Raw genomic sequence first — 115,343 nt, forward strand, 5'->3', positions numbered from 1 at the left:
CCTTTTATACCATAATTGAAAGATGGCAATTTACCATCTTTCTTTTTTTATTTACTAGATAACTTTATAATTATTATCTTTTTTAATTTCATTTACTTTCCTATAAGCTTGTCTATATTACAAATATGATGAGTAAGCCAATTAATTAAAAATTCTAATATTTGTCTTATATATTCATTTTGCTCTTCATCTATTTTAGTAAAATCAATGCTTTCTATTTTTTTAATAAACTCATTATGCTCAATCTTCTGTGAAAATAAACGTTTATATTTAATACTCTCCATATATCCTTCTTCTTCTGTAAAATGAAAAACTGTATAATCTCTCAATTCATTTATTAATTCAACTATCTTATCATATTTATCTACAATTAAATCATTTACTAGTAGATTATATGTTCTATCAGCTATATCAAATAAAACTTTATGCTGATCATCCAATTTTTTTATTCCTGTTTTATATTCATCTTTAAACTCATACATAATTAAACACTCCTTTTTTTATAATTATATCATAATTATAAAATTTGGAATTCGAAATTAATTCTAAAAATAATAATTATTATCTTACATACAGACAGCTATATGTATATCCATATAATCAATTCCATCTTTTTTATACTCTTTTTCATAACATTCAATAATATTTTTTATTGATTTCTCCTTTATATTATTAACTTTCATATATGACATAAGTGTCTTATATGCATTTTCAATCAGATCAAACGGTGAACTAAATGGATCTTTAATTGTGATAATTGCATATTTTTGAGTCTTCTGTGTTTCTATATCTATATTATTTTCTTTATGTGCAAAATCTGATGGAAGTATACATGCGGCAGAGTAGCCATGCATATGATAGACATTTTTTTGCTGCTGTGAAACAAGTGGAAAATCCCATCCAATAATTTCAGCATTATCTATGCCATTATAGCATGACCATTTTTTCATATGATTTATTGCATCTTCTTCAGGACTACTACTTATTACTGTATATTTTATATAATTGAATTCTTTAACCTCTTCTATTCTTATATCAGAATATGATTCATTTATTAAATTCATATTTTCACGTACAAGCTGATCCATTGAACATGAAAAATACTTGCAAAGCTCAACTATCTTATCTACCTCAGGATATGCAAAATTAAGTTCCCATTTTGAAACTGTCTGTCTAGATACTTTTATTTTTTCTGCCAATTCCTCTTGTGTCATCTTGTTATGCATTTTTCTTAAAAACTGTAAATTCTCTCCAAAACTCATAATGTTATCTCCCCTTTCTTCAATAACATTATTATATAGAGAATAATGTGCGATTTCTACCAACCACAATTTTCCTTTTTTCATAATTCAGCACTTAATAGTTGCATAAAAAAAGTTTTACACTTTTTTTATGTGTAAAACTTTTTTAATACTTATATTTCAATTTGTTCTAAATCATCTGGCACATATAAATTTCCAAAGTAAAATTTCTTTCCTTCAGCAATATATAATTCTTTTCTTTTTAATATATTTTTATCTTCAGTATGATAAAGTACTAAATTTTTAACGTTTAATCTTTGAGCCATTTCGCATGCATCCTTAACTGTACTATGATGTTTTTCATACGGATTAAATTTATCTTTCTCTGAAAAAAGACAAAAAGCCTCATGCATAAGCCATTTACTGCAAGATACATAATATTTTTCTGCATCATTATAAGGTTCATCTCCGCAGCATGTAAATTTTTCACCATTTTCAATATCCATAGTAAAACCATACTGCTTTGCTTTTGTTGAATGAATATCAAAGAAAGTTATTTTATGACCTATTATATTATAGTCGCTTCCATCATGCACAGGAATAAGACGAAGTCTTTTTCCAATAAAATCTGTCTGTTTTTTCTGAAGAAGTGTTTCTGATATATCTTTTATTATATTAATAAGTTCTTCGTGTGCATAAATTCTAGCTTCGCCTTCATAATCACCCTTAGCCATATGCTGACAGATTAGACGCACCATCCATATTATTCCCATGACGTGATCTATATGTTTATGTGTAACAAATATATCCCTTATATCTTTCCAGTTTATATTAACTTTTTTAAGTTGGTTTAAAAGAGTATTTCCACCTCCACCATCAACTAAAAAGTATTTATTATTTTCTGATAAAACAAAACATGTATTATAGCATTCAGTAGCTAGTGCATATCCAGTTCCAAGCATCGTAAGTTTCATAAAATTGCCTCCATTTTAAATTTTTCATAAGTTTTACTGAGCTTATTATATCATATAAAATAAAGCACTAAGAAATCCTCTATAAATTACAATCTATATTCTTTTCTAATAATTTAAAACATAAAAAGGTGTCATACTTTTTTTGTATGACACCTTTAAAATAATTTCTATTTGCTTGTGCTGTTAGATCCATTGCCTCCAAGACCCTTATTTAAACCATATCTAGGGCGATCCTCTTTACTTTTTCCGCTTCCTGTACAATCTGCTGATCTTTCTGTAATTTCAGCCTTTATTTCATCTGCTCTTTCCTGTGTAATAACTCCTCTTTCTACAGCAGCATCTATTCTCTCAAATTTTGAATCAAGCATTGTTTGTTTTGCTTCTTCAAGTGATGCTCCGCCATCCATAAGAGACTGAACTCCAGTAGTATTATTATTCCTATACCCTGTATTATTTCCAAATTCAGCTGCAGATACAACTTTTGCTCCTCCAAGTAATAAAGCTCCTGTTAACATTAATCCAAATAATTTCTTTTTCATAATTGTAACCTCCTAAAATTTAATCTTTAATTAACTCTACATCTAGATTCTAATTTATAAATGTCACAAGCATGTCACAGGAATTTAATACTTTTTTAAATTCTTCTAAGTTTAATAAAAAACTCTACACCATCTGAAATATTTTTAACTCCACACTCACCATTATGAAGTTTAATTATCTGCGAAACTATAGCAAGACCAAGTCCAACTCTTTTTTCTTTATAATTTCTGACTTTATCTGAGCGTACAAATCCAATCCATATTTTATCCATATCTTTTTCATCTATATTTTTTCCGCTATTAAATACAGAAACTATAACATATTCTGATTGATTATTTATTTTTATAGAAATTTTTTTATTTTCATCAACATGACTTACCGCATTATTTATATAATTCTGAATAACCTGTTCTATTCTTATTACATCACAAAAAACATCAGCTTTTTGCAAATCAATCGAAACTTCTATTTTTTTTTCGTTAAAAATAAGATAATTTTTTCTAACTATTTTATCAATCAAATTATCTATAGATACTTTTTCAAATTTTAATTTAAATGTTTTTGACTGAAGCTTATATAAATCTAAAAGATCACTTACTATAACCTGCATTCTTTCTGACTCTTCTTTAATTATGTCAAGATAATAATCATTCTCTTTTTCATCTTTTATAAGATGCTTACAAAGCATCTGTGCATAACCCCAAATAACTGAAATAGGACTTTTTAATTCATGAGAAACAGATGATACAAATTCTCTCTTCAATTCATCATTCTTTTTTTCTTTATCTATATATTCAATAAGACTTTTATTTTTTTTATTAAGTTCATCTAGCGAACTACTTATTTTTTCAGATAAATTATTTACACTTTGAGCTAAAATTTCAAGTTCATCACCTGATTTTATTAAAATAGGATCTGAAAAATCAAGCTCAGTTATTTTCTGAGTTTTTTTTGTAATTTCAATTATAGGTTTTGTAAATCTATCTGCAAATATAATTGCGATAACCATTAAAATTATTGTTATCGGTAAAAAAATTAAAGAAATAAGCTTTACTGATTTTTTTACGCTCTCATCAATAGAATTAATAGAAACTTGTATAACTATTTGATAATTTTCTTTTTTCATATCATAAAATACAGCTAGAAATTTAACTCCTGTAGATTTATCATTTATTTCTTTTTCAGAAATATTATCTCCAATATCCTTTGTTTCAATGACTTCAAATCTGTTAAGAGAACTCATAATATTAGAATTTCTATTATTTTTTCCGCCTTTATAAGTTGCAAATATAGTTTTTTGAACAGATAAATCTTCAACTGCTATTTCAGCATTATATTTATTTGCAACTGAATATATAAGATTTGAATAATCATCTTCTATATTATTAGAAATAATATTATTAACCTCTTTTGCCGCATGTTTCATTTCATTAAGTCTTTGACTTTTAAAATAATATTTAAAAGTAAGTGAATAAATCAAAATTCCAGATAAAAATACTGCAAGTATCATAAAAATACCTAAGATCAATTTTTTTCTAATCGAATTCATTCTTATTCTCCCAACTTATATCCATATCCTCGTATGGTTTTTAAATATTTAGAATATTCCCCAAGTTTATTTCTAAGTCTATTTATATGAGTATCTACAGTTCTAGTATCTCCAAAATATTCATTTCCCCAAACCCTTAATAGCAGTGTATCTCTTGATATTGCAATATTTATATTTTTTAAAAAATATAAAAGCATAGAATATTCTTTAGGATTAAGTTCCACAGTATTTTCATCTATTTTAACTACATGTTTAAGAGAATCCACTTTAATTCCTTTATAAATTAGAAGATCATTTTTATTATTTTGTTTTATAAGACGTTTAATACGAGCAAGTACAAGCTCAATATTAAATGGTTTTGAAATATAATCATCAACACCTATCTCAAATCCAAAAAGTTCATCCAAATCGCTATCTTTAGCTGTAAGCATAATTATAGGTACTTGAGATGTTTTTCTAATTTCTTTACATACAATCCATCCATCATAAATAGGCATCATTACATCTAGAATAATAAGATCAATTTTATTTAGTTCAAATTTATCTATTGCTTCTTCTCCATCTTTTGCAGTTATAACTTCATAACCATTAAATTTCAAATAATCAGATAATAATTTTACTATTCTTTCATCATCATCAGCTATTAAAATTTTCACTATCATTCCCCCTAAGATTTATTCTTTTACCTTTTTGCATTCAATTTACTATTAGTTTAACATTTATTTTCTAATATAACCTTATATATAATTATGTTTTGTAACTTAATCACAATAAAAAAGCAGATATAAAATTTCTAATTTTATATCTGCTTTACAATATAATAACTTATTAAATAAATATGGTGCACCCAGTGAGATTCGAACTCACCTCTTAGGATTCGAAGTCCTGCATTCTATCCAAATAGACTATAGGTGCTTAAAAAATATATTAAAAAAGCAACTTAATCCTAAGCTGCTTAAAAATGGAGCGGGTGATGAGAATCGAACTCACGTGACTAGCTTGGAAGGCTAGGGCTCTACCATTGAGCTACACCCGCATATTATATTTGGAGCGGAAAACGGGATTCGAACCCGCGACATCCACCTTGGCAAGGTGGCACTCTACCGCTGAGCCATTTCCGCTTATTTTTGGTGCAGATGAAGGGAGTCGAACCCTTACACCGTAAGGCGCTAGATCCTAAGTCTAGTGCGTCTGCCAATTCCGCCACACCTGCATTTGGAATTTGGTGGCTTACCCGGGAATCGAACCCGGGACACCATGATTAAAAGTCATGTGCTCTACCGACTGAGCTAGTAAACCATAATTGTTTTTTAGTTTTCATTAAAATGGTGCGTTATCGGGGATTCGAACCCCGGACACCCTGATTAAGAGTCAGGTGCTCTACCAACTGAGCTAATAGCGCATATAAATGGAGCGGGTGATGAGAATCGAACTCACGTAACTAGCTTGGAAGGCTAGGGCTCTACCATTGAGCTACACCCGCAATGTATTTGGAGCGGAAAACGGGATTCGAACCCGCGACGTCCACCTTGGCAAGGTGGCACTCTACCGCTGAGCCATTTCCGCTTATTTTGGTGCAGATGAAGGGAGTCGAACCCTTACACCGTAAGGCGCTAGATCCTAAGTCTAGTGCGTCTGCCAATTCCGCCACATCTGCATTTAAAATTTGGTGGCTTACCCGGGAATCGAACCCGGGACACCATGATTAAAAGTCATGTGCTCTACCGACTGAGCTAGTAAACCAAAATTGGCTGGGATGGCAGGATTCGAACCTACGCATAATAGAGTCAAAGTCTATTGCCTTACCGCTTGGCGACATCCCAAATTAAATATGGGGTGGACGATGGGACTCGAACCCACGACAACCAGTGCCACAAACTGGCGCTCTACCAACTGAACTACGTCCACCACATGGTGCGTTTTAAGGGATTCGAACCCCCGGCCCACGCCTTAGAAGGGCGTTGCTCTATCCAGCTGAGCTAAAAACGCATATTGTATAAACTAATTAAAGTTTAAATGGAGCGGGTGATGAGAATCGAACTCACGTGACTAGCTTGGAAGGCTAGGGCTCTACCATTGAGCTACACCCGCATATTAAATTTTTAAGTGGTCGGGGTGACAGGGCTTGAACCTGCGACCTCATGGTCCCAAACCACGCGCGCTCCCATCTGCGCCACACCCCGATACTGGTGCGTTTTAAGGGATTCGAACCCCCGGCCCACGCCTTAGAAGGGCGTTGCTCTATCCAGCTGAGCTAAAAACGCATATTTAAAAGTGCTTAACATCTAAACATCTTCTGCAAATGAATTGCTATGATTCTTCACAGAACGATTATTATTGTAACTTATCACTAAGCTTTTGTCAAGACTTTTTTTGGAGCGGGTGATGAGAATCGAACTCACGTGACTAGCTTGGAAGGCTAGGGCTCTACCATTGAGCTACACCCGCATAACAAATTTTTTAAGTGGTCGGGGTGACAGGGCTTGAACCTGCGACCTCATGGTCCCAAACCACGCGCGCTCCCATCTGCGCCACACCCCGATATCTTAAAACATCTCTTAGCGACAATGACTATTCTACAATATCATTTGCATTTCGTCAATACTTTTTTTCAATATATCGTTAAAATATGAAAAAAAGTTGCTTTTTTGCCGCCATTATTTCTTTAAAATTCCATTTATTATATTTTTTATGTTATGTAATGCATTAAATCTATGGCTTACTGTATTCTTTTTTTCTTCTGAAACTTCTCCAAAAGTTTTTTCAAATGGTTTATAGAAAAATATAGGATCGTATCCAAATCCTCCTTGGAACATAATTTTATCTGTTATGTATCCTCTTACACTTCCAGAAGCTGTATAATATTCTCCTTTATCGGTATATAAAGCTATATTACATATAAACTGTGCTCCTCTTTTTTTAAGTGGCACTCCTTCAAGATTATTTAAAAGTTTTATATTATTTTTTAAATCATTTCCATGTTCTCCTGCATATCTTGCTGAAAATATTCCTGGCTCACCTTTTAAATAATCCACTGAGAGACCAGAATCATCAGATAAAACTAAAAATTCTTTGTCTCCCCTTTCTATTAAATATTTATATATTTCATATGCTTTCTTTTTAGCATTTTCTTCAAATGTTTTTCCATCTTCTAAAACATCTATCTTGATATTTTCTTCTTTTAATGATCTTATATTTAAATCGAAATCTTTAAGCATATCCTTTATTTCTTTTATTTTATTTTGATTATTACTCGCAACAATTAGTTTTTTCATTTTTTCTCCTTATTAGTTGTTCACTTTTCAATATTTATTTCATACTTATATATATGAGAAATTTTATAGAGGTGTAATACATTGAAATATATTGGTCCTTTTTTCAGAATGAATAATCTTTCACAAAATGAAATAAAAAGCCAGCTATTTCATTTATCAAAAGAAACAGTAAAATCAATAGTATTAAATTCAAAATGTGGCCTTCTTGCATCTTTTAAGAATTCAAAAAATTCTTCTATAGATGATATTAGCATATTAAACAATTTTTCTCCACTTTTATGTATGTACAAAAAGGCCTCTCCATTATTTATTCATAGTAAAACAAGTCATGGACTAGATGAATCTTCATTCAAAAAAGACATTACTCCATTTTCAAATGCACTTATGACTTTAAGTTTATTAGAACTTAGTGAATACTATTCGCATTATGACAGTAGAAATATTCCTTCATTCAGTAAATCATATTCGTATCTTGCAAAAAAGCAGCTTGATTTTTACTCTGAAAATTTAAGGAATCCAGAAGGTCTTTTTGTTACTAAAAAGAATGTATCAGATGCTAATATGAAAGGTTTTGTTCTTGTTGATAAAAATAATGATTTTAAATTTTCTGATCAAGCTTTGATGATGGATGCTTATTATCTTTATTATTATTATAATAATAATGACAAAAATGCTGATGAGTATAAAGATTTTTCACTAGAAATTCTTTCAATGTTTAAAGAATATAACTATGCTTTATACGATCTTTCTTTTTCAGAAAACTTAATTAACTTCATGGCTTTTAATATTTTTTATGAATATTCATTAAATGAAGACTGCAGAGAACTTATTTTAGATATAGGTGATTTTCTTATGTCAAAATTTTATGAAAAAGATTATTATATGAGTTCAATAACTGATTGCTCTCTCTTTGCAGTAGCATTAATGAAAGCTTATCAGCATACAAAAATAAATACATTTAAGGATATGAGCTATGATATTGAAGATAAGCTTATATCACTTTATAATAGTGACAAAAATATTTATCTTAAACTTTCAGATAAAAAAGATTTTAAATTTTCATGCAATGAAATTAATAGTTACTTACTATCTCTTATAATTTATTCTGATAAATCACAAAGAGAAATTGAATTAAAGCCTGTAATATCAGGTATTTATAGAAAATTTTATGTTGATTCAAGTCTTTTAAATAGCTGGCCTGCTGCACCTACAATAGATGAAGCTGAGAGATATAAAAATTTAAGTTTAAGTTCTAATGATATGCTAGATGAAACTTTCTTTAGAATGCCTAATATGCAGACTCCTGAAAGTAGTGGACTTGCTTCAGTATTTATAAAAAATATAAGCTATTCAAGAAAAAAAGAGAATTTTTCTGTCTCCAAAAATACATTTGACAGCGAAAAAAATATGCTTAATTTCTTTTTGAATATACATTTTTATAAACCTTCAATAAAGAAAATCATGGGATTTAATGATAATGAAATTGAATTTAAAAAGTATATATCAACTAATCAGTCAAAAAAAGATGAAATTTTATCTGATATTAAACCTGAAAGTAAAATTATTAGCCCCAGACCTTCTGAATCTTTGCAAATTAAAAATAATCATACAAAATCAAAAGTAAAAATGCATAAAGCAAAACATCCAGCTGCTCTAAAAAAGAGAGCTAAAAAAAATAAGTAGTTTCTATATCCTGATATAGATTTTTTCTATATCAGGATATTATTTTGGAAATTTAACATTATTATTTCCATCAATAGTTAGCTTAAAATCTTCATAAGAACATACTATATTGTCATTAAAAAATACAACTGGAAAGATTTTAAAGTTTAAGAATAAATTTTCCTCAAGTTCAGCGTATCTTTTATCTTCTATCATATTATTTTCATCCACAGTAAGATATTTAGAATACGATAAATAAAAATCATCTTTCTTCTCTTCCGATATATCAGAATTACATAGTATTATATCATAATGCGATTTTAATTCATCATCATTAAATTCCATATCATCTGCCTCTGTATAATTTACTTTTATATCTGTATTAGTTTCAAACCATTCCTTTATAGCTTCAAGTATTATACGATTTCTTAAATTATCCTCTCCAATTATAGTTATTAACTCAGGTTCTTCATATTCTTTTTCTTTTGATGAATACACCTTTCTTTGCTGAATCTTGTAAATGTCATCTTTTTCTTTTCTAAAATAACATCCTTCTGAAAGATCAAATTCTTTAGTGTTATCTTTTAAATAAGAAGACATTGCAGAATTTATATAATTATAAATTTTTTTTCTTCCTTCTAACGGAAGTTCATCTTTATTAAATACAATAAATGCTCCCTCATCTCTTTTAATAGTTGTTAAATTATCATCTTTTGATAGCTTTGAAAGCTCTACTGACGGAGGATTTATAAGACACTGTATATTTTTCATTTCATAAGATGCCATAGCCTCTTCTGAGCTATCCTCTTTAATAAACATTATATTTGATATTTTAGAATCTTCATTTGTATTTTTTAAAATAATACTTTTTTCATCAGCACCTATTATTTTATAGTTTCCACTATAGAGTATTTTTGAAAAATTATCATCAATATTACTCCAGTCTTTTAAATTCTTCCTTATCCTATATTGAGGCTTTGATATATCTTCTAAAAAGTTATCATCTTTTTCATTAAGTCGTATAGTAAGTTCATCTTCATCTACCATTATTGCAACATTCTTATCAAAATTAGATTTATTCTCTCTATATGAAACTACTCCATATATATTAAGCAGTGCTTTTATATCAGAACCATTTTCTGATGAATCTATAAGCTCTTTAAAATACTCTTTTATATCTAATGGTGTAATTGCACTTCCATCACTAAAAAATGCGTCTTTTCTTATTTTAAATCTATATTCAATACCATCTGAGTATGACTCTACACTTTCTGCAATATCAGGCATTACTTTTCCATCAGATTCTTTTGAAACAAGACCTCTTGAAACTGCACATAAAATATCCTGACTTCGTTTATCAAAATCAGATATATTCATAAAGTCATCAGGAATAGTATCTACTGCAAATTTAACTATGCTTTTATCATTATCTGAAACTTGTTCTTTATATTTTACGTTAAATAGTGTAAAACTTAATATTACAATGACAGATAAAAATACTAATAAACTTATCAATTTCTTCAATATTATTCCTCCTAACGTATATATAATTATGCTCAATTCTATCATTTTTAAACATAGTATTTTAATTTTTAGAAAGATTTGATATAATTTATATTAAAAAAGTAGGTGTTAATTAGAATGGATTTACTAATTTCTATATTTTTAATAGTATCAATCGTCTTTATGTTTATATTTACATTTCTTGGAATATGGATATTTATTATAGGAATAAAAGCATATAAGCAGACACGTTATAGGAACTATATACTTGAGAAAATAGATAAGAGGCTTTCTGTAGTTTCAGATCATTTTAATCAAGGAAATAATGATTATTCATATCTTACAGGAGAAACACCATTTGAATTTGAAGATGATGATAATACAAAACTTGACAATATTAAAAATTTTTCAAAAAAATAAAAAAGAGTTTTATGAAAGCATTTAAACACTTTCATAAAACTCTTTTTTTAAATAAATTAAATTCTCTTCTTAACTTCTTCTGCAACTAATTTATTTGCTATTCTTGGATTTGCCTGACCTTTAGTCTTTTGCATTACTTTTCCTACTGCAAATCCTAATATATTTTGTTTTCCAGATCTATACTGCTCTACAACTTGTGGATTTTCATCTAAAACTTCAGCTACAACTTTTAGAAGTGCTCCTTCATCGTTGTTAACTTTAAGTCCCTTTTCATCTATTATAGTCTTTGGAGATGAACCTGTATTAAACATCTCTTCTACTACCTTTTTACCAATAGCATTAGTTATTGTCTTATTTTTAATAACTTCTATAAGTTCTGCAACATCAGAAGGTTTAAATTTAAGTTCCTCAATCCATGTTCCCTTTTCATTCATGAGTCTTGAAATATCTCCCATGATCCAGTTTGATGATGCTTTAGGATCTTTTGATATCTTTGCAGTTTCATCAAAGAAATCTGCCATACTATCAGTTAATGTTAAAACATGTGCATCATATTTAGGAAGTTTATAGTCTTCTATAAATCTCTTTTCCTTTTCATATGGAAGTTCAGGAATTGATTTTTTAACTTTATCAATCCAATTATCAGAAATATTTATAGTAACTAAATCTCCTTCTGGGAAATATCTGTAATCATTAGCCTCTTCTTTGCTTCTCATTACAGTAGTTTTTGCTTCATTTTCATCCCATCTTCTTGTCTGAACTTTAAGTTCTTCACCTTTTTCTATCGCTTCAACCTGTCTATCATGTTCATATCTTAAAGCTTTTTCAAGAGCTTTAAATGAGTTCATGTTCTTAATTTCTGTTCTTATACCAAATTTTTCAGTTCCCTTTTTTCTTACTGAAATATTTACATCACATCTTAAAGAACCCTCTTCCATCTTACAGTCAGATGCACCTATAGAATTCAATATGCTTTTAAGCTTTGTAAGATATGCTGTTGCTTCTTCAGGTGTTCTCATATCTGGTCTTGATACTATTTCTATAAGAGCCACTCCAGCTCTATTATAGTCGACTAATGTTCCTCTTTTTGTATGTAGAAGCTTACCTGCATCTTCTTCTATATGAATTCTTTCAATCCCTATTCTCTTTATGTTCTCATCTGCGTCCTCTATATCTATATATCCATCTCTACAAAGTGGAAGCTCATCCTGAGTTATCTGATAATTCTTAGGACAGTCAGGGTAGAAGTAATTCTTTCTATCCATTCTTGAAAGTTTTGTAATGCTACAGTTTAAAGCAAGACCTGCTTTCATTCCTAGCTCAACTACTCTTTTGTTAAGCTTAGGAAGTGAACCTGGAAGTCCTAAACATACAGGGCAAACATGTGTGTTAGGCATACCGCCAAATTCAGTTGTACATCCACAGTAAATTTTAGTTTTTGTTAAAAGTTCGCAGTGAACTTCAAGTCCTATTACTGATTCAAATTCCATCTCCTACGTAATCCTCCTTTTATAAATTAGGCTTTTTTTCATGCCATGTAGTTGATTTTTCATAGCTATACGCTAAATTGAATAAATTATCTTCTCTAAAATAGTTACCCATAATCTGTAATCCTACTGGAAGTCCGTTTGCTTCACCACAAGGAAGTGATATAGCTGGAATACCGGCTATATTTACAGGTACTGTATAAATATCTCCTAAATACATCTCAAGTGCATTGTTTGTCTTTTCACCTATCTTGTATGCAGGTGTTGGTGCTGTTGGTGAAATTATAGCATCATACGATTTAAATATTCTTTCAAAATCACCTTTAATAAGATTTCTTACCTTTAATGCTTTTTTGTAATATGCATCATAATATCCTGATGATAATGCATATGTTCCAAGCATTATTCTCTTCTTAACTTCTTTTCCAAATCCTTCACTTCTTGATTTAAAATAAACATCAATGGCATCTTCAGGATTTTCTGTTCTATGACCATATCTTATTCCATCAAATCTTGCAAGATTTGATGATGCTTCTGCACATGCTATTATGTAATATGCTGAAATAGCATAATCTGCAAGTGGAAGTGATACTTCACTTACTTCAGCTCCATTTTTCTTAAATACATCAAGCGCATTATATATCGCAGATTTAACATTTTCATCTAGGCCTTCTTTAAAGAATTCCTTAGGAACTGCTATCTTCTTTCCTCTTACATCTTCATTTAAGAAATTTTTATATAAAGGAACATTTTTATCTACAGTTGTAAAATCTTTTGAATCAATTCCTGCTATAGCCTGAAGTGATAAAGCACAATCCTCTACATCTCTTCCTAATGTTCCTACCTGATCAAGTGTAGAACCATATGCTACAACTCCGCTTCTTGATACTCTTCCATATGTAGGCTTAAGTCCTACAATTCCACAAAAAGATGCTGGCTGTCTTACAGAACCACCTGTATCTGTTCCTAGTGCTATTGGTGTTTCTTCTGCTGCAACTGCTGCTGCAGATCCACCTGATGATCCTCCTGGAACTCTATTTAAATCCCATGGATTTTTAGTTATTTTATATGCAGAATTTTCTGTAGATGAACCCATTGCAAATTCATCCATATTTGTTTTTCCAATTATTACAGCATCTTCATTTAATGCTTTTTCTGTAACTGTTGCATCGTATGGAGAAACATACGATTTAAGTATTTTTGATGCACATGTATTCTGCATTCCTCTTACACTTATATTATCCTTTAAAGCTAGAGGAACTCCTCCTAAAACTCCTAAATCCTCTCCTTTTTTTATTTTTTCATCAAGAGCTTCTGCTCTTTTTAGAGCCTCATCTTCTGCAACATATAAGAAAGCGTTGACTTTAGATTCTGTACTCTTTATTTTTTCTATATGAGATTTTGTAATCTCCTGCACAGATGCTTCTTTTTTTGAAATTATGTCTTTAAGCTCATGTGCTTTATATTTTGTAAAATCCATTATGTTACCTCCTGATTTTTTCTATTCTCGTATAATTGTAGGAACTAAAACATACTCTTCTAAATTATCTGGAGCATTATTAATTACATCATCAAGTTGAAGTGAAGGTTCAACTTCATCTTCTCTAAATTTATTTTCAATATAATAAGGATTTACTATTATATCTTCTTTTTCAGTATCTAGTTCATTTAATTTTTCAAAATATCCTAAAATCTGATTAAGACCTTCCTGAAGTTCTTCTTTTTCTTTATCATTAAATTCTAATCTTGCAAGTTCTGCAACATATTCAACGTCTTTTTTACTTACAGACATTATTTAAATCCTCCTTTAATATTAATCTATTACTATATTTTAACTTATATCAAAATGTAAAATCAAGTTATTATTTACTTTGCATTAATTTAACAATCATCTTATATAATTTACTATAAAAAAAACAAGACTTGCACTTATAAGAAGGCTTACTGCAGAATAAATAATTCTTTTTTTTCCAGTCTCATTAACAATGAAATTTACTGAAACAATAGCCATTGTTACACATATTCCAATCTGCATAGGAAGATATGAACTAAATAGCTGACTAACGTAATAAAAATTATATGTAGTCGTAAATGTGAATATTGTTATAATACTTGTTATGAATGAAGTAACAAATATTAAATAACTTATTAACCTTTTCAAATCAAGTCCCCTCCTTTTTTATATAAATTACTATTATTTTAACATATTTAAAAACTCTTCTTCTGAAATCACTTTGACATTAAGACTTTGTGCTTTATCAAGCTTTGATCCTGCATTTTCACCAGCTAAAACATAATCTGTTTTCTTACTTACACTCCCAGAAACTTTAGCTCCAAGGCTTACAAGTTTTTCTTTTATTCCAATTCTCGAAAAATTTTCAAGAGTTCCTGTAGGTACTACTGTCTTTCCTTCAAAAGGATTTTCTTTAACTTCATTTTTAATAAATACGGGATTAACATTACATTCAAATATCTTTTCTATTGTATTTATTACATTCTCTTCTTTAAAGAAAGCTGCAATATCTCTAGCTACAACATCTCCTATATCTGGTATCTCTACAAGATCATCAAAAGATGCATTTCTTAATTTTTCAAATGATTCAAATTTATTAGCAAGATCCCTTGCTGTCTTTACTCCTACATTTGGAATTCCAAGAGCATATATAAATGCATCAAGACTGCAATTTTTACTCTTTTCTATAGCATTAAGAAGATTATCAGCTTTTTTATCTCCAAATTTTGGCATCTTTAAAAGATCTTCTTTTTTAAGATTATAAAGATCTGATATAGATTTTATATTAAGTTTTTCAAATAGAACTTCTGCTGTTTTCTCTGAAAATCCAGCTATATCCATCGCTTCTCTTGAAGCATAGTGTACTATACTTTTTACAAGCTGAGGTTTACATGAAAGTGTATTCTCACAGAAATAATGTGCCCCATCTAAGAATACATGGCTGCCACATGCAGGACATACAGTTGGAGGCATTATCTCAGATGTTCCATCAAGAGAATCTTTAACTACTCCTGTAATTTCAGGAATTACATCATTACTTCGTCTTACTACAACATTAGCACCTATTCTTATTCCTTTTCTTCTTATATCGTCCATATTATTTAAAGTTGCTCTTTGAACAGTTGCACCTGCAAGCTCAACCGGCTGAAGTATCGCTGTAGGAGCTATTCTTCCGCTTCTTCCAACGCTCCATGAAACATCCTTTATCTTTGTTGTGGCTTCTTGAGCTTCAAACTTATATGCGACTGCCCATTTAGGAAATTTTATAGTATATCCTAGAAGTTCTCTTGTTTTTATATCATCAATTACAATAACAATTCCATCAATATCATAATTTAGATCAAACCTTATGTTTTTTATATACTCAATCTCTTTTTCTATTTCATCCATAGTTATGCATGTTTTCATATAATCATCAACAGGAAGACCTTTTTCTTTTATAAAAGCCATCATCTCTTTATAAGTTTTAAAAGGTGTCCCTTCATTATATCCTACGTCATAAAAAAATGCAGATAAGTTTCTCCTTGCAGTCTCTTTTACATTTAAATTTCTAAGTGCTCCAGCCGCTCCATTTCTAAGATTTTTAAGAGGAACTTTAGCTGATTCATTGTACTTTTCAAAAGCCTCTTCAGTCATAACTGCTTCACCATGAATTTCAACTACATTATGATTATCTATTTTTAAAGGTACTCTCTTTATTGTTTTAATCTGAGGAGTAACATCTTCTCCTGTAATTCCAGTTCCTCTTGTTGCACCAATTTGTAATATTCCATTTTCATCATAAGTAAGATTTATTGTAAGCCCATCAAATTTTTTAGTTAAAATATATTTTAAAGGTGGTAAGTCTTCTCCGATCTCACGCATATGCTTTACAAATTTGACGTTTCTATTATGCCACTCTCTTATCTCTTCAAGGCTCTGAGCTTTTCCAAGACTCCATAAAGGTGCTTTATGAGTATACTTTGTAAATCCTTCAAGAACTGTATCTCCTACTCTTTGAGTTGGCGAATATGGAAGAATATAATTTGTTTCCTCTTCAAGTTTTGAGAGTTTATCATATTCCTTATCGTACTCTTTATCAGTTACAGATGGATCATCAAGTGTATAATACTCATAAGCATATCTATTAAGTTTTTCAACAAGCATTTCAATTTCTTTCTTTTTATCCACTTCAAATCACCTTATCCTTATTTTATAAGTTAATTATATGCTTTTAATTTTGCAAAGGAAAGAAGAAGTATTTTTACTCCTTGTCTATCAAATGCAACTGTTACTTTTTTATCTTTAGAATCTTTCTGAATGCTTACAATAGTTCCGACTCCAAATTTCTGATGAACCACCTTCATTCCAAGAGATATCTCTGATTCAGTAAGATAATCATTGTCTATATTTTCTTGTGAATTCTCAGAATTTAAAGAAGAACTTCTAGATAAATTAAGTCCACTTCCTGAAACTTTTCTATCAGTTGTTCCTCCGCTAAAAAAGTTTCTATCTGATAACTTTTTAACACCTGAAGCTGAAACATACTCTTTTAAATTTGGTTCTATTTCACTTAAAAAATCAGATTGTGAATATGAAACAGTTCTTCCAAATACCCTTCTTTGATCAGCAGAAGTCATAAAAAGCTCTTCTTTTGCTCTTGTTATTCCAACATAGCATAATCTTCTTGCTTCTTCCATTTCCGATTCTTTATTAAACGCTGCATTACTTGGGAAAAGTCCATTTTCCATTCCCACCATAAATACAACTGGAAATTCAAGACCTTTTGCACTATGAACAGTCATAAGTAAAACCGCATCATCTTCGTCTTCAAGCTTATCTGTATCTTGAACTAAAGATACTTGCTCTAAATATGCAGAAAGTGATTTATCATCACTACTCTTTTCAAATTCAACAGCATCTGAAACAAGTTCTTTTAAGTTCTCAATCCTGCTCTTATCTTCAATCTGCTTTGAAGTTTCAAGTTCTTTTAAATAACCTGTTTCTTTTAAGATTGTTTCTATAAGAAGAGATACAGGCATTGTTTCTGCTTCATCCATAAATAAATTTATAAGTGATGCAAAACCACTTATACATGATATATTTCTCTTTGAAAGTGAAGAAACTGTATCACATCTATCTAATACATCGCACAAATTAAGCTCATATTCTCTAGCAAACTCTTGAAGTTTATTTACTGTAGTATCTCCTATACTTCTCTTTGGCACATTTATAATTCTCTTTAAACTTACATCATCTTGTGGATTTATTATAACTTTAAGATAACATAAAATATCTTTAATTTCTTTTCTATCATAGAATCTTGTACCGCCTATAATTCTATATGGAATAGCTTTTCTCCTTAAACTATCTTCAAAAATTCTAGACTGTGCATTTGTTCTATATAATATTGCAAAATCTTTATAATTTTTGTTTTTCTTTATCTGACTAATCTGATTTCCTACAAAATTAGCTTCATCAAGATCAGAATACGCTCTATATATCTTAACTTTCTTTCCATCTTCTTTATCTGTTCTTAAAACTTTTGATTTTCTATTTAAATTATGTTTTATAACTTCATTTGCAGCATTTAATATATTACCTTTTGATCTATAATTTTGTTCAAGTTTTATAACTTTAGCACCTGGATAGTCTTTTTCAAAATCTAATATATTTTTTATATCAGCGCCTCTCCACTGATAAATACACTGATCATCATCACCTACAACACATATATTCTTATATTTCTTAGCAAGAAGTCTTATAAATTCATACTGAACTCTATTTGTATCTTGATATTCATCTACCATTATGTATTTAAATTTATTCTGATAAAATGAGAGGACTTCTTCATCCTTATTAAAGAGTTCAACAGTCTTAAATATAAGATCATCAAAGTCAAGAGCATTGTTTTCATTTAGTCTTTTCTGATACATTTCATATACTGAGGCTATCTTCTTTTCTCTAAAATTAGCTTCATTTTCAATCATATAGCTTTTATAAGTCTGCATTCTATCTTTTGCTCTGCTTATTTTTGAAGTTATCTCCTGCTGTGATATATCTTTATCATCTATATTTAAAATTTTCATGCAGTCTTTTATAAGAACTTTTTGATCTGATGTATCATATATTGTAAAATTCTTTTTATATCCTATTTTATCTATTTCACGTCTCAAAATTCTAACACATGTAGAGTGGAATGTTGAAATCCACATACTATCTGCTTTATCTGAGATAATATTTCTAACTCTGTCTTTCATTTCTTTTGCCGCTTTATTAGTAAATGTAATCGCAAGTATATTATATGAAGGAATATTAAGATCCTCAACCATATGTGCGATTCTATGTGTTAAAACTCTTGTTTTACCAGAACCTGCACCTGCTAATATAAGAACCTGACCATCAACTGTTATAGCTCCTTCATACTGTTCTTTATTAAGTAATGACTTTAAATCCATCATTTTTTCCTCCCTAATACCTTTTCTGATAAATTATATTATACCATAATGTATAATCTATTATTTTAATAAGTTTTATAATTAAATGACGTAAAAAATTCATATATAAAGTATTATGATTTTTTTGTGTCATATTGTATTCAAGTTTTGCAACATCCGCTCTAAATCTGTCTTTTCTTGGTAAACGTTTGTATTAGAGCACAAAAAAAGTGCAACCTTTGGGGCGAGGTTGCACTTCAGCAATAAGCAATAAGCAATAAATAAAAAGGGGGCTATATATTCTTTTTATTTATCCTTGCAACTGATATTATAGGATATTGAACATAAAAATGCAAGTAATATCGTTAATATTATTTCAGTTTTTTAATTTTTATGAATGATTTTAATTCATTTTTCAAAATCATTCGTTACTTAACGTTTAATATACTTAATTCTTCTTCTGATAATTCTCTATATTCACCTTCATCTAAATTTGGATCAAGATGAATGCTTCCAAATTCTTTTCTCTTAAGATAAATTACTTTTTTATCGACTGCTTCGAACATTCTTTTTACTTGATGAAATTTTCCCTCTTGAATTGTAACTAAAACTTCTGAACCATTCTCTGATGCTTTTATTATTTTTAAATCTGCACTCATACACTTATATCCATCATCTAATGTGATACCTTTTTTAAACATAGCAATATCTTTTTCTGTTACTTCTTTGTTAATCTTTGCATAATAAACCTTATCAATATGATTTTTAGGTGATATAAGCCTATGATTAAGTTCTCCATCGTTAGTTAATAAAAGAAGTCCAACTGTATCCTTATCAAGTCTTCCAACTGGAAATGGTTCAAATACTTGATGCTGTGCTTCTAATAAATCTACAACTGTTTCTTCATTATTATCAAATGTAGCAGATATTACACCTGCTGGCTTATTTAACATAAGATATATATACTTTTTATATATAACTCTCTCACCATTTATTTCTATTGATGATTTTAATGGATCAATGCTCATTTTATTATTAGTTGCAACCTCACCATCAACATATACTATTCCCTTTTTTATAAAATTCTTAACATCTTTTCTGCTTCCATATCCTAGATTTGAAATTATTTTATCTAATCGTTCCATAAATATTCCTTTCTTCATCATAAATTAGTAAATTTTCAACTTTAATCATTGCCTCTTTATATTAAATCATAAATTCACAATTAAGTTAATAATAAAAAAGGCCCGCATATTTAAATGCGACAGCCTAATTATTATATATCATATTCAATTTTTTATCCATTTTTCCTATTATTATAGTCTGTAAGAACTGCTGGTACATAATTTCTAGTTTCAAGAGGCATTTTATAAAGATCTGCAGAACTTGTAACTCCTCTACTTTTCATTGTTCCTGCACCTGCGCTATACGCCATAAGACCAAGACTAAGATTTCCTCCGAACTGATCTATACAGTTTTTTAAAAGATGTGTTCCACCATCAACATTCTGATTTATATCATAACCATTTGTTACTCCATATGCGCTAAAATTTGCAGGCATAAGCTGCATAAGTCCCTGTGCTCCTGCTGATGATGTAACATTTGGCTTAAAATTTGATTCATGATTAATTATTGATAAAATCAAGTTTTCATCAATTCCATATTTTTTAGATGCACTTTTTACAGCATTCATTATCTTTGACATATCAGCAGTATTTGATTGACTATATGATTGTCCATAATACGCCGGCACCATTCCATTTACGATAAGGGGAAGATTCTCAAGGTTTATTCCCTCAGCACATTGTTGTTTTGCTCCGCTATGAACAAGTGGACTTCCTTCTTCTACTGCAGCTGATGAATTTGAATCACTTCCATTTTTTGAATCATTTAAAAGATTCTGCATTAAATATGCAAATGCTATATCTTGCACACCACTTGTATCACTATCCGATGATGTATCCGAGCTTGATGTAAGTTGTCTATTTCCCATCATTGATAATGCAAGTAGCTGCTCCTGAGACATGCCATTTAACTGAGTAATATCCATTTTATCCTCCATAATATTTCAATACTTTTCTTATGTTTATTATAATATTTTTATCTATTTTTTGCAAAACTATACAAATTAATATACAGTAAATGATTCTTCTGCATAATCGTCATAATTTTTTGTGCTATAGAAATTTTTTGCAAGAACAAGAACTTTAAATTTACCTTTATCAAAAGGTATAAAAGTGTAATACTGCTTTTTACTATATGGCTGAACCTTTGTCCACTCATTTTTTTTCATTATATAAAATTCATATAATATATCGCATCCTCCACAACTTTGTGCTTTTATTTCAATTTCATCATTAGATAAAAGTTTTTCATTATTTCCTCTTATATCTATTTTTGTATTTACAATAGGAAGACTTTCTTCAACATTTATAACAACTGTCTTTTTAGAATCAAATTCATTTCTACATTTAATATTTTTTGCATATATATCAAAAACATATTTTCCTGCTACTTTAGGAATAAATCTAAATTTTTTTGACATTTGATATTCTATCTCTTCTATTTTATTCTGATTAAAAGTTGTTTCATATCTAACTAAAGCTTCATTTGTATTTTCTATTATACATTCAATTTCAATTTCATCGCCTACAATAAAAGACTGTCTGCATGGAAGAATTATATAATCTATTTTTGCAGGAAGATACTTTAAAACATTTATTTTTGCAACTGATTCACAATCATACTCTTTTTCACTATACTTATCTTTTGTCCTAATAACAACTTCATAATGTCCGCTTTCTTTTGGCGTAAATGTTATCCAATTTTTTTTACTATATCTATAAAATTTTATCTTTTTATCATCTTGTTTTACTGAAAATTCATACTGAAGATGTGTTCCTCCTTCAGCCTTTACCATAATATTTATTCTGTCACCTAAAACAGCTTGACTTCCTTTATCAACAAGTATCTCTTTTATTTTAGGAGATTTTATTCCCCTTTTTTCAATAAAAAATTCTTTGCTAAGTAAGGTTTCGCATTCCCCTTTATAATTTTCATTTTTAGCATATACTGTGATTTTATATTCACCTGCTTCTTTAGGCTGCCATAAAAAAACATTACTTTGTGAATATCCAGAATCTTCTTTTATAATTCCATCAACATCAAATTTATATACTACTCTTCCTCCACCTTCTGAATAAACTTTAAACTTTATATCCATTCCAGTTGCCTGTGGAGATTCCTTGTCAGATTCAAGAGCTCTTATTTTTATATCTTCATATGGCTTTATCTCATAAAAAGCAATAGCTCTATCATCATATTCCTTTTCAGATAGTAATTCTTTTGCTAAACAAAGCATTCTGTATTTACCAGGTTCATGCTCAACATACTTTACTGTATCTAATGTTGAATAATCTTGAATGCATGTTTTTTTCCCATCAAGAGTGATCTTGTAAAATTTATATAATACATCACTTTCACTCTTTTTTTCTATACCAACTTTAAATTCGACCTCATTTCCAGCAATAAGTTTTTTAGATAAAGACTTAAATTCTACGATTTGAATCTTCTGTTTTTCCTTTACATTAATCTTTATAATTTTATCCTCTTCAAAATTTTCTCCTGAAGACGACTTCTTACACTGTACAAGTATCTCATTTATTCCACAATTAGAAGGAACATATGATAAAATATTCGATGCATCATAATCTTTTAAAAGTTTCCATTCATCATTTTTCTTTATATAAAATCTATATAACATATTTTTTATATTATTACATCGTACAGTAATTACACATTTTTCCCCTTCATATGGTTCTTTATTATTAATATCAATCTTTTCAATACATACTTTTTCCTGAGTATCATTTTTATATGAACTAAGACTTTCTGCTTCTTTTTCAGTAATTTTAAATTTTTCTCTCCCAAGATACTCAATTGACGCATTCTCATCTTTTTGTTTCCCTTGTACCATTATCATATATTCCCCTTTCTCTTTAGGTATCCAAATACAGCTATCCTTTTCTGAAAAGTCCTGTATAGTGCTCCAAACACCATTAAGCCCGCAAATAAATTTATACTCTAGCTGAATTTTATTTTCACTCTCATAGATAGCAGAAATTTTTATGCAGCTACCCTCTTTTTGGGGTATTTCTTTATCAAATAGTACATTCATTTCTTTTAATTCAAGTAAATCCATGAGCTACCCTCCTAAAACCAATATTAACATAATAATATCATTTCTGTATATTATTGTAAATTAATATTTTTCCTTTTACTTTCATTATACCATTTTTATCCAAATAATAAATTATAAATTGTAAAAGTAAATATAGAAGCGCTATTTATAAAATCGAAATCTTTTAACTTTTCTTTAGCCTTCTTTAATACAAACTCAAGTTTAGATATTTTCTAAATATAATCTTCTCTTTAAAACGTTTACATATATTTATAAAAATTTTTTTTATTTTGAAATTATTAATTTTTCAAGAACAGAATATAGTTTTTCATCATCTTCTTTAGTTCTCTTTTTAATTTTAGAACATTTTTTTCCTGCTTTTCTTCTTTTTAAAGATATATGTCTACTATATAACTTATCATCTATATTATCATCAGTATACATTTCACCTTTTGAATTAATCACTTTTGCATATTTTAAAAGGCACATAGCAGCAACTCCATAATCATCAGTTACTACAATATCATCTTTTAAAGTATTATTTACAACATACATATCAACACTTTGGAAACCATTATCAACCATTTTTATATCTATATAGCTGCTACTATATAAATGAGAATAATCACAATAAAGTAAAGCGTATATAGAATATTTTTCTACTAATAATTCAATAATGGAGATGCCAGGACAGGCATCTCCGTCAATTATTATCTTCAATTATTTTAATCTAGCTTCAAGAGCTTCTTTCATATCTTCGTATCCTGGTTTTCCAAGTAATCCGAACATATTCTTCTTATAAGCTTCAACTCCTGGTTGATTGAATGGATTTACTCCTAAAAGATATCCACTAATTCCACATGCTTTTTCGAAGAAATAAACCATATATCCAAAGTAATATGGTGTAAGTTCTGGAACATTTAATACGATATTAGGAACTCCTCCATCGTTATGAGCTAATAATGTACCTTCAAATGCTTTCTTATTAACAAAATCCATAGTCTTTCCAGCTAAGAAGTTTAATCCATCTAAATTGTCTTTATCTTCTCCAATTTCTATTTCATACTTAGCCTTCTCAACATTGATTACTGTTTCGAACATTATTCTTCTTCCCTGTTGTATATACTGTCCCATTGAATGAAGATCAGTTGTGAAATCAACACCTGCTGGGAATAATCCCTTATTATCTTTTCCTTCTGATTCTCCATAAAGTTGTTTCCACCATTCATTGAAATAATGAAGTGCTGGTTCATAATCAACTAAAATTTCAATTTCTTTTCCTTTATTGTAAAGGCAGTTTCTTACTGCTGCATATTTATAAGCATCATTTTCTTCAACTGATGGAGTATCATATGCTTTTCTTGAATCCTGAGCACCTTTCATCATTTCATCGATATCAATACCAGCTGCTGCTATAGGTAATAAACCAACTGCAGTTAAAACTGAATATCTTCCTCCAACATCATCAGGTACTACAAAAGTTTCATATCCTTCAGCATCAGCTAAAGTCTTTAAAGCTCCCTTTTTCTTATCAGTTGTAGCATAGATTCTCTTTCTTGCTTCATCTAAACCATATTTTTTCTCAACATATGCTCTTAAAATTCTAAATGCTACTGCAGGTTCTGTAGTAGTTCCTGATTTAGAAATTACATTTAAGCTTACGTCTTTTCCATCTATTGCTTTTATAAGTTCTGTCATATATGTAGAACTTATGTTATTTCCTACATAAAAAATCTTTGGTGCTGTTCTTTTATCATCATCTAAAGAATTGTGAAAATTGCTTGTAAGCATTTCTATTGCTGCTCTTGCTCCAAGATATGAACCACCAATTCCGATTACTATTAAAACATCAGAATCCTTTTTAATCTTTTCTCCTGCTTTTTTAATTCTTGCAAATTCTTCCTTATCATAATTAACAGGTAAGTCAATCCATCCTAAGAAATCGCTTCCTGCTCCAGTTGCGTTATGTAATTTTTCATGAGCTGACTTAACCATGTCATTCATGTTCTTGATTTCTTCTTCATTTAAAAATGACATAGCCTTTGATAAATCTAGTGATAATCCTTTACTCATCTAATACTACCTCCATAAAAATTTTTCTTTTTATATTATAGCATATTATTTCATATAATATTAACTATGCTATTACTTTTTTTCTTTATTATACTTATCAATTATAATTTTTGCTGTTTCAATATCTATTTTAGAATCAACAGCAAGACCTTTTATAAATTTTAAAAATGGCTCTTCTTTTTTATTCTCATTAAGTTCAATCTTAGATATAAGCTTATCAAGTCTAAGTCTTACAGTAGGATATGAAACATTATAAAATAGTGCAATCTCTTTTAGAGAACCTGATTTTAAGATAAAATTTTTTAAAAAATTTATATCTTCATCGCTAAGCGCTAGTAACCACTTAGGTATTTTATCTATTTCCATTTTACTTTCCCTCTCAATTCACAATAATAAATAAATTATAAATCTTTTGCTTTCATTTTTTCCAATTCTTTTTTCTTATTTCTTTTTACTTTTTCTCTTCCTTCAGTCCATATTGAAATAAGTACCAAAAATCCAATTACAGATTGATATGTCATTTTTCCTATAAAATCATTATCTATAATCTGCATTGTAATGAGAAATATACCAAATAATACTGGTAATATTGCTCCAAAAAGTACACTTTTTCTTGTACTTAAAAAATACTGTCCACCACATACAAATAAAGTTATTAAAATTGTTATAATAATTCTCATTTTTTATTACTCCTTAAGCATTTACTTTAACAATATTTATTATATGCTTAATATTATTAAATTCAATATTTATATATATTAAATTAATCTTAATTATATTAAATGTAAAAAAAATAATCATGGAAAAATACATTCTCCATGATTATAAAAATTCATTTTTTAATAAACTATCTTATATCCTGCACTCTCTATAACTTTAATGAATTCTTCTTTTTTTATATCTCTATCTGATTCAACAAAAGCTTTATTTTTATCTAATTCTACATTTACGCTTTTTACTCCGTTTATACCATTTAGAGCATCCTCTACATGTTTTTTACAATGCTCACACATCATTCCTTCAATATTTAATTCATACTTCATATTATTTTTCTCCTCTTTCCTATTTTCAAAATGTTCAAATTTTAAATTTCTAAGACGCAGTGCATTTAATACAACACATACACTGCTCATACTCATAGCTGCAGCTCCTATCATAGGGCTTAGTTTTATTTGAAATAACGGATATAAAACTCCTGCTGCAAGTGGAATAGAAATTACATTATAAAATAATGCCCAAAATAAATTTTCTTTTATATTTTTAATAACAGAACTGCTAAGTTTTATACATGATACTGCATCTAAAAGATCATTTCTTATAAGAACAGCATCAGCGCTTTCTATAGCTATATCTGTTCCACTTCCAATCGCTATTCCTACATCTGCTCTTGCAAGTGCAGGTGCATCATTAATTCCATCACCTATCATTGCAACTTTATGACCTTTTTTCTGTATTTCTGATACATGTTTTTCTTTATCTTCAGGCAGAACCTCTGCTATTACGTTATCTACATCTATTCTTTTTTTAACTGCCTCTGCAGTTTTTTTATTATCTCCTGTAAGCATTACTACATTCATTTTCATTTTCTTTAAAAGTTTTATTGCTTTTCTGCTTGACTCTTTTTCAACATCAGCAATCGCAATAATTCCTAATACTTCTTTTTCATCAGCTAATATTATCGGAGTTTTTCCCTGATTCGCAAATTTATTTACAAAAAATATAACATTTTCTTTATATATATTCTTTTCTTCAATAAGTGCGGTATTTCCCAGGTAATAACTCTTTCCATAAATAGCTGCTTCTATTCCTTTACCAGGAATATTATTAAATGAATCGATTTTATATTTTTCTATTTTTTTCTCTTTAGCATACTTAATTACTGCTTTTGCTAAAGGATGTTCACTTCCATTTTCAATTCCTGCACAAATTTTAAGTATACTTTCTTCATCAAGTTTTAATGAAATAATATCAGTTACCTCTGGTTTTCCTTCAGTTATAGTTCCAGTCTTATCAAGAACTACAGTATCAACTTCATGTGCTTTTTGAAGTATTTCACCTGATTTTATAAGTATTCCATTTTCTGCACCTTTACCTGTACCAACCATAATCGCAACAGGTGTAGCAAGACCAAGTGCACATGGACAAGAAATAACCAAAACAGATATTGCAGTTGAAAGTGAGAATTCAAGAGTAGCACCACTTATAATCCATATTATAAAAACTAAAATTGATATTGATATTACAGCAGGTACAAATATCCCTGCTACTTTATCTGCAAATTCTGCAATAGGTGCTTTACTTGCACTAGCTTCATCAACAAGTTTTATTATTTTACTTATTGTTGAATTTTCAGAAACCTCTTCTGCTTTTACCTTTATAAATCCTGTCTTATTTATTGATGCTGATATTACTTTATCTGAAACTTTTTTAAATACAGGAATGCTTTCCCCTGTAACTGCCGACTCATCTATATCTGCTGTTCCATATATGATAATGCCATCTGCTGGAATACTTTCTCCCGGTTTTACTAGAATAGTATCACCTTTTGAAAGTTCTTCTATAGGAATTACTTTTTCTTTTCCATTAACTTCTATTGTTGCTCTCTTTGGAGCTAAATCCATAAGCTTTCTTACTGCTTCACTCGTTTTCCCTTTTGATTTTGCTTCTAAATATTTACCAAGACTAATTAAAGTTACTATCATTGCTGCGGATTCAAAATATAAATCTTTTCTATATAAATTTACAATATCTATATATCCATATCCAAAGCCGTACCCTATCTTAAATATGGCAAATATTCCATAAACAATTGATGCACCTGATCCAAGTGCAACAAGGCTATCCATATTAGGACTTCTATTTAAAAGATTCTTAAATCCATTTTTAAAATATTTTTTATTTATATATATAATTGGAATAAGAAGAATAAACTGCGTAAATGCAAAAGTAATAGAATTTTTATATCCATAAAAAATATTCTGCATAAATACTGGCGGATTACTTGAGAAAATGTGAAAAATCATTTCACCCATAGATATAAACATAAGTGGAATTAAAAACACAAAAGAATAAATTAGATTTTTCTTCATATTTTTTATTTCATCATTAGAATTATTTTTTTTTGCATCTTTCTTTATAGATGTACCATTTTTATCATAAAGAGACGCTCCATATCCTGAATCTATTACATTTTGAATTATCTTTTCCTCATTTAATATATTTTCATCAAATTCGGTATTCATAGTTCCTGTCAATAAATTTACGCTTACTTTTTTAACTCCATCTAAATTTTTAACACATTTTTCAACTCGTGAAGAGCAGGCACTACATGTCATTCCAGTAATAATAAATTTTTCTTTTTTCATTTAAACCTCCTTTATTTAATCAATTTTTTAAATATAAACTCAAGTTCATCTAACGTTTCATCATTTCCTTTTTTTATATCATTAACTACACAATGACGCATATGCGAATTTAAAAGTACCCTATTAAATGAATTAAGAGCAGAACTTGCCGCACTTACCTGATTCATTATATCTATACAGTATCTTTCATCTTCTACCATCTTCATTATGCCCCTTACCTGTCCCTCTATTTTCTTTAATCTTACAATTAAATCTTTGTATTCTTTATCATTTCTCTTTGTACTTTTTCCTTTTGATATACACTCCATGCATTTGCATTCTTTATCTTTAATATTAATCGCCTCCTTTTATACCCCCCCTAGGGTATATTTGTATTATAGAATTTTATAAAATAAATGTCAAATATCATTTATTTTATCCTAATAAAAATAAAAATGGCTGCCGCTTATATCGGTCAGCCATTTATTTTTAGGTTCTGCATATAGTCATAAAATTATTCACATTTATTTAAATATAATAGTTCCATCTTTTCCTATATTAATGCTTTTTCCAGATCCAGAAGTATTATCTCCATAAGCATAAATAATATTATTAACATCATAAGGTGAATTAAATGAAACTGGCTTATCAGATAAATTATGAAATACATAAACTTTCTTTCCATCAAGTTCTCTTACATAGCCTAATATTGATTTATTGTCTAATTCAATGTTCTTATATTTTCCAGTTATAAGTTCAGGATTATTCTTTCTTACTGAAATTAAATTCTTATAAAAATTATACATAGAATTATTATCGTTTATCTGTGCATCTAGAGGATTTGTCTTTTTATTCATCATATCAGGTTCCCATGATGTATTCATGCTGTTATCAGAAGTTGACCATATAAAAGGAGTTCTCTTTTGAGGATCTGACCCTCTTCCTTTCATACCTAATTCTTCTCCATAATATATATATGGGTTACCTTTAAGTGTCATATATATGTTAGCTACAAGTCTTGCTTTTTCATCAGTTTTAACCTGTGACATTATTCTGTCCATATCATGATTTGAACCAAAAACTCCGTCTAAATATTTTGTATCAATCGAATCATATTTCTCATAAACATCATTTATCATTTTAGATAAATCTTTTTTATCCTTAGTTTCAGATTTATTTTTAGATACAGCATTTAATATATTCTGCTCAACTGCAAAATTAAATTTAGTATCAAATGGTTGTACATATTCTGGTAAAGTATTTAAATCGTTCCATGTTTCTCCTACAAGATATACATCTGGATTTATTGTTTCGCAGTAAGATGCAAATTCATTCCACCACTGAATATTGCTGTCAAGATTGCTTTTTTGTTTTTTAAACTCATTATCTCCATAAATGTGTATTGCCGCATCAAGTCTAAATCCATCAATTCCTAAATCAAGCCATTTTTTAGCTGCACTTTTTATTTCTGTTCTTACTTCCTCATTGTTATAATTTAAATCTGGCATCTCAGCTGAAAATATTCCATAGTATTCTGCATCAAAACCTGGATGCCATACTTCAGATCCCCATGGTGACTTGTCATCTTTAGAATAATTCTCTGTATCATCATCTGAAACCCATCTATAATAATTTCTATATTTACTATCTGGATTACTAAGTGCTTCTTTAAACCATGGATGCTGATTGCTTGTATGATTTATTACAAAATCCATAATAACTTTTATATTTTTTTTATGAGCTTCAGATAAAAGATTTTTAAAATCCTCTTCTGTTCCATAAGCTGAATTAATAGAATAATAATCTGTTACATCATAACCATGATATGATGGTGAACTAGTTATAGGCATAAGCCATATTCCATCTATTCCTAAATCTTTAAGATAATCTAGTTTTTGTGTAACTCCTTTAAGATCACCTATGCCATCTCCATTTGAATCTGCAAATGAGCGCACAAATATTTCATAATATACCCCTTGCTTTTTGCTCATATCCCCTTTATTTCTTGTAACATTTTCAAACTCGGCAGTATCATATGATATAGCAGATACTGTTTCATCTTTAGGATTTTCCTTCATTGCTGAAGAAGAAGCTTTTATACCTATGAATAAAACAACACATAATACCACTGCTGCTATTACTAAATAAACTTTGTTAAACCTTTTCATAAATGCCTCCATACCTTTTAATTTACATAATTTATATAAATTATAATATATTTCATGTTAAAATTAAAGAGTATTTAGCAATGTTTTTTGAATTCTTTTCCAATTAGGGTAGAATATGTCCATATAATTTTTAAAGTTTTTATCATGATTTCTGACATAAAGATGAACTAATTCATGTATAAGTACAAGCTTTAAACACTCCTCATGTTTTTTTACAAGTTCAAAATTAATCCATACTCTCTTATGTAAAATATTAATACTTCCCCATATTGTTTTCATTTTCTTTATATGATATTCATCACACGATTTTCCAGTTATTTTTTCACATTCAGGAAGAATTTCTTCTATTTTTTCTTTTAAAATACTTCTATACCATTTATCAATTAGAGCTTCTTTTTCTTTTTTACTACTTTCTTTTTTTATTTTTAGTATTATATTATTTTGATTAAAAGAAACAGATGATTTATCATCTTCTGTATAAATCACCTGTAAAATATAAGGTTTCCCCCATAAATAATGAGTTTCTCCTGAAATATAATTAAATTCTAAATGTTTATGTGTCTCATTAAACTTCTTTTTATTCTTCTTAATCCATTCAATATTAGATAATATAAATGTTTCAATCTGTGCTTTTGTCATTCTATTTGGAACACTTACAACTATTGCGCCATCCATACGGCGCACTCTTATGTACATATTTTTTATATTTTTCTTATTAATTTCTATTGTAATTTGATCAATAGTAATATATTTTTTCATATAGCACTTTCTGCCTTTTCCTTAATATTTTATATAAACAATTTCGCAATACAAATAATAATTGCAGAAAAAATCGCAGTTATTGGAATTGTTAAAAACCATGTCCATACTATGCTTTGAGCTATTCCCCATTTTACACATTTAAATCTTTTGCATGCGCCAACTCCCATTATTGTAGTAGTCATTACATGAGTTGTACTTACTGGAGCTTTAAAAAGTGTTGCTGTAAGTATTACAAAAGCAGCACCAATCTGTGCTGTAAATCCGTTTACTGGTGTAAGCTTTGTCATTCCACTTCCCATTGTTTTTATTATTTTTTTACCTCCAACAGATGTACCAAGTGCAAGTGATAATGCACATATTCCTATTACCCATGTTGGAACTTCAAATACACTTATAAGTCCGCCACTTAAAAGTGACATAGTAATAATACCCATAGATTTTTGTGCATCATTACTGCCATGGTTAAATGCAACAAAAGCTGCTGCTAAAATTTGAAGTTTTAAAAAAACTTTATTTACAATGCTCCTCTTAAATGGTTTTAACATACGATTTAAAATATTCATAAGTATATAACCAACAAAAAAACCAATAATAGGTGAAAGAAATAACCATAATACAACGCTATGGAAAAGGTTGTACCAATTAACTACATTAAAAGAATTATTATATGCAATTCCTGCTCCTACAAGTGCACCAATTAACGCATGAGATGAGCTACTTGGAATTGCAAAATACCATGTTAATATATTCCATACTATTGATGATACAAGAACAAACAGAATAACCCACTGTGGAGTAGTTGAATGACTTACAATATTATCTCCAACAGTCTTAGCTACTTCAGTTCCTGTAAATGCACCAATAAAATTAAAAATGCAGCATATAATAACAGCACTTCTTGGCGTTAATGCCCTTGTTGTAATTGAAGTTGCTACTGCTGTAGCCGTATCATGAAATCCATTAATAAAGTCAAATATTACTGCAAAAATAATTATCAAAATGGAAATAAAAACAGGGCTATGCATTTTTTATAACAACTCCCTCTACAATGTTTGCTACTTTTTCAGAACTATCAATTGTGTTTTCTATCTTCTGATATATTTCTTTCCATTTTATAACTGTAAGCGAGTCTTTTTCATTCTTAAATAAAAAAGCAACATCTTCTCTAAATGATTTATCAGCTTCACTTTCAATCGCAGATATTGCCATTATCTTATCTAGCAAAACTTTTGATTTGCATCCATTTTTCTTAAGTTCATCCATTAATTCATAAAGATTTCTAGTTGTATTTAATAAGTATCTACATTCTTTTCTAACTCTATCTGATGCTTCCATAATATCAAACATTATAAAACGATGCATTATAGAATTTATACAATCAAGAATATTATCCATTCCTTTTACTATCTGATAAATATCTTCTCTATCAATAGGAGTTATAAATGCCTCATCTAATTCTTTTGTTAATTTACGAACTAAATCATCGCCTATATCTTCTAATTTAGAAGTTTTCTCTACCTGCTCTTCTTTTTTATCAAGACAGTCTAGATTTTCATTTAATATTTTAGCTGAATTATAGACAGTTTTAGCTGATTGAAACAGCATATCATAAAATTTATCATCTTTATTACGAAATTTAAACATTTATTACACTCCTCAATTTATAGTCATTTAACAATTAATTAACAACTATTTAACATTATATCATAATAATTGTTTTTATGTCTTTATCTATCTAAATAAGGAATGTAATTTTTTATAAGATTATTTTTCTAATACATTTTTCAAAATCTTTCTTCTCCCATATTTGTGGAGTTGGGTAAATTTTTCCTTCTTGCATTGCCCATTTAACCATTTTTTGAATATCAGATTCTTTAATCATGTCAAACTTACTTTTAATATTCATTTCTCTATTTATATTTTCTATCCATTTTATAAATTTATCTGACTTATCCTTTTTATCATTTCCTTTTATAAAACATACATCTGCAAGATCTGCTAATTTATCATAAACAGATTTTCCATACTGTCTCATTACCTTAGGAAGAAGCACTGCCATTGCAAGTCCATGAGGAATATTATAAAGTCCACTTAATGTATGACCTATAGAATGTACATATCCAACCATTCCTCTATTAAAAGCTATTCCAGCTGCAAATGATGCCCTCTGCATATTAATTCTTGCATTAATATTATTTCCATCTTTATATGAATTTAAAAGATTATCATATATAAGTTTTACTGCTTTTTTTGCATTATCTTGTTCAAGCTTTGTAGTATATTTATAATTTGTATATGATTCAACAGCGTGACACAAAGCATCCATACCAGTCATAGCTGTTACAGACGGAGGAAGCGTAATAATAAACTTTGGATCGAGGACTGCAAAATCAGGAATAAGTGCAATATCACCCATGCCCTGTTTATGATGAGTCTTTGAATCAGTTATAACCGCATACATTGTAGTTTCTGTTCCTGTCCCTGCTGTTGTAGGTATTGCAATAAATGTAGGAATCTTTTTCTTTACTTTCATTCCAATAAGATCTGAAACCTTTTTATTAGGATGTATAACTCGTGCACCAATTGCCTTGCAGCAGTCAATCGGCGATCCTCCCCCTATTCCAATTAGCATTTTGCAATTATCTCTTTTATAAATATTTAAGCCCTCTTCAACATTTATATCTGTTGGATTTTGAACTACATCTTTATAAATTGAATATTTTATTGAATTTTTATCTAAATCATTTAAAAGAGAATTTATCATACCCTTTTTATATAAATTAGGTCCTGTAACAATAAGAGGTCTTCCTAATTTATTTTTTAATATAATTTCAGAAACCTTATATACAGAATCTATCCCTTCTATTAATTCAGGTACTCTAAATTTAAGCGTTTTAAAATAGTTTTTAACCACAAACTGTATTGTTCTGTTAAGTATAATGCTCATATTAATTCTCCCTGCTTTTTTCATAATAATCTATTTCAATTATTATAATTCAGAGAAAATAAAATAACAAGAAACAAGCTAATAATAAAGACCTTGAAACTTATAAAATAAGAGTTTCAAGGTCATTGATTTTTTATTTTTCCACAGGCTCAGAATATTTTTATTTGCCTCTTGGGGATATTCTGAAGTGTCTGTGAATATGGAGTTTTTCTGACTTTTCATAAATATTATAATTCAAACATTTTCAAAAGCACAAATTATCTTGTCGATATTGGAACTTCTATCCTATCTCTAGCAACACAAACTTCATTTTGAACTAAATAACATTCAACATAATGTTCTCCTCTAAAATCTGTTGATTCGTGATGTCTTTTATTATTAGTTTTTGCTATCTGACCTCTAATTAAATTTCTTCTTTCTGCTTCATATCCAACATTTCTAACTTTCCAATAGATATCATAATTACCTTTTATATCAGTTTTATATATAAAGAAATTGAGTTGCTTATTTCTGCTAAGCCAACTATTTTGCTTAATAATTGTGCTTAATAACTTATCTAAAAATCCATCTTGAGTTACTTTGCAATCAATGGTCAAATTATATCTAATATCCACTGGAAACAAGTCTTCAATAAATTGTTCTGTATCTATATATAAACTAGATGCTCTTGAATTTTCAGATACTGTTTGCTTTTTAGGAAATTTGCTTCCAAATATTTTTCTTAATTCTTTATTTAAACTAGTTGATTCTTCAGTTAAATCTTGTATTTGGTTATAAGCTTTTTTTGCTTTAGTTACAAATTTTCCATCATCACAATTGTTTACTTGTTGATTACTTCCTAATGCATACCAATAAGATTGGTCTTTATTTTGATTTTTTAAATACTTAAATAATTTTTGAACCATTTCAAAATAATCATCAAAATCTATATTTTTATAGTCATCTTTATCATTTAAAAAATTGTAGGATAATGTATCTATTAATAATCCACCAAATTTAAAACCCTGCTTATTCTTCCAAGCTCGTAACATATTTGCTATGTATTTAAAATTATTATCTGTATCTTCTGCTGTCTTTTTACTCTCTTCTTTTTCTGCTAACGGCTTAGTTATCTTCCATTTTCCTCCATTATGTGTGTCCGGATATTTGAAACTATCGTCAGATTGTTTGAATCCTGGAACTAATTCTACTGTATAGTTGTTGAAGTTAATTGCGACTACTTGTCCATCACCACTTATATCTGTCTTAGAATAACGTTTTTTTAAAACATTTTTTACATCTTGTAATAATGCGGATTGACCATTACTTTCATAGGCATCATATTGCTTATATATTTCATCTGGTAAATCAAACAATAAATCCAAATCACTTACACCCTTAATAGATGTTTCTCTTCCTACTGACCCTACCATATACATATGTGTCTCTTTATCATTCTCTATTTCATAATAATTATCATTTAATTTTTTTGCTATTTCACCAGTTGTTCTTTCCATATCACTTAAATTATCTAATTGTATATTGTCAATAAAAGTTTTGAAATCATCTTTAATCGCCATATTTTCCTCCCTTATACTATTGATTTTTTCTTGCTAAAATAGGTAAAAAACTATCTATCTCATCATCAGAATAAGTATTATCTTGTCTTTTTTTCAAATTATCTGATGCTTTATTTACTGCTTCTTCTTCAGTATCTAAACATTTCTTATAAATATCTATTTGTTTCTTTAATACTTCATCTCTTTTGCTTCTTAATAAATCTTCTGTATACTTTCCCATTTTAATATCACATAATATTGAGATTAATTCTTCTCTCAATTCAAGCAAATCTAATGCTGATTTTTTATGTTGTTTATGTAATGATTTTAAATCATACGTTTTAAAATACGAATTAATAAAGAATGAAATTGCAGATATTATTGCTGTTACTACTTTTAATGCAAATTCATCAATAAAAACTACAGCGAATATTCCTGATGTAGTCATTGCAGATAAAGCTATTCTCCAATTTTCTAATTTTTTATACCTATCTAGATATATATCACTCTGTTTTTCTTGTATTTTATGAGTCCATACTGTTCCTGCAAATATCTGCCTAAGTTGCCCTTCAATAATATCTATATTATCCATAACTATATCCTCCTGTTTTGTTAGCGCTCTTCTTTTGTGAATGCTAACAAAACTATTTTATTCCTATTTTTTTCCACAATCAACTAGCGTTTATTCATAACAACCTAACAGAATAACCTATTTAAATTTTTATTTTTAAATTTATCTTTATACTATATAGATACATTGATTTTTGTTTTGGTTTTATATTTTAAGAAATATTTTTAATTTTTAATTTTTAATTCGACTCTATGTATTGTTATAATTAAATCTATTATAATTATATATCTACTAGATTATTTTGGCAAAGAAAGATTTTTATTACATTTGATACATAAATAACGCACTAGATTTAATTTATTTTAAAATATTAATTTTATGCGAATTAATGTTACAAATACTCCAAAGAATAAAATTTATAAGAATTTTAATTTGTTTCTTTGTATTGGAATCTGTTGTGAAAATTATAAAAAACTTATATGTATATAAAATAAATTATATGTTATAATATAAATATAATTTATAAAATAAAAGAGCTTGAACATATCACCATATGTTCAAGCTCTATACAATCAGTTAAAGCAACTGATACCACTAAATTAAAATTTTTGTTTAAAATAGTAGCTAAGATTTGCAGTCCTGGGCTACTATTTTTTTATCTTCTTTATAAGTAATATGATAAATGTTAACAATGCAAGTAAAAAATTGCCTGCTGTGAATAACACTAATAAATCATTACTCATATGTACCACCCACTTATTCGGGGATTGTGGTATGAGTAGCCCTTAACTAAATTGTACTTTCACATTATATCAAAATAAATGATATGTTTCTATATAAAGCGAAACTAATATAATTATTTGTCTTGTATTATTTTTATAATTTGAAGTTAAAACCACAAATAAAAAAGACCTCAGAACTGCTTAAATAACAGTTTCAAGGTCTTTATGATTTCCTAATTTTATTCTCTTTTTCCACAGACTAACAATATATAAAATCACTTTCTGTGACTATTTTTTTCTTACCTGTGGATAATTTAATTACTCAAACTCAATAGTAGCTGGTGGTTTTCCAGTGCAATCATACATTACTCTGTTAACACCTTTTACTTCATTTACTATTCTTGTTGTAACTTTAGATAAAACTTCCCATGGAATATTTGCACCTTCTGCTGTCATGAAGTCGCTTGTTAAAACTGCACGAAGTGCAATTGCATAATCGTAAGTTCTTCCATCTCCCATAACTCCTACAGAACGCATGTTAGTAAGTGCTGCAAAATATTGACCTAAGTTCTTATCTACTCCTGCTTTTGCAACTTCTTCTCTGAAGATTGCATCTGCATCTTGAACTATTTTAACCTTATCTGCAGTAACTTCTCCAATTATTCTTATTCCAAGTCCTGGACCTGGGAATGGCTGTCTGTTTACAAGGTAATCAGGAATTCCAAGTTCTCTTCCTGCTTTTCTTACTTCATCTTTAAATAATAATCTTAAAGGTTCAACTATTTCTTTAAAATCAACATAATCAGGAAGTCCTCCAACATTATGATGAGATTTTATAACAGCTGATTTTCCAAGTCCACTTTCTATAACATCAGGATAGATTGTTCCTTGAACTAAGTAATCAACTGATCCTATCTTCTTAGCTTCTTCTTCAAATACTCTTATAAATTCTTCTCCGATTATCTTTCTCTTGCTTTCAGGTTCAGTTACACCTTTTAGCTTTTCATAAAATCTTTCCTGAGCATTAACTCTTATAAAGTTAAGATCATATGGACCATCAGGACCAAATACAGCTTCTACTTCGTCTCCTTCGTTCTTTCTTAAAAGACCATGATCAACAAATACGCATGTAAGCTGTTTACCAATTGCTTTAGATAAAAGTACAGCTGCAACTGACGAATCTACTCCACCAGATAATGCACATAATGCTTTTCCATTTCCGATTTTTTCTCTTAAATTCTTAATTGTAGTTTCTACAAAAGAGTTCATTTTCCAATCGCCAGCACATTTACATACATTAAATACGAAATTATGTATCATCTTCATTCCTTCTTTAGTATGCATAACCTCAGGATGGAATTGTACAGCATATAAATTTTCTTCTTCATTTTCCATAGCTGCAACTGGACATACAGGAGTATGTGCAGTGACCTTAAAGCTTTCTGGAGCTTTTTTAATATAATCAGTATGACTCATCCAGCATATTGTCTTTTCACTTACATTTTCAAATAACTTAGAAGATTTATTATCAATTGTAACTTCTGTTTTTCCATATTCACTTACAGGTGCTGTTTTAACTTCCCCTTTAAGCATATATGCCATAAGCTGAGAACCATAACATATTCCAAGTACTGGTATTCCTAATTTAAACATTTCTTCAGGACAGTGTGGTGACTTCTCTCCATAAACGCTATTAGGTCCACCTGTAAAAATAATACCCTTAGGATTCATTTCTTTAATTTTGTCGATTCCTAATGTATAAGGATGAACTTCACAATAAACATTGCATTCTCTTACTCTTCTTGCGATAAGCTGATTATACTGTCCACCAAAATCAAGAACTAAAACTAACTCTTTTTTCATTATTTCCTCCTATATTGTCTATATAATTTTCTGCTCTTATTATATATTATACAAGTTTTTTTCAATATAAAAATAGAAAATGTAAAATTAAAAATCTTAGAATAACTTCAATTTAAAATTTTACATTTCTATCATTAATATACTTTATAATCTATTCTATTTATTGTCTTACACTATAGTTTGGAGCTTCTTTAGTAATATTAATGTCATGTGGATGACTTTCTCTAAATCCTGCTGCTGTCTGAACTACAAATCTTGCAGTTTCATATAAAGTATCTAAATCCTTAGATCCTAAATATCCAAGTCCTGATCTTATTCCTCCAAGAAGTTGGAATATTGTATCTGCAACATATCCTTTATATGCAACTCTTCCTTCTACGCCTTCTGGTACAAGCTTTTTGTTTCCTTCTTGGAAATATCTATCTTTAGAACCATGTTCCATTGCTGCAAGAGATCCCATTCCTCTATATACTTTGTAGCTTCTTCCTTGATATATTTCCATTTCTCCTGGTGCTTCATCACATCCTGCAAATAATGAACCCATCATTGCAACAGATGCACCAGCAGCTAATGCTTTAACTACATCTCCTGAATATTTAATTCCTCCATCTGCAATTACAGGAATTCCATATTTTCTTCCTACTTCTGCACAATCCATAACTGCAGTAAGTTGAGGTACTCCTACTCCTGCGATAATTCTTGTAGTACAGATTGATCCAGGTCCTATACCAATTTTAACACAGTCAGCTCCTGCTTTTATTAAGTCCTCTACAGCTTCAGCAGTGGCAACATTTCCTGCTATAATCTGAACATCAGGATAAACTTTCTTTATTTCGGTAACAGCCTCTAAAACTCCTTTTGAGTGACCATGTGCTGTATCAAGTACAAGTACATCAGCTTGTGCTTTTACAAGTGCTGCAACTCTCTCCATCATGTTTCCTGTAACACCTACAGCTGCTCCGCATAGTAGTCTTCCTCTTTCATCTTTTGCAGCATTAGGAAATTTTTTAACTTTTTCAATATCTTTAATTGTAATAAGTCCTTTTAAATATCCTTTTTCATCTACTAAAGGTAACTTTTCTATTTTATGTTCCTTTAATATTTCTTTTGCATCTTCCATTGAAGTTCCTTCTGGAGCAGTAATTAAATTTTCTTTAGTCATTACCTGAGATATCTTCTTTGAATAATCTGTTTCAAAAGTTATATCTCTATTTGTAATTATTCCAACTAATTTTCCATCTTTGTCAGTAATTGGTACTCCTGATATTCTGTACTGTCCCATAAGATTTTCAGCATCTTGAAGTGTATGATCTGCTGATAAGAATATTGGATCTGTGATAACTCCATTTTCCTGTCTCTTTACCTTATCTACTTCTTTTGCCTGCTGCTCAATTGTCATATTTTTATGTATTATTCCAATTCCGCCTTCTCTTGCTACTGCAATTGCCATTTTAGATTCAGTTACAGTATCCATTCCAGCACTCATAAGTGGAATATTTAATGCAATTTTTTTAGTTAAGTGAGTTTTAACACTTACTTCTCTTGGTAATACCTCAGATTTATTTGGTACTAATAACACATCGTCAAAAGTGTATCCTGTTTTTAATATTGTTGCCATTTTTACTCCTCCTAAAATAATTTATTTCTTGCATTTGTTTTAAAATATGAATTAAAAATTTCATTTTTTTACTTATTTTTAAGTACAAAAAAAGCACATTAACCTTTTAAGCGACGTTAATATGCTTAAGCGGAAATATTTTCGCTTATACTAATGTCACTCATAGTCAGGAATTTACGGCTCCTGGTAGACACTCCTTGCCATATTCAAGGTATATATGAGTTTTTAACAATTTGATTTCTTTGAATTAAAACTATTATAAATTATTCAAAGTCTAAAGTCAATAAATTTTGAAGTAAAAATTGCATTTCTATGTCAAAAATTTTATTAAGATGTCGATTCTATTTCTTCATTACTTGTTTGATTTTCCACATTTTCTTCATTTCCTTTAACTGAACTTGGAATTAATTTGTCGCTTTCATCTATATTAAAATTTGCTCCCTGAACTATAAGATAACATTCTTCTATAGTGCTTGCATCATCTAGATTAGGAAGATTAACATCACCAACAAGATCTTTTATATCATTATTAGAAAGTGCAACTGTTACTGTATCATCACTATCTATTCTTTCTTCATTTTCTAAATTATAAGTTTCAACTGCCATTACAATCTTCCTACATTGATCTATAACTTTTGTCTTTTTAGCTTCTTTCACATATCCTGTAAGTTTTGGTATCATAATAGCAGATAATATTCCTATTATAGCCATAACTGCAACAAGCTCTATTAATGTAAATCCCTTTTTCTTACCATCTCTTTTTATCATTTCTACTGTCCTCCTGTATCTTTCATTATGATTATTTACCATTTCTATTTTTTTATACAAGAAAACATTATTTTTTAAATTTATTAAACCTCATCTTTAATATCATAAAATTCTTTCATTTTTTCTGCTAAATCAGGATCTGTTTTCTGTAATCTTTCAATATGCTTTTTTCTTATTTCATTTATATGATTAAATGCTGTTAAATTGACTTCCTTAAAATGTTCTGAGACTTTTATTCTTTGTTTCTTAATCATTGCTATTGCATCTGGATTAAGATTTTGAAGTTTTCTTTCAACTTGAGAACGCCTTTTTTCAATTGTTTCTTCAAAATCTTCAGTATTATACTCAGCCTTTTTAGCAATTTCATTTATATGCATTTCTAATCTGTCCAAAAGTTCATTTTCATCGAACAAACCAATTCTACCCCATTTTGCATTAATTTCTGCTCGTTTTATTTTTTCTACTGAAATCTCTTTACTCTGTGAAACACTTTCTAAAACCTCCATTGCAAGCATTTCCATCTTATGTCCTGCATCTTTCCCAAATGCCCATTCAAACTCAAAAAGAGTATCATTTCTTTCACGAACTGTCTGTATCGGTGTTATTCCGTTTTTATCTTCTAATTCATATGGGTATTCTATTTTAGCATCTCTAAGTGCAAGTGTTATAGTTCTTCTTACAAACCCATTATTGATAAATTCTTCTGCACCAAGCTTTCTAAGTTTATCATTTACTGCACCAACATGCTCTGTAATATAAAACCTTATTCCTTTATTCTTAAGTTTTTTAGCTATAAGTACAAGTCTTTCTACTGCTGTAATATCAACATTTCCAATACCACTTGCATCAACAATCACTACTTTTGTATCATCACTTATCTCATTTTCTATATCTTGTTGAAACGTATCAATATTTGCAAAAAATAATGTACCGCTGAATCTATAAATTACTACATTTTTTATTTTATGTGCATTTTTATTTCTTTCAATTCCATAATAGCCATCAAACCCCGGAATTACTCCAAGCATTTCTCTTGGTGGAACAGATGCTTTTAAAATTACAGAAACAAACGAAAGAATAACACCAATTAAAACTCCGTAAATTGTTCCCATAATAAGTACTCCTGCAAAAGCTCCAATAAATATAGCAAATTCACCTTTATCTGTTTTCCATAATCTTTTTGCAACACCTATTTCAAGAATTCCTATAAGTGCAGCAAGTACAATTCCAGTAAGAACTGGAACTGGAAGATATGCAATTATTCCTGTTCCAAATAAAAGAATGAACATCATAGTAATTCCAGATACTATAGACATAATCTGGCTTTTTGCTCCAAATTGTTCTGCCATAGAAGTACGTGACACGCTTCCATTAAGAGGACAACATCCAAAAAGTGATGCTGATATATTAGAAATCGCATATGCAAATATTTCTCTTCCATTTTTTATCTTATAATTATTTTTTATAGCATAACTATTTGCTGTGAGAAGTGTAGATGAAACAATAACAAGTGCAATAGTAAGACTTTCTATTACTAATGTTTCAGGATTGTTTATTAATATAGAAAAATCAAGTTCCTTTAATCTTGGAAGACCTGCTGAAACCTCTGGAAGAAGCTTTACTCCGTATCTATCTACATGAAATAGTATTGTACTTAATGCTCCAGCTATAAGCATCACAACAGATGTCGGAAATTTAGAAGAAACCTTCTTTACAAAAAGAATAATAATAATTGTACTCATACTCATTATAAAAGAAAGCATATTAAAATTTGAAAATTCATTATATATATTAATGATAAGTTTAAATATTTCTCCAGTACCTGATGAGCCTCCAAATAATTTTGGTACCTGCATCATTATGATAGTACTTCCTATACCTGTTATAAATCCTGCTAAAACCGGTTTTGATATATATCTTACAAGTCTTCCTGCTCTCAAGAAATAAAATATAATAAGCCAAACTCCTGTAATAAGTGTAATTATTGGAACAACCTTCATCGCGTCTTCACTGCCTGTAATTATTCCTAAATTTGATATAACTCCTCCTACTAATGCTGCAGGTGCTGCATCAACTCCAAAAACAAATTGTGGAGAAGTCGATAAAATTCCAAAAATAATTACAGGGAATAAAGAACCATATAAACCATAAACAACTGGAAGTCCACCTACTTGCGCATATCCCATTGAAATTGGAATTGAAATGAGAGCTACAATAATTCCAGATATAATATCTTTTGAAATATATTCTTTTCTATAATCTTTACATCCAAAAAAACTTTTCTGCATTATCTATCCTCTTTCCTTACTATTTTATTCTTTTTAACTCTTTAGCTTTAGTTTATATTAAAACTATTATAATTAACAGATGCTATATAAAAAAAAGAGCTATTACACAAAATTGTAATAGCTCTTTATAGGCTTTTTCTGCCTAAACATCTACTTTTTTGTTATTAGTACATTCCGCCCATTCCCATTCCTGGATCTTGTCCTGGAGCTGGTTTTTCTGGTTCTTTTATATCTGCAACTGCAGCTTCTGTTGTTAAGAATGTTGATGAAACTGATGCTGCATTTTGAAGTGCTGATCTTGTAACCTTAGTTGGGTCAACAATACCAGTCTTTATCATATCAACATATTTACCACGTAATGCATCAAATCCAATACCTGGTTCACTGTTTCTAACTTTTTCTATTATTACAGATCCTTCGAGTCCTGCATTTGTTGCGATCTGTCTTACTGGTTCTTCAAGAGCCTTTACTATTGTATTAATTCCTACCTGTACATCAGGAGTTTCAGAAGTAAGTTCTGCAACTTTATTTAATACATTGATATATGCAGTACCACCACCTGCAACTATTCCTTCTTCAACAGCTGCCTTAGTAGCATTTAATGCATCTTCAATTCTTAGCTTCTTCTCTTTAAGTTCTGTTTCTGTAGCAGCTCCAACTTTGATTACAGCAACTCCTCCAGCAAGTTTAGCTAATCTTTCTTGTAATTTTTCTCTATCAAAGTCTGATGTAGTTTCTTCAATCTGAGTTCTAATCTGAGAAACTCTTTCTTTGATTGCTTCTGCATCACCTTTACCATTTACTATTACAGTATCTTCTTTAGTGACTTTAACGCTTTCTGCCTGTCCAAGCATTTCCATCTTAGTTTCTTTTATGTCATATCCTAATTCTTCAGAAATCACTGTACCACCTGTAAGGATTGCGATATCTTGAAGCATTTCTTTTCTTCTATCACCAAATCCTGGAGCTTTTACTGCTACACAGTTAAATGTTCCTCTGATTTTGTTAACAACTAATGTTGCCATTGCTTCTCCATCTACATCATCTGCAATGATTAATAACTGTTTTCCTTGTTTTACTATTTGTTCAAGGATTGGAAGAATGTCTTGAATGTTGCTAATCTTCTTATCAGTTATTAATATATATGGATTTTCAAGTCTTGCTTCCATCTTTTCTGTATCTGTAGCCATGTAAGGAGATACATAACCTCTATCAAACTGCATTCCTTCTACAACATCAAGTTCAGTTCCCATAGATTTTGATTCTTCTATTGTAATAACTCCTTCATTGCCTACCTTTTCCATAGCATCTGCGATAAGCTTTCCTACTTCTTCATCAGAAGCTGAAATTGCAGCAACTCTTGTTATGTCATCTTTTCCTGTAACTTTCTTAGAAATCTTTTTAATCTCTTCAACAGCTGTATTTACAGCCATTCTGATACCATTTCTTATAAGAATTGGATTTGCTCCTGCTGTAACATTCTTTAATCCTTCTCTTATTATAGCCTGTGCTAATAATGTTGCAGTTGTTGTTCCATCTCCAGCTACGTCATTAGTCTTTGTTGCAACTTCTTTAACAAGCTGTGCTCCCATATTTTCATATGGATCTTCAAGTTCAATTTCTTTTGCTATTGAAACACCATCATTTGTTATAAGTGGTGCACCAAATTTTTTATCTAAAACAACGTTTCTTCCTTTTGGTCCTAAAGTAACTTTAACTGTATCTGCTAATTTATTAACACCAATTTGCATACTTTTTCTTGCGTCTTCACCAAATCTAATCATTTTAGCCATATATAAACACTCCTTACTAATATTTTTTTATATCTATTATTCTACTACTGCTAATATATCTTCTTGTTTTAGAATTGTATATTCTTCGCCTGATACTTTTACATCTGTACCTGCATATTTAGAATATAAAACTTTATCTCCAACTTTAACTTCCATTTCTACTTTCTTTCCATCAACTGTAGCTCCTGGTCCTACTGCTACAACTTCTGCTTCCTGTGGTCTTTCCTTAGCAGTTCCTGTTAAGACAATTCCACTTTTAGTCTTTTCTTCTGCCTCTAACTTTTTTATTACTACTCTTTCTCCAAGTGGTTTGATATTCATGAAAAACCCTCCTTAAAATATATATAAAATTTATTTATACTTTTTTCTGTTAGCACTCGTTAAAGTTGAGTGCTAATACAATTATTATAATATCCTTTCTACCCCTATAGTTCAAATGCTCTTTTTTAAATTATATGGCTAAATTTTATCATTATTCTAAATTAGCTCTATTTTTCTATTTATTACTCATTATTTCTCTGTATTACTCTTATTTTTATTCTTCACAATATAATGATACTGCCTAACCTTATAAAATTCCCTATGTAAAAATTATAATTTTATTTTATTTTCACGTGCATAATAGAAAAGATACTGCTGAGCAAATCCAGATAATGTTTTAAATTTGTCTCTTCCAAAAATTCTTATTTTATTAAGTGATACATCAGATGCACCATAAAAATGTATCATTGCACGTTTTACCCATACATCAACAGGAAATGCTGAATGCTTCTGCATAGAAAAAAGCATAACACAGTCTGCCACTTTTGAGCCAACACCTTTAAACTCTTGAAGTGCTTTATGACATTCATCATCATTTAAATTTTTTATATAATTAAGATCATACTTCTGTATCTCTTCTTCATCCGATAAATCATTTTCATTAACATAAGAACTATATATCTTACCTATTGTGTCTAATATGTATTTACTTCTAAAAGATGCTCCTGTTTCTTTTATTTCATCAAGAGATGCATCTTTTATCTGCATAATGGTTGGAAAAGTATAGTATGTTTCCCCTTTATACTCTATTTTATTTCCCCATTTTTCTGAAATTTTATTGATAGTCTTCATTATTGAGGGTATGTTATTTCTTGCTGAAATTATAAAACTTATAAGAATTTCAAAAGGATCTTGATTTAAAATTCTTATTCCTTCTCCAAACTCTATGCTTTTTTTTAGAAGAGAATCATCTGATAATTTTTCTTTTATACATGAATAATCTCTTTCAAGATCAAAATAATCTATCCATACATCTTCAACTTCTTTTTTATTCGTATTAAAAATATGAATTTCATCATTTTCTTGTACTAATTCAATTACTTTTGAATGTGCAACAAGAATATAATGAGTATCACTCTTCTTATAAAATCTAAACGACTGTCCCGATTCAAAAGTCTGTTTAATACTAAAATTCTTAACTCCAGATATTACAGCATGATCTCCTCTTTCAAATACTGTTTCATAATCCAATAAACTTACCACCTTTATAATTAATTTCCCTTTTCTTCTTTAATAATTTCTCCCAAAATTTCTGCAGAAGTTTCTATCATATGTAAACAAGATCTTTCCTCTTTATCGTGAATATTCTTCTTTAAATCTGCACATCTTATATATCCTAAAGAAGATTTAAATCTTTCTATAAACTTTTTTGACATTGCTCTAACTTTAGGACTTTTGTGTCCACTTACTTCTGTAAATAGAATGCTTATTGAAGCTATAGCTCCACTTATTGCTCCACATATTTCGCCAACTCCCATTCCTCCTCCGAAGCCTGCCATTGTCTTTAATGTTTCTTTAGAAATATCTAAGCTATATTCTTTATTAACAGCATATAAAATACATTCTGCACAATTAAGATCTAATTTTTTATCAAGCCAGAGCTCTCTAGCTGTTTCCTTTAACATTCTTACCACAATCCTCTCTATTTTATTCTGTTTTTATTTTCTTATACATTATAACAGATAATATAAAATAAAAGTAAAATAAATAAAGGGCAGATAATAAATGCGTACATCATTTATTATCTGCCCTTTATAATTCTCTATAATTTAGAATTTATTTTCTATTCATATTTTCTTATTTTAAATCCTTCAAGAAGCTTGTCTAAGCTTTGAGACTGTGCTGTAAGTTCTTGACTTGCTGCAGCACTTTCTTCTGCTATAGCAGAATTTGACTGTACTACATCAGCTATTTTGTCTACTCCTTCATTTATCTGCTTAACTGAAGCTGACTGCTCAGATGCTGCCTGTGCAATCATATCTATATAGACAACTGATGCAGAAACTTCTTCAACTACTTTACTTAAAGACTGTGCTGTATCATTTGCAAGGTCTTTTCCTCTGTTTACTGCATCAATAGAAGTTTTAATTAATTCTGATGTCTTATTAACTGCTTCTGCACTCTGCGATGCAAGTTCTCCTACTTCTTCTGCAACAACAGAAAATCCTTTTCCTGCTTCTCCAGCTCTTGCTGATTCAATAGCTGCATTTAAAGCTAAAAGATTAGTCTGTTCTGCTATATCATCAATTGTTGCAATTATATTGTTTATATTGTTTGATGATTCTTCAATTGCATTCATAGCCTCAAGCATCTGAGTCATCTTTTTATTACTTTCATCAATTTTATTTGAAAGATTATTAGATATTTTACTTGTTTCAGATGCATTCTGTGCTGTATGTTGTATTCCCATATTTATTTTTGCTATGGAAGCTGTAAGCTTATCAATTGATCCAGCTTGATCTGTTGTCCCCTCTGATAAAGTCTGCGCTGTCTGTGCTACTTCTCCTGATCCTCCGCTTACTTGTTTTGTAGCTGTTCTTATTTCTCCAAATATGTAATTAAGATAGAATAATATTTCCTCAATAGATGCTTTAAGTTTCTGAAAATCTCCTTTATATTCAATATGGTCATCCATATTAATATCAATATTTCCTTGAGATATTTCCATTAATATCTTCTGCATATCAGATATTGACGCATTGATTGTAGATTCAATTTTAAAAAGTGATTGTTCTAGTTCATAGAATTCATCGTCTTCTTTTGAATCAAACTTCATCTCAAAATTTCCATCTGCCATTTGTGAAACTTTTTCATTTATACTTAAAACTTTTTCTTTTGAAATGTTTGAAATAGTTTTAGGTAAATTTTTTACCTTTTTAAATAATACTCCTGCTAGTATTATTGCACCTACAAATATTAAAATTTGAACTAAATTTAAAATTGTTAATGTACTTTGAGCAGAAACTGATAATCCATTTGATGCTGATAATGATGCTATTATTTTTCTATAACTAAAGTTAACAAAAAACATCATAACTGCAAAAACTAGATATATAATAAGTCCTATAGAAAATATTCTACTAAAAGTTAAATGCAATCTTTCTTTAACTGAAAGATCGTCTTTTTTAGTTTTCATTACACATACCCCCTCTAAAATAGTATTACATTTTCTAGTATATACCTTTTTTTTAAATATTTCTATATTTTTTGTAAATGTTTAAACGTCAACAAATGAAAAAGCAATCCATATAAATGTAATAAAACTCATTTATATGGATTGCTAATTTTATATATCTTATTTAATCTGATATTGGCTTTAATAAAGCATCTGTCTGTCGTTCTACAACTTCATAAATAACTATATCTGGCTTCATTTTATCAACTACTTCATCATTAAAATCTCTTCTATGTACAAAATCTATCTTAGAATAATATCTTGGAAGTGTATATTCAAGTGCTAGTCTAAAAGAATCACCTGCAAACAAGATATTCTTTTTATTATCAGAATTTGATGTATAGTCATCAATCTTATTTTCATCTTGTGCTTCATACTTAGGCTCTTCACTATCCTCTTTATGTACATACTCATATTCATTATCATCATTGTATTCACTTAAGTTAAGTATATTAAGTAAATCGTATTTCTTCGTTTTCCCATTTACTAGAACATTATTCTTATTAAATTCTTCATCTTTATTTAAAATCACATTATTTATCTTCTGCGCCGCAATCTGTGCACCAATTCTATTCCAATGTGTATCATTTTTATAATATTCTTGTACTTTATTCTTATTTTCTAAAAGTTCATCTTTAACACTAATAATATTAAAATTATCTGTTTTTAATTGTTTTATAAGTTCGTCTGATTTTCCTTCTTTATTAACAACCTTAATATCAGATGGCATATATTCTGAATATATCTGATCCTTATTTGGAGGAATCATTATATATAATTTAATTCCTTTTTTTTGCAATTTATTCTGTAATTGCTTAATATTATATTCTATTGTTTCAATTTGATCTTTTGAATATTTATTTGTACCCATATAATCAGCTACTGTATCACCATCGTTACCATCTTTACTATCATAAAATAGCCATCCTTCTTTTCCTAAAATGACTTCCGATGCATATATTTTATGAAAAATCTTATAATCCAATAAATTTGTTATTTTTACTATTCTTCTAGTACCTGCAATTCCATTTATATAATTACTTTCAATATTTTTAGTACATAATTTCAAGTCATCATTTATATTACCATCAGACTTTTCTTTCATCTGCTGTATGCTCGTTTTAATTACGTTATATGGATTATTACGTGCAAAGTTAATCAACATAAACGACATTATTATACATAAAAAAGCAATTGTCATTAGCTTATTTTTTAACATTTTTACTTTTTCCTCCTTTAGAAGTTGAAATAAATAAATGGACTATATGTTGATTTTATAATATATGATATATTAACTATCAAAAGTATCATATATGAAAATGAATATCCCATACTATAAAGCCAATCAAACATTTTATTATTTTCTATTTTGGAAGATAAAATTTTAAATCTATTTGTAATAAAAGGTACTATCGGTATACTAAATAATATTGCTGCAATAAGAAAATATTTATTTGTATAAATAAACCAAAGTGTAGTACTATCAAAAAAGCAATTTGAATTAACTCCTATCATAGATTCAATATATTTAACTGCATCAGTTAAATTTGGTGCCCTAAATAATACCCATCCAAAAACCACTGCTATTATGAGATAAATATGTTTAAAAGCATTAAAAAATACAGGTATTTTTATATTTCTTGTATAATTTTTAATTATCTTTTCAATAGATATTAGTACAAAATAATATAATCCCCAGAATATAAAATTCCATGCTGCACCATGCCATATACCTGTAAAGGCCCATACAACAAATGAATTAATTATTGTCCTTTTGAGTCCTTTTTTATTTCCTCCGAGTGGTATATATACATAGTCTTTAAACCAATTTCCTAAGGAAATATGCCATCTTCTCCAAAATTCTGTTGCTGTCTTTGATATATATGGATAATTGAAATTTTCCATAAACTCAAATCCAAACATCTTTCCTAAACCTATTGCCATATCTGAATAACCTGAAAAATCAAAAAATATCTGCATTGTATATGCAACAGCACCTAGCCATGCAAATGAACCAGGAATTGTTCCTTGATCTGCAAGCATTGTAAATGCTTTATCTGCAAGTAATCCTAAATTATCAGCTAAAATTACTTTCTTTGATACTCCAACAATAAATCTTTTAACACCTTGTCCAAATTTATCTGTACTATGAATTCTATGTTTTATCTGTGCTGCAATAGTATTGTATCGTACAATTGGTCCTGCAATAAGCTGTGGAAAAAATGCTATATAAAGCCCTAAATTAATTATATTTCTCTGAGCTTTTATTTTATTTCCATCTACCACTTTACTTCTATATACATCAATTACATAAGATATAGCCTGAAAAGTAAAAAACGATATTCCAATTGGTAATGATATCTGTGGTTCTGTAATATTACTGCCTAACACTGCATTTATATTACTAATAAAAAATTTCAAGTATTTAAAGAGAAACAGTATTCCTAAATTTGATGTAAGCATAATTATAATAACAAATTTTTGAATCTTTTTATTTTTTTCATTATTTTCAACAAGTATTGCATAAAAATAATTCATTATTATTGATAATATAATTATACTTACATATACAGGTTCTCCCCAAGCATAAAATAATAAACTTACTATAAAAATAAATAAATTTCTAAAACTAATAAACTTTTGAGGGATTATATAGTATCCAAGTATTGTTATTGGAAGTAGTACAAACATAAAAATAGAATTACTAAATACCATATCTTTTCCTTTCTTTTTGCATATAATAATTATTTTTTACATATTTTTCATTGTATCATAACGTGTTATTTATTTCAAACAATTGAAAATAAATACACAAAAAAACTGTATCAGACTAAATTTAAAATCTCAATCCGATACAGTTCTTCTAGTTTCTATCTAATATTAAAAATTATCTAGTATAGTCGAAGAAACCTTTCTTAGACTTTCTTCCAAGCCATCCTGCTCTTACATATTTTCTAAGAAGTGGGCAACATCTATACTTAGTATCTCCTGTTTCATTATATAAAACATCCATGATAGCTACGCATACATCAAGTCCAATTAAATCTCCTAATGCTAAAGGTCCCATTGGGTGATTAGCTCCAAGTTTCATTGCATTATCGATATCTTCTGCTGAAGCAACACCTTCCATGAATATACATGCAGCTTCGTTGATCATTGGAATTAAAATTCTGTTTACAACAAATCCTGGTGCTTCTGCAACTTCTACAGGAGTCTTTCCTATTTCTTCAGCAATTGCTTTTACGTTTTCGAAAGTTTCCTGAGATGTCTTAGCTCCTCTTATTACTTCTATTAACTTCATAACAGGTGCAGGGTTAAAGAAATGCATTCCTATAACTTTTTCTGGTCTATTTGTAGCAGATGCTACTTCAGTTATTGATAATGAAGATGTATTAGAAGCTAAAATAGTTTCTGGTTTACAGATTTCATCTAATTCTTTAAATATACTCTGCTTAATCTTCATGTTTTCTATTGCAGCTTCAACTACTAAATCGCAGTCAGCAGCTAATTTCATATCTGTAGTTCCAGATATTCTTGAAAGAATTTCATCTTTCTTTGCTTCATCCATTTTTCCTTTACTAACACGCTTAGTTAAAGTCTTATTTATATTGTCAAGTCCTCTTTGAACGAATTCATCTTTGATGTCTCTTACAATTACTTCGCATCCGTTTTGTGCAAATGCCTGAACGATTCCAGAACCCATTGTTCCAGCTCCAAGTACAAATACCTTTTTCATCAATAATTCCTCCTAAAAATTTTTATATAAACTTCCTGCGTTAAACTTATATTAGCTTAGCGCAGGATATGTTTTATATATTATTTTTCTATTTAAATAAATTATTCAGCTTCTTTAACAGCCTTTGCTTGAGCGATTAATTCAGGAATAACCTTCTTAACGTCTCCAACGATACCAAAATCTGCTATCTTCATTATTGGTGCTGTTTCATCTTTGTTTATTGCTATAATAACTTCAGAATCCTGCATACCAGCGACATGCTGTATTGCTCCTGAAATACCACAAGCAACATATATTGTTGGTTTAACAGTCTTACCAGTCTGTCCTACTTGGTATGCATTATCAATCCAGCCTTTTTCTACAGCTGCTCTTGATCCTGCAACAACTCCGCCTAAAACATCTGCTAATTCTTTAAGCATTTCAAAGTTTTCTTTAGAGCCTACTCCTCTACCACCTGAAACAATTATTTTAGCTTCTGATATATCAATTATATCTTTAGCAGTCTTAACTGTTTCTAAAACAGCAGTTCTTACATCGCTATCAGTTAATCTAACGTTAACTTTTTCTATTTTACATTTTGATGGATCTGTTGTAATCTTTTCGAATACTCCTGGTCTTACAGTTGCCATCTGTGGTCTATGTTCTGGGCATGCGATTGTAGCCATTAAGTTACCACCAAATGCTGGTCTTGTAGCTAAAAGTTCTCCACCTTCAACTTCAACATCGATTGAAGTACAGTCTGCTGTTAATCCAGTCTGTAATCTTGCAGCTATTCTTGGTCCTAAATCTCTACCAATAAATGTAGCTCCTATAAATAATATTCCTGGCTTTCTTTCTGCTGCTAAATCAGAAATAACTTTACAATATGCATCTGTTGTATAATGCTGTAAGTTTTTATCTTCTGCAACTAAAACTTCATCAGCTCCGTGCTCAGCTAATGTATTAGCTAAAGCTTCTATATTATTTCCAAGTAAAACAGCTGTTAATTTTACTCCTAATTTATCTGCAACTTTTCTACCTTGTCCAAGTAATTCTAAAGATACCTTTTGTAATTCGCCTTCTCTTTGTTCAGCGAAGACCCAAACGCCTTTATAATCTGCTATATTCATAATAAATTACCCTCCTATTATATTAGATGTAGTGTTTCTCTTTTAATTTAGAAAGTACATAAGTTACTGCTTCCTTAGGTGATTCTTTAACTAATTCTCCAGCACCTTTTACTTCTTTTGTCATAGACTTTTTAACTTTTGTAGGTGATCCTTTAAGTCCTAATTCAGACTTATCTACATCTATGTCGTCTGCAGTCTTTACAATTATCTGATCATCGCAAGTTGCAAAAATGTTTGATACATTCATATATCTTGCTTCGTTTAATTCTTCAATTGCAGTTAAAAGACAAGGAGTTTTAACTTCTACAACTTGGTATCCATCTTCTAAAGCTCTCTTAACTTTTAATGTATTTCCATCAGCTTCTACGCTCTGTACATAAGTAACCTGTGGAATATTTAAATGTTCAGCAATTTCTGGTCCAACTTGTGCAGTATCTCCATCTATTGCCTGTCTTCCTGCAAATACTAAATCATAATCTAAAGTCTTTATAAGTCCTGCTAAAGCTTTTGAAGTTGCTAATGTATCAGCTCCTCCAAGTGCTCTATCTGTTAAAAGAATAGCTTCATCAGCTCCCATACATAAAGCTTCTCTAAGAGCAGCCTTTGCCATTGGAAGTCCCATGCTTATAACAGTTACTTTTCCGCCTAACTGTTCTTTTAACTGAAGTGCGCCTTCAAGTGCATGCTTATCTTCTGGGTTAATTATTGATGGAACACCATCTCTGATTAATGTACCAGTTTTTGGATTTATCTTTACTACTGTAGTATCTGGAACTTGTTTTAAACAAACTACTATATTCATTCTCTAGTGCCTCCTATTTTAAAATACTTCCTGAAATAACCATCTTTTGAACTTCTGAAGTTCCTTCATAGATTTCAGTTATCTTAGCGTCTCTCATCATTCTTTCAACTGGATATTCTTTAGTGAATCCATATCCACCAAATATCTGAACAGCCTTAGTTGTAACTTCCATAGCAGTTTCTGCTGCGAAAAGTTTTGCTCTTGCAGCTTCAACAGTGTATCTTCCGCCTTCCTGTTTCTTAATAGCTGCTTCATATACTAAATGCTTAGCTGCTCTTATCTTAACATCCATTTCAGCGATATACCATTGTAATCCCTGGAATGCAGCAAGAGGTCTTCCAAATTGTTTTCTTTCTTTCATGTATTCTACTGCTTCTTCAAAAGCACCTTCTGCGATACCTAAAGCTTGAGCAGCTATACCAATTCTTCCTCCATCAAGAGTATGCATTGCTACTTTAAATCCTGTTCCTTCTTTTCCAATTAAGTTTTCCTTAGGAACTATGCAATCTTCCATGATTAATTCTGTTGTTGAAGATGCTCTAATACCCATCTTGTTTTCAACATTTCCAACTGAGAATCCTTTGAAATCTTTCTGAACGATAAATGCTGAAATTCCATGATTTCCTTTGCTCTTATCTGTCATAGCAAATATTATGAAAGTATTAGCAACTCCTCCATTTGTTATGAAGATCTTAGAACCATTTAATACATAATGGTCTCCTTCTAAAACAGCTGTAGTCTGTTGTCCGGCTGAATCTGTTCCTGCATTTGGTTCAGTTAATCCGAATGCACCAATCTTCTTTCCTGAGCAAAGATCTGGTAAGTATTTTGCTTTCTGCTCTGGAGTACCATTTTCATTAATAACTGATGCGCAAAGTGAAGTATGAGCTGATAATATAACTCCTGTAGTTGCACATACCTTTGATAATTCTTCTACAGCGATTATGTATGATAAAACATCTCCGCCAGCTCCTCCTAATTCTTTAGAAAAAGGAATTCCCATCATTCCGAGTTTTCCCATTTTCTTTACATTTTCCATAGGAAATTCTTCAGTTTCATCAATTTCTGCAGCTATTGGTTTTACTTCATTTACTGCGAATTCTCTAACCATTTGTTGTACTAATTGTTGTTCCTTAGTTAATTGAAAATCCATTTAAATTACCCTCCTTGTTAATTAAACCTATTGTTTATAAAATATTATATAAATTTCTAATAGATTTTTGACAAATTAAATTATTATTATTTATTTTTGAAATTTTTTTCTTTTCTTCTTTCAAGGAATGCTGACATTCCTTCTTTTTGATCTTCTGTTGCAAAGCATTTACCAAAATCTTCTGATTCTATATTAACAGCAGTATCTATATCTACCTGCATGCCTCTATTTATTGCGTCTTTACATAACTTAACTGCAACTGGTGCATTACGCATTATTTTGCTTGCCATAGCCTTTGCTTCATCCATTAAGTTTTCAAGAGGAACTACTTTATTTACAAGTCCTATTCTGTATGCTTCATCAGCCTTAATATTTTTAGCTGTATAAATCATTTCTTTTGCTTTTCCAAGGCCTACTATTCTTGAGAGTCTTTGAGTGCCTCCAAATCCAGGAGTTATTCCAAGACCTGCTTCAGGCTGCCCAAATAAAGCTGTTTCTGAAGCTATTCTAATATCACAAGACATAGAAATTTCGCATCCTCCACCTAATGCAAATCCATTAACGGCTGCAATTACAGGCTTATCTAGTTTTTCAATTCTTCTGAATACTTTATTTCCTAAAATACCAAATTCTCTTCCTTGCTTTTCATCTAAATCTTTCATTTCTGCAATATCAGCTCCAGCAACAAATGATTTCTCACCTGAACCAGTTAATATTACTGCATAAATATCAGTATCTTTCTCAAGATCATCCATTACTACATCTAAATCCTTTAAAGTTTGTGAATTTAATGCATTTAATGCTTTTGGTCTGTTAATAGTTACAATAGCTAAATGTCCTTCTTTTTCAAGAATCACATTTTCTAATTTCATGTAATAATCCTCCTTTAAACCTTATAATTTATAATAATTATAAAAACAAAATTTGATTTTGTTAATATTATAACAAATATACTCAAAAATAATTGAAGCTTTACACTTCAACTAAAATTATAATACTTAAAGCAACTATTTGCAATAAAATATTAAGTCAAATTGACTTTTTGTCAATCTGCTATTTTTCTTCATTTAATAAATAAACAAGAGTCATAAGACTTTCACTTAAATGTACGTTTTCAACCCTTACATATGGAGGAACTATCAAGTCTACAGGAGCAAAATTCCATATAGCCCTTACTCCTCCTTTTATAAGATTATCTGCAACTTTTTGAGCATTTTTTCTAGGGACACATATTATTCCTATATCGACTTTATCTTTTTCAAGTATACTATCCATAACGTCTATATCTTTTATTTCAATATCTCTTATTTTCATTCCAATAAGTTTAGGATTAGCATCAAATATATCAACTATTTTTACTCCGAGATTATCGAATCTTGTATAATTTGAAACAGCTTGGCCTATATTGCCAGCTCCTACAAGAACTGTTTTATATTCTTTATCTAGACCTAAAATACAGCCTACTGCTTTATATAATTCTTTTACATTATATCCATATCCTTGTTGTCCAAAATCTCCAAAGCAATTAAGATCTTGCCTTATCTGTGATGCTGTAAATCCAATTTTTTCTCCTAATTCTTTTGAGGAAATTCTATCTATATCATTTTCTACAAGCTCTCCAAGATATCTATAATATTTAGGCAGCCGCTTAATTACTGCCATAGATATATTTTTATCTTTATACATATTTCTCTCCTTATCTATAAAAACATCATATAAATTATATTAATACAATTTTATCATACTATTTATATATTAGTTATTTTTTTAACACAATTTATTTATAATTATATCACATTTTTTTTATAAGATTTCAAAAATTAATTAATGCATGACTTTTAAATAATAAATTACAAAAGAAAAGCAATTTTAGGTTTCTAACTAAATCTAAAATTGCTTTTTTCAAATATTTAATATTTCGATTAAAAATCAGAGCCTATTCCCTTTAATTTGTCATTTGTCCTGTATTCTTTGTCATTTACTTAAATGCTCTCATTGAATTAATTACAGCAATTAATGTAACTCCAACATCAGCAAAAACTGCTTCCCACATTGTTGCAAATCCTAAAGCTCCAAAAATCAATACGAGTATCTTTACTCCAAGTGAGAAAAATATATTTTCTTTTAATATAATATTAGTTCTTATAGCTATTTTTATAGCATCAGCTAGTGACTTAGGCTTGTCTTTCATTAAAATAACATCCGCTGCTTCAACTGCTGCATCTGAGCCAATTCCTCCCATAGCTATTCCTATATCAGCTCTTGCAAGTACAGGTGCATCATTAATGCCATCTCCAACAAATACTACTTTCTTATTATCTTTTTGATTATTAATTAATTCCTCTAATTTTTTAACTTTATCCTCTGGAAGAAGTGAAGATAGATATTCATCTACTCCAACAATTTCTGCTGTTTTTTTAGCAGATTTTTCATTATCTCCTGTAAGCATTACAGTTTTACGTATTCCTAATGTTTTAAGTAGTGAGATAGCTTCTTTTGAATCTTCTTTTATCTCATCTTCAATTATTATACTTCCAACATATTTTTTGTTTACAGCAACGTATATTATAGTTCCTGCTGTATCAATTTTGGGAACATTTATATTATTTTTTTTCATAAGCTTTATATTTCCAACTAAAGTATTACTTCCTTCAATAATTCCTGAAATACCAAAGCCTGAAATTTCTTTATAATCTTTAATATCATCTTTTGAAATTATTTTTCCATATGCTTTTACTATTGATTTTGCTATAGGATGATTTGAGAAGTTCTCTGCTATTGCAGCTTTTTTCAAAATTTCTTCTTCTGAAATTTCTTCCGGAATTATTTTTGAAACTTTAAATGTTCCCTTTGTAAGTGTTCCTGTTTTATCAAATACAACAACTCCTACATTTTTTAATGATTCTAAATAATTTCCTCCTTTTACAAGTATTCCATTTTTAGAGGCTTTACCTATACCCGAGAAAAGTGTAAGAGGTACTGAAATAACAAGTGCACATGGACACGAAACCACTAAAAATAATAATGCTCTATATACCCATATAGAGAATGATTGATTTAAAATAATTGGTGGAATTATAGAAATTGCTAAAGCTAAAAATACAACTGCTGGTGTATAGAATTTACAGAACTTAGTTATAAATTTTTCTGTTTTTGCTTTCTTATTTCCTGCATTTTGAACAAGATTTAATATCCTTGTTATAGTTGATTCATTAAGTTTTTTAGTAACTTTTAATTTAAGAATAGAATTTAAATTTATACATCCTGATAATACTTCATCATTTTTAGAAACATATTTGGGATATGATTCTCCTGTAAGAGCTGATGTATCTATATTGCCATTTCCTTCAAGAACTATACCATCCAAAGGAACTCTTTCACCTGGTTTTAATAATATAATATCAGAAATATCAACATCTTCAGGAAAGACTTTAATTTCAGTTCCATTTTTAATAACATTTGCATAATTTGCTTTTACTTTTAACAATGATTTGATTGAATTTTTTGAATGGTCGACAGCCATATCCTCAAGCATTTCTCCAAGCTGATAAAATAACATAACTGCTACAGCTTCACTATATTGTCCAATTATAAGTGCTCCAACAGTTGCAAGCGCCATAAGAAAATTTTCATCAAATATTTTACACTTTGTGATATTTTTTAAAGCTGAAGAAAGGACTTCGTATCCAGCTAAAAGATAACTTATCATAAATAAAACAAATGATATACTGCTGTTTTTCTTTAATATAAAAGCAAAAATATAAACAGCTATTGCTATAAATAGGCATTTATTTTTAAATACAACTGCCTTAAATTTATTTTCTTCTCTACATTCCTTTAAATTACATGATTTATTATTTCTTATATTTTCAGCATCATACTCTGATACAATTACATCTTTTTCTATTTCCTTTACTATTTTTTTTACTTTATCAATAACTATATCTTTCTGATTTTCATCTTCTAGTTCAATCTGCAATACACTTAAGGAAAAATTTAATGCTGCTTCATCTATTTCTTCTAATTTCTTCACCTTAGCCTCAATTTTATTTGCACAGTTTGCACATCCAAGACCTTTAAGAAAGAGTTTTATTGTACTTTTCATATTCCTCAACTCCAAACTTTATTTTATCTTCATCTATAACATCTACTCTGTTATATGGTTAAATCCTTGATTAAATATTTCTTTTATATGGTCATCATCTAATGAATAGTAAACGACTTTACCGTTTCTTCTAAATTTTACAAGTCTAGTCTGTTTTAATATTCTAAGCTGATGAGATACCGCAGACTGCGAAAGTGAAAGCACTGATGCTAAATCACATACACACATTTCAGACTGAAAAAGTGCACAAATAATTTTTACTCTTGTTGAATCTCCAAATGTCTTAAAAAGCTCCGCTAGATCATATAAAATTTCATCATCTGGTATTTCTGATTTAACTTTATTTACTACATCTTCATGTATACACGTTGTATTACATGATTCAATCCCATTTTCATCTTTTTTCATTTTCTGTTCCTCCTCTGCTCATATGAATATATGCTCATATGTTTAATTATATTATATTCTCTTTTTTGAAATATGACAAACATTTTTTCCATATAATTTTACTTTTTAAATAAAAAAATACACAACACTAAGAACTTGCTTACATAAATTAAATATTTATGTAAGCAAATTCTAATGTTGTGTATTCTATCTATTAATTACTATAGATTAATAATTAACAATCTTAGAGAAGTCTTCTGCTTTAAGGCTTGCTCCTCCAACTAAAGCGCCGTCTATGTCAGACATAGCCATTTGCTCTTTAATTGTATTTGGTTTAACAGATCCACCGTATTGGATTCTTACTTTGTCTGCAACTTCTTTTCCAAACATTCCAGCTACTACGTTTCTTATAGCTGCAATTGTTTCATTAGCTTGTTCCTTAGTTGCAGTCTTTCCTGTTCCTATAGCCCAGATTGGTTCGTAAGCTATAACAACTTTTTCAGCCTGTTCTTTAGTTAATCCTGCTAAATCACTCTTAATCTGAATAGCGATAAAGTCGTTAGTAATTCCGCTTTCTCTCTGTTCTAAAGTTTCTCCACAGCAAAGAATTGGAAGTAAATTATGCTCAAAAGCCTTTTTAACTTTCTTATTTAATGCTGAATCAGTTTCATTAAAATAAGTTCTTCTTTCACTATGTCCTAAAATTACATAGTCAATTCCTAAAGTTTCAAGCATACTTGGAGAAACTTCTCCTGTAAATGCTCCGCTTTCTTCAAAGTGCATGTTCTGTGCACCTATCTTTATGTTAGTTCCTTCTACAGCTTTTTTTACTGCATCTAAGCATACAAATGTTGGGCAGATTACTACATCACATTTTGCATCCTTAACAAGTGGAGCTAATTCTTTAACAACTTTAACTGCTTCATCAACAGTTTTATTCATTTTCCAGTTACCTGCAATTATTGCTTTTCTAGACATTATTTTCACCTCAAAATTTATTTTGTTTGTTAAGTGCTTTATATTTCAAATTAAAAATTAGTCATTTAATGCTGCGATTCCTGGTAATACTTTTCCTTCTAAGAATTCAAGAGAAGCTCCACCACCAGTAGATATATGAGTCATCTTGTTTCCAAATCCTAAAGTATTAACAGCAGCTGCAGAGTCTCCTCCACCTATTATAGTTGTTGCATTTGAATCTGCCATAGCCTTAGCTACTGCAATAGTTCCCTTATTGTAGTTTTCAAATTCAAATACTCCCATAGGTCCATTCCATACAACAGTCTTAGCATCTTTAATAGCTTCTGCATATAATTCTTCTGTTTTAGGTCCTATATCTAATCCCATATTTCCATCTGGAATGTTTTCATCTTCAGTTACTGTAGCTTTTACATCCTTAAATTCAGTTGCTACTCTGTGGTCAACTGGTAATAAGAATTTAACTCCCTTTTCCTTAGCTTTTTCTATCATATCTTTAGCATAGTCTAATCTATCTGCTTCAACTAATGAAGATCCGATTTTAAATCCTTGAGCTTTTAAGAATGTATAAGCCATTCCTCCACCAATTATGATAGTGTTTACTTTATCTAAAAGATTATTTATAACTGCGATTTTATCAGAAACTTTAGCTCCTCCTAAAATTGCAACAAATGGTCTTTCTGGATTTTCAACGGCATTTCCTAAGAACTTTAATTCTTTCTGAATTAAATATCCACATACTGCAGTCTTTAAGTAATCTGTAACACCTACAGTTGAACAATGAGCTCTATGAGCTGTTCCAAATGCATCATTAACAAATACTTCAGCAAGACTTGCTAATTCTTTAGAGAATTCTTCTCCATTCTTAGTTTCTTCTTTTCTGTATCTAGTATTTTCAAGTAAAACAACGTCTCCGTCTTTCATTTCTGCTATAGCCTTTTTAGCATTTTCTCCTACAACATTATCATCTGGAGCAAATTTTACTTCTTTTCCAAGCATTTCGCTTAATCTCTTAGCAACTGGTGCTAAAGATAATTCAGGCTTTGGTTCACCCTTTGGTTTTCCCATATGAGAACATAAGATTACTTTTGCATTATGTTCTACTAAATATTTTATTGTTGGCATAGCTCCAACTAATCTATTTTCATCAGTAATTTTTCCGTCTTTTAATGGTACATTAAAATCACATCTTACTAATACTTTTTTACCAGATACTTCTATATCTTCGATAGTCTTTTTATTATAATTCATATTTTTCACCTCATAATTTTCATATATCTGAAAATGAGCCCGGCCTTATAAGTTAAACCTTAGAGACCGGACCCATTAAAGGACCTTATAAGAATGCTTTTTCAAACAACGAATCCTTATTAAGTATCAAATTACTTTAATTCAGCAAAGTACTTGATTGTTCTAACCATCTGGCTAGTGTATGAATTTTCGTTATCATACCATGAAACTACTTTAACTAAAGTTGTTCCATCGCCTAAATCCATAACTTTTGTCTGAGTAGCATCGAATAAAGAACCATACTTGATTCCTACGATATCAGAAGAAACTAATTCTTCTTCAGTGTAACCAAATGAATCAGATTTAGCTGCTTTCATAGCTGCGTTTACTTCTTCTTCAGTTACTTTACCGTTAACGATAGCAACTAACTGAGTTAATGAACCAGTTGGAACTGGAACTCTCTGTGCACATCCGTCTAATACTCCTAATAATTCTGGAATAACTAATCCAATTGCTTTTGCAGCACCAGTTGAGTTTGGTACTATGTTAACTGCAGCAGCTCTTGATCTTCTTAAATCACCTTTTCTCTGAGGTCCATCAAGAGTCATTTGATCTCCAGTATAAGCATGGATTGTAGTCATGTATCCTTTTTTAATCTTAGCTAAGTTGTTTAAAGTGTTAGCCATTGGAGCTAAGCAGTTTGTAGTACAAGATGCAGCTGAAATAACTGTATCTGAAGCCTTTAATACATTTTCATTTACGCTATAAACTACTGTTGGAAGATCGTTACCTGCTGGTGCTGAAATAACAACTTTCTTAGCACCTGCTTCGATATGAGCAGAAGCCTTAGCTTTTGAAGTATAGAATCCTGTACATTCAAGAACTACATCTACTCCGATTTTTCCCCATGGAAGATCCTTTGCATCTTTTTCAGCATAGATCTTGATTGTCTTTCCATCAACTGTAATAGAATCTTCTCCAGCTGTAACTTTATCAGCTAAAGCGTATCTTCCCTGTGATGAATCATACTTTAATAAATGAGCTAACATTCTTGGGCTAGTTAAGTCGTTGATTGCAACTACTTCATAACCTTCTGCTCCGAACATTTGTCTGAATGCAAGACGTCCAATACGTCCAAAACCATTAATTGCTACTTTTACCATTTTACAATTACCTCCTAATAATGCTTTGTAATTTTTTATAAAATAAATTTTACAAACTAATTTAAATTATGCTCTAACTTTAATCTGTTAATTATTCCATATGCTGCTCCTTCATCAGTAACAAGCACACCATTAACATCATTAAATTCAGTAGCTATAATCGACTCAATTTTATTTTTCCCACCAGCAACCGCAATATGTGTTTTTATTTTTCTAGCTTCGTTGATTTTGATTCCAATTGTGGTAGTTTCTGAAATAATATGTGAGTCTTTGTCAAAATAACATCCAAAAGCCTCTCCTACTGCTCCATTTTTTATCAGATCATTAATTTTATCTTCTGATATTCCACGCTTTCTAGCCATCTCTAATGCGTTTCCTACTCCATATAATAATATATCAGCTTTTTTTATTTTATCTGTAACTTCCTTTACATCTTTCTGCTTAAGAAGTGTATTTAAAATATCAAAGCTTAAGTTTTCAGAAACATGGAGCATTTTATATGTTCCATTTAACTTTTTAGCTAATAAAGCCGCTAATGTGCTAGCTTGAGTTTCAACTTTTTTTCCCATACCGCCCCTTGCAGGCACTACTTGGATGTTTGATAAAGTTGTTATTTTAGGGAATGCTTCAATAACTTCCTTTATTGTACTTCCTCCTGTTAAAGCAACAATATCATTATCTTTTATAATTTCTTTAAGATATTCTGAACATGCTTTACCTAAATCTTTCAAAACAAGACCATTTTCTTCAACATTTCCTGGAACTACAATAACTTTTCTCAGATTTAAAAGTTTCTCAATTGAAGCTTCTATTTCTGATAATCCTTTAATTTCATGAATAAAATTGCTGAGCTTCTGGATTATTTCTTCGCCATCTTCTGTAACTGTCATACCTTCTGGATTTATTTCTATAAGATCTTCATCCCTTAGAAAACAAACTTCATTTCTGACTGTTCTCTCTCCTACTGAAAGCTTTTCTGACAATGACCTTCGCCCTATAGGCTGATTATGAAAAATGGTTTTTAAAATACGATATCTTTTTTCTAAAGTATCTACCAGTTCAGGAACTATTTTTTTCTCTAGTTTCAATATTTCCTGCACTTCATGCACCCCTTTGGTCAATGTGCGTCCCATACTATATAAATATGTCCCACATCTATTATTATAAAACACCTTTTGTAATTTTAAAAGGCTTTAAGCAAATTTTTTTGACATAAATTAAATATTTTTAACAAATGTTTAATTTATATAATATTTATTCCATCAAAAAAGCTATTCCTGCCACATTAGGACCAGCATGAATAGAAACAGTACTTCCTATTGGTGATTCAATAAATGGTATATCTTCATCTTCAAGGTTTTTTATTAATACATCTTGTATTTCTTTATTTCCTGCTTCTATTAAAAATACAGGAACATCCTTATCCATCTTTACATTCTCAAGTTCCTCAAGTATTTTTTTTGTTGCCTTTTTATTTCCTCTTACCTTGTCTTTTACGCCCATCATACCATCTTGTATATTTACTATAAGTTTAATTCCAAGAACATTGCCTATAATACCTGCAGTTTTTGAAATTCTACCACCTTTTATAAGATAATCTAATGACTGAAAACATGTTGATAATTTTAACTTTCCTTTAGCAATTTCTAATTCATTTACAATTTCACTAAAAGTTTTACCTTTTTCTTTAAGAATTGCTGCCTTATAAACTAATGCTCCAAGTGCTAAAGTAACAACTTTTGAATCTATAACTTTAATATCATCACTTTCAAGCATAGATTTTGCAATACATGCTGAATTATATGTGCCGCTCATATCAGAAGAAATATGAATTGATATTATCTTATATCCCTCATCTAAATATTTTTTATAAGCTTTTTCAAATCTAGAAGGTATTACCTGTGCTGTAGTAGGCATAACACTTCCATTATCTATTTTTTCAAAAATTTCTTTTGGAGTTATCTCCACTCCATCTAAATAAGAATCTTCACCAAAATTAATTACTAATGGTAAAACTTCAATATCATATTTTCTGCATACATCTTTTGGAAGATCTGCTGTGCTGTCAGTAATTATTTTAATCTTTTCCATTAATCTATTCTCCATTCAGATTTGATTATAAATTATTTTCTTTTCCACTCTATCTCAAGTATGGTAAGTTCTTTTGATGCACTACTTATTATTGTATGATGAGACTTTAAAGTTTCTTTATTAGTCTTATCAATTTTAGCAGTTGCTGTTATTTTATCTCCATACTTTGTTTCTTTTTCAAATAGTACTTTTATATTATGAATTTCATAGTTATCTAAAATATCAGATGGCACAGCTTCAAGTGCCCACTCAACATATTTTTCATTATTTACATGCTTATTAGTATCTATATCACTATGTCTTATATAAAAATCTTTCTGATAATCAATAGTATCTGGTTTATGAAGTTTTTCAGTATCTATTTTACATTCTAAATTTTTTTCAATTCCATAAGCCTTAAAGATTTCGCATGGAACTCGTGAAGGCCTTCTTTTCTCAGTATTTATAAGGAAAAACAGTGCTTTTCCATCAGCTATTACATTTCCTTTTTCATCCTTTATGATATACTCTCTTGGTGCATAAAATGTTCTTATCCCTGTAACTCTAGTAGTAATACTTATTGTTTCTCCGAACAAAGGATATCTATAGACATTAATATCATATTTATAAAATACCCATCCATACTTGTTTTCATTCAAATACGATAATCCAACATCAAGTTTTTCAGAATGCTGTGTTCCAATGTCACATATAAAATTAATAATTGATGTAAGTTTACACTTTTGATCAGTTGACACATCATAATAATGTATCTCATAACTTTTAGTAAACTCTTTTCCCTTATTTAGAGAATCACTGCAAAATACATTTTTCAAGATTTCCTTTTCACCTCAATTCATAATAAAGAATATGTTACTTCATATTAGGATAACCTATTTGTCTTAATCCTTCATATGCAACTATAGCAACTGTATTTGATAAATTAAGACTTCTTGTACTTGTTTTTATCATAGGTACTCTTATATTTTTATGATTTTTATGAACATCTTCAGGAACTCCACAAGTTTCTCTTCCAAACATTATAAAGTCTCCCTTTTTAAGTTCAACTTGATCAAAATAAGTGTTTCCATGTGTTGTTGCTAAAAATATTCTTTCATTTCCATATTTCTTTAAAAAGTCTTCATAACTTTCATGTACTTCAACATCAAGTTCACTCCAGTAGTCAAGTCCTGCTCTTTTCATTCTCTTATCGCTTATATCAAAACCTAATGGTTTTATAAGATGAAGTTTGCAATCTGTAAGAACGCATGTCCTTGCAATATTACCAGTATTTTGTGGTATCTCTGGCTGATACATAACTATATTAAAATTCAAAATTACACCTTCCTATTTTTCTAATTTGTTACTTCTGATGGTGTTAAAGGATCTGGTAATGTATTAGAATCAGTACTTTCAGACTCTGAAGGTTTACTAATAGCATTTTGATCAGCATTGCCTTGTGATGCCTCAGTATCACTATTTTGTGTTTCCTCAGGCTTTTTAGTTCCTTTTCTAACTTGTGATTCTATAGATAAGTATGTGTCTGTATACATTTTTTCTCTTTTAACTTCTTTTCCATCTTCATATGTTATTTGATAAGAATTAACTTTATATCCCGGAGTTCCAGCACTATCAATTACTTCTTCTCCTTCATTAAGAGTTGGATCATCAGTAATAATTGCTTCAGGTGGAATAGTCTCTACTATTTCACTATCCATATCATAAGTCTTTCCATCCATAACATCAACATTTCCAAGTATATTGTATGTTATTACTTTTCCCTTTGTACTTCCCTGAATATATATAGGAAAATCATAGTTGTTTTTAAACTTATAGTCAAGTGTTCCGTATGAAACAGTTGCATCAAGACCAAGTTTTGAATATCCTGCACGAAGTGAATGATTTGTACGCTCAGTAGGTCTTAAATTAGCTCTCATAACAGCTCTATAAAGAGTTGTTGATACCTGACATACTCCTCCACCTATTCCTGGTTCTACTTTATTTCCAACATATGTTCCTGCTTCTTTAAATCCTCTTTCTACTGTTCTTGGACCAACTACTTCATTAAAACTAAATTCTTCTCCAGGCATTAATACTGTACCATCAATCTTTTTAGTTGCAAGTTCGATGTTTGTACTTCTTCCTGGTGCAGATGTACCATATGAAGTTGAAAAGTTTCCAATAACTCCATTTATAGATGATAAATCATCTTTTGTTATCTTTGGATTCTTTTCTTCAAGCAGTATTGTGATTTCATCATCTTGATCAATTTTTCCGCTTATAGCACTTTTTATCTTAGAAATAAGATCATCTTCATCTATTACTTTGCCAGACTTTCCATCTTCAATTTTAATAGTTTTTCCATCATAATCTATAGATGCATTCACAGGATCATTATCCTCTTTACTTTTAATATCAGATATAAAATGACTTATTTTTTCTTCATCATAAGAAAAATCTATAGCTATGTTCTTTTCGTTGCAATTCTCTTCTTTGATTTTTCTATATTTCATAAAGCTTGAATAATCTTTTCCAAAATCAAGAGCTTTTTTTGCTCCACCTTCAGTATCATAATTAAGTCCTATATCTTTATAATTTAAATAATATGTATCATCATTTAAATTTATAGTGATTTTTTTATTGGCAGCAACATCGTCAAACACATCATCTAGCTTGTCCACTGCTTCTTGTTCTGTCATTCCTCCAACATCTATGCCATCAACACATACACCTGGATAAATTTTGTCATCCCATTTTTTTACTTCTCCGTTTACAGAAACAGAATATCCTAAAACACCTGTAATACATAAAAATATAAAAATAAATATTCCAACAATTCTTTTTTTAGTAACTCTCATTTTAGGAATGATTTTTTTTCTTCTAGTCTTTCTCTTTTCCAATCTTTTTCCCACATTAAATCTCCTTCCATAGAAGATATTTTTTATAATTCCAGTAATATTATATCATACTTTATAAGGGCTGTAACCTACATTATTAAATGCTTTATAACAGCCCAAATCAAAGTATTTTATAAAGTTATTTTTGTTCTTGTCTGTGATGCTTCACCATCATAATCAAAGGCTTCCATCGATATAATTATTTTTTTATTTGCATACTTAGAAGCCGTACTATATGAGATTACATACTTCGTAGTTTTTTCATCTACCGTAGCAATATATTCACCATTAATAAAAATATTATATCCTAAAAGATCAATATCTTTATTTTTATTCCATGAAACATATATATTTCCATTTTGTTTGTACGAAGACAAACCTGAAACCGCATCTGGCTGAACTAATAGATCAATACTATTTGGTCCCCAATTTGCATCTACAGGATTTCCTGTACCTTCAACTATTTTTGAATCAGTGAACTGCCACATTCTCCATTTTGTCCATCCTCCAATATCCGGAGGAATAGGTGGATTTTGTGGTATGTTTTGATACATAGCTATCCAAAGTATCATATTTTTTAAAGGATATCCTTGTCCTTCAATATAAAAATTATTATAAAGCTGGATAAAAAATAAACCTGTATATAACATCAATTTTCTTCTAGTTTTAGCTTCAAAACGTTTTGTAAATCTTTGTATCCAATTCAAAAGTACACTAACACTTATAAGTTTATCTATTGGTGTTTCAACATCAAGAACAGGAAATAAATTTCCATAATTTTTAGAACCAAATCCTTTTTGAAGTGTATCTATAAAATCGTCACACTGTCTATCTGCATCAGTTAAATCGTATGACGGAACTCCAAAATGATATGCTCCTACAGGTATTCCATATTTTTTACTTTCCTGTGCATAGTTTATAAATTTTTTATCAACTCTGAAACTTCCAGTTGCAGAACCAGATGCCCTTACATAAAGAAAATCTATTTTACTTGCAAGAATATTAAAGTTTACATTTTTTGTATATTCATTAATATCTATACCAAATAGACTCCTTGGGTTTTTATTTTGCATATGTCCTCCCAAAAAAATAATCTTACACACTATAATATTATTTTTTATAAAAAAACATGAATCTTATTATATTTTTTTAATGAAAATTTAAATAATTTTTAAAATAAAAGAGCTCATGCTGCTTTTTAGCATGAACTCTTTTTAATGAAAACAAAATTTATATATAAATCACAATATAATGTTTATTACCTATCTATTTTCATAGAATCTTCAATTATCATATCAAGAAGTTTAGGAAATGTTATATTTATAGCTTTAGCACTCTTTGGAATAAGACTGCTATTAGTCATTCCTGGAAGTGTATTTACTTCAAGAATATATGGAACTTTTTCTGGAGTTATTATCATATCTACTCTTGAATAAACTTCGCACTTTAATGCCTTATAAGTCTCAAGTGCCATTTTTTCAACTTCTTTATTAAGTTCTTTCGAAAGAGTAACAACAACTTCAGTTGCACCGCCGTCTGTATATTTTGCTTTATAATCAAAAAATTCCGAATTAGGCTTTATAGCTATAACTGGAAGCATTTTGTTGTTATAAACAGGACATGCTATTTCTTCACCCTCTATAAATTTTTCAATAATAACTTCATTGTCCCATTTAAAAGCTTCCTTTACAGATGATTCTATTTCTTTTGAATCTTTTACTATTGATGTTGCAACACTTGAACCACCATGAGTAGGCTTTACTACTACAGGATATCCTAATTTTTTAATTTCTTCATAATCAATCTCTTCATTTTTTATTATATTAATCCAAGGAGCTGTTCTTATTCCAGAAGATTTTAATACTGCTTTTGAAATATCTTTATCCATACACATTCCACTGCTTAAAGGTCCACAGCCTGAATAAGGTATCCCCATTGTTTCTAATACTGCCTGTATAGTTCCATCTTCTCCAAACTTGCCATGTAATGCTAAAAGTGCAAAATCTATACCATTTACTTTTTTAATAACATCTTCTTTTTTATCAATAACTATTTTTTCTACTTCATATTTATTTTTATCAAGGTTTTCAATTACTGCCTCTCCACTTTTAAGAGAAACTTCTCTTTCTGAAGAGATTCCGCCCATTATAACTCCAATTTTCATTAAGATACCTCCAAATTTTTTCTTATTTTATTTTATAAAATAATTATTTAATTTAAAAGAACCACCCTCATATAAAATAGTATAAGAAGTGGTTCATTTTTATTTGTTATATTTACATAAACCTTTTACAGGGCACTCACCACATTTGGGATTTCTAGCTGTGCAAAGATTTCTTCCATGAAATATTAGAACATGATGCATTTTAGTCCATTTTTCTTTAGGAATTTCCTTTTGAAGCTGTTTTTCTGTTTCTAAAACATTATCTGCACTAGCAAGTCCAAGTCTATTAGAAACTCTAAATACATGAGTATCAACTGCAATTGCAGGTATATTAAATGCATTAGATAAAACTACATTTGCAGTTTTTCTTCCGGCACCTTGAAGAGATGTTATTTCTTTAATAGTCCTTGGAACCTCTCCATTAAAATCTTCTTTAAGTTTTTTTGCCATAGCTAAAAGATTTTTTGATTTATTTTTATAAAGTCCTATCTTTTTTATCCTATTTTCTAGTTCTTCTTTACTTATATTAAGAAAAGAATCATCGTCAGGATAATCTTTAAATAGTTCTTCTGTAACCTCATTAACTTTCTTATCTGTTGTCTGTGCAGACAAAATTGTAGCAACAAGAAGCTGAAATGGTGTTTCAAACTTAAGTGAACATTTCGCATCAGGATACGTTTTTTCTAATATATCCATAATTTTTTTTGTACTATCTCTCATACGATCTCCTCTTGCTACTTATATACTCCTCTATAATCTTCTGGAAGAAGGTTTGCTATTCCTTTCATTAATATGTCCATACATTTATCTTCATATTCATGTTTGTCCTCTTCCTTACTCTTTTTAGGGAATTCAACTTTCTTTCCTATTTTTATATTAATCTGTGCATTATGCCATTTTTCTGAAGCCATATCTCCATCTTCGGCTATAGGTAAAAGTTTTTCTGAACCAGTCATTCCTATAGGAATAACAGTTGCTTTTGTCATTTTTGTAAAAAGTAATATTCCTTTTTTTCCTTTTATCATCTGACCTGTTCTACTTCTTGTCCCTTCTGGGAAAATTAAAATATCTTCTCCTGCCTTTAAAGTTTTTACAATCTTTGTAATAGCATCTTTATCAGCTGAATTTGGCTTTATATTAATATGTTTTACTATATCGGCTCCTAAACTTGTAAGAGGATCATTAGATAATTTTATACCTGCTATAAAATATGGATCACTTTTTTCTTTTAGTATTTTAGATAATAAAAGTCCATCAGAATTACTTAAATGATTGCATATAAATATTCTTGACTTTTTCACATCATCAATGTTTTCCATTCCTGATATTTTAATATCAGCATATTTTCCAATATAATAATTTACTATAGTTTTTACTAACTTTAGAAGTATACCTTTTGGCAGAATTCTGAAAAGTTTTACTGCAACTGGTGATAACATACTTACCCTACACTCCTTTTTTTTAATTATACTGTTCTATTATATATTTTTTCCTTTTCATATGCAATTTTTATATTATATTAAAAAATTACATTATATTTTATCTATAATTTTATATAATAAAGAACTGATATATTATAAAATAACATATCAGTTCCTATTTAAACTATCAAATATTATCTATTGCTGTTAATAAATTTCTGTGTTTATATAACCATCTGATTAAAAATATTTTTTCTTTTTCCATTTATATCTCTTATTTCTATAATAGTAGCTGGCTTTTTTCTATTTCTTATAATATTTTTAGCAGGTACACCTACAGCTGTTGCATATTCAGGTACATCTTTTACAACTACAGCATTAGCTCCAACTTTTGCATTATCGCATACATTTATAGGCCCTAACACTTTAGCACCTGTTCCTATCATAACGTTATTTCCTATTGTTGGATGTCTTTTTCCCTGATTTTTACCTGTACCTCCAAGGGTAACGCCATGATATAAAGTAACATTATCGCCTACTTCAGCTGTTTCTCCAATTACTACACCCATTCCATGATCTATAAAAAGTCCTCTTCCTATTGTTGCTCCTGGATGAATTTCTATACCTGTAAGCCATCTTGAAATCTGAGATATGAGTCTTGCAATAAAAAATCTTTTATGCTTATAAAATAAATGTGCTATTCTATATGCTATAACTGCATGAACGCATGGATAAAGCAGAAACACTTCAATTTTGCTTTTAGCAGCCGGATCTTCTTTTAACACTCTTTCTAAATCGTAATTTAAATTTTTAAACACAGAATTTTTCTCCTCTCGTATTATAATAATGAGACTTAGTTATATATTCCCATGGAAATATACTTTTCTCCACCATCTGGGGCTATTGCTAATATCTTTCTTCCTTTTCCAAGTTTCTTTGCATAAGATATAGCAGCATAGACAGCGGCTCCAGATGATATTCCAATTAAAACTCCTTCATATTTAACAAAATCACGTGCTGTATTTATTGCATCTTCATCTGATACTTTTATTACTTCATCAACAAATTCTTTTTTATAAATCGAAGGAATAAAACCAGCTCCTATACCTTGAATTTTATGTCCTCCTGGATTTTCTCCACTTAAAACTGCTGAAGTTTCAGGTTCAACTGCAATTGCTTTTATATTTTTATTCTTCTTCTTTAAGTTTTCAGCTATTCCTATAACTGTTCCTCCTGTTCCAACTCCTGCAACAAATGCATCAAGATCTGGAATATCTTTAAATATCTCTTCTGCTGTACTCTCATAGTGCTTTTGAGGATTTGCTTCATTTTCAAACTGCTGTGGTACAAAGTATCCATCTTTGTTTCCTATTGCAGTAGCTTTTTCAATTGCACCTTTCATTCCTTTGCTACCATCTGTTAATATAAGCTCGGCGCCATATGCTTTTATTAAATCTCTTCTTTCTTTACTCATTGTTTCTGGCATTACTATAATTACTTTATAACCTTTTAGTTTACCGATAAAAGCTAATCCTATTCCTGTATTTCCACTTGTTGGTTCAACAATTGTATAACCAGGTTTTAATCTTCCATCTTTTTCAGCCTTTTCAATCATTCCAAGTGCAGCTCTGTCTTTTACACTTCCTCCTGGATTAAACTTTTCAAGCTTTACATAAACATCTGCTATATTCTCATCCTTTGCAAAATTGTTTAATTTTAAAATTGGTGTGTTACCTATTAACTCTAATACTCCATTATAAATCATTGTTGTCCCTCCTAAATAAATTTAAATATAAAAAAACTCCGTTCTCTAAATACTATAGAGACGAAGTAATATTCGCGGTTCCACTCTAAATTGGATAAATCCCTCTCATCAGGTACTTAAATTTAAAATACCATATCACTATAACGGGCGAACCCGGAGAACCTTACTAAACTTTCAGATTTCAACTCCAAAGGGCACTTCATATAAATTTTAATAAGAAGCTCACACCATAACTTCTCTCTCTGAAATCTTAATTTATACTACTTTCCTTTTTCTACGTTTTTAATTCAGACTGATTTGATATACTTTATATTTTTATTATATTCCTAATAAAGTAAAAGTCAACACATTTTTTTAATTTTTTTTCTTCCATAGAGGATATAAAAATTCATCTATAATATCATGTATTATAACAATACCTATTAATTTTTCTTCTTCATCTACTACTGGGACAGATAAAAGATCATATTTAGCAACTGTCTTTATTGCTTTATCTATATTATCTTCATTTTTAACAGTTGAAACAGATGTATCCATAACATCTTTTACTAAAACTTTCTTATCATTTAAAATTATATCATTTAATCTTAAAATTCCAGAATAAACCCCATACTCATCTGTAATACATATATAATACATCTCTTCTTCGTCTGGTTTCATTTCTTTTAATACATCAATAACATCACCAATTGTTATATTTAAATTTACAGAAATAAATTCCTTACTCATTATACTTCCTACAGTTTCATCTTCATACTGAAGGAGTTCTTTAACTTCATCTGCATCCTCTTTTTCAAGATTAACAAGAATCTTTTCACGTTCCTCGTCATCTAAGTCATCTAAAAGGTCAGCAATTTCATCTGTTGCCATGTTTTCAAGTACTTCAGCTTTTCTTGTTTCTGAAAGTCCTTTTATAATTTCTCCTTTATATTCAGAATCTATCTCTTCTAATGTATCTGCTGCAAGATCTTCATCAAGAGATTCTAATACCTTTTTTCTTGACTGTGAATCAAGTTCTTCTAATATATCGGCAAGATCTGCTGGATGCATGGTTGAAAGTTTCTTATATGGAACTACTATTTTTAAATTATTATCAACCATTTCAACAGATTCAACATCATCCCACATTAAAACTCTGTCTTCGTAATCCCATCCAAGCATTTTATAAAAAAACTTCATAAATCCTGCAATCTTAAGTCTTCTGTATCTTGCAAGTGGACCGGTTTCAACAGCTACTACTCTATATTCTCCTGTGATTTTAGCTATTCTTAAATCATTTACTCGTACTACTTTTTTCCCATCAATATCTACTATCTTTTTATCTAATAAATTTTCTGATAAAAGATATGTGTAATTCATAGGAAGGATTTCTTTACTGCCTTTAGTTCTTATCTTTACTCTTCCATCATTTTGAATAAACTGGATATCTCTAAACTCGTAGTAGAGCATTACCCCGTCCCTTTTTAATTTATATCCTATTACTCTTGGATAACCATCCTCTGTCGTAACATATATATCTTTTAATATTCCTAAAACATCATTAAATTCATCATATACTTTTTTTCCAAGCACATCAGAAAATAAAAATAAAGATAGCTTTTTCATAATTTCCTCCTTATTAATAAGCAGAAAGAAAAAACTATCTAAAATATAATCTTAAATATAAGTTATAAAAAAGATGTGAGAATTTTTATTCTGCCTGTACATATTAAAATTTTCCGTATGATAATTAATACTTTGAGGTCCATCCTCCATCTTATTCACTCCTTATAAATCAAAATTTTATTTACACCTACTAATTATTATATTACAACAATCAAAAAAGGCAATATTATTTTATCATTTGTAAAGTACTGTTCCATATGATAATATCAATTTGAAGAATATTAAAGAATTGGAGTTAATATATTATGAAACTCGGTACTCAATTTTTACCAATTTGTAAAGATGATATGATAAAAAGAAATATAGATATGCTAGACTTTATAATTGTAACAGGTGATGCCTATGTTGACCATCCTTCTTTTGGAACCGCAATAATAGGAAGAGTCTTGGAATCTCAAGGCTTTACTGTAGGAATTATAGCACAGCCTGATTACCACAGCACAGATGACTTTGTTAAACTTGGAAAACCTAAATATGGCTTTCTAGTAAATTCAGGTAACATAGATTCAATGGTAAATCACTATACTGCTGCAAAAAAAAGAAGACATGATGATTTATATTCACCAGGTGGAAAATCTGGTAAAAGACCAGATAGAGCAGTTATAGTATACTGTAACAAAATTAAAGAAGCTTATAAAGATGTTCCTATTGCTATAGGCGGAATAGAAGCCTCTTTAAGACGATTTGCACATTACGATTATTGGGATGACAAAATAAGAAGAAGTGTACTTATAGATTCAAATGCAGATCTTCTAATGTATGGAATGGGCGAAAAAACAATAATACAAATAGCAGAATTACTACGCTATGGTGCTAATTTAAAGAACATAAAATCTGTTCGTGGAACATGTTATGTTACAAAAGATATTGAAAATATAAAAGATTACATATTAGTCCCATCCTTTGAAGAAGTTTCAACAGATAAAATGGCTTATGCAGAATCTTATAAGCTTGAATATTATGAACAGGATTCTATAACAGGAAAAACTGTTATTCAAAAATATGGAGATAGATATCTTGTACAAAATCCTCCTCAAGAAAATCTTACTCAGGAAGAAATGGATTTTGTCTATAATCTTCCATATATGCGAACATACCATCCAATATATGAAAAAGACGGTGGAATTCCAGCAATAAAAGAAGTAAAATTTTCAATAACAAGCCATAGAGGCTGCTTTGGTTCATGTTCATTTTGTGCACTTACCTTTCATCAAGGAAGAGTTATTCAAAATAGAAGTCAAGAATCAATAATAGGTGAAGCTAAGCTTTTAACTAATCTTAAGGATTTTAAAGGATATATTAATGATATTGGAGGTCCTACTGCAAACTTTAGGCATAGAGCGTGTAAAAAACAAGAAACTTATGGAACATGTAAAACTAAACATTGTATGTTCCCTGCTCCATGTAAAAATTTAATAATAGATCACTCAGAATATCTTTCTCTATTAAAGAAAGTGCGTGAACTTCCAAAAATAAAAAAAGTATTTATAAGATCAGGTATAAGATATGACTACTTGATACATGATAAAAACGATGACTTTTTTAAAGAATTATGTAAACATCATATAAGTGGTCAGCTTAAAGTTGCACCAGAACATGTAGTTCCACGAGTTTTAAATGAGATGGGTAAACCTACAAGAAATATTTATGATAGATTTGTAAAAAAATATTTTGATATAAATCATAAATTAAATATGAAACAATACCTTGTTCCTTATCTTATGAGTTCACATCCTGGTTCAGACTTAAATGCAGCAATTGAACTTGCTGAATACATAAAGAAAATGGGATATACACCAGAACAAGTACAGGACTTTTATCCAACACCAGGAAGTCTTTCAACAACTATGTATTATACAGGTATAAATCCGCTTACTTCAAAAAAGGTTTATGTTCCAAAAACTCAGGAAGAAAAAGCAATGCAAAGAGCTCTTATACAATTTGGAATGCCAAGAAATTATGATACAGTAAAAAAAGCTCTTATAAAAGCACATAGAGAAGATTTAATCGGCAATGGGCCTAACTGCCTTATCGGATATGCCCCAAAAAACAGAGTTTATCATAATTATAAAAATAAACATAAAAAATCTATTAAAAATAATCATAAGTAGCAGATTTTAAATTTATGGAGGTTTTCACTTTATGAAATGTTTACTTGATTTGTTTATTGTTTTTATGCGCATTGGAGCATTTACATTTGGTGGAGGATATGCAATGCTCCCTATTCTCCAAAAAGAAGTTGTTGATAATAAACACTGGGTAACAGAAGAAGAACTTATGGACTACTATGCAATAGGACAATGTACTCCTGGCGTAATTGCTGTAAATACTGCAACATTTATAGGTTATAAAAAGAAAGGTGTTTTAGGTGCTATAGCTGCAACGCTCGGAGTTATTTTCCCATCAATTATTATTATAATTGTGATTGCAGCTTTTCTTAAAAATTTTACTAAATATACTATAGTTAAAGATGCTTTTGCAGGAATACGTGTATGTGTATGCGTATTAATATTAAAGGCTATAATAAAATTAGGAAAAAAATCAATAGTAGACAAAATGTCTCTTATTATTTTTATAACAATTTTACTATTAGCGATACTTACAAATATATCTACATCAATACTTGTAGTTTTGGCAGGACTTTTAGGAATATTAATAAAACAAATTGAAAAGGTGATAAATAAATGATATACTTATTGCTATTTATAAATTTCTTTGAAACTGGTCTTTTCTCAGTAGGTGGAGGTCTTGCTACTCTTCCATTTTTAATTGAAATTGGTGAGAAAACAAATTGGTTTACATCAGCAGATATTTCTAACCTTATTGCTATATCTGAATCTACTCCAGGTCCTCTTGGAGTCAATATGTCAACTTATGTTGGATATATTACTTCTGGAGTACCTGGAAGTATAGTAGCTTCTTTATCTTTAGTTTTTCCATCTGTTATCATAATAATATTCGTAGCAAAAATGCTTAATAAATTTAAAAATTCAAAGATTGTCCAAAATGCTTTTTATGGATTAAGACCTGCATCAACTGCACTTATAGCTACAGCATTATTTTCTGTAATAAAAATTACTTTATTACATATTGATCTTTATAAAGCACATAGAAACCTCACAGATTTATTTTTTATAAAAGGTCTTATTCTTGCATTTATACTTTATGTAGCTATGAAAAAATTTGATATTCATCCTATATTTTATATTATAATTTCAGCAATTATAGGAATTATATTCAAATTCAGTGTATAATAAAATAATTGATTTATTCAATTATTTTATTTATATTCATAGCAGCTCTTCTAAGTCTTTTTATACCATAATCTCCAAAATCAACTCCTTCAGATTCCTTTATTATTGTCCATAATGACCATAATATATCCTGAAGAATTTTATAAATATTAAACTTAGTTTTATCCTGATTCGATATTCCTTTTTTATCAAAATAAATTATAAACATAAGTTCATTATCATCATCAGAAAATTCATTTTCAAGAGAAAGCTCCGCTAAATCCCACATTTTATCATTAAATCCACTATATTCCCAATCTATTAAATATATTCTTCCATCACTATCTCGTATAATATTTTCTGAAACAAGATCATTGTGGCATGGTACTTTTTTTACTCCTATATTTTCAACTATATTTTTAAATTTATCTATTATAGGACTTAATTTATTATAACCATTATAATATGGCATCTTATTTTTTCTTATTATATCCTCATATTTTTTAATCTCGCTAAATACATTAAATTCATTTCCCATATGAAAATCTCTGCTATTATGAAGACTTTTTAAAATCTTTAATATTTTAAATAAATTTTCCTCTTTCTTTAAACTTCTTGTAGTTAAAGTTTCTGCATTATTTATATAATCAGAAATTTTTATTCCTGTCTCAACATTGAAATATTTAATACCTACATTAAATCCCTTTTCAGATGCAATAGCAGAATTAAACATCTCGTTTTTTCTGTCTATAATTTCATCTGTTCCAGCTCCTGGTATTCTTAAAATATACTCTTTATTATCTGCTTTTACTTTATAATTTAAATTTGTCATTCCTCCTGCAGGTGAAATAAGTATATTTTCTGAATTTTTTATATTAAATGCATTTATCATTATTTTTTTTATAGTATCAATCTCATAACTTTTTTCTCTCCTTTTTATTGTAGGATACAAGAAATCTTTTATTTTTTCATATTTATCTTCTCCATCAGCATCACACCATATAAGATCATCTATTTTTATATACCCTATATTATAATCTCTCGATACATCAAGAAGCATATATTCATAATTCAGATATGGATTAACGTTATCTTTATATTCTTCAAGCATCATCTTATATAATTTAAGAGATATTTTTGTAATTCCTATCATTTCTCCATCTATTTTATTAAATTGATGTATATCCTTTGACATTTTAAACAAATGATTATTTTTTATTTCTACAAAGGCTTCATCGCCTGATCCGCTTTCGCTCGTTATTAAAATCGAATCTCTATTTTCATCTTCTACTAAATCTTTTATAGCCCTTTTTTCAAAAATAAGATCATTTTCAATTAAAAGGAAATCATCATCAATATATTTTTTAGCTAAAGAAAGTGAATACATAGTACCTGTCCATTTATATAAATCATTCTTCACAATTTTTATATTATTGTAATCTTTAAATTTTTTTTCATAAAGACTACTCTTATATCCTGTAACAATAACTATCTTATTTATACCACTGTCTTTAAGTATATCTATTATTCTGTTTATAATACATGTATCTTGAACTTCTAAAAGACCTATTGGTATATCAAAGCATTTAGTTTTTCCTGCAGCTAATATAACTGCCTCTTTTACTACTTTTTTATTCTTTTCATGCAGATTAATTCTACTATCTTTTGAACATAAAATTTCTTTTTCTAAAAATTTCATACCTTTTTCTGTTACTTTATAAAGGATTTTATTATTAATTATAGCCCTCTCTATAAAGTTTTCTTCTGTAAATTCATGAAGAATTTTATTAACTTTTCCAAGTGACATATTAACTTTTTTTGCAAGTTTTCTTTGACTTATATTAAAATCATCATTTAGTGCCTGTATTACTTTTATCTTATCATCTAACATAACTTCCCACCCCTAAAAAATAGCATCGTTCATTAATTGAACAATGCTATTTTAATATTTTTCTTTTGATTTGTCAAATATTAGTATGAATCAGTTACTTAATAATGCATCAAGCATTTGCTGATTCCATGAATAATCCTCTTTATCATATATACCAAATTCAGATGCCAGTTCCCAATATGCCCAACTAAATCCACTTTTTTCAGCTTGCTCTCTTACCTCTTTTACCCATTTTTCTCTAGTTTCCTCTGGTGCTTTTTTATTTACACCAAATTCCCCAAGGAAAACTTTTTTGTTATTTTGCTTTCCATACTCCTGTGCTATATAAAACTTATTCCTTATTTCTCTTTTTTCATCATATGTGCCACTCCATTCAATATTTTTTAAATTTTCAAAACCTTCATGGTTCTCACTTCCCTGAAATGTCACTTCATTAGGTTCATAATAATGAAATGAAACAATTATATTATTATCATCTTTAGGAAGCACTAAAGAATTTAATCTATCTGCAGAATAATAATTATCAGGGCCTGCAATTATTATTCTATTTTTATTTTTTTCTCTTACAATCTCTATTGCATCATTTAAAAAAGTATTCCATATATCTCCGTTTAAATTATCGCGAGGTTCGTTTAAAATTTCAAACATCAATTCATCTGGATAATCTTTATACCTTTCAGATATCTGTTTCCACATGCTTAAAAAACATTCTTTATATCCATAAGGATCATCCATTATCTCTTCAAAATGATGCATATCTATTATAACTTTCAAATCACATTTAAGCGCATAATTTATATAATGATCTATCTTCTGCATAAATTCTTCATCAAGAATGTATTTAGGAGAGTCTTTTGCATAATCTGAAAATCTTATAGGAAGCCTTACTGCGTCAAAGTGAGCATCCTTTATATCATCAAAATATTTATCATTAATTTGTACATCCCATGGTATGTCTTTTGGAGCTTCAAGTGCATTTCCAATATTCATACATGAAGTAAATTTAACCTCATTTTTTTTAGGTCTATTATAAAAATAAAGAATACATATTATAGAAATTATTAAAAAACAGCTTATGCTTAAAATTATAATTGCTCTTTTTTTCATAAAGTAATACCTCTCTAGTTATTATTAAATTTGAAAAAGTCCTCTGTAAGATCTTCTGGTGAAAATAATACAAAAACAAAATCAAGATTCTTTACACTATTAACATAATCCTGAATATTTCCTTCAAAATATCTAGGATCAATTAGATATACATCTGAACACATTGTTGACATAAATGCTGCAACAGGAACAGCAAATGAATCTTTTACAAAAAGAATCTTAGGTCCATTTTTGTTTTCTTCATTTGTTATATGAATAATTCCTCTATTTCCAAACAAATATGATGAATACATATCTGCTTCAAGTTCATAATATGATCTTCCATCTTTAAATGCATATTTACTTATTAATGCATCTTCAAATCTTCCGTTTATTGAAAATTCATCAATCTTAGTCTTTGCATATAATGTATATGATGTTTTAAACTTAGGATAAATAAGAGTAAAATCGTCAACTGTGCTATAGCTCATTCCTGTTTTTCTTCCCATAGATCCTAAATATGAATTCTTATATTCTAAAAAGTTATAATTTTCATCATTCATATAATAATTATTTTCATCAAGATTTATATCATACATTTCTTGAATCTTTTTTACAATCTGTTTTGTTTCCCAAAATGCCGTATTAGTGCTCCAATGATGATCTGTATTATAAAAGAGTTTATCATGCGGTATTGGAGCTTCTAAAAGATTCTCTCTAAGATCAATATTATTTATTTTATAGAAATCAAGCTGTCTTAAAAAATTATCTGCTGTTTCATTATTATAATTGTATGGTATCCTAGTTGAAAGTGTTGTATATCCTCTTACAAATTTATCAGGAGGCATTATATATATAAACTTTGTATCTTCATTTTCTATATTATTTTTAAAATCATACGTATTTTTAACTATACTGTTAACAGGATTAGGGCCTGTTGTAAAAAATGTATAATGAAGCTTTCCTTGCTTATCCTTTATAACTTCAAAATTATTTTCTTCATTTTTTCCGATAAGCTTTTGAAGATAACCATATTCTTCAACAAATATATATTTACCTAATATATTATCATTTATAATATCTTCTGCTGATTTTATTGTTTCCTGAATACTTTTACTGCACGATACATTCTTATTAACATCTTCATATATCTCGGAATACGAATTTATAAAATTTAAAATTGAGAAGGAAACAATAAAAATAACAAATAATGCTGCTGTTATATATTTTTTAATAAAAAATCTCTCCATTTGTATCCTCCTTCTTAGAAATTGAAATAAATAAACGGATTATATGTGCCCTTTACTAAATAGCTTATACATATAATAAATATCATCATCATAACAACTGGATAGAACATAGATACTAATACATTTTCATCAGACTTTTCTACTAAAAATTTATTTATTCTTCTAGCTATTGGAGTTGAAAATATTATTGCTAAAGCAAAGAAAACAAGATTTTCTTTAATAAACATAAATGAATAATCACTCCAATTAGTGTTAAGTCTTATCATAAACATATTAGAAATATATTTTCCAGCTTCAATAAGATTTGGTGCTCTAAATAAAACCCAGCCAATATTTATTATAAATAGAGCATATATATGCTTTATAATATTATTTATTTTTAACTTCTCAAAATTAAAAATCTTTTCTAATGCAATAAATACAAAATTTAAAAATCCCCATATTATGAATGTCCATTCAGCTCCATGCCATATTCCTGTAAGCACCCATACAACGAAAATATTTCTTATAAGCTTATCTTTATTGTTTACTCTTGAGCCTCCAAGCGGAATATAAACGTAATCTCTAAACCATGAACTTAATGATATATGCCATCTTCTCCAAAATTCAGTAATAGATTTTGATATGTATGGATAATTAAAATTCTCATTAAATTTAAATCCAAACATGAGTCCAAGTCCTATTGCCATATCAGAATAACCTGAAAAGTCAAAAAATATTTGAAGCGTATATGAAATTGAGCCAAGCCATGCAAGTGTTATTGGAATTGTCCCTTCTGCACTCATGTTAAAAACTCTGTCAGCAATTATTGCCATGCTGTTTGATATAAGTACTTTTTTACAAAGTCCTATAATAAATCTGCAGCATCCTACTGAGAATTTTTTTAAATCTTCTTTTCTATTATAAATTCCCTCTTCTATATCTGAATATCTAACGATAGGTCCAGCAACAAGCTGTGGAAAAAATGATATGTAAAGTCCTAAATAGAAAATATTTTTCTGAACTTTTACTTTAGAATTATATACATCAATTACATATGATAATGCCTGAAATGTAAAAAATGAAATTCCTATAGGCAGTATTATCTTAGGAACTGTAAGTGAAAAAGATGGATACATTTCATTAATATTTCTAAAGACAAATCCAAGATATTTAAATATAAAAAGCATTCCTAAATTCAAAATACATGCTAATATAAGTATAAATTTGGACGCTTTTTTATTCTTTTTAAGCTTATCTATTAAAATACCTGCTATATAATTTATCACTATAGAAAAAACCATAAGAAGCATTCTTTTTCCTTCACCCCATGAATAGAATGCAAGACTAAAAATAAGAAGTACTGCATTTTGAAGTTTACGTGAAAAGAAAAAAATATAATAAAGTATGAGTACTAATGGTAAAAAGTAAAATATAAATGTTATAGTAGAAAAAAGCATTTTTCCTCCTTGCCAAATTCAATGAATTTTATTTATTTTTCTTCCATAGATAATATCTTCTAAAAATTAAAATAGGAATACATATTGCAGTAATTCTTAAAAAATACAATACATATTTATTGAAAAGTAAACTATTATATATATTTAATATCTGATTTTCATCACTTTCTTTTTTTATCATGTCCGCACCATCAACTTTAGTTGTCCATGACTTTACTAAATCTACATCTATTTCCTGACTTATCATTTCATCTATTTTAGCTATAATTCGAATCTTTTTTTCATCTGCATCTGGAAAAACCGTAAGCTTTCCATCATCTGTAATAGATGCATCTGATAAATCATCTAAAAGTTCATATTTTGTATTTAATTTTCTATCAAGTCCACTATTATCAGAAAGTTTATACTCTGCTATACTCTCTCCATCGATTGGTATCTGAACTTCTCTGTCTCCAAAAAATTTTATATTGGAATCAAAAATAAACTCATTATCAGTTGAATTAATAAATGATAACTCTCCAATTGAAAGTTTTTGTCTGCTTTCCTCTTTTGTTACTGTAATAAGTCTAAAAATTGAAGCAGATGATAATGAAGAGTAGAAGCTTTCTTCATTACTAAAAGAATCAAAAGGCACATATACTATTCCATTAAATTCTTCAGAAAGTTTAAAGCTTCCGTTTTCTGCAAATTCTCTTTCTATAAAAGATCCATTATCCTGAATGCATACAATCTTTTCATCCTGCACCTTATATATTTTTCCATCAGTTGACTGAATATCAAAATTAATTCTTATTTCCTCATCAGAATCATTTTTAAAATAAAGTGCAATACCTTTATAAATAGAAATATCTTCATTTATTTCCGTTTCAAATGAAGCACTGTAATATCCTGACTGTAAAACTCTAGTATCTATATCAATATTATATAAAGAAGCATCATCTTGTGATAAAGTAACTTTTTCTCCATCAGTAACATATGAAACTTTAAAATCATATGTTTTAGGCTCCGATAAATCTATATTAGGCTTATTCTCTGCATAAACATTTTTAAAACTAATAAAGAAAACAGCTATAAGCAAAATAGTGAATCTTTTTAAATTTTTTATATTCATTCTTCTTCTCCTATGCATTTAAATAATTCATTTCATTAAACTCAGAATCATCTTTTATCGTGTTTTCCTCATCATTAAAGTTATCCGTTTTAAGCCATTTAAATAAATCTGCTTCACTATTTTCATTTATAAATATTGATTTATAATTTTTAACTTCAAATATATATATAAGAAAGTCTTTTTCATTTTCTTCTCCATTATATTTAATCATGCTCTTTTCACACTGAAGTACTAATTCATCAGAAATTTTAATTTCTAAATAGTCAGAATTTTTAGATAACATATCGAATTTTAAAACTATATATTGATAATTAAAATTTAAAATCACTGCATCATTATAACCATTTATAGAAATCTTTTTATACATAGAAATTCTTGGCAGCTTTCTATTAAATAAGATAGTCTTCTTACCCCTTTTTAATACATTTAATCTAATATCATCAAAAATACTATTGCTCTTGCTTATCTTACTTGGAAGTGATGGAACTCTATCATATATTATTCCCAAAAGATTTTTATAATTATCCTCATCTATATCTTCAATCTTAAAAGCAAATTTCCATTTATCCTCTATCTTAGCAGCATGAACAACTGAAGCATCAAATATAGCTGTATATCTTTCTGTTGACACTTTAAGCTTCACACTTTTATCATAAGGAATATAAAAAGGATCATCTAAAATTACAGAAACTCCTCCTTCAGAAATATCTTTTGTCATACATTTTATTTTTCTTTTCTCAAACAATATACTGCATTCTGTTTTTACATTCATTCTTTCTGATTTTCTAAAAGCCTGTCTTCCAAGCATAAAGAATATTGACATAAAAATATTATAAAAATTAGTAACAAGCCAGAATAATAAAACAAGATAGGCAGGTGTCCCTAATATGAATGTCCATTTGATGCAATTTATAATTCCTATTATTGATAATATAGCAAGTACAATATGAGGAGCTGCCTGTTTTAACTGATAATTTCTATCCTGAAGTGCTCCTCCTTTTCTTGTTACAGCAAATTTATTCTGTGATATTCCAAATGTTTCTAAAAGAACAGAGAAAAACAATGCTGGGAAAAGTATTGTTTCATATACGTTTGTCCACTTAGTTGTTCTTATGTTACGTGAAACACGCTTTAATGATTCTGAACTAAAAAGATACATTGGTAGCCAAAAGATAAGTACCTCCGCAATGTTACATTTAAATATTGTTACTCCAAATACTGCAAATAAAATTGGAGCCATTATATATATGAGTCTTTTAAGAGGACTGTACCAATACATAATAGCTGACATATAACTAAGCTTCTGACTTAAATTAAGACCTTTTCTAAAAAGAATATTAAGTCTTCTTCCAGTCTGAATACATCCTCTTGCCCATCTCTGTCTCTGTTTAATAAGTCCCTTTAAATCTTCTGCTGAAAGTCCAGATGCATGTACCTCATCTATTGCATAACAGAGATATCCTTTACTCTGTATCTTCATACCTGTAGCAAAATCTTCAGTTATAGCCTTTACATAAAATCCTCCTACATCTATAAGCGCTTCCCTTGATATCATTGTATTAGAACCTCCATATATTACGGAGTTACTTTTATTTCTTGATACCTGTATATCCCTATAGAAATAATCCTGTTCATTTGGAATTCTAGATTCTGAAAAAAGATTATACTGAAAAAGATCTGGATTATAAAAACTTTGCGGTGTCTGAATAAAACCTATCTTTCCTTTTCTGTTTCTTCTAGCGTTTATTCCATATTCATCTTCAAGTTTTTGAGCATTTTTTAAATCTTTTATAAAATATGGAACACATGCAGTTAAAAAATCATGCATTGGTATCATATCAGCGTCAAAAGTGACTATAAGAGGTGATGATGAATTCTTAAGAGCATTATTTAAATTTCCAGCTTTAGCATCTTTATGCTCTTTTCGTGTTAAATAATTTACTCCCATATGATTTGCTAATTTTCTCATTTCTTTTCTATTAGAATCATCACATATGTATATGTGAACTTTATCTTTATCTGGATATTCCATGTTTATACATCCATTAATTGTTTTATAAAGAAGTTCTACAGGCTCATTATATGTTGCTATAAATACATCCACATGTGGCAGAAAATCTTTTGACAATATACGCTCATCTTCCGTAAGTTTAGGATAATCAATATATGACATATTATGATAATGTATAAATTCCTCGATCATTCCTAAAATCTCAACTATAAGAAGATAAAAAGCAGCTATTAATGAAATAATTCCATATCCAAAAGGAATTGTAAAAAATATTCTCCAAAAAAGATATATTACCGATGTAATTACCGTTCCAATTATTAATAATTTATTCTTCATCTCTTTTCCTTTCAATTTTCTATTTTTCGTTATATTTCGTTCTTTTTCGCTTTTATTTATATAATATATTATATATTGTTATTCTTATTTTTGCTATATTTTATTAATATTAAACTTTAATTTACATATTTTATATATAGCTGCAAAAAATAACTGCTGCACACGAAGAATTTATCTTGCTCATGCAGCAGTACTAAAATTACTTTATCTCTATATTTTTTTCCTCATCACAAATTAAAGTAACTTCTTCATTATCAGAATTTTTTGTAACAAGCCTTATTTTGTGTCCCCATAATTCCTCTATATACATAAGCGTATGCTTAGCATATGTGATATCAAGGCTCCTCCCATCATATACATTTTCAAGAGTAAGTGTATAATCTTTTTTATTCAAATCAATTACACGTACATATGGGATACTGCCCATTCCTACTGAAAGGCTTAATTTATCCCTTATTTTTTTCCATCCATCTTTATCTGATATCTCATCTATTACCGTGTCAAACGTTCTTATATTGTATTCAAAAAGATTAAGCTTTCTACATAAATCTTCTGTTAAATATCTTCTTAAAAATGATGAATCACGTTCAACTTCCCTTACTTCAAATATTTTTTCTTTTCCATATTTTTTATCTAAATCTTCAAAGATCTTAAATCCAACATAATATGGATTCATTCCTCCGATAAGCGGTGCAATTACATCATTATGCCTTTTTATAAATTCAAGATACAATCCTTGATCTAAATCAAGCTGTTTTAAAATATTATAATGAGTATAACTTGCCCACCCTTCATTCATTATTTTTGTTTCTATCTGAGGAATAAAATATTCAGTTTCTCTTTTAACTATTTTCAAAATTGTTTTTTCCCAATCTCTTAGCTTTCCATATTTTATTATAAATCCCATAACATCATCTTCAGGTTCTATCGGTATCTTTTCGATGTCTGGAAATTCTATTTTATCATTGCTATTTATTAAATTTCTATTTTGAATTTTATTTCTATAGTCATCGATAATATTATTTTTAATTTCTTCACACGAAAGCTTCTTTAAACCTAAAGTCCTATTTATCTGATATCTTATTGCATGTGCAGCATCTAATATTCTTTCTACATTTTCATAGCCTATACTTGGATCATCTATATATTCACGTATTATCTTTGCATCAAGGCTAAACATTTCTAAAGTATAATCTGCGTTTGTTCCTTCTTTAAAAAGTCTATTATTCTTAAAGAAATCATTATGTCCATACACATGTGCCATTGTTAATATCTGAAGAAGAAGTGTATTATCCTTCATCAGATATGCAAGACATGGGTTAGAATTTATAACCATTTCATATGGAAGTCCAGTAAACGATAAAGAATATAAAGTTTTATTCTTTTCATATGCTTTTCCAAAACTCCAGTGAGGATATCTTGATGGCATCCCAACGTATGATTCATATCCTATCATATCATTATAATCCACAATTTCAAATTCCTGCGCATAACAATTGAGTCCATACTGAGTAGCTTTTTTTTCAATTTTTTCGTTCCACATTTCAAAATCTTTTATACTGCTCATTTGCCTAATCCTCCTTCAGTTCCTTTTTTAGCATACTTTTAAGTGCATCCCATAAATCTTTTTTTTCTTTAATTATTACAGGTACAAACTTATCGCTATTTATTTCATCAGCAAATTTATAATACATAGTTGTTGTATAAGTTGAAGGAAGAAGTTCTGCATAACCAAACATATTACTTATATCGCATATCTTTCTAGCAGATTCTATAGCTTTTTCATTATCCTCAGACCAGTTATCTCCATCACTTGCATAAACACTATATACATTCCATGAGCTTACAGGATATTCTTCTTTTATTACTTTAAGAGCTTCTAATATACCACTTGATATATAAGTCCCTCCTGATTCTGATTTGTGAAAAAACTCATACTCATTTACTCTTTTAGCAGTTGTTGTATGATAAATGAATTCAAAAGCTATATTATTATATTTTCTCTTTAAAAATGCCGCTAATACGAAGAAAAATGAACGTGCAAGATATTTTTTTGTAACATCCATAGAACCTGATGCATCCATAATAAATATCATAACTGCATTGCTCTCTCTTTTAGGTTTTAATTTTACTCTGTAATATCTTAAATCATCTTCTTTAAACGGAAATCTCTCAATATCATTATCTTTTCCTGTTTCTTTTAATGCCCTTTTTTTACTCTGCTTTCTTGCAATCTTACTCATTACAGTCTTCTTTTTAGCAAGTCTTGGTCTTATTCCATGTCTTTGATAGCCTTTTCTTCTTCCACAGTTTTCTGTAAAAATTTCAGAATACTTCTTTTTATCAAGATTAGGGAGGTCAAGATCTTCTGAAATATAATCCATAAGCTCCTCTAAGGTAATCTCTGTTTCATATACATCATCGCCTTCAGAGTTTCCAGCACCTTTTTGACCACTCTGCCCATTTTTTTTGCCATCTCCAACTTTTTGCCCACGCTTCTCGTCTCCAACACCAGTTGCAATTCCATTAGAATTTTTTCCGTATATAAACTGATATTCTTTTATTCCTTTAATAGGTATCTTAAACTTTTTATTTTTACTCTCACCAACTATACTCTCTTCTGATAATATATCACCAAGATTTTCTTTAATTGATTTTTCAACAAGTTGCCTATGCCTTCTTCTATCTTCTATCGATCTGTCATGATAAATTTTATTATGTGTGTAATCTCTAAATACTGCCATACGAAATTAATCCCGCCATAAATTATTTGCAGCATATTTTAACACAACATCACAGCAGTGTGAGCAGTAACCATTTTTCACCATCTCATCAACCATAGAATTGTATTTTTCAGTCTGCTCTTTATTTCTTACTTTAGATTTTGTTATTATTCTTGACAGATCTTTTACAGAAGCAATAAGTTTCTTTTCAATAGCTTCTTTTAAAGGTTCATATGATTCGTAATCTATACTCTCACCTTTTCTTACAATATAGAACATATAAGAGGTTACATCTGATCTGAATCCCTTAGCTGATGCATCATATACTCCTATCTGCTCTTCTATATTCCTCATAAATTCTTCATCTGGATTTAATTCTTCACCAGTTTGTGTATCTTTTATCTTTGATCTATTTACAAATGCTTCAGCATTATCTATATAATTATTAAATAAACTTTCAGCTTGTTCTCTATAAGAATGGATAAATGCCTTTGAAATTTCTTTTTCAAGAATTTTATTGTATTCTTTTCTTATAGTATCTTGAATAAATCCAAGATATTTTTTCTTTTCATCTTGAGCTATATCAAGCTCTTTTACAGATTTTATTATGCTTTCCATTATTGATAATGGATTTATGCAGTCATATTGAGATTCTGAAAGTGCATTATCTATAGCTTTTATGATAAATCTTGTACTTATGCCTTTCATTCCTTCATACTGTCCTGCTTCTTCACGAAGTTCTAAAATATCTATTTTCTTAGTAGTACCTTTCTCAACAATTTCTTCTCCATTATATATTTTAAGTTTAGTCATAGGATCAGCTTTTACAGATGGAGAAAGTCTTGAAAGTATAGCAAACATTGCAGCTATCTCTATTGTATGCGGTGCAATATGCGCTTTAAAATCACTCTTTTTTAGAATTTTTTTATAAATTTTAACCTCTTCATCAAGTTCTAAGCAGTATGGAACTTCAATCTTTACTATTCTATCTAAAATAGCTTCATTTGTATGATCTGACTTGAATTTTTTCCACTCAGCTTCATTAGAATGTGCAACTATTACTCCATCAAAATAAATCATTGAACCTTTTCCTGGAGATGGAATTGATTTTTCCTGTGTTGCAGTTATTATTGTATGAAGATACTCAACATCATTTTTAAAAACTTCAATAAATTCAACAAGCCCTCTATTTCCAACATTAAAAGCACCATTTAATGAAAATATTCTTGGATCATCTTCAGAATACATATCCATTTTTGATATATCAATTGATCCTGTTAAAATAGAAGTATCTTGATTGTTAGGATCAACAGGAGGGACTACACCTACACCTTTTCTAGATCTTATTGAGAAATCACTTTTTCTAACTTGAAAGTCTTCATAAATCCCGTTGTATTCATGCATAAGCCTATATCTACACACAGGACATAAATCACCTTCAATTTGAACATTAAGAAGTTTTTCAAATTTAGGTCTTAAATGCTTTGGAATAAGGTGAAGTGGTTCCTCGTGCATAGGACATCCTTTAAGCTCGTAAACTGGTTCACAATCTTCAAGAGCATTTTTTAATGTTTCAACAATAGATGATTTTCCAGCTCCAACAGGCCCTACAAGATATAACACCTGCCTTGCTTCTTCACCTTTCATTGCTGCCGACTTAAAATAATTTACAAGTTTCATAATAACTTTATCTATTCCAAAAAAATCATCTTTAAAAAAATTATATTTTCTAATTACTTCATTTCCATATATCTTTCTTATTCTTGGATTATCACTACCTTTAAATTCCTGCATTCCTTTGCTCATTATAATATCATACATTCTCTTATGCGCTAATTTAGCAACTTCAGGATTCTTCTTTACAATATCTAGATAATCTAAAAAAGTCCCTTGGAACTTTTCATTGTTTTTAAGTTCTCTGTCATTTTGTATAAACTCTTTAAAATTCATAAAATCCTCACCCCTTTTAGTACAATATATTCACTAAAAAGGTGACAGTATTCCTAATTTTTAAATCTTTTATAATAAACATATTTTTAATGATGAAATAAGCGTATCATAAAAGTTAAGTTGACTCATATTCTTCTTTAATTCTATAATCTTGTGCCTTATGTAAAATTATAATGATATAATATATTTATATTAAAAAAAAAGGTGATAATTTATGAACACACAAAAGCAAAAAAAAATAGCACTTATAAATGACATAACTGGTTTTGGCAGATGCTCATGTGCCGTAGCACTTCCTATAATATCAGCGATGAAGATAGAATGTTGTCTTCTTCCAACTGCAATTTTATCTGCAAATACTGCATATCCATCATTTTATTTTAATGATTATACTGATCATATGACTAATTATATAAATAATTGGAAAGAATTAAACTTGTCATTTGATGGAATATATACAGGATTTTTAGGATCTGAAAAACAGATTAGTATCGTAAAAGATTTTATAAAATATTTTAAGACTAAAAATACTAAAGTAATTGTAGATCCAGTAATGGGAGATAACGGAGAATTATATAGCACATATAATAAAGAAATGTGTATTAATATGAGAGAACTTGTAAAAATGGCAGACGTAATAACTCCAAATCTTACAGAAGTATGTACTCTTCTTGATGTAGATTACAAGGAAAATTTTATAGAAGAAGAAATTCATATTTTAGCAGAAAAGCTTACAAATCTTGGACCTTCTGTCGTAATAATTACAGGAGTAGAATCTAATAATAAAATATCTAATTATATATATGAAAAGAATAAAAACTTTTCTAAAGTGACTATTAACAAAAAATATAATAGCAGATGTGGTACTGGTGATGCTTTTGCATCTATTATATCAGCTGATATTCTTAATAAAACACCACTAAAAGAAAGTGTAAAAAAAGCATCTGACTTTATATCAAAATGCCTTGAATACACTTCATTAACAAATACACCTCAAAACGAAGGCATATGCTTTGAACAATATCTAACTGAGCTTTACTAAAAAGCATCAGTCAGATATTATTTTAAGTATTTCATCACCATATGATTTTATCTTTTTTTCTCCAACTCCCCTTATATTTAAAAGCTCATCCTGAGTTTTTGGACATAAATTAGAAATATCTATAAGCGTTGTATCTGAAAAAATAATATATGGTTTTATTTTTTGACTATAAGCTTTTTCTTTTCTCCATAATTTAAGTTTCATAAATAAATCCTTATTTAAAATATTCTGCTCTTTTTCAAATATTTTAAATACTGCTTTTTCTTTTCCCTTTAAAAGAGAATATGAACGTTTATTAAGCTTGAGCATAGAATATGTGCCTTCTTTTAAATCAACAAATCCATCCTTTAAAAGATTCTTTATAAGATCTTTTATAAATGACGTACTATACTCTTTCATAAGTCCGTACGTTGTAATTTCAAACAGCCTGTTTTGAATAATTTTAGGTCCTTTAAAGCCTTTTAAAATGTCACATAATATTGAAATACCATATTTTTCTCTAGTTCTAAAAACAGTCGATAAAATAATCTGACTTTCTTTGCTAAAATCTTTAAGCTCTGTATCTTTAAGACAATTGCCGCAATTCATACAATATGTAAGTTTATATTTATTTCCAAAATAATTTAATATAAAGTTTCTATAACACTCTTTAAACTTGCAGTAATCTATCATACTTTGAAATTTTTTAAGTGCTATTTCTCGTCTATTAATTGACGAACTCTTATTTATTATGTATTCAATCCGTGGAATATCATTTTCAGAATAAAAAAGATAACAGCTGCATTTTTCACCGTCTCGTCCGCCTCTTCCTATTTCCTGATAATAGCTTTCTATGTTCTTAGGAATCGTAAAATGAACAATAAATCTTATATTTGACTTATCAATTCCCATTCCAAAAGCATTTGTAGCTATCATTACATTCTTTTTATCATATAAAAATGATTCCTGATAAGAGTCCTTTTCTTCATCAGAAAGACCTCCATGATATTTTAATACGCTATATGATAATTCATTTAAATATTTATAAAGCTCATCAACTTCACGTCTTGACGCACAATAAATTATTCCAGATTCATCTTCATGTTCTGATATTATGCTTTTAACATCTTCAAGTTTATATGGTTCTATAAATACATTTAAATATAAATTTTCTCTATTTATGTTTCCTAAAAATACATATGGATTTTTAAGTTCTAAAAGATTTACTAAATCTCTTCTTACTTCATCTGTAGCTGTAGCTGTAAATGCAGAAATAACGGGCCTTTTTTTTAAGCTTTTAACAAAACCTGCTATCTTTAAATAACTCCTTCTAAAATCATGTCCCCATTGTGATACGCAATGTGCTTCATCTACTGCAACCTGATTTACATCTAATAAGCGTATCTTATCTTTAAAGTTTTCAGATGAAAGCCTCTCTGGTGCAATATATAATATTTTTATTTTCCTATTTTTTATATTATCTAGTATATTATCTATTTCTGATAATTTCTTAGTACTATTTATAAATTCAGCTTTTATTCCAATATCGTTTAAATTATCAACTTGATCTTTCATAAGCGATATAAGAGGTGATATTACAATTGTAATTCCACTAAAAAGTATTGCAGGAATTTGAAAACAGAGAGATTTTCCTGCTCCTGTAGGCATAAGAGAAAAGGTATCTTTATTATTTAATATATTTTTTATTACTTCAAGCTGACCTTCTCTAAACGTATCAAAGCCATAATATTTTTTTAATACATAAAAAACCTTTTTCTCATCAAACATTTTATGATTCCTTTCTAAAAATATATTTTAATTATTAACAATAATATATAATTTATTCTTAGAAGTCTTAACTATAACAAAATAGCCGCTAAATTACCAGTAAATACTACTAATTTGGCAGCTATAATAAGATAGACAAACTTTTAATTTTCTGGTGTTTCTATTTTTCCTCTTCTTTTAAGCATCATTGAAGTCATATTACTTACAGCATCAATAATTCCTATATGAAAATTACCTGTTCCTTTTTTTCCGTTCTTTTCAATTGAAATTTCTCCTGCAATGCTCATTGTAAGTATTCCTGCAACAGCAGCAGAAAATAAATCATCATAAGCTGCTCCTGCATATGCACCTATAAGTGCAGTTGTCATGCATCCACTTCCTGTAACTTTTGAAAGCATCTTTGTTCCATTACTTAATATAACTGTTTTATCTCCATCTGAAATAACATCATATACACCTGTAATTGCAACTATACATTCTAAATTTTTAGCAAGATTATATACAATAGTTTCAGATTCCTTACTTTCTGAATTTAGATCACTTTCTCCTGCATCTACCCCTTTTGTATATGATTTTAAACCACTTATAAATTTAATTTCAGAAATATTTCCTCTAATAATACTTACTTTAACATTATCAAGGATTGCCTTTACTGTTGAGTTTCTAAAATTTGATGCTCCAGCTCCTACAGGATCAAGAATTATAGGAATATTTAATTCATTAGCTTTTTTTCCTGCAATAAGCATAGATTCAACTGTACGTTCATTTAATGTACCTATATTTATTACAAGCGCTGATGATATAGAAACTATATCTGATACTTCTCTTAAATCATCTGCCATAATAGGTGATGCCCCGATTGCTAGAAGTATGTTGGCGCAGTCATTGACTGTAACATAATTAGTTATATTATGAATAAGAGGGTTTTTTTCTCTTACATTATCTAATAAATCTGCAGCCTTTTTTATTGTAGAATTTACCATATATTTACCACTCTTTCTATTTTTCTCATATTATATTTAAATTATATCATATTTTATCTACATTATATTATAATTTTACAATTTAGTCTTTATTTTTTCATTTTTAGCACACATATAATAAAGGACAAATAATGAAAAAGAAAAACTTTCTCATTATCTGTCCTTTGTCTTTAGTTATTTATTAAAATCTTAAATCTCTTTCTCCATCTTCAAGTCTTTTTAAGTTCTTCAAAATTTCATCATATTTAGGTTCTCCCTTAAAAATTTCAAGATGTTTCTTTAATGTTTCAAGTCCTATCTTCTTAGTTTCATCTGACGCATAATCCATGAGATATTCTTTTAAAGTAAATATAGCGTTTGGTATGCAGAAATTATGAACAAATTTTGATTTTGCAACTTTCATAAATTCTTCACCAGTTCTTCCAGCTCTATAACAGGCTGTACAAAAAGAAGGTATTGCTCCCATATCGCATATTTCTTTTACAACATCATCAAGTGAACGCGAATCTTCTATAGTAAATTGTTCTTTATCAGGAAGTGAATTGGCTTTCTTAGACTTAGCATATGCACCAACACCTATTCTTGTTCCTGCATCTATCTGAGATACACCAAGAGGAAGAACTTGTTTTCTAACCTCGTCAGACTCTCTTGCAGTACAAATAAGACCTGTATATGGTATTGAAAGACGAAGAATAGCTATAATCTTCTTAAAATCTTCATCATTCACCTTATATTCAGGATGATTTGAATATGGTGTATCTGTTGCAGGTGTAATTCTTGGGAAGGATATAGTATGAGGTCCTACCCCATTAAATTTCTCTTCAAGATGAATTGTGTGATATAAAAGCCCCATTATTTCAAAACGCCAGTCATAAAGTCCAAAAAGAACTCCAAGACCATTATCATCTACACCAGCTTCTTGAGCTCTATCCATTGCATATAATCTCCATCTATAGTTACCTTTTATTGTACCCTGTGGATGCATCTTCTTATATGTATCATGATGATAAGTTTCCTGAAATACTTGAAATGTTCCAATTCCAACTTTTTTCAATAACTTTAATTCATCTACTGTAAGAGGTGCTGCATTTATATTAGCTCTTCTTATCTCACCATGTTCTGTTTTTACACTGTAGACTTTTTTTACTGTATCTGCCATAAATTCTGCCTCAGTATTTGGAGATTCTCCATATACAAGTACAGTTCTTTTTTGTCCTTCTTCAATCATGATTTTAACTTCTTCTTCTATTTCGTCCATAGTTAAAGTTTTTCTCTTCATTGCAGTATTACTGCTTCTAAATCCACAATATTTACAATTATTAGCACATTCATCGCTTATATATAGTGGTGCAAAGAATACTATTCTATCACCATATACTTCTTCTTTAAGCTTATGAGCTAAAGAGTACATCTCTTCTATTGTTTCCTTATCATTGTTTTGGACAAGAATAGCAACTTCATCAGGTTCAAGTCTTATACACTTTTCAGCTTTTTTTAAAACTCTCCTTACGTCTTCTTTAGATGGATTCTTATGGGCATTAATTTTTGACCATATCAAATCATCATCAATAAAATCATGATCCATTCTGTCATACTTTTCAAATTCTTTCTCGTACTTTTCTAAAAAATTCATTTTATTCTCTCCATTCAATTTTATTTGTATCAAACAAAGTAAAACCTGAATTTCAAAGAACAAGAAGTAATATATTTAGTTTTATATTTTCCTTCTCGCTCGGAAACTCCCTTGCGGTCAGACAATTATTTATACACTACTATTATAATGTCAAAAAAACTTTCTAGTCAATTGCAAAAAAGCTTTAGCAAATGAAAAATAAGGTAGGTCTTTTTAAGCTTATGCAAAAGACAAAGAGCTTTCGCCTGAAGCGAAAGCTCATAAATTCAACGTTTCTGCGCCAAAGCAGAAACTTCCAAATTTGTCCTTTGTCCTATGTCATTTGTCCTTTGGTATTTATTTATTTTCAGTTTCTTCCTTAAGAAGTTCAACTTTTTCTCCATTTAATATTCTGTTTGTTGTTCTAACAGCACACATCTTTCCACACATTGAACAGCTGTGTCTATCTTCTGGAGGAATGCTTTCAAAATATTTCTTTGCTTTTTCAGGATCAATTGCACACTTAAAAATTTCATCCCAATCAAGTTTATTTCTTGCATCTGCCATTTTATTGTCCATATCACGTGAACCTTTTATTCCGTTTGCCATATCAGCTGCATGAGCTGCTATTTTAGCTGCTATTATTCCTTCTTTTACATCATTTTCATCTGGAAGTTTTAAATGTTCTGCTGGAGTAACATAACATAAGAAGTTAGCTCCATTCATTGCAGCTATAGCTCCACCTATTGATGATGTTATATGATCATATCCTGGTGCAATATCAGTAACTATAGGTCCTAATACATAAAATGGTGCTCCATGGCATAATCTCTTCTCAATTTGCATATTTGCAGCAATTTCGTTCATTGCCATATGTCCTGGTCCTTCAATCATAACCTGAACGTTTTTATCCCATGCTCTTTTTGCAAGTTTTCCAAGTTCTATAAGTTCTTCAATTTGTCCTGCATCTGTAGAATCATCAAGACATCCAGGTCTCATAGCATCTCCTAAACTAATAGTTACATCATATTCATGAAGAATATCTAAAAGTTCATCATAATGTTCATAGAATGGATTTTCATTTCCAGTCATCTTCATCCATGCAAAAAGAAGTGAACCTCCACGTGATACTATATTCATTTTTCTCTTTGTTTCCATAAATGAATCTACAGTTCTTCTTGTTATTCCTGCATGAATTGTAACAAAATCTACTCCTTCTTTAGCATGTGCACGAACTACGTCTAAGAAATCTTCTGCTTTAATATCTAAAAGATCTTTTTCAAGATATCCTATTGCATCATACATAGGAACTGTTCCTATCATTGCTGGAGAATAATCTATAAGTTTTTTTCTAAATGTTGAAGTCTTACCATAGTTACTTAAATCCATTATTGCTTCAGCACCATATTTTGTAGCAAGTTTAGCTTTATTCATTTCCTGAGTGTAATCTATACAATCTCCTGAAATTCCAAGATTAACATTTATTTTAACTTTAAGGCCATCACCAACACCTGCAGGATCTAATGATTTATGGTTAACATTAGCAGGAATTGCAACTTTTCCTTCTGAAACAAGCTTTCTTAATTTTTCTTCTTTCATGTTTTCTTTTTTAGCAACAATTTTCATCTCTGGTGTAACAATACCCATCTTAGCTGCTTCAATTTGTGTTTTATATTTATTCATTATGTTTTCCTCCTAAAAATTACTTATCAAATATTTCTATTCCAGCTTTTTTATATAATTCGTAAAAATGATTCGTTGGACCTACCCCATGTCCAAGGTTAATACTATGTTTAATTGCTATTGTAATATATCTTTTTGCTTCTTTTACTGCATCTGAAATGCTCATTCCTTTTGCTAAATTTGAAGCTATCGCAGAAGAAAGAGTACATCCTGTACCATGTGTATTCTTTGTATGTATTCTATCCTGCTTAAAAACTGAAAATTCATTTCCATCATATAAAATATCTATAGCTTCACCATCTAAATGTCCACCTTTAACAAGAACTGCTTTTGGCCCAAAATTAATAAGTCTTTTAGCAGCCTCTTTCATTTGACTTACATTAGATATCTTTATCTTAAGAATTTCTTCAGCTTCAGGAATATTAGGTGTAATAAGATATGCTAAAGGAAAAAGTTTCTTAACTAAAATATCTTCTGCATCTTTTGAAAGCAGATTAAAACCATTTTTAGATATCATAACAGGATCTAAAACTACAGGTGGAAGATTTTTTATACTTAAAAGAGTCTCTGTTATAGCTTCTATAGACTCTTTTTTAGAAACCATTCCTATTTTTACTGCATCAACACGTATATCATCAAATACAGCTTTTATCTGCATTTTTATCATTTCAGGTGAAATATCTTCAATAGACTTAACCCCCATTGTATTTTGTGCCGTTATTGCCGTTATTGCGCTCATTGCAAATACTCCATTTGCAGAAAACGTCTTTAAATCAGCCTGTATTCCTGCTCCACCAGAGCTGTCTGAACCAGCTATAGTAAGTGCCCTTAACATAAAAAATCCATCCTTTCGTTTTATCTAGAATGTGATGCTAATGTTTTTCCTATAATAGGAAGCTTTACAAACATATAAGCAATTACTGCTCCTGCACTACAACTTAATGTAAATGGAATTACATAAGCAAATAATGCTGCCTGCTTTCCCATAAGAAAGGCTGCAACAGGATAAGCAACTACTCCACCAATAAGTCCTGTTCCTATTATTTCACCCACAACTGCTGATAATGGCTTCTTTATTTTTTTGTATAATATTCCTGCAAGAAGGCTTCCTATCATACTTCCAGGATATGCAAGAAGGCTTCCTGTTCCAAGCATATTTCTTATTGTTGCTGCTACAAAACCATTTATGCATGCATATAAAGGTCCTAATGTAATTGCACCAACTACATTAACAAAATGTTGCACTGGAGAAATCTTAGCAGCACCTATAGGAATTGAAAAAGTTCCAAATACTACTGCTAGTGCAATAAGTATTCCACTTATCGCAAGTTTCTGTGTTTGAGGTTTTTCATACACTATTTTTTTACCTCCCTATAAATCTATTTGTCTTTTGAATAAATAAAAAATGCAGTCCAAAATAGGACCGCATTAAAATCATACTATAATACTTCCCTACATTGGTACTAACCACATCAGGTTTAAAGGGTCCAGGAAATTTTCTTTCCAATCTCAGCCAAAAAGCATTAGCTCCCCTAGTTTCATTTTTTTATTATCTCTAGTTAATACAATATACCATTCTACTAAAAAGGTCAAGATTTGTTTAATTTAGATATTAATATACTTAATAAGTATAACTTTCTGTTCATAATAGATAATTAATTATATTTTAACAATCTTTCATTATCTGTAACTTCTCTATGTTCTTTATCTCATAAAACATAACTATAAATGCTGCAATAAATGAACAGATTTCAGAAATCGGGCCTGCGTATAAAACTCCATAAACTTCAAAATATTGCGGAAGTATAAGTAATAGTGGAATTATAAAGATAAATTGCTTAGAGATTGTAAGAATAATTGCTTTATAAGGCTTCCCAATTGATTGAAGAAATATAGATGATGTAAGTTCAAAACCGTTCAATATATACATACATAAATATATTTTCATAGCTTTTACTGCAAAATTATTAAAAAGATAATCACTTTGACCAAATAATCTAACTATTGCATAAGGAAAAAATCTAAAAAATATAAAACCTATTATTGCAACTACTGTTGTAATTTTAACAAGACAAATAAATGTATCTTTAACACGTCTATAATTTTTAGCTCCGTAATTATATCCTGCAATAGGCTGTCCCCCTGCTGCTATACCTATAATTATTGCCATAAAAATTTCATTTACCTTCATAACTATAGCCATGGCAGAAAGGCAAACTTCACTTCCATATATAGATTGTGCTCCATATAATGCAAGCATATTATTGCTTACTATTATAATAATTCCAACACAAATCTGAGTTATTAAATCTGATATTCCAATTAATGAAATTCTTGATATTATTTTTGCACTCATTTTAAAAACTTTTTGAGTAAGATTAATATTTTTAAATTTTCTTAAATAACTAAGTGCAATACATCCTGATAAAATTTCACCTACAGCTGTTGCTATTGCAGCTCCTTTTATCCCCATATTAAATCCAAATATAAATATTATATCCAAAATAAGATTAATAAATGCTCCACTTAAAACAGCACCCATTGAATATTTAGGATCTCCATCTGCACGAATTATCGCACTCAAACCACATGCACAAATAAGAAATGTAAGTCCAGGGAGTGAGTAAAAAAGATATTCTTTTGCAAGAGTATAATTGGTATCTGTTGCTCCAAAAATATTTAAAAGCTGAGGCATAAAAAGATATCCACAAAGTGTAAATAATATTCCACATAAAACTAACATAGCTATTGAATTATGAACAACTTTAATAGCACCTTCTATGTCTTTCTCTCCAAGCTTCATGCTGTAAAGTGCTGCTCCTCCATCTCCAAACATAAGTCCAAATCCAATTGCAATAACTGATATAGGGAAAGCAATATTTGTCGCTGCATTGCCTATAAAACCAACTCCGTTTGCTATAAATATTTGGTCTACTATTCCATAAAGTGAATCAGCAAGTAATGCAATTACACATGGAATTGAAAATTTCATAATTAATTTAATTAATCTTTCGTTTTCAAAAATATTCTTTGATCCTTTTGTACATTCTGACATAAATAACCACCTCTTTCAATTTAACAATTGAAAGAATACACCCTCCAGTTAATGGAGAGTCAAGGCTTTTTTCTTATTGGAATTAAAAGTTCTGTAATATAATTATTTTCATCAGCTGTACTCACTATATCAACAAGATAATTATCCACAGCAGGTCCACAAATTTCGTATCCATTTTCCTTTATATACTCATTCATTTTTCTATATGAATTTATCATTGTATCATATTTTCCATAATGAATCATAGATGCAGCTTTAAATCCTCCAAATTTTCTTACCTTTCCTGGTATTTCTTTATTCATAGAAATCGGAGCACATACTTCAATATCAAAAAGTGATGAATTCTTTTCAAAACTTATGCAATTATCATAATAAACTGCCATAACATTTTTATTCATATGAAAATTATTTCTTTTTATAAGCGAATGAAGACGGCAGTACCTTACAACAAAATCATCAGAATTTACTTCTCCCATTTCTCTATAATAAGCTACAAAACATTCTGGTATATCTTTTATAACAATTTTCTCATTCTTTTCTATATTCTCATGTTCTTTGTAAGTTATATCACTACAAAACTGAAGCTTTTGTCTTACTATTAAAAGATCTGATATCTTATCATCAATTTCTCTGCATTTTTCATCTATCTTTTTTCTGTTATAATCTAAATTATCTCTTTTTAACAGGCGTTTTATTTCTTTTAGTGAAAAACCCGCATCCTTAAAGTATCTTATTACACTTATAAGAGTAAACTCTTTTACTGTATAATATCTATATCCACTTTGCTCATCAATTTTGGCAGGTTTTAAAATATCTACCTCATCGTAATATCTTAAAGTTTTTATAGGTACATTACATATTTTAGATGCTTCCCCTATTCTGTAATATTTTCTTTCATTCATTTTTTCACCCCTTATAATACAAAAAGAACTGTCTTATTTAAAATAAAGATTAGATTTTTACATTATAAATTAGCAAAAAACATTATAATACTTTATTTTATACGACAGCCCTTTTATTAAAATTAATATGTTTAATAATAAAGTCTAGTTTTTCATCATATCAAAAAAACTTACCTGATCACTTTCAGTAAGACCATTTAAGCATCCAAATTTTCTAAGAAGTTCTGTAGCTGCTGTTCCTATTTTTGCACGTTTTTTCAAATTGTCAACAGAACTTATAGGAACCTCTTCATGAACAGTTTTAGAAATATCTTCTGCTGCAACATTTCCCATTCCTGAAATACTATTTATTGGAGGTCTTATCCCCTCATCTTCAACTTTAAATTTAGTTGAATCAGATTTATATAAATCAATTGGTAAAAACTTAAATCCTCTCTCATACATCTCAAGTACAATTTCAAGATCATCATACATATCCTTATCTTTAGGAGCTGCATCATTTCCTTGAGCTATAATTTCTTTCATCTTTTCTTTTACTTTATCTTTTCCAAAAATCATAAATTCTGCATCAAAAGCTTTTGCTCTTATACTAAAATATGCAGCATAATATGCTTTAGGTATATGAACCTTAAACCATGCAATTCTAAATGCCATCATTACATATGCAGCAGCATGTGCTTTAGGGAACATATATTTAATCTTTTTGCAGGATTCTATATACCACTCTGGTACATCATGACTTCTCATTAAATCTTCATATTCTTTCCATTTTTCAGGATCTTTAAGTGCTTTACCTTTACGAACAGTTTCCATTATCTTAAATGAAGTATTCTTAGGAAGACCTTTCTTTATAAGATAAACCATTATATCATCTCTACAACAGACTGCATCACTTATGGTTGTTATTATTCCAGAATCAATAAGATCTTTAGCATTACCAAGCCATACATCAGTACCATGTGAAAGACCTGATATACATAAAAGATCTGTAAACGTCTTTGGCGTTGTATCTACAAGCATTCCTCTTACAAACTTAGTACCAAATTCAGGTATTCCAAATGTACCAACTTTTGAATTGATCTGCTCAGGAGTTACTTTAAGTGCCTCTGTGGAATAAAAAAGAGACATAGTTTCCTTATCATCAAGAGGTATCTTATGTGGATTTATTCCTGTAATATCTTGAAGCATTCTTATTACTGTCGGATCATCATGACCTAATATATCAAGTTTTAAAAGGTTCTGATCTATTGAGTGATAATCAAAATGTGTTGTTATTATATCAGAATCTGGATCATCCGCTGGATGCTGCACAGGACAGAATTCATATATTTCTCTTCCTTTTGGAACAACTATAATTCCACCTGGATGCTGTCCTGTAGTTCTTTTAATTCCAGTACATCCTTTTGATATTCTTGTTATCTCTGCTTTACTTACATTAACATTTTTATCATCAAAATATTTTTTTACATATCCAAATGCAGTCTTATCCGCTACAGTTCCTATTGTACCTGCTTTAAATGTAGTTCCTTTTCCGAATATTACTTCTGTATATTTATGGGCTTTTGCCTGATATTCACCTGAGAAGTTTAAATCAATATCTGGTTCTTTATCTCCATTAAATCCAAGGAATGTTTCAAACGGAATATCCATTCCATCTTTATCAAGTTTTTCTCCACAAACAGGACATGTCTTATCTGGAAGATCAAATCCATTTTTCACTCCATAATCAGAGAAGTCTGAATACTTACACTTATGACACCTATAATGTGGAGCAAGCGCATTAACCTCTGTAATTCCAGTCATATATGCTACAACTGAAGAACCAACAGATCCTCTTGATCCAACAAGATATCCATCTGAATTTGATTTCCATACAAGTTTCTGCGCTATTATATACATAACTGAGAAACCATTTTTTATTATTGATTCAAGTTCCTTTTCAAGCCTATCTTCAACAATCTTTGGAAGAGGATCACCATATAATTCATGAGCTCTTTTATATGCAATATCTTTTATTGTTTTTTCACATCCATCTATATGAGGTGGACATTTCTCTGGTGAAATAGGACTTATTCTCTCACACATATCAGAAATCTTATTTGTATTTGTAACTACTACTTCATAAGCTTTTTCTTCTCCTAAATAAGAAAATTCATCAAGCATTTCCTCTGTAGTTCTTAGATATAAAGGTGCCTGAGAATCTGCATCCTTAAAGCCCTGCCCAGCTTCTAATATACGCCTGTATATTTCATCTTGAGGATCCATAAAATGCACATCTCCAGTTGCTACTACAAGTTTATTTAATTTTTCTCCAAGACTTATAATCTTTCTATTTATATCTTTTAAATACTCTTTATCAGGTGCCTGACCATTTCTTATAAGATAATCATCATTTCCTAAAGGCTGAATCTCAAGATAATCATAATCTCTTGCTATTTTTTCTATCTCTTCATCAGGTTTTCCAAGAAGTATTGCTTGATATAATTCACCTTCACTACATGCACTTCCAAGGATAAGACCTTCTGAATATTTTTTATAAAGACTCTTTAATATACGTGGTTTTTTATAAAAATAATCAAGATGTGAAAATGATACAAGTTTATAGAGATTTTTAAGCCCAACATAGTTTTTAGCTAGTATTATTGCATGATACGTTCTTCTTTTTTTATATTCATATTTTTTAGATTCCTCATCTAGTGCCAAATCTTCTATATCACTTAAATTTTCTACGCCTCTTTTTTTAAGCATATCAAGCATAAGTTTAAATACTTTTACTGTTGTATCAACATCATCAAGAGCTCTATGTGCCACTTCAACTTTTATTCCAAGTTTTTTAGCGATTCTTCCAAGCTTAAATGTCTTAAAATCAGGAAATAAATCCTGTGCTAAAGATAATGTATCTAGGTAAGTATAATCAAAATCATATCCTAATTTTTTCGCATTATATTTTAAAAATCCTATATCAAATTCTGCATTATGCGCAACAAGAACAGTTCCATCTATAAATTTAAGCATCTGTGGAAATACCTTATCTATGCTATCTGCATCTCTTACCATATCATCTGTTATATTAGTAACTTCAACTACTCTTTGAGGTATAGGCTTTCCTGGATTTACAAATTTACTAAAGCTATCTATTACTTTTCCATCTTTAATTTTCATTATTCCTATTTCAGTTATATTTTCAATTTTAGGTGAAAAACCTGTTGTTTCAAGGTCAAGTACACAGTAAACAGTATCAAGTTTCTGACCTTTTATATTACATACAGATGGTTTTCTCTCTGGCGCAAGATATGCCTCTACTCCATAAATTATTTTCATTTTAGGATTATCTCTACCTAAAAGTTTATGTGCTTCAGGAAAAGCCTGAACTACTCCATGATCTGTAATAGCAATAGATTTCATTCCCCACTTCATAGCTTTCTTTATTAAATCTGTTGCACTTGTCATTGCATCCATCTGACTCATTTTAGTATGCATATGAAGCTCTACTCTCTTAACTTCTGCATTATCTTCTCTAACTTTTCTCTTTATTCCTTCAGTTTCTACTACTACATTTCCTATTATTTCAACTTCATTCGTAAATTTACTAAATCCTGCATTTCCAAAAATTCTTATTCCCTCTGCCTTTTTAAGTCTTGATAAGACCTCTTGAGACTGTTCAGGCTTTAAAAATGATTTACATGTTATTGAACTTGAGCCATCATATATATCATATGAGACTAGAATTTTTCCGCTTCTAAGTTCCTTATCTTCGATATTGGATATTTCTCCCTGTATTGAAACTTTACCTTCATCTTCAGTAATATCAGCTATCTTCATAACTTTTTCTTTAATATTAGAACTTCTTCCTAAAATCAATGACGGATCGGAATTTTTCTTTGACTCTTGAGAAACATTCATTTCATTTCTCTGACTCTTATTTTTTATAACTTTTTTAACATTTTCAGTTGATTTAATTTCTTTTTCAATTTCAATAATTTTTTCTCTATTTCTGCTTTCATTAATTTTGATAAGCTCTTCAGCATCTATATTATCTATAAATTCAACAGTATAACTAACACCATAAATGTTTTTTAAAACTTTTTGAATCTTTCTATCATAATTAAGCCTTTTTAACATTGCAGATAAAATCATCTTAAATCTTAAATAAATTTTATAATCTTCTATATCTATACTGCAATTATCAACTGCAGTTTTTAAAAGAGGATGATTTTCAGAAAGATATGATAATATTTCCATAAAATCTTCTTCTGTAAGTTTTTTTGTAACTCCATCTAAATATTCTATCTCTATCTTAGACTCATTAAGCATAAATCTTTCTTTTATGAAATTATTGAGATCACCTATTTCATAAGGTTGTATAAATTTATTTGATTTAACTTTTATAATTAGAACATTACTTTTCTTTTTTAAAGTAACACCTTGAACAAGTGCTGATGATATATTTTCACCCGAATTATAATCACTAAAAACTTCATTAATTTTTTTCATCTTTACAACCTTTCTTAAAATAATAATTTAACATTTTTATAACTGATATTATATCATTATTCTCATTAAAAAAGAAAGCTCCCTATAACTACTGGAAACTTTCTTTTTGTTATACAAATACTATTAAAACTATAAAAATCTAATATATTTTCATGATTTTATAATTTTAAAAATTTTTTCTACAAAAACTGTAATTAATGCAAACAAACATGCAATAGACATATATGTGGCAGCTACATTTCCTGCTGTTAAAATATTTACTTCCTGATCTTTATGCTGTCCACTACCCATTCCTGAACCCTTTTGTATATTATTATGAATATCTATATTTCCTGCCGTAATTTTTGTAATTGGTGTATTTATCCAATTTGAAAAATTAGATGCATAAGCACTATATGATCCAAAAACAGCTATAAAAATAACAAATATAATAATTAAAATTTTTCGTAACTTTTTTGGTACATTTACAATTTTTAAAAACATTCCTTTTATAAAAGAATAATGAAGTCCTATGTGAATTCCTAAAAGAATAAGGGCAAAAGCAGCTACTGACGTATGACCTATTTTCCATATCATATTGTTAGATGATATATTAGTTAAAATTGTCTTAGAAATAAAAATTCCACTTAATACTATAAATATAGCTGCTATAAAAAGCAGAATATCTATAAGATAGCACAATTTTGTTTTAAACTTGATTGTTTTAGAAAATAATTTTTTAGTTATAGATGCAACCCACTTTGCATTTAACAAAACGTGTATTATAAATATAAAAAGTAAAACAATTCCAAAAACTTCATGAAACTTCATAGATATAGTCCGTTTATTGTACATTATCATAAATGATATAAACATAATAATATCAAGTATTATTTTAACAAAATTTTTATTTTTCATAATTTTACCCTCCTATACGTATCTATAAAATATTTTAATATTTATTATCACTAAAACTATCTAAGACTTTCATCAATATATTTATTAACTTCTTCTCTTATCTTTTTTAATTTTATATTAGTATTCTCATTTAATGATTTAAAATTCATTAGCTTTTCAAGGTCTCCATTTTCTTTTACAATTTTAATACTTGATTTATAATTTAGTCCAAATATAAATGATATATGACCTACTATATTATCAACTGGTGTTTTTTTTAATTTTCTTAAAACTGTTTCCCTATTCATTAAATTATCTAATACTTCTAAGCTAATATCAGATTCATATAGCTTTTTAGATGAAACATCATATAAATCCTCAAATGGTACAATTGTATTTACCTTTAATATATCTATTTTATCCGCATCTCTTAAAATATTTGCAAAACATTCTTCTTTTTTTCCTAATTCACTTGGCAGTTTATACTTATTATGATATCTTATCGCATTTTCAATAAGATTATAATTCTTATTATTAGTTAAAAACCTTTTTATCATACCATCTTTAAATAAAATATCTGCTCCAAGTTCTGCATGATCTATAGATTTTGAATCATTAAATGTATTATATCTTTTTATCTGCTCAAATCTTCCTATATCATGTAAAATTCCAAGAAGCCATGAAAGAGTTATCTCATCTTCTTTTAATGAAAGATTTTTAGCTATACGCTCACAATAATCTGCTACTCTATATGTGTGATCTACTTTTAATTTTATTTTAATGTTTTTTATATCATAATTTTTAACATAATTATCAAATTCAGTTTTTACTTTTTTTTTAAATTCTATCATAATATCTGCCACCATCTTATATAATAATTTTAATATATCTATAATTGATAAACAATATAATTTTTTTATTCATCTATAATATTTTTTGTAAACTTTGAAGCTATAAAAATCCAAGTTAAAAGTTTTGCAGTAATTACAATTGATAAAATATAAAGAATTTTTTGATATTTAAAAAATGAGGAAATTATAATACATAAACATTCTAAATATAAAAATATTGAATATATTTTTGAACTTACTTTTTCTTTTAAAAGGATATTTTTTTCATTTTCATCATATTCATCAGTTTCGTCCAATCTATTTATTTTTTTAGAAATTTTCAAAATGAATAAATGAAAAATACTGCATATAAATCCTGCAAAAAATAATCCTCTTGATATGTTTACAATTTTATTAGGTATATGTATGAATATGTTTAAAACTGCAATTATTACTCCTAAAGTTAAAATAGCAAAACTATATAAAAGATTTCTTTTTTCAATACTTTTTTTATTCATTAACAAATTCAATTATCCCTTTATCGAGTTTTGATATTCTTGCAAGTGAATAAACATTATATCCTTTTTTATCTAAAAATTCACGTCCTGGCTGAAATGATTTTTCAATTACTATTCCAATTCCTTTAACCTTTGCTCCTGCTTCTTCAACTAATCTTGCAGCGCCTCGTGCAGCCTCTCCATTAGCTAAGAAATCATCAATTATAAGTATATTATCATCCTTTGATATGTACTTTTTAGAAAGTGTAAGTTCATAATCACTGTTTTTAGTAAAAGAATGTACTGTTGTCTGATAAACATCTCCATTTAAAATTTTTGATGTTTGTTTTTTTAATGTAACCATAGGAAGACCCATAAGATATGCTGTCATTACTGTTGGTGCAATACCAGAACTTTCTATTGTAAATATTTTTGTTATATTATGATTTTCGAAATATTTTTTAAATTCTTCACCCATTTCATACATTAATTTTGGATCAACTTGATGATTTAAAAATGAGTCTACTTTTAATACTTCTTTTGAAAGTGCATTACCTTCTTTTAATATTCGCTTTTCTAAAGCTTTCATATTATTACATCTCCTATTTTTCTTTTAATATTAAATTTAATAAAAGTGCAGCTATTGTTCCTGTTGAAATTCCTGAAGAAAAAATCATTTTTATGCCTTCTGGAAAAGAACTCAATATTTCTGGTCTGAATGTAACTCCAAGTCCTAGTCCTATTGATGTTGCAATTATAAGTAAATTTCTATTACTAATTTTTACGCTGCTTAAAGTTTGAATTCCGGCTGCTGCAACAGTACCAAACATTACGATGCCTACTCCTCCAAGTACAGGGCTTGGCATAACATTTATTATTGCACTAAACTTAGGGAAAAAGCCAAGTAAAATAAGAATTATACCTGCCATTACAGCTACTTTTCTACTTGCTACTTTTGTAAGTGGAATTACACCTACATTTTGACTAAATGATGTATTGGGGAATGTACCAAGACATCCTGCAATCATACTTCCAACTCCATCTGCAAGTACACCTTTTCCAATAATATCATCATTATCTTTAACTTTAGAAACCTGGCATACAGCTTTAAGACATCCTACTGTTTCTATAGTAGTTACTAAATATGCAGGAATAAATGGAACTACATTCTTTAAACTAAAGTCAACTCCATATCCGAAAATCTTAGGATATGAAAACCAAGATGCTGAAAATACAGTTGAGAAATCAACTTTTCCAATAGGTATACATATAATATACCCAACAACCATACCTATAAGTATTGATGCTGTACTTGTTATTCCTTTTGCATAATGATTTAACAAAAGTGTAAATATCATTACTCCAAGTGCTATTGATATATTAAGTATACTTCCATAATCAGAAGCTCCGCTTCCACCTGCTGCCCAATCAACTGAAACAGGAAGAAGAGTAAGACCTATAAGACATACTACTGTACCTGTTACAAGTGGAGGAAATAGTTTCATTAATGGTTTAATAAAAAAGCTTAATATTATTTCAATAAATGACCCAAGTATTGTCGCTCCAATTATTCCAGGAAGTCCAGCTACGCTTCCTACTGCAATGCTTGGTGAGACAAATGTAAAATCTGTTCCCATTATACATGCAACTCTTGAACCAATCCTTCCTATTCCTCTTGATTGTATAAATGTTGCAACTCCTGCTGCAAGAATAGTTGTACTCATAAGTGCTGTTGATGTTGCTGCATCAAATTTTAATACACTGCATATAACAAGCGGTACAACTATAATACCTCCAAATGCAGCAAATATATGTTGAATACCCAAAAGTATCTGCATATATAGTGATGGTGTATCATCAATTCCATAAATAAGTCCAATTTCATTCTGATGATTATTTTTCTTTTCCAACGCATTTATCCTCTCTGCTATTTTTTATTATAATAATATTCGTATAATGCAATTAAAAAAAGCATCTCTAATAAAATAGAAGTGCTACCTATGGAAACTACTATGCTAATATATACTTATATCATAGATTGCTATTATATAAGTATATAAAAACTCTTCAAACCATCAAATTGAAAATCATACGAAAATTTTATATAATAATGTAGAAATTATATCATATAATTATTATGTTGTAAAAAGGTTCATATTTTGAACTACTCTTTAATTTTTCCATATACCTTCTCTTTAAGCCTTATTCCTTCTCTAGTTGCAGCAATACCTCCTTCTGCTGTTTCTCTTAGTTCTGATGGAAGACTCTTTCCTACCTTATACATAGCATCTACAGCATCATCAAAAGGTATCTTTGATTCAACTCCTGCCATTACAAGATCAGCCGTACAAAGTGCAGTCACAGCTCCTTGAACATTTCTTTTCGCACATGGTATTTCAACAAGTCCAGCAACAGGATCACATACAAGTCCTAATACATTTTGCAAAATAATAGATGCCGCATCAAAACTCATTTTGACAGTTCCACCCATAAGTTCAACTACTGCAGCAGCTCCCATAGCAGCTGCTGAGCCACATTCTGCTTGGCATCCTCCTTCTGCTCCTGCAAGAGTTGCATTTAAGCCTATTATAATTCCAATACTCCCTGCTGCAAAAAGTCCTTCTATAAGTTTATCATCAGATAAATTAAGTTTTTCTCCTGCTGAGAGAATTACTGCTGGAAGTATTCCACATGAACCAGCTGTAGGACATGCAACTATTCTTCCCATAGATGCATTTACTTCAGATGATGAAATTGCCATAGCCATTGCTTTTACCATAATATCTCCAGTAAGCGATTTTTTATTTTCCTGATATTTTTGAATCTTATATGCATCTCCTCCTATAAGACCACTTACTGAATAGATCTTAGTTTTTCTTCCAATTCCTGCGGCTTCTTTCATTACTTCAAGATTCTTTGCCATTCTTTCAATTACTTTTTCTCGTGGTACATCTTTATCTTTTATTTCTTTTTGTATTGCAAACTCACTTAATGAAATATTTTTTGATATGCAATAATTTAAAAGATCTTCTCCTGTTCTTATTTCCATTATATTTCGTCCTCCTCTACAGGATGTATAAGTATAACTTTTCTTACAGTATCTATCTCTCTTATTTTAGAAATGAGGCTATCTGATATTTTGCTGTCAAGTTCAAGAACCATTGTAGCTCCTTCTCCTTTTTCATAGCGAAACACCTTCATAAACGCTATGTTTATCTCCCTATCGTATAATGCACATGAAACATGATTTATTATTCCAGGTGTATCTTTATGTATTATTATAAGAGTTTCATAATTTCCATTAAAATCAACTTCATTATCATTTACTTCTGTTATTTTTATATTTCCTCCACCAATTGATGAGCCTAATACTTCAACATATTTATCATCACTCGTTCTTATTATAAATTTTACGGTATTAGGATGAATATTTCCTAAATCTGCAGTTTTAAATAAAACTTTTATATTTCTCTTTTTAGCAATTTCAAGAGAATTTCTAAGATTTTCATCACTAGGTTCCATTCCCAAAATTCCTGCAACTAGTGCTTTATCAGTTCCATGTCCTTTGTAAGTTTTAGCAAAAGAACCATGAAGAATAAAAGTAACTTCACGTATATCATTACCTGCTATACTTCTTGCAACTTTTCCAAGCCTTGCTGCACCTGCAGTATGCGAACTTGAAGGTCCTACCATAATAGGACCAATTATATCAAATACTCCAATCTGTTTCATATTTAATCTCCTCTAATTTTAATGCTCTATCAATATATTATTGTAAAAAGAAAGGCTGAAAATATTCAAGAATTACAGCCTTTCTTAAAAATTTTTCTATTTATATTTCTTTATTAGTATTCATAAAAACATGATCCTCCAATAAATTCTCTTAAAAGAGAATTTTCAGGAATATATTTTTCATCAATTTCTTTAAAAAGTTCTAAGAATTCCTTAAGTCTTGAAGCTTCAAGATAAACATCACTATCTTTTGAAATCTTTGAAAGTTCATTTAATGCATATGGTTTTAAAACACTTAATTCATATAAAAGTGTTGAATTAAACATTGCATCTGCTTCCTCTTGATAAATAAATATACTGCTTTTTTCACCACGTTTTATGGAACTCCACATTTTAAGTGTTTCTTCTGCGCCATATCCTCTTGATAGTGAATCACGAACTATTCGTCTAAGCTTTCTTACATCAGTTGTTGAAATCCTATTATGATAATCTATATTAAGCTGTGTAAGTGCTGAAATATAAATCTTAAAGACCTTATCTTTAGGAATTCTTTTAGTAAGCAGTGGATTAAGTCCATGAATTCCTTCAATTATAAGGACACCATTTTGTGGAAGAATCACTTTATTACCAAGCCATTCTTTTTTTCCAAGCTTAAAATTAAATGTAGGTATATTTACTTCTTTTCCTTGAAGTATTTCAGTAAGATCTCTATTAAATAAATTAAGATCGAGTGCATTTATTGTTTCATAATCATAATCGCCATTCTCATCTTTTGGTGTCTCATCTCTATCTAAAAAATAATCATCCATTGATAATGTAATTGGAATAAGTCCATTTACTCTAAGTTGAATGCTGAGTCTTTTGGAAAATGTCGTTTTTCCAGATGATGATGGTCCTGCAATAAAAACAACCTTAGTAGATTTTCTATTTGAAATTTCATCAGCAATATATGCTATCTTCTTTTCATGAAGAGCCTCAGAAACCAGT

The 115,343-nt window shown here is 29.1% G+C and carries 96 protein-coding genes, 18 tRNA genes, 2 riboswitches and 1 other annotated feature (1 of these 117 running past the window's edge); of the genes, 6 read left to right on the forward strand and 108 right to left on the reverse strand.

Going from position 1 to position 115,343, the window contains the following annotated elements; translation table 11 throughout:
• Positions 1–92 precede the first annotated feature (92 nt).
• The 25 genes from MTX53_RS10470 to rdgB form a co-directional block, all read right to left on the reverse strand.
• The gene (locus MTX53_RS10470) at positions 93–482 is read right to left on the reverse strand and encodes a hemerythrin family protein (protein WP_244833737.1); all 390 of its coding nucleotides are present in this window, start codon (positions 480–482) and stop codon (positions 93–95) included.
• Positions 483–566: 84 nt separating this feature from the next.
• Entirely contained in the window at positions 567–1,262 is a 696-nt protein-coding gene (locus tag MTX53_RS10475) for a helix-turn-helix transcriptional regulator (protein ID WP_244833738.1), read from the reverse strand.
• A 152-nt stretch (positions 1,263–1,414) separates the two neighbouring features.
• A complete protein-coding gene (locus MTX53_RS10480) occupies positions 1,415–2,215 on the reverse strand; it encodes an MBL fold metallo-hydrolase (RefSeq protein ID WP_244833739.1) in 801 nt (266 codons plus the stop codon).
• Between the two features lie 167 nt (positions 2,216–2,382).
• Positions 2,383–2,754, reverse strand: a complete 372-nt coding sequence (locus tag MTX53_RS10485) for a YckD family protein (protein WP_244833741.1) — start codon at positions 2,752–2,754, stop codon at positions 2,383–2,385.
• A gap of 95 nt (positions 2,755–2,849) precedes the next feature.
• Entirely contained in the window at positions 2,850–4,304 is a 1,455-nt protein-coding gene (locus tag MTX53_RS10490; protein WP_244833742.1) for a HAMP domain-containing sensor histidine kinase, read from the reverse strand.
• Positions 4,305–4,306: 2 nt separating this feature from the next.
• Positions 4,307–4,966 carry a response regulator transcription factor gene (locus tag MTX53_RS10495; protein ID WP_348521783.1) on the reverse strand — a complete coding sequence of 220 codons (660 nt, stop codon included), beginning with the start codon at positions 4,964–4,966 and terminating at the stop codon, positions 4,307–4,309.
• 177 nt (positions 4,967–5,143) lie between these two features.
• Positions 5,144–5,219, reverse strand: a tRNA-Arg gene (locus tag MTX53_RS10500).
• Between the two features lie 47 nt (positions 5,220–5,266).
• Positions 5,267–5,340 (reverse strand) — tRNA-Gly (locus MTX53_RS10505).
• Positions 5,341–5,350: 10 nt separating this feature from the next.
• A tRNA-Gly gene (locus MTX53_RS10510) sits at positions 5,351–5,425 on the reverse strand.
• A 7-nt stretch (positions 5,426–5,432) separates the two neighbouring features.
• Positions 5,433–5,517, reverse strand: a tRNA-Leu gene (locus tag MTX53_RS10515).
• A 10-nt stretch (positions 5,518–5,527) separates the two neighbouring features.
• Positions 5,528–5,603, reverse strand: a tRNA-Lys gene (locus MTX53_RS10520).
• Between the two features lie 27 nt (positions 5,604–5,630).
• Positions 5,631–5,706, reverse strand: a tRNA-Lys gene (locus tag MTX53_RS10525).
• Positions 5,707–5,713: 7 nt separating this feature from the next.
• Positions 5,714–5,787: transfer RNA gene (locus MTX53_RS10530), tRNA-Gly, on the reverse strand.
• An 8-nt stretch (positions 5,788–5,795) separates the two neighbouring features.
• Positions 5,796–5,870: transfer RNA gene (locus MTX53_RS10535), tRNA-Gly, on the reverse strand.
• A 6-nt stretch (positions 5,871–5,876) separates the two neighbouring features.
• A tRNA-Leu gene (locus MTX53_RS10540) sits at positions 5,877–5,961 on the reverse strand.
• Positions 5,962–5,971: 10 nt separating this feature from the next.
• Positions 5,972–6,047: transfer RNA gene (locus MTX53_RS10545), tRNA-Lys, on the reverse strand.
• Between the two features lie 5 nt (positions 6,048–6,052).
• A tRNA-Gln gene (locus MTX53_RS10550) sits at positions 6,053–6,127 on the reverse strand.
• A gap of 9 nt (positions 6,128–6,136) precedes the next feature.
• Positions 6,137–6,212 (reverse strand) — tRNA-His (locus tag MTX53_RS10555).
• Positions 6,213–6,216: 4 nt separating this feature from the next.
• A tRNA-Arg gene (locus MTX53_RS10560) sits at positions 6,217–6,293 on the reverse strand.
• A gap of 28 nt (positions 6,294–6,321) precedes the next feature.
• Positions 6,322–6,395: transfer RNA gene (locus MTX53_RS10565), tRNA-Gly, on the reverse strand.
• A 16-nt stretch (positions 6,396–6,411) separates the two neighbouring features.
• Positions 6,412–6,487, reverse strand: a tRNA-Pro gene (locus tag MTX53_RS10570).
• Between the two features lie 4 nt (positions 6,488–6,491).
• Positions 6,492–6,568 (reverse strand) — tRNA-Arg (locus MTX53_RS10575).
• A 110-nt stretch (positions 6,569–6,678) separates the two neighbouring features.
• A tRNA-Gly gene (locus tag MTX53_RS10580) sits at positions 6,679–6,752 on the reverse strand.
• A gap of 17 nt (positions 6,753–6,769) precedes the next feature.
• Positions 6,770–6,845, reverse strand: a tRNA-Pro gene (locus tag MTX53_RS10585).
• Positions 6,846–6,961: 116 nt separating this feature from the next.
• The gene (gene rdgB / locus MTX53_RS10590) at positions 6,962–7,579 is read right to left on the reverse strand and encodes an RdgB/HAM1 family non-canonical purine NTP pyrophosphatase (RefSeq protein WP_244833746.1); all 618 of its coding nucleotides are present in this window, start codon (positions 7,577–7,579) and stop codon (positions 6,962–6,964) included.
• A gap of 81 nt (positions 7,580–7,660) precedes the next feature.
• Here rdgB and MTX53_RS10595 point away from each other — a divergent pair, with 81 nt between their 5' ends.
• On the forward strand, positions 7,661–9,262 hold the full coding sequence (locus MTX53_RS10595; protein ID WP_244833747.1) for a hypothetical protein: 1,602 nt from the start codon (positions 7,661–7,663) through the stop codon (positions 9,260–9,262).
• A 39-nt stretch (positions 9,263–9,301) separates the two neighbouring features.
• Here MTX53_RS10595 and MTX53_RS10600 read toward each other — a convergent pair whose 3' ends face one another.
• Positions 9,302–10,765, reverse strand: a complete 1,464-nt coding sequence (locus tag MTX53_RS10600) for an ABC transporter substrate-binding protein (protein WP_244833748.1) — start codon at positions 10,763–10,765, stop codon at positions 9,302–9,304.
• Between the two features lie 117 nt (positions 10,766–10,882).
• On the opposite strand from MTX53_RS10600, the gene MTX53_RS10605 reads away from it, so the two are divergent.
• Positions 10,883–11,164, forward strand: coding sequence for a hypothetical protein (locus MTX53_RS10605; protein WP_244833749.1), 282 nt, complete (start codon positions 10,883–10,885; stop codon positions 11,162–11,164).
• A gap of 56 nt (positions 11,165–11,220) precedes the next feature.
• Here MTX53_RS10605 and gatB read toward each other — a convergent pair whose 3' ends face one another.
• From gatB to MTX53_RS10885, 56 genes are all read right to left on the reverse strand, one after another.
• Complete coding sequence (gene gatB / locus MTX53_RS10610) at positions 11,221–12,654, reverse strand: Asp-tRNA(Asn)/Glu-tRNA(Gln) amidotransferase subunit GatB (protein WP_244833750.1); 1,434 nt, start codon at positions 12,652–12,654, stop codon at positions 11,221–11,223.
• A 19-nt stretch (positions 12,655–12,673) separates the two neighbouring features.
• Entirely contained in the window at positions 12,674–14,131 is a 1,458-nt protein-coding gene (gatA, locus tag MTX53_RS10615) for an Asp-tRNA(Asn)/Glu-tRNA(Gln) amidotransferase subunit GatA (protein WP_244833751.1), read from the reverse strand.
• A gap of 21 nt (positions 14,132–14,152) precedes the next feature.
• On the reverse strand, positions 14,153–14,443 hold the full coding sequence (gatC, locus tag MTX53_RS10620) for an Asp-tRNA(Asn)/Glu-tRNA(Gln) amidotransferase subunit GatC (protein ID WP_244833752.1): 291 nt from the start codon (positions 14,441–14,443) through the stop codon (positions 14,153–14,155).
• Positions 14,444–14,539: 96 nt separating this feature from the next.
• The gene (locus MTX53_RS10625) at positions 14,540–14,812 is read right to left on the reverse strand and encodes a hypothetical protein (RefSeq protein ID WP_244833753.1); all 273 of its coding nucleotides are present in this window, start codon (positions 14,810–14,812) and stop codon (positions 14,540–14,542) included.
• Positions 14,813–14,845: 33 nt separating this feature from the next.
• A complete protein-coding gene (gene ligA, locus MTX53_RS10630) occupies positions 14,846–16,810 on the reverse strand; it encodes an NAD-dependent DNA ligase LigA (protein ID WP_244835488.1) in 1,965 nt (654 codons plus the stop codon).
• Between the two features lie 53 nt (positions 16,811–16,863).
• On the reverse strand, positions 16,864–19,101 hold the full coding sequence (gene pcrA / locus MTX53_RS10635; protein ID WP_244835489.1) for a DNA helicase PcrA: 2,238 nt from the start codon (positions 19,099–19,101) through the stop codon (positions 16,864–16,866).
• A 407-nt stretch (positions 19,102–19,508) separates the two neighbouring features.
• Positions 19,509–20,225 carry a pseudouridine synthase gene (locus tag MTX53_RS10640; RefSeq protein ID WP_244833754.1) on the reverse strand — a complete coding sequence of 239 codons (717 nt, stop codon included), beginning with the start codon at positions 20,223–20,225 and terminating at the stop codon, positions 19,509–19,511.
• A 152-nt stretch (positions 20,226–20,377) separates the two neighbouring features.
• Positions 20,378–21,130: a lytic transglycosylase domain-containing protein gene (locus MTX53_RS10645; protein ID WP_244833755.1), complete on the reverse strand. Its 753-nt coding sequence runs from the start codon at positions 21,128–21,130 to the stop codon at positions 20,378–20,380.
• 78 nt (positions 21,131–21,208) lie between these two features.
• The gene (locus MTX53_RS10650) at positions 21,209–23,281 is read right to left on the reverse strand and encodes a triple tyrosine motif-containing protein (protein ID WP_244833756.1); all 2,073 of its coding nucleotides are present in this window, start codon (positions 23,279–23,281) and stop codon (positions 21,209–21,211) included.
• A 264-nt stretch (positions 23,282–23,545) separates the two neighbouring features.
• The gene (locus MTX53_RS10655) at positions 23,546–23,980 is read right to left on the reverse strand and encodes a DUF188 domain-containing protein (protein WP_244833757.1); all 435 of its coding nucleotides are present in this window, start codon (positions 23,978–23,980) and stop codon (positions 23,546–23,548) included.
• Positions 23,981–25,333, reverse strand: coding sequence for a glucose-6-phosphate isomerase (locus MTX53_RS10660; protein WP_244833758.1), 1,353 nt, complete (start codon positions 25,331–25,333; stop codon positions 23,981–23,983).
• A 72-nt stretch (positions 25,334–25,405) separates the two neighbouring features.
• Positions 25,406–25,699, reverse strand: a complete 294-nt coding sequence (locus MTX53_RS10665) for a DUF2089 family protein (RefSeq protein ID WP_244833759.1) — start codon at positions 25,697–25,699, stop codon at positions 25,406–25,408.
• A 35-nt stretch (positions 25,700–25,734) separates the two neighbouring features.
• Positions 25,735–26,013: a hypothetical protein gene (locus MTX53_RS10670; protein WP_244833760.1), complete on the reverse strand. Its 279-nt coding sequence runs from the start codon at positions 26,011–26,013 to the stop codon at positions 25,735–25,737.
• Positions 26,014–26,172: 159 nt separating this feature from the next.
• A complete protein-coding gene (locus MTX53_RS10675; RefSeq protein WP_244833761.1) occupies positions 26,173–28,698 on the reverse strand; it encodes a heavy metal translocating P-type ATPase in 2,526 nt (841 codons plus the stop codon).
• 11 nt (positions 28,699–28,709) lie between these two features.
• The gene (locus MTX53_RS10680; RefSeq protein WP_244833762.1) at positions 28,710–29,006 is read right to left on the reverse strand and encodes a metal-sensing transcriptional repressor; all 297 of its coding nucleotides are present in this window, start codon (positions 29,004–29,006) and stop codon (positions 28,710–28,712) included.
• Positions 29,007–29,201: 195 nt separating this feature from the next.
• Positions 29,202–30,845 (reverse strand): alpha-amylase family glycosyl hydrolase, encoded by a 1,644-nt coding sequence (locus MTX53_RS10685; RefSeq protein ID WP_244833763.1) that lies wholly within the window; start codon positions 30,843–30,845, stop codon positions 29,202–29,204.
• 63 nt (positions 30,846–30,908) lie between these two features.
• On the reverse strand, positions 30,909–31,604 hold the full coding sequence (locus MTX53_RS10690; RefSeq protein ID WP_244833764.1) for a SprT family zinc-dependent metalloprotease: 696 nt from the start codon (positions 31,602–31,604) through the stop codon (positions 30,909–30,911).
• A 29-nt stretch (positions 31,605–31,633) separates the two neighbouring features.
• Positions 31,634–32,632, reverse strand: coding sequence for an inorganic phosphate transporter (locus MTX53_RS10695; RefSeq protein ID WP_244833765.1), 999 nt, complete (start codon positions 32,630–32,632; stop codon positions 31,634–31,636).
• Entirely contained in the window at positions 32,625–33,251 is a 627-nt protein-coding gene (locus MTX53_RS10700; protein WP_244833766.1) for a DUF47 family protein, read from the reverse strand. The genes MTX53_RS10695 and MTX53_RS10700 overlap by 8 nt, the downstream gene beginning before the upstream one ends.
• 112 nt (positions 33,252–33,363) lie before the next feature.
• A complete protein-coding gene (locus tag MTX53_RS10705) occupies positions 33,364–34,554 on the reverse strand; it encodes an iron-containing alcohol dehydrogenase (RefSeq protein WP_244833767.1) in 1,191 nt (396 codons plus the stop codon).
• Positions 34,555–34,811: 257 nt separating this feature from the next.
• Positions 34,812–36,113, reverse strand: a complete 1,302-nt coding sequence (locus tag MTX53_RS10710) for a hypothetical protein (protein WP_244833768.1) — start codon at positions 36,111–36,113, stop codon at positions 34,812–34,814.
• A 16-nt stretch (positions 36,114–36,129) separates the two neighbouring features.
• Positions 36,130–36,684, reverse strand: coding sequence for an SLATT domain-containing protein (locus tag MTX53_RS10715; RefSeq protein WP_244833769.1), 555 nt, complete (start codon positions 36,682–36,684; stop codon positions 36,130–36,132).
• Between the two features lie 1,019 nt (positions 36,685–37,703).
• Positions 37,704–39,248 (reverse strand): glutamine-hydrolyzing GMP synthase, encoded by a 1,545-nt coding sequence (gene guaA / locus MTX53_RS10720; protein WP_244833770.1) that lies wholly within the window; start codon positions 39,246–39,248, stop codon positions 37,704–37,706.
• Between the two features lie 160 nt (positions 39,249–39,408).
• Positions 39,409–40,866, reverse strand: coding sequence for an IMP dehydrogenase (guaB, locus tag MTX53_RS10725; protein WP_244833771.1), 1,458 nt, complete (start codon positions 40,864–40,866; stop codon positions 39,409–39,411).
• A 143-nt stretch (positions 40,867–41,009) separates the two neighbouring features.
• Positions 41,010–41,107, reverse strand: a riboswitch (purine riboswitch).
• A gap of 86 nt (positions 41,108–41,193) precedes the next feature.
• Entirely contained in the window at positions 41,194–41,634 is a 441-nt protein-coding gene (locus MTX53_RS10730) for a type II secretion system protein (RefSeq protein WP_244833772.1), read from the reverse strand.
• 83 nt (positions 41,635–41,717) lie between these two features.
• Positions 41,718–43,922, reverse strand: coding sequence for a SulP family inorganic anion transporter (locus MTX53_RS10735; RefSeq protein ID WP_244833773.1), 2,205 nt, complete (start codon positions 43,920–43,922; stop codon positions 41,718–41,720).
• A 164-nt stretch (positions 43,923–44,086) separates the two neighbouring features.
• Positions 44,087–45,715 (reverse strand): chaperonin GroEL, encoded by a 1,629-nt coding sequence (gene groL, locus MTX53_RS10740; RefSeq protein WP_244833774.1) that lies wholly within the window; start codon positions 45,713–45,715, stop codon positions 44,087–44,089.
• Positions 45,716–45,751: 36 nt separating this feature from the next.
• Complete coding sequence (gene groES / locus MTX53_RS10745; protein WP_244833775.1) at positions 45,752–46,036, reverse strand: co-chaperone GroES; 285 nt, start codon at positions 46,034–46,036, stop codon at positions 45,752–45,754.
• Between the two features lie 270 nt (positions 46,037–46,306).
• Complete coding sequence (locus MTX53_RS10750; protein ID WP_244833776.1) at positions 46,307–47,227, reverse strand: DNA glycosylase; 921 nt, start codon at positions 47,225–47,227, stop codon at positions 46,307–46,309.
• 20 nt (positions 47,228–47,247) lie between these two features.
• Positions 47,248–47,661, reverse strand: coding sequence for a C-GCAxxG-C-C family (seleno)protein (locus tag MTX53_RS10755; RefSeq protein ID WP_244833777.1), 414 nt, complete (start codon positions 47,659–47,661; stop codon positions 47,248–47,250).
• Positions 47,662–47,819: 158 nt separating this feature from the next.
• Complete coding sequence (locus MTX53_RS10760; protein WP_244833778.1) at positions 47,820–49,172, reverse strand: methyl-accepting chemotaxis protein; 1,353 nt, start codon at positions 49,170–49,172, stop codon at positions 47,820–47,822.
• A 163-nt stretch (positions 49,173–49,335) separates the two neighbouring features.
• Entirely contained in the window at positions 49,336–50,430 is a 1,095-nt protein-coding gene (locus MTX53_RS10765; protein WP_244833779.1) for a hypothetical protein, read from the reverse strand.
• A gap of 17 nt (positions 50,431–50,447) precedes the next feature.
• Positions 50,448–51,926, reverse strand: a complete 1,479-nt coding sequence (locus MTX53_RS10770) for an MBOAT family O-acyltransferase (protein WP_244833780.1) — start codon at positions 51,924–51,926, stop codon at positions 50,448–50,450.
• 172 nt (positions 51,927–52,098) lie between these two features.
• A complete protein-coding gene (locus MTX53_RS10775; protein WP_244833781.1) occupies positions 52,099–52,947 on the reverse strand; it encodes a 3-hydroxybutyryl-CoA dehydrogenase in 849 nt (282 codons plus the stop codon).
• Positions 52,948–53,048: 101 nt separating this feature from the next.
• Positions 53,049–54,056, reverse strand: a complete 1,008-nt coding sequence (locus MTX53_RS10780; protein ID WP_244833783.1) for an electron transfer flavoprotein subunit alpha/FixB family protein — start codon at positions 54,054–54,056, stop codon at positions 53,049–53,051.
• A gap of 22 nt (positions 54,057–54,078) precedes the next feature.
• Complete coding sequence (locus MTX53_RS10785) at positions 54,079–54,858, reverse strand: electron transfer flavoprotein subunit beta/FixA family protein (RefSeq protein WP_244833785.1); 780 nt, start codon at positions 54,856–54,858, stop codon at positions 54,079–54,081.
• A 13-nt stretch (positions 54,859–54,871) separates the two neighbouring features.
• Positions 54,872–56,011 (reverse strand): acyl-CoA dehydrogenase, encoded by a 1,140-nt coding sequence (locus tag MTX53_RS10790; RefSeq protein WP_244833786.1) that lies wholly within the window; start codon positions 56,009–56,011, stop codon positions 54,872–54,874.
• 86 nt (positions 56,012–56,097) lie between these two features.
• A complete protein-coding gene (locus MTX53_RS10795; RefSeq protein ID WP_244833787.1) occupies positions 56,098–56,883 on the reverse strand; it encodes a short-chain-enoyl-CoA hydratase in 786 nt (261 codons plus the stop codon).
• Positions 56,884–57,064: 181 nt separating this feature from the next.
• Complete coding sequence (locus MTX53_RS10800) at positions 57,065–57,697, reverse strand: redox-sensing transcriptional repressor Rex (protein ID WP_244833788.1); 633 nt, start codon at positions 57,695–57,697, stop codon at positions 57,065–57,067.
• Between the two features lie 292 nt (positions 57,698–57,989).
• The gene (locus MTX53_RS10805; protein ID WP_244833789.1) at positions 57,990–60,116 is read right to left on the reverse strand and encodes a heavy metal translocating P-type ATPase; all 2,127 of its coding nucleotides are present in this window, start codon (positions 60,114–60,116) and stop codon (positions 57,990–57,992) included.
• Positions 60,117–60,158: 42 nt separating this feature from the next.
• Positions 60,159–60,524, reverse strand: a complete 366-nt coding sequence (locus MTX53_RS10810) for a metalloregulator ArsR/SmtB family transcription factor (RefSeq protein WP_244833790.1) — start codon at positions 60,522–60,524, stop codon at positions 60,159–60,161.
• A 207-nt stretch (positions 60,525–60,731) separates the two neighbouring features.
• Complete coding sequence (gene tpiA / locus MTX53_RS10815) at positions 60,732–61,481, reverse strand: triose-phosphate isomerase (protein ID WP_244833791.1); 750 nt, start codon at positions 61,479–61,481, stop codon at positions 60,732–60,734.
• A gap of 57 nt (positions 61,482–61,538) precedes the next feature.
• On the reverse strand, positions 61,539–62,729 hold the full coding sequence (locus MTX53_RS10820; RefSeq protein WP_244833792.1) for a phosphoglycerate kinase: 1,191 nt from the start codon (positions 62,727–62,729) through the stop codon (positions 61,539–61,541).
• 131 nt (positions 62,730–62,860) lie between these two features.
• Positions 62,861–63,871 carry a type I glyceraldehyde-3-phosphate dehydrogenase gene (gap, locus tag MTX53_RS10825; protein WP_244833793.1) on the reverse strand — a complete coding sequence of 337 codons (1,011 nt, stop codon included), beginning with the start codon at positions 63,869–63,871 and terminating at the stop codon, positions 62,861–62,863.
• A 56-nt stretch (positions 63,872–63,927) separates the two neighbouring features.
• Positions 63,928–65,004: a sugar-binding domain-containing protein gene (locus tag MTX53_RS10830; RefSeq protein ID WP_244833794.1), complete on the reverse strand. Its 1,077-nt coding sequence runs from the start codon at positions 65,002–65,004 to the stop codon at positions 63,928–63,930.
• A gap of 121 nt (positions 65,005–65,125) precedes the next feature.
• Entirely contained in the window at positions 65,126–65,962 is an 837-nt protein-coding gene (locus MTX53_RS10835) for a DegV family protein (protein WP_244833795.1), read from the reverse strand.
• Positions 65,963–65,994: 32 nt separating this feature from the next.
• A complete protein-coding gene (locus tag MTX53_RS10840; protein ID WP_244833796.1) occupies positions 65,995–66,777 on the reverse strand; it encodes an acyl-ACP thioesterase domain-containing protein in 783 nt (260 codons plus the stop codon).
• 37 nt (positions 66,778–66,814) lie between these two features.
• Entirely contained in the window at positions 66,815–67,276 is a 462-nt protein-coding gene (locus MTX53_RS10845; protein ID WP_244833797.1) for a tRNA (cytidine(34)-2'-O)-methyltransferase, read from the reverse strand.
• 20 nt (positions 67,277–67,296) lie between these two features.
• Entirely contained in the window at positions 67,297–68,853 is a 1,557-nt protein-coding gene (locus tag MTX53_RS10850) for a VanW family protein (protein ID WP_244833798.1), read from the reverse strand.
• A 116-nt stretch (positions 68,854–68,969) separates the two neighbouring features.
• Positions 68,970–69,911 carry a glycoside hydrolase family 25 protein gene (locus MTX53_RS10855; protein ID WP_244833799.1) on the reverse strand — a complete coding sequence of 314 codons (942 nt, stop codon included), beginning with the start codon at positions 69,909–69,911 and terminating at the stop codon, positions 68,970–68,972.
• A 185-nt stretch (positions 69,912–70,096) separates the two neighbouring features.
• On the reverse strand, positions 70,097–71,002 hold the full coding sequence (locus MTX53_RS10860) for a D-alanine--D-alanine ligase (protein WP_244833800.1): 906 nt from the start codon (positions 71,000–71,002) through the stop codon (positions 70,097–70,099).
• Between the two features lie 99 nt (positions 71,003–71,101).
• Positions 71,102–71,722: an endonuclease III gene (nth, locus tag MTX53_RS10865; RefSeq protein ID WP_244833801.1), complete on the reverse strand. Its 621-nt coding sequence runs from the start codon at positions 71,720–71,722 to the stop codon at positions 71,102–71,104.
• A gap of 14 nt (positions 71,723–71,736) precedes the next feature.
• Positions 71,737–72,441 (reverse strand): lysophospholipid acyltransferase family protein, encoded by a 705-nt coding sequence (locus MTX53_RS10870; protein ID WP_244833802.1) that lies wholly within the window; start codon positions 72,439–72,441, stop codon positions 71,737–71,739.
• Between the two features lie 206 nt (positions 72,442–72,647).
• Positions 72,648–73,241 carry a serine O-acetyltransferase EpsC gene (epsC, locus tag MTX53_RS10875; protein WP_244833803.1) on the reverse strand — a complete coding sequence of 198 codons (594 nt, stop codon included), beginning with the start codon at positions 73,239–73,241 and terminating at the stop codon, positions 72,648–72,650.
• 35 nt (positions 73,242–73,276) lie between these two features.
• Complete coding sequence (gene cysK / locus MTX53_RS10880) at positions 73,277–74,188, reverse strand: cysteine synthase A (protein WP_244833804.1); 912 nt, start codon at positions 74,186–74,188, stop codon at positions 73,277–73,279.
• Positions 74,189–74,241: 53 nt separating this feature from the next.
• Positions 74,242–74,474, reverse strand: a binding site (T-box leader).
• 68 nt (positions 74,475–74,542) lie between these two features.
• On the reverse strand, positions 74,543–75,793 hold the full coding sequence (locus MTX53_RS10885; RefSeq protein ID WP_244833805.1) for a CBS domain-containing protein: 1,251 nt from the start codon (positions 75,791–75,793) through the stop codon (positions 74,543–74,545).
• A gap of 305 nt (positions 75,794–76,098) precedes the next feature.
• On the opposite strand from MTX53_RS10885, the gene MTX53_RS10890 reads away from it, so the two are divergent.
• From MTX53_RS10890 to MTX53_RS10900, 3 genes are read left to right on the forward strand one after another with little or no spacing between them, the layout of a single operon-like run.
• Positions 76,099–77,964: a YgiQ family radical SAM protein gene (locus MTX53_RS10890; protein WP_244833806.1), complete on the forward strand. Its 1,866-nt coding sequence runs from the start codon at positions 76,099–76,101 to the stop codon at positions 77,962–77,964.
• Between the two features lie 31 nt (positions 77,965–77,995).
• A complete protein-coding gene (locus tag MTX53_RS10895; protein ID WP_244833807.1) occupies positions 77,996–78,541 on the forward strand; it encodes a chromate transporter in 546 nt (181 codons plus the stop codon).
• Positions 78,538–79,107, forward strand: coding sequence for a chromate transporter (locus tag MTX53_RS10900; RefSeq protein WP_244833808.1), 570 nt, complete (start codon positions 78,538–78,540; stop codon positions 79,105–79,107). The genes MTX53_RS10895 and MTX53_RS10900 overlap by 4 nt, the downstream gene beginning before the upstream one ends.
• 13 nt (positions 79,108–79,120) lie before the next feature.
• On the opposite strand, the gene MTX53_RS10905 is transcribed toward MTX53_RS10900, so the two are convergent.
• From MTX53_RS10905 to MTX53_RS10945, 9 genes are all read right to left on the reverse strand, one after another.
• On the reverse strand, positions 79,121–80,977 hold the full coding sequence (locus tag MTX53_RS10905) for a phosphotransferase (RefSeq protein WP_244833809.1): 1,857 nt from the start codon (positions 80,975–80,977) through the stop codon (positions 79,121–79,123).
• Between the two features lie 90 nt (positions 80,978–81,067).
• On the reverse strand, positions 81,068–82,084 hold the full coding sequence (locus tag MTX53_RS10910) for a glycoside hydrolase family 5 protein (RefSeq protein WP_244833810.1): 1,017 nt from the start codon (positions 82,082–82,084) through the stop codon (positions 81,068–81,070).
• A 14-nt stretch (positions 82,085–82,098) separates the two neighbouring features.
• Positions 82,099–83,313 carry a hypothetical protein gene (locus tag MTX53_RS10915; protein WP_244833811.1) on the reverse strand — a complete coding sequence of 405 codons (1,215 nt, stop codon included), beginning with the start codon at positions 83,311–83,313 and terminating at the stop codon, positions 82,099–82,101.
• A gap of 14 nt (positions 83,314–83,327) precedes the next feature.
• Entirely contained in the window at positions 83,328–84,752 is a 1,425-nt protein-coding gene (locus MTX53_RS10920; protein ID WP_244833812.1) for an MBOAT family protein, read from the reverse strand.
• 28 nt (positions 84,753–84,780) lie between these two features.
• Complete coding sequence (locus tag MTX53_RS10925) at positions 84,781–85,863, reverse strand: hypothetical protein (protein WP_244833813.1); 1,083 nt, start codon at positions 85,861–85,863, stop codon at positions 84,781–84,783.
• Positions 85,864–85,873: 10 nt separating this feature from the next.
• Positions 85,874–88,210 carry a glycosyltransferase gene (locus tag MTX53_RS10930; protein ID WP_244833814.1) on the reverse strand — a complete coding sequence of 779 codons (2,337 nt, stop codon included), beginning with the start codon at positions 88,208–88,210 and terminating at the stop codon, positions 85,874–85,876.
• 199 nt (positions 88,211–88,409) lie between these two features.
• A complete protein-coding gene (locus MTX53_RS10935; protein WP_244833815.1) occupies positions 88,410–89,777 on the reverse strand; it encodes a SpoVR family protein in 1,368 nt (455 codons plus the stop codon).
• Between the two features lie 4 nt (positions 89,778–89,781).
• Positions 89,782–90,954, reverse strand: a complete 1,173-nt coding sequence (locus tag MTX53_RS10940; protein WP_244833816.1) for a YeaH/YhbH family protein — start codon at positions 90,952–90,954, stop codon at positions 89,782–89,784.
• A 6-nt stretch (positions 90,955–90,960) separates the two neighbouring features.
• Complete coding sequence (locus MTX53_RS10945; protein WP_244833817.1) at positions 90,961–92,883, reverse strand: PrkA family serine protein kinase; 1,923 nt, start codon at positions 92,881–92,883, stop codon at positions 90,961–90,963.
• Between the two features lie 214 nt (positions 92,884–93,097).
• Here MTX53_RS10945 and MTX53_RS10950 point away from each other — a divergent pair, with 214 nt between their 5' ends.
• On the forward strand, positions 93,098–93,925 hold the full coding sequence (locus MTX53_RS10950) for a pyridoxamine kinase (protein WP_244833818.1): 828 nt from the start codon (positions 93,098–93,100) through the stop codon (positions 93,923–93,925).
• A gap of 6 nt (positions 93,926–93,931) precedes the next feature.
• Here the strand turns inward: MTX53_RS10950 and recQ are convergent, their stop codons facing one another.
• The 17 genes from recQ to MTX53_RS11035 form a co-directional block, all read right to left on the reverse strand.
• On the reverse strand, positions 93,932–95,692 hold the full coding sequence (gene recQ, locus MTX53_RS10955; protein ID WP_244833819.1) for a DNA helicase RecQ: 1,761 nt from the start codon (positions 95,690–95,692) through the stop codon (positions 93,932–93,934).
• A 143-nt stretch (positions 95,693–95,835) separates the two neighbouring features.
• The gene (thiM, locus tag MTX53_RS10960; protein WP_244833820.1) at positions 95,836–96,675 is read right to left on the reverse strand and encodes a hydroxyethylthiazole kinase; all 840 of its coding nucleotides are present in this window, start codon (positions 96,673–96,675) and stop codon (positions 95,836–95,838) included.
• Between the two features lie 181 nt (positions 96,676–96,856).
• Positions 96,857–98,308 (reverse strand): [FeFe] hydrogenase H-cluster radical SAM maturase HydG, encoded by a 1,452-nt coding sequence (gene hydG, locus MTX53_RS10965; protein ID WP_244833821.1) that lies wholly within the window; start codon positions 98,306–98,308, stop codon positions 96,857–96,859.
• A 336-nt stretch (positions 98,309–98,644) separates the two neighbouring features.
• Entirely contained in the window at positions 98,645–99,970 is a 1,326-nt protein-coding gene (gene thiC / locus MTX53_RS10970; protein WP_244833822.1) for a phosphomethylpyrimidine synthase ThiC, read from the reverse strand.
• 19 nt (positions 99,971–99,989) lie between these two features.
• Positions 99,990–100,805, reverse strand: a complete 816-nt coding sequence (thiD, locus tag MTX53_RS10975; RefSeq protein WP_244833823.1) for a bifunctional hydroxymethylpyrimidine kinase/phosphomethylpyrimidine kinase — start codon at positions 100,803–100,805, stop codon at positions 99,990–99,992.
• Positions 100,806–100,825: 20 nt separating this feature from the next.
• Entirely contained in the window at positions 100,826–101,326 is a 501-nt protein-coding gene (gene thiW, locus MTX53_RS10980) for an energy coupling factor transporter S component ThiW (protein WP_244833824.1), read from the reverse strand.
• Positions 101,327–101,402: 76 nt separating this feature from the next.
• Positions 101,403–101,514: riboswitch (TPP riboswitch) on the reverse strand.
• Positions 101,515–101,636: 122 nt separating this feature from the next.
• Complete coding sequence (locus MTX53_RS10985; protein ID WP_244833825.1) at positions 101,637–103,025, reverse strand: MATE family efflux transporter; 1,389 nt, start codon at positions 103,023–103,025, stop codon at positions 101,637–101,639.
• Between the two features lie 59 nt (positions 103,026–103,084).
• On the reverse strand, positions 103,085–103,927 hold the full coding sequence (locus tag MTX53_RS10990; protein ID WP_244833826.1) for a MerR family transcriptional regulator: 843 nt from the start codon (positions 103,925–103,927) through the stop codon (positions 103,085–103,087).
• 144 nt (positions 103,928–104,071) lie between these two features.
• Positions 104,072–108,421, reverse strand: coding sequence for a DNA polymerase III subunit alpha (gene polC / locus MTX53_RS10995; RefSeq protein ID WP_244833827.1), 4,350 nt, complete (start codon positions 108,419–108,421; stop codon positions 104,072–104,074).
• A gap of 150 nt (positions 108,422–108,571) precedes the next feature.
• Complete coding sequence (locus MTX53_RS11000) at positions 108,572–109,318, reverse strand: DUF4405 domain-containing protein (protein WP_244833828.1); 747 nt, start codon at positions 109,316–109,318, stop codon at positions 108,572–108,574.
• 56 nt (positions 109,319–109,374) lie between these two features.
• On the reverse strand, positions 109,375–110,148 hold the full coding sequence (locus MTX53_RS11005) for an HD domain-containing protein (RefSeq protein WP_244833829.1): 774 nt from the start codon (positions 110,146–110,148) through the stop codon (positions 109,375–109,377).
• A gap of 65 nt (positions 110,149–110,213) precedes the next feature.
• Positions 110,214–110,645, reverse strand: a complete 432-nt coding sequence (locus tag MTX53_RS11010) for a hypothetical protein (protein WP_244833830.1) — start codon at positions 110,643–110,645, stop codon at positions 110,214–110,216.
• Positions 110,638–111,213 (reverse strand): xanthine phosphoribosyltransferase, encoded by a 576-nt coding sequence (locus tag MTX53_RS11015; RefSeq protein WP_244833831.1) that lies wholly within the window; start codon positions 111,211–111,213, stop codon positions 110,638–110,640. Before MTX53_RS11015 ends, MTX53_RS11010 begins: the two co-directional genes overlap by 8 nt.
• Before the next feature lie 13 nt (positions 111,214–111,226).
• Complete coding sequence (locus MTX53_RS11020; RefSeq protein ID WP_244833832.1) at positions 111,227–112,534, reverse strand: nucleobase:cation symporter-2 family protein; 1,308 nt, start codon at positions 112,532–112,534, stop codon at positions 111,227–111,229.
• Between the two features lie 254 nt (positions 112,535–112,788).
• Positions 112,789–113,673, reverse strand: coding sequence for an L-serine ammonia-lyase, iron-sulfur-dependent, subunit alpha (gene sdaAA, locus MTX53_RS11025; protein WP_244833833.1), 885 nt, complete (start codon positions 113,671–113,673; stop codon positions 112,789–112,791).
• Positions 113,673–114,356, reverse strand: coding sequence for an L-serine ammonia-lyase, iron-sulfur-dependent subunit beta (sdaAB, locus tag MTX53_RS11030; protein ID WP_244833834.1), 684 nt, complete (start codon positions 114,354–114,356; stop codon positions 113,673–113,675). The genes sdaAA and sdaAB overlap by 1 nt, the downstream gene beginning before the upstream one ends.
• A 113-nt stretch (positions 114,357–114,469) precedes the next feature.
• A protein-coding gene (locus MTX53_RS11035) for a nucleoside kinase (RefSeq protein ID WP_244833835.1) crosses the window boundary here: on the reverse strand, positions 114,470–115,343 show its 3' portion. Its footprint extends 767 nt past the window's final position; 874 of the gene's 1,641 nt are visible here — the last part of the coding sequence; its start codon lies off the right edge, out of view; it ends in the stop codon at positions 114,470–114,472.

Origin of the sequence: Clostridium sp. BJN0001 (genome assembly GCF_022869825.1) — a bacterium.
In the GTDB taxonomy this organism is placed as follows: Bacteria; Bacillota; Clostridia; order Clostridiales; family Clostridiaceae; genus Clostridium.

Bases quoted from the DNA above. Each gene is read 5' to 3' on its own strand.
- MTX53_RS10885 (WP_244833805.1), bottom strand. From the start codon at position 75,793: ATGAAAAAGCTATCTTTATTTTTATTTTCTGATGTGCTTGGAAAAAAA.
- thiC (WP_244833822.1), bottom strand. From the start codon at position 99,970: ATGAATAAATATAAAACACAAATTGAAGCAGCTAAGATGGGTATTGTT.
- thiM (WP_244833820.1), bottom strand. From the start codon at position 96,675: ATGGTAAATTCTACAATAAAAAAGGCTGCAGATTTATTAGATAATGTA.
- MTX53_RS10945 (WP_244833817.1), bottom strand. From the start codon at position 92,883: ATGAATTTTAAAGAGTTTATACAAAATGACAGAGAACTTAAAAACAAT.
- gatA (WP_244833751.1), bottom strand. From the start codon at position 14,131: ATGGATTTTACAAAATATAAAGCACATGAGCTTAAAGACATAATTTCA.
- MTX53_RS10645 (WP_244833755.1), bottom strand. From the start codon at position 21,130: ATGGATATTACTCAGTTAAATGGCATGTCTCAGGAGCAGCTACTTGCA.
- pcrA (WP_244835489.1), bottom strand. From the start codon at position 19,101: ATGGATTTAAAGTCATTACTTAATAAAGAACAGTATGAAGGAGCTATA.
- recQ (WP_244833819.1), bottom strand. From the start codon at position 95,692: ATGTTTGATGAGAAAAAGGTTTTTTATGTATTAAAAAAATATTATGGC.
- MTX53_RS10705 (WP_244833767.1), bottom strand. From the start codon at position 34,554: ATGAGCATTATACTTAACAGAACAATACAGTTTGTGGTTAAAAACTAT.
- MTX53_RS10860 (WP_244833800.1), bottom strand. From the start codon at position 71,002: ATGAAAATTGGAGTTATAATGGGCGGAATCTCTTCAGAAAGAGAAGTT.
- tpiA (WP_244833791.1), bottom strand. From the start codon at position 61,481: ATGTCTAGAAAAGCAATAATTGCAGGTAACTGGAAAATGAATAAAACT.
- MTX53_RS10735 (WP_244833773.1), bottom strand. From the start codon at position 43,922: ATGCAGAAAAGTTTTTTTGGATGTAAAGATTATAGAAAAGAATATATT.
- thiD (WP_244833823.1), bottom strand. From the start codon at position 100,805: ATGTTAAGGGCACTTACTATAGCTGGTTCAGACAGCTCTGGTGGAGCA.
- MTX53_RS10775 (WP_244833781.1), bottom strand. From the start codon at position 52,947: ATGAAAAAGGTATTTGTACTTGGAGCTGGAACAATGGGTTCTGGAATC.
- MTX53_RS10670 (WP_244833760.1), bottom strand. From the start codon at position 26,013: ATGAGAATTATTATAACAATTTTAATAACTTTATTTGTATGTGGTGGA.
- MTX53_RS10905 (WP_244833809.1), bottom strand. From the start codon at position 80,977: ATGTTAGATGATAAGATAAAAGTAATACAGGCACTAAATGATGATTTT.
- MTX53_RS10935 (WP_244833815.1), bottom strand. From the start codon at position 89,777: ATGAGCAGTATAAAAGATTTTGAAATGTGGAACGAAAAAATTGAAAAA.
- MTX53_RS10895 (WP_244833807.1), top strand. From the start codon at position 77,996: ATGAAATGTTTACTTGATTTGTTTATTGTTTTTATGCGCATTGGAGCA.
- sdaAA (WP_244833833.1), bottom strand. From the start codon at position 113,673: ATGGAAATAAGAACAGGAGAAGATCTTTTAAATTATTGCATATCAAAA.
- MTX53_RS10785 (WP_244833785.1), bottom strand. From the start codon at position 54,858: ATGAATATAGTAGTTTGTTTAAAACAAGTTCCAGATACTACAGTAGTA.
- MTX53_RS10675 (WP_244833761.1), bottom strand. From the start codon at position 28,698: ATGAAAAAAGAAAAATTTATTATTACTGGAATGACATGTAGTGCCTGC.
- MTX53_RS11005 (WP_244833829.1), bottom strand. From the start codon at position 110,148: ATGATAGAATTTAAAAAAAAAGTAAAAACTGAATTTGATAATTATGTT.
- MTX53_RS10890 (WP_244833806.1), top strand. From the start codon at position 76,099: ATGAAACTCGGTACTCAATTTTTACCAATTTGTAAAGATGATATGATA.
- MTX53_RS10795 (WP_244833787.1), bottom strand. From the start codon at position 56,883: ATGAAATTAGAAAATGTGATTCTTGAAAAAGAAGGACATTTAGCTATT.
- ligA (WP_244835488.1), bottom strand. From the start codon at position 16,810: ATGCTTGTTGAAAAACTTAATAGATATGCTTATGAGTATTATACACTT.
- MTX53_RS10760 (WP_244833778.1), bottom strand. From the start codon at position 49,172: ATGAAAACTAAAAAAGACGATCTTTCAGTTAAAGAAAGATTGCATTTA.
- MTX53_RS10915 (WP_244833811.1), bottom strand. From the start codon at position 83,313: ATGGAGAGATTTTTTATTAAAAAATATATAACAGCAGCATTATTTGTT.
- MTX53_RS10855 (WP_244833799.1), bottom strand. From the start codon at position 69,911: ATGCAAAATAAAAACCCAAGGAGTCTATTTGGTATAGATATTAATGAA.
- MTX53_RS11000 (WP_244833828.1), bottom strand. From the start codon at position 109,318: ATGAAAAATAAAAATTTTGTTAAAATAATACTTGATATTATTATGTTT.
- MTX53_RS10475 (WP_244833738.1), bottom strand. From the start codon at position 1,262: ATGAGTTTTGGAGAGAATTTACAGTTTTTAAGAAAAATGCATAACAAG.
- MTX53_RS10770 (WP_244833780.1), bottom strand. From the start codon at position 51,926: ATGGTATTTAGTAATTCTATTTTTATGTTTGTACTACTTCCAATAACA.
- MTX53_RS10685 (WP_244833763.1), bottom strand. From the start codon at position 30,845: ATGAAAAGGTTTAACAAAGTTTATTTAGTAATAGCAGCAGTGGTATTA.
- gap (WP_244833793.1), bottom strand. From the start codon at position 63,871: ATGGTAAAAGTAGCAATTAATGGTTTTGGACGTATTGGACGTCTTGCA.
- guaA (WP_244833770.1), bottom strand. From the start codon at position 39,248: ATGAAAAAAGAGTTAGTTTTAGTTCTTGATTTTGGTGGACAGTATAAT.
- MTX53_RS10690 (WP_244833764.1), bottom strand. From the start codon at position 31,604: ATGAAAAAATATATTACTATTGATCAAATTACAATAGAAATTAATAAG.
- MTX53_RS10830 (WP_244833794.1), bottom strand. From the start codon at position 65,004: ATGGGACGCACATTGACCAAAGGGGTGCATGAAGTGCAGGAAATATTG.
- MTX53_RS10730 (WP_244833772.1), bottom strand. From the start codon at position 41,634: ATGATAAAAAGAGATGGTAAGAAAAAGGGATTTACATTAATAGAGCTT.
- MTX53_RS10605 (WP_244833749.1), top strand. From the start codon at position 10,883: ATGGATTTACTAATTTCTATATTTTTAATAGTATCAATCGTCTTTATG.
- MTX53_RS10480 (WP_244833739.1), bottom strand. From the start codon at position 2,215: ATGAAACTTACGATGCTTGGAACTGGATATGCACTAGCTACTGAATGC.
- polC (WP_244833827.1), bottom strand. From the start codon at position 108,421: ATGAAAAAAATTAATGAAGTTTTTAGTGATTATAATTCGGGTGAAAAT.
- guaB (WP_244833771.1), bottom strand. From the start codon at position 40,866: ATGGCAACAATATTAAAAACAGGATACACTTTTGACGATGTGTTATTA.
- MTX53_RS10820 (WP_244833792.1), bottom strand. From the start codon at position 62,729: ATGAATTATAATAAAAAGACTATCGAAGATATAGAAGTATCTGGTAAA.
- gatB (WP_244833750.1), bottom strand. From the start codon at position 12,654: ATGGAATTTGAATCAGTAATAGGACTTGAAGTTCACTGCGAACTTTTA.
- MTX53_RS10780 (WP_244833783.1), bottom strand. From the start codon at position 54,056: ATGAATATAGCAGATTATAAAGGCGTTTGGGTCTTCGCTGAACAAAGA.
- cysK (WP_244833804.1), bottom strand. From the start codon at position 74,188: ATGATTTATAATGGAGTATTAGAGTTAATAGGTAACACACCAATTTTA.
- MTX53_RS10660 (WP_244833758.1), bottom strand. From the start codon at position 25,333: ATGAGTAAAGGATTATCACTAGATTTATCAAAGGCTATGTCATTTTTA.
- MTX53_RS10715 (WP_244833769.1), bottom strand. From the start codon at position 36,684: ATGGATAATATAGATATTATTGAAGGGCAACTTAGGCAGATATTTGCA.
- gatC (WP_244833752.1), bottom strand. From the start codon at position 14,443: ATGTCTGTAAGTAAAAAAGACGTTGAATATGTTGCAGAACTTGCAAGA.
- MTX53_RS10710 (WP_244833768.1), bottom strand. From the start codon at position 36,113: ATGGCGATTAAAGATGATTTCAAAACTTTTATTGACAATATACAATTA.
- MTX53_RS10790 (WP_244833786.1), bottom strand. From the start codon at position 56,011: ATGGATTTTCAATTAACTAAGGAACAACAATTAGTACAACAAATGGTT.
- MTX53_RS10900 (WP_244833808.1), top strand. From the start codon at position 78,538: ATGATATACTTATTGCTATTTATAAATTTCTTTGAAACTGGTCTTTTC.
- MTX53_RS10695 (WP_244833765.1), bottom strand. From the start codon at position 32,632: ATGCATAGCCCTGTTTTTATTTCCATTTTGATAATTATTTTTGCAGTA.
- MTX53_RS10870 (WP_244833802.1), bottom strand. From the start codon at position 72,441: ATGTTATCACCAGTTGCAGTAAAACTTTTCAGAATTCTGCCAAAAGGT.
- MTX53_RS10700 (WP_244833766.1), bottom strand. From the start codon at position 33,251: ATGTTTAAATTTCGTAATAAAGATGATAAATTTTATGATATGCTGTTT.
- MTX53_RS10485 (WP_244833741.1), bottom strand. From the start codon at position 2,754: ATGAAAAAGAAATTATTTGGATTAATGTTAACAGGAGCTTTATTACTT.
- MTX53_RS10800 (WP_244833788.1), bottom strand. From the start codon at position 57,697: ATGTATAAAGATAAAAATATATCTATGGCAGTAATTAAGCGGCTGCCT.
- MTX53_RS10940 (WP_244833816.1), bottom strand. From the start codon at position 90,954: ATGGCAGTATTTAGAGATTACACACATAATAAAATTTATCATGACAGA.
- MTX53_RS10925 (WP_244833813.1), bottom strand. From the start codon at position 85,863: ATGAATATAAAAAATTTAAAAAGATTCACTATTTTGCTTATAGCTGTT.
- MTX53_RS10950 (WP_244833818.1), top strand. From the start codon at position 93,098: ATGAACACACAAAAGCAAAAAAAAATAGCACTTATAAATGACATAACT.
- groES (WP_244833775.1), bottom strand. From the start codon at position 46,036: ATGAATATCAAACCACTTGGAGAAAGAGTAGTAATAAAAAAGTTAGAG.
- MTX53_RS10805 (WP_244833789.1), bottom strand. From the start codon at position 60,116: ATGAAAAGTACAATAAAACTCTTTCTTAAAGGTCTTGGATGTGCAAAC.
- MTX53_RS10470 (WP_244833737.1), bottom strand. From the start codon at position 482: ATGTATGAGTTTAAAGATGAATATAAAACAGGAATAAAAAAATTGGAT.
- MTX53_RS10985 (WP_244833825.1), bottom strand. From the start codon at position 103,025: ATGTCAGAATGTACAAAAGGATCAAAGAATATTTTTGAAAACGAAAGA.
- MTX53_RS10665 (WP_244833759.1), bottom strand. From the start codon at position 25,699: ATGGAAATAGATAAAATACCTAAGTGGTTACTAGCGCTTAGCGATGAA.
- sdaAB (WP_244833834.1), bottom strand. From the start codon at position 114,356: ATGAAACAGATTGGAGTATTTGATATAATTGGTCCTATTATGGTAGGA.
- MTX53_RS11010 (WP_244833830.1), bottom strand. From the start codon at position 110,645: ATGAATAAAAAAAGTATTGAAAAAAGAAATCTTTTATATAGTTTTGCT.
- MTX53_RS10920 (WP_244833812.1), bottom strand. From the start codon at position 84,752: ATGCTTTTTTCTACTATAACATTTATATTTTACTTTTTACCATTAGTA.
- MTX53_RS10490 (WP_244833742.1), bottom strand. From the start codon at position 4,304: ATGAATTCGATTAGAAAAAAATTGATCTTAGGTATTTTTATGATACTT.
- MTX53_RS11015 (WP_244833831.1), bottom strand. From the start codon at position 111,213: ATGAAAGCTTTAGAAAAGCGAATATTAAAAGAAGGTAATGCACTTTCA.
- MTX53_RS10810 (WP_244833790.1), bottom strand. From the start codon at position 60,524: ATGAAAAAAGATGAAAATGGGATTGAATCATGTAATACAACGTGTATA.
- MTX53_RS10650 (WP_244833756.1), bottom strand. From the start codon at position 23,281: ATGGATTTACTTGAATTAAAAGAAATGAATGTACTATTTGATAAAGAA.
- MTX53_RS10910 (WP_244833810.1), bottom strand. From the start codon at position 82,084: ATGAAAAAAAGAGCAATTATAATTTTAAGCATAAGCTGTTTTTTAATA.
- MTX53_RS10765 (WP_244833779.1), bottom strand. From the start codon at position 50,430: ATGTTAAAAAATAAGCTAATGACAATTGCTTTTTTATGTATAATAATG.
- rdgB (WP_244833746.1), bottom strand. From the start codon at position 7,579: ATGAAAAAACTAATTGTTGCGAGTAATAATCAAAATAAAATAAAAGAA.
- MTX53_RS10755 (WP_244833777.1), bottom strand. From the start codon at position 47,661: ATGTTAAAGGAAACAGCTAGAGAGCTCTGGCTTGATAAAAAATTAGAT.
- nth (WP_244833801.1), bottom strand. From the start codon at position 71,722: ATGAGAGATAGTACAAAAAAAATTATGGATATATTAGAAAAAACGTAT.
- MTX53_RS10495 (WP_348521783.1), bottom strand. From the start codon at position 4,966: ATGATAGTGAAAATTTTAATAGCTGATGATGATGAAAGAATAGTAAAA.
- groL (WP_244833774.1), bottom strand. From the start codon at position 45,715: ATGGCTAAAATGATTAGATTTGGTGAAGACGCAAGAAAAAGTATGCAA.
- MTX53_RS10640 (WP_244833754.1), bottom strand. From the start codon at position 20,225: ATGGAACGATTAGATAAAATAATTTCAAATCTAGGATATGGAAGCAGA.
- MTX53_RS10930 (WP_244833814.1), bottom strand. From the start codon at position 88,210: ATGAAGAATAAATTATTAATAATTGGAACGGTAATTACATCGGTAATA.
- MTX53_RS10990 (WP_244833826.1), bottom strand. From the start codon at position 103,927: ATGAATGAAAGAAAATATTACAGAATAGGGGAAGCATCTAAAATATGT.
- MTX53_RS10835 (WP_244833795.1), bottom strand. From the start codon at position 65,962: ATGGAAAAGATTAAAATAATTACTGACAGCACAGCAGATCTTCCAAAA.
- hydG (WP_244833821.1), bottom strand. From the start codon at position 98,308: ATGAATTTTTTAGAAAAGTACGAGAAAGAATTTGAAAAGTATGACAGA.
- MTX53_RS10680 (WP_244833762.1), bottom strand. From the start codon at position 29,006: ATGGAGTGTATATCAAAAGGAAAAAGTACAAAGAGAAATGATAAAGAA.